Annotated in this window: 96 protein-coding genes, 1 tRNA gene and 2 pseudogenes (1 of these 99 cut by a window edge); 44 read left to right on the plus strand and 55 right to left on the minus strand. The window is 68.4% G+C overall.

Annotated elements, in window-relative coordinates; genetic code table 11:
- Positions 1-227: 227 nt before the first annotated feature.
- Positions 228-506 carry a hypothetical protein gene (locus tag ACFXHE_RS01370; RefSeq protein ID WP_379378669.1) on the minus strand — a complete coding sequence of 93 codons (279 nt, stop codon included), beginning with the start codon at positions 504-506 and terminating at the stop codon, positions 228-230.
- 123 nt (positions 507-629) lie between these two features.
- On the opposite strand from ACFXHE_RS01370, the gene gabT reads away from it, so the two are divergent.
- Together gabT and ACFXHE_RS01380 are read left to right on the plus strand one after the other, a co-directional pair.
- A complete protein-coding gene (gabT, locus tag ACFXHE_RS01375) occupies positions 630-1,973 on the plus strand; it encodes a 4-aminobutyrate--2-oxoglutarate transaminase (RefSeq protein WP_379378671.1) in 1,344 nt (447 codons plus the stop codon).
- 19 nt (positions 1,974-1,992) lie between these two features.
- Positions 1,993-2,094: pseudogene (locus ACFXHE_RS01380) on the plus strand (aldehyde dehydrogenase family protein); the annotation flags it as partial.
- A 25-nt stretch (positions 2,095-2,119) separates the two neighbouring features.
- Here the strand turns inward: ACFXHE_RS01380 and ACFXHE_RS01385 are convergent.
- Together ACFXHE_RS01385 and ACFXHE_RS01390 are read right to left on the minus strand one after the other, a co-directional pair.
- Positions 2,120-3,097, minus strand: a complete 978-nt coding sequence (locus ACFXHE_RS01385; protein ID WP_379378673.1) for a zinc-binding dehydrogenase — start codon at positions 3,095-3,097, stop codon at positions 2,120-2,122.
- Between the two features lie 90 nt (positions 3,098-3,187).
- Positions 3,188-3,778: a TetR/AcrR family transcriptional regulator gene (locus ACFXHE_RS01390; protein ID WP_379378675.1), complete on the minus strand. Its 591-nt coding sequence runs from the start codon at positions 3,776-3,778 to the stop codon at positions 3,188-3,190.
- A gap of 144 nt (positions 3,779-3,922) precedes the next feature.
- On the opposite strand from ACFXHE_RS01390, the gene ACFXHE_RS01395 reads away from it, so the two are divergent.
- Positions 3,923-5,419 carry a cytochrome P450 gene (locus ACFXHE_RS01395; RefSeq protein ID WP_379378677.1) on the plus strand — a complete coding sequence of 499 codons (1,497 nt, stop codon included), beginning with the start codon at positions 3,923-3,925 and terminating at the stop codon, positions 5,417-5,419.
- On the opposite strand, the gene ACFXHE_RS01400 is transcribed toward ACFXHE_RS01395, so the two are convergent.
- The 4 genes from ACFXHE_RS01400 to ACFXHE_RS01415 form a co-directional block, all read right to left on the minus strand.
- On the minus strand, positions 5,420-6,418 hold the full coding sequence (locus ACFXHE_RS01400; RefSeq protein ID WP_379380328.1) for a helix-turn-helix domain-containing protein: 999 nt from the start codon (positions 6,416-6,418) through the stop codon (positions 5,420-5,422).
- A 134-nt stretch (positions 6,419-6,552) separates the two neighbouring features.
- On the minus strand, positions 6,553-7,488 hold the full coding sequence (locus ACFXHE_RS01405) for a ParB N-terminal domain-containing protein (RefSeq protein WP_379378679.1): 936 nt from the start codon (positions 7,486-7,488) through the stop codon (positions 6,553-6,555).
- A 307-nt stretch (positions 7,489-7,795) separates the two neighbouring features.
- Positions 7,796-8,812: a GAF domain-containing protein gene (locus ACFXHE_RS01410; RefSeq protein WP_379378681.1), complete on the minus strand. Its 1,017-nt coding sequence runs from the start codon at positions 8,810-8,812 to the stop codon at positions 7,796-7,798.
- Between the two features lie 14 nt (positions 8,813-8,826).
- The gene (locus ACFXHE_RS01415) at positions 8,827-9,642 is read right to left on the minus strand and encodes an SDR family NAD(P)-dependent oxidoreductase (RefSeq protein ID WP_379378683.1); all 816 of its coding nucleotides are present in this window, start codon (positions 9,640-9,642) and stop codon (positions 8,827-8,829) included.
- Positions 9,643-9,943: 301 nt separating this feature from the next.
- Between ACFXHE_RS01415 and ACFXHE_RS01420 the strand changes: the two genes are divergently transcribed.
- From ACFXHE_RS01420 to ACFXHE_RS01435, 4 genes are all read left to right on the plus strand, one after another.
- Positions 9,944-11,194, plus strand: coding sequence for an ATP-binding protein (locus tag ACFXHE_RS01420; RefSeq protein WP_379378685.1), 1,251 nt, complete (start codon positions 9,944-9,946; stop codon positions 11,192-11,194).
- Positions 11,195-11,697: 503 nt separating this feature from the next.
- Positions 11,698-13,500: a serine/threonine-protein kinase PknD gene (locus ACFXHE_RS01425; protein ID WP_379378687.1), complete on the plus strand. Its 1,803-nt coding sequence runs from the start codon at positions 11,698-11,700 to the stop codon at positions 13,498-13,500.
- A 127-nt stretch (positions 13,501-13,627) separates the two neighbouring features.
- Positions 13,628-14,044: a transposase gene (locus tag ACFXHE_RS01430; RefSeq protein WP_379378689.1), complete on the plus strand. Its 417-nt coding sequence runs from the start codon at positions 13,628-13,630 to the stop codon at positions 14,042-14,044.
- Complete coding sequence (locus ACFXHE_RS01435) at positions 13,962-14,708, plus strand: IS630 family transposase (protein ID WP_379378691.1); 747 nt, start codon at positions 13,962-13,964, stop codon at positions 14,706-14,708. The genes ACFXHE_RS01430 and ACFXHE_RS01435 overlap by 83 nt, the downstream gene beginning before the upstream one ends.
- Positions 14,709-15,080: 372 nt before the next feature.
- Here ACFXHE_RS01435 and ACFXHE_RS01440 read toward each other — a convergent pair whose 3' ends face one another.
- Complete coding sequence (locus tag ACFXHE_RS01440; protein WP_354833680.1) at positions 15,081-15,527, minus strand: DUF4189 domain-containing protein; 447 nt, start codon at positions 15,525-15,527, stop codon at positions 15,081-15,083.
- 608 nt (positions 15,528-16,135) lie between these two features.
- Positions 16,136-16,801 (minus strand): hypothetical protein, encoded by a 666-nt coding sequence (locus tag ACFXHE_RS01445; protein ID WP_379378693.1) that lies wholly within the window; start codon positions 16,799-16,801, stop codon positions 16,136-16,138.
- Positions 16,802-17,399: 598 nt separating this feature from the next.
- Here ACFXHE_RS01445 and ACFXHE_RS01450 point away from each other — a divergent pair.
- Positions 17,400-18,755 carry an IS110 family transposase gene (locus ACFXHE_RS01450; protein ID WP_379378695.1) on the plus strand — a complete coding sequence of 452 codons (1,356 nt, stop codon included), beginning with the start codon at positions 17,400-17,402 and terminating at the stop codon, positions 18,753-18,755.
- 493 nt (positions 18,756-19,248) lie between these two features.
- On the opposite strand, the gene ACFXHE_RS01455 is transcribed toward ACFXHE_RS01450, so the two are convergent.
- Complete coding sequence (locus tag ACFXHE_RS01455) at positions 19,249-20,244, minus strand: AraC family transcriptional regulator (protein WP_379378697.1); 996 nt, start codon at positions 20,242-20,244, stop codon at positions 19,249-19,251.
- A gap of 154 nt (positions 20,245-20,398) precedes the next feature.
- Here ACFXHE_RS01455 and ACFXHE_RS01460 point away from each other — a divergent pair, with 154 nt between their 5' ends.
- From ACFXHE_RS01460 to ACFXHE_RS01490, 7 genes are all read left to right on the plus strand, one after another.
- Positions 20,399-20,749, plus strand: coding sequence for a carboxymuconolactone decarboxylase family protein (locus ACFXHE_RS01460; RefSeq protein ID WP_379380330.1), 351 nt, complete (start codon positions 20,399-20,401; stop codon positions 20,747-20,749).
- Positions 20,750-20,789: 40 nt separating this feature from the next.
- On the plus strand, positions 20,790-21,842 hold the full coding sequence (locus tag ACFXHE_RS01465; RefSeq protein WP_379378699.1) for a 3-keto-5-aminohexanoate cleavage protein: 1,053 nt from the start codon (positions 20,790-20,792) through the stop codon (positions 21,840-21,842).
- 133 nt (positions 21,843-21,975) lie between these two features.
- Positions 21,976-23,307 carry an MFS transporter gene (locus ACFXHE_RS01470; protein ID WP_379378701.1) on the plus strand — a complete coding sequence of 444 codons (1,332 nt, stop codon included), beginning with the start codon at positions 21,976-21,978 and terminating at the stop codon, positions 23,305-23,307.
- 57 nt (positions 23,308-23,364) lie between these two features.
- Positions 23,365-24,918: a long-chain fatty acid--CoA ligase gene (locus tag ACFXHE_RS01475; protein ID WP_379378703.1), complete on the plus strand. Its 1,554-nt coding sequence runs from the start codon at positions 23,365-23,367 to the stop codon at positions 24,916-24,918.
- A gap of 145 nt (positions 24,919-25,063) precedes the next feature.
- Entirely contained in the window at positions 25,064-25,672 is a 609-nt protein-coding gene (locus ACFXHE_RS01480) for an RBBP9/YdeN family alpha/beta hydrolase (RefSeq protein WP_379378705.1), read from the plus strand.
- 16 nt (positions 25,673-25,688) lie between these two features.
- Positions 25,689-26,450 (plus strand): hypothetical protein, encoded by a 762-nt coding sequence (locus tag ACFXHE_RS01485; RefSeq protein ID WP_379378707.1) that lies wholly within the window; start codon positions 25,689-25,691, stop codon positions 26,448-26,450.
- 539 nt (positions 26,451-26,989) lie between these two features.
- Complete coding sequence (locus ACFXHE_RS01490; protein ID WP_379378709.1) at positions 26,990-29,080, plus strand: AMP-binding protein; 2,091 nt, start codon at positions 26,990-26,992, stop codon at positions 29,078-29,080.
- Here the strand turns inward: ACFXHE_RS01490 and ACFXHE_RS01495 are convergent.
- Entirely contained in the window at positions 29,051-29,449 is a 399-nt protein-coding gene (locus ACFXHE_RS01495) for a hypothetical protein (RefSeq protein WP_379378711.1), read from the minus strand. The genes ACFXHE_RS01490 and ACFXHE_RS01495 overlap by 30 nt on opposite strands.
- Positions 29,450-29,774: 325 nt before the next feature.
- Here ACFXHE_RS01495 and ACFXHE_RS01500 point away from each other — a divergent pair, with 325 nt between their 5' ends.
- Together ACFXHE_RS01500 and ACFXHE_RS01505 are read left to right on the plus strand one after the other, a co-directional pair.
- The gene (locus tag ACFXHE_RS01500) at positions 29,775-30,692 is read left to right on the plus strand and encodes an SGNH/GDSL hydrolase family protein (RefSeq protein WP_379378713.1); all 918 of its coding nucleotides are present in this window, start codon (positions 29,775-29,777) and stop codon (positions 30,690-30,692) included.
- 140 nt (positions 30,693-30,832) lie between these two features.
- Entirely contained in the window at positions 30,833-31,612 is a 780-nt protein-coding gene (locus ACFXHE_RS01505) for a hypothetical protein (RefSeq protein WP_379378715.1), read from the plus strand.
- A gap of 562 nt (positions 31,613-32,174) precedes the next feature.
- On the opposite strand, the gene ACFXHE_RS01510 is transcribed toward ACFXHE_RS01505, so the two are convergent.
- A complete protein-coding gene (locus ACFXHE_RS01510) occupies positions 32,175-32,786 on the minus strand; it encodes a GNAT family N-acetyltransferase (protein ID WP_379378717.1) in 612 nt (203 codons plus the stop codon).
- 475 nt (positions 32,787-33,261) lie between these two features.
- Here ACFXHE_RS01510 and ACFXHE_RS01515 point away from each other — a divergent pair, with 475 nt between their 5' ends.
- The 3 genes from ACFXHE_RS01515 to ACFXHE_RS01525 all read left to right on the plus strand — a co-directional run bounded on the left by ACFXHE_RS01515 (position 33,262) and on the right by ACFXHE_RS01525 (position 36,325).
- Positions 33,262-34,611 (plus strand): IS110 family transposase, encoded by a 1,350-nt coding sequence (locus tag ACFXHE_RS01515; protein WP_379378719.1) that lies wholly within the window; start codon positions 33,262-33,264, stop codon positions 34,609-34,611.
- A 224-nt stretch (positions 34,612-34,835) separates the two neighbouring features.
- Positions 34,836-35,363, plus strand: coding sequence for a tetratricopeptide repeat protein (locus ACFXHE_RS01520; RefSeq protein WP_379378721.1), 528 nt, complete (start codon positions 34,836-34,838; stop codon positions 35,361-35,363).
- A gap of 356 nt (positions 35,364-35,719) precedes the next feature.
- Positions 35,720-36,325, plus strand: a complete 606-nt coding sequence (locus tag ACFXHE_RS01525) for a hypothetical protein (protein ID WP_379378723.1) — start codon at positions 35,720-35,722, stop codon at positions 36,323-36,325.
- A gap of 200 nt (positions 36,326-36,525) precedes the next feature.
- On the opposite strand, the gene ACFXHE_RS01530 is transcribed toward ACFXHE_RS01525, so the two are convergent.
- The 4 genes from ACFXHE_RS01530 to ACFXHE_RS01545 form a co-directional block, all read right to left on the minus strand.
- A complete protein-coding gene (locus ACFXHE_RS01530; protein WP_379378725.1) occupies positions 36,526-37,104 on the minus strand; it encodes a DUF6193 family natural product biosynthesis protein in 579 nt (192 codons plus the stop codon).
- A 49-nt stretch (positions 37,105-37,153) separates the two neighbouring features.
- Complete coding sequence (locus tag ACFXHE_RS01535; RefSeq protein ID WP_379378727.1) at positions 37,154-37,447, minus strand: hypothetical protein; 294 nt, start codon at positions 37,445-37,447, stop codon at positions 37,154-37,156.
- Between the two features lie 107 nt (positions 37,448-37,554).
- Positions 37,555-38,136: a hypothetical protein gene (locus ACFXHE_RS01540; RefSeq protein WP_379378729.1), complete on the minus strand. Its 582-nt coding sequence runs from the start codon at positions 38,134-38,136 to the stop codon at positions 37,555-37,557.
- Between the two features lie 857 nt (positions 38,137-38,993).
- A complete protein-coding gene (locus tag ACFXHE_RS01545; RefSeq protein WP_379378731.1) occupies positions 38,994-39,443 on the minus strand; it encodes a hypothetical protein in 450 nt (149 codons plus the stop codon).
- A gap of 706 nt (positions 39,444-40,149) precedes the next feature.
- Here ACFXHE_RS01545 and ACFXHE_RS01550 point away from each other — a divergent pair.
- Entirely contained in the window at positions 40,150-40,728 is a 579-nt protein-coding gene (locus ACFXHE_RS01550; protein ID WP_379378733.1) for a tyrosine-type recombinase/integrase, read from the plus strand.
- 29 nt (positions 40,729-40,757) lie between these two features.
- Here ACFXHE_RS01550 and ACFXHE_RS01555 read toward each other — a convergent pair.
- A tRNA-Asn gene (locus ACFXHE_RS01555) sits at positions 40,758-40,830 on the minus strand.
- Between the two features lie 176 nt (positions 40,831-41,006).
- Here ACFXHE_RS01555 and ACFXHE_RS01560 point away from each other — a divergent pair.
- The gene (locus ACFXHE_RS01560) at positions 41,007-41,252 is read left to right on the plus strand and encodes a hypothetical protein (protein ID WP_354835413.1); all 246 of its coding nucleotides are present in this window, start codon (positions 41,007-41,009) and stop codon (positions 41,250-41,252) included.
- Positions 41,253-41,376: 124 nt separating this feature from the next.
- On the opposite strand, the gene dnaG is transcribed toward ACFXHE_RS01560, so the two are convergent.
- Positions 41,377-43,293 carry a DNA primase gene (dnaG, locus tag ACFXHE_RS01565; RefSeq protein WP_379378735.1) on the minus strand — a complete coding sequence of 639 codons (1,917 nt, stop codon included), beginning with the start codon at positions 43,291-43,293 and terminating at the stop codon, positions 41,377-41,379.
- Positions 43,294-43,439: 146 nt separating this feature from the next.
- Between dnaG and ACFXHE_RS01570 the strand changes: the two genes are divergently transcribed.
- Genes ACFXHE_RS01570 through ACFXHE_RS01580 form a run of 3 tightly spaced genes read left to right on the plus strand, consistent with a single transcriptional unit; the run spans position 43,440 to position 45,391 of the window.
- Entirely contained in the window at positions 43,440-44,132 is a 693-nt protein-coding gene (locus tag ACFXHE_RS01570) for an energy-coupling factor transporter transmembrane component T family protein (protein ID WP_379378737.1), read from the plus strand.
- 33 nt (positions 44,133-44,165) lie between these two features.
- On the plus strand, positions 44,166-44,714 hold the full coding sequence (locus ACFXHE_RS01575; RefSeq protein ID WP_379378739.1) for a biotin transporter BioY: 549 nt from the start codon (positions 44,166-44,168) through the stop codon (positions 44,712-44,714).
- The gene (locus ACFXHE_RS01580) at positions 44,711-45,391 is read left to right on the plus strand and encodes an energy-coupling factor ABC transporter ATP-binding protein (RefSeq protein WP_379378741.1); all 681 of its coding nucleotides are present in this window, start codon (positions 44,711-44,713) and stop codon (positions 45,389-45,391) included. The genes ACFXHE_RS01575 and ACFXHE_RS01580 overlap by 4 nt, the downstream gene beginning before the upstream one ends.
- Positions 45,392-45,449: 58 nt before the next feature.
- Here the strand turns inward: ACFXHE_RS01580 and ACFXHE_RS01585 are convergent, their stop codons facing one another.
- Genes ACFXHE_RS01585 through ACFXHE_RS01600 form a run of 4 tightly spaced genes read right to left on the minus strand, consistent with a single transcriptional unit; the run spans position 45,450 to position 48,831 of the window.
- Entirely contained in the window at positions 45,450-46,178 is a 729-nt protein-coding gene (locus ACFXHE_RS01585) for a hypothetical protein (protein WP_354835423.1), read from the minus strand.
- 5 nt (positions 46,179-46,183) lie between these two features.
- Entirely contained in the window at positions 46,184-47,452 is a 1,269-nt protein-coding gene (locus ACFXHE_RS01590; RefSeq protein WP_379378743.1) for a deoxyguanosinetriphosphate triphosphohydrolase, read from the minus strand.
- A gap of 3 nt (positions 47,453-47,455) precedes the next feature.
- Positions 47,456-48,109, minus strand: coding sequence for a YdcF family protein (locus ACFXHE_RS01595; protein WP_379378745.1), 654 nt, complete (start codon positions 48,107-48,109; stop codon positions 47,456-47,458).
- 44 nt (positions 48,110-48,153) lie between these two features.
- A complete protein-coding gene (locus ACFXHE_RS01600; RefSeq protein ID WP_379378747.1) occupies positions 48,154-48,831 on the minus strand; it encodes an MBL fold metallo-hydrolase in 678 nt (225 codons plus the stop codon).
- A gap of 78 nt (positions 48,832-48,909) precedes the next feature.
- Between ACFXHE_RS01600 and ACFXHE_RS01605 the strand changes: the two genes are divergently transcribed.
- Positions 48,910-50,904: a TPM domain-containing protein gene (locus ACFXHE_RS01605; RefSeq protein WP_379378749.1), complete on the plus strand. Its 1,995-nt coding sequence runs from the start codon at positions 48,910-48,912 to the stop codon at positions 50,902-50,904.
- A 163-nt stretch (positions 50,905-51,067) separates the two neighbouring features.
- Here the strand turns inward: ACFXHE_RS01605 and ACFXHE_RS01610 are convergent, their stop codons facing one another.
- The 8 genes from ACFXHE_RS01610 to ACFXHE_RS01645 form a co-directional block, all read right to left on the minus strand.
- The gene (locus ACFXHE_RS01610) at positions 51,068-51,673 is read right to left on the minus strand and encodes a response regulator (protein WP_379378751.1); all 606 of its coding nucleotides are present in this window, start codon (positions 51,671-51,673) and stop codon (positions 51,068-51,070) included.
- Positions 51,670-52,806, minus strand: a complete 1,137-nt coding sequence (locus ACFXHE_RS01615) for a sensor histidine kinase (RefSeq protein WP_379378753.1) — start codon at positions 52,804-52,806, stop codon at positions 51,670-51,672. The genes ACFXHE_RS01610 and ACFXHE_RS01615 overlap by 4 nt, the downstream gene beginning before the upstream one ends.
- 181 nt (positions 52,807-52,987) lie before the next feature.
- Entirely contained in the window at positions 52,988-53,758 is a 771-nt protein-coding gene (locus tag ACFXHE_RS01620; protein ID WP_379378755.1) for an ABC transporter permease, read from the minus strand.
- Entirely contained in the window at positions 53,755-54,705 is a 951-nt protein-coding gene (locus ACFXHE_RS01625; protein WP_379378757.1) for an ABC transporter ATP-binding protein, read from the minus strand. The genes ACFXHE_RS01620 and ACFXHE_RS01625 overlap by 4 nt, the downstream gene beginning before the upstream one ends.
- Before the next feature lie 91 nt (positions 54,706-54,796).
- Positions 54,797-56,236 carry a molybdopterin-dependent oxidoreductase gene (locus ACFXHE_RS01630; RefSeq protein ID WP_379378759.1) on the minus strand — a complete coding sequence of 480 codons (1,440 nt, stop codon included), beginning with the start codon at positions 56,234-56,236 and terminating at the stop codon, positions 54,797-54,799.
- 84 nt (positions 56,237-56,320) lie between these two features.
- Entirely contained in the window at positions 56,321-69,727 is a 13,407-nt protein-coding gene (locus ACFXHE_RS01635; RefSeq protein ID WP_379378761.1) for an amino acid adenylation domain-containing protein, read from the minus strand.
- 9 nt (positions 69,728-69,736) lie between these two features.
- Positions 69,737-70,447, minus strand: coding sequence for a DUF6875 domain-containing protein (locus tag ACFXHE_RS01640; protein ID WP_379378763.1), 711 nt, complete (start codon positions 70,445-70,447; stop codon positions 69,737-69,739).
- Positions 70,448-70,637: 190 nt separating this feature from the next.
- Positions 70,638-72,029: a glycine--tRNA ligase gene (locus ACFXHE_RS01645; protein WP_364617741.1), complete on the minus strand. Its 1,392-nt coding sequence runs from the start codon at positions 72,027-72,029 to the stop codon at positions 70,638-70,640.
- A gap of 148 nt (positions 72,030-72,177) precedes the next feature.
- Between ACFXHE_RS01645 and ACFXHE_RS01650 the strand changes: the two genes are divergently transcribed.
- Both ACFXHE_RS01650 and ACFXHE_RS01655 read left to right on the plus strand, forming a co-directional pair.
- Positions 72,178-72,573 (plus strand): metalloregulator ArsR/SmtB family transcription factor, encoded by a 396-nt coding sequence (locus ACFXHE_RS01650; RefSeq protein ID WP_040861788.1) that lies wholly within the window; start codon positions 72,178-72,180, stop codon positions 72,571-72,573.
- Positions 72,574-72,576: 3 nt separating this feature from the next.
- The gene (locus ACFXHE_RS01655) at positions 72,577-72,987 is read left to right on the plus strand and encodes a Fur family transcriptional regulator (protein ID WP_354835448.1); all 411 of its coding nucleotides are present in this window, start codon (positions 72,577-72,579) and stop codon (positions 72,985-72,987) included.
- 70 nt (positions 72,988-73,057) lie between these two features.
- Here the strand turns inward: ACFXHE_RS01655 and ACFXHE_RS01660 are convergent, their stop codons facing one another.
- Positions 73,058-74,023: a hypothetical protein gene (locus ACFXHE_RS01660; protein WP_379378766.1), complete on the minus strand. Its 966-nt coding sequence runs from the start codon at positions 74,021-74,023 to the stop codon at positions 73,058-73,060.
- A 102-nt stretch (positions 74,024-74,125) separates the two neighbouring features.
- On the opposite strand from ACFXHE_RS01660, the gene ACFXHE_RS01665 reads away from it, so the two are divergent.
- The gene (locus tag ACFXHE_RS01665) at positions 74,126-74,758 is read left to right on the plus strand and encodes a TetR/AcrR family transcriptional regulator (protein WP_379378768.1); all 633 of its coding nucleotides are present in this window, start codon (positions 74,126-74,128) and stop codon (positions 74,756-74,758) included.
- A gap of 30 nt (positions 74,759-74,788) precedes the next feature.
- Here ACFXHE_RS01665 and ACFXHE_RS01670 read toward each other — a convergent pair whose 3' ends face one another.
- The 4 genes from ACFXHE_RS01670 to recO all read right to left on the minus strand — a co-directional run bounded on the left by ACFXHE_RS01670 (position 74,789) and on the right by recO (position 78,251).
- Positions 74,789-75,196 (minus strand): hypothetical protein, encoded by a 408-nt coding sequence (locus tag ACFXHE_RS01670; RefSeq protein WP_364617732.1) that lies wholly within the window; start codon positions 75,194-75,196, stop codon positions 74,789-74,791.
- The gene (locus ACFXHE_RS01675; RefSeq protein WP_354835454.1) at positions 75,193-75,996 is read right to left on the minus strand and encodes an isoprenyl transferase; all 804 of its coding nucleotides are present in this window, start codon (positions 75,994-75,996) and stop codon (positions 75,193-75,195) included. The genes ACFXHE_RS01670 and ACFXHE_RS01675 overlap by 4 nt, the downstream gene beginning before the upstream one ends.
- A 127-nt stretch (positions 75,997-76,123) precedes the next feature.
- Positions 76,124-77,347: an arylsulfotransferase family protein gene (locus ACFXHE_RS01680; RefSeq protein ID WP_379378770.1), complete on the minus strand. Its 1,224-nt coding sequence runs from the start codon at positions 77,345-77,347 to the stop codon at positions 76,124-76,126.
- Positions 77,348-77,459: 112 nt separating this feature from the next.
- Positions 77,460-78,251 carry a DNA repair protein RecO gene (gene recO, locus ACFXHE_RS01685; protein ID WP_379378772.1) on the minus strand — a complete coding sequence of 264 codons (792 nt, stop codon included), beginning with the start codon at positions 78,249-78,251 and terminating at the stop codon, positions 77,460-77,462.
- A gap of 153 nt (positions 78,252-78,404) precedes the next feature.
- On the opposite strand from recO, the gene ACFXHE_RS01690 reads away from it, so the two are divergent.
- Together ACFXHE_RS01690 and ACFXHE_RS01695 are read left to right on the plus strand one after the other, a co-directional pair.
- Positions 78,405-78,533: a hypothetical protein gene (locus ACFXHE_RS01690; RefSeq protein ID WP_379378774.1), complete on the plus strand. Its 129-nt coding sequence runs from the start codon at positions 78,405-78,407 to the stop codon at positions 78,531-78,533.
- Positions 78,534-78,663: 130 nt separating this feature from the next.
- The gene (locus ACFXHE_RS01695; RefSeq protein ID WP_379378776.1) at positions 78,664-80,079 is read left to right on the plus strand and encodes an amidase; all 1,416 of its coding nucleotides are present in this window, start codon (positions 78,664-78,666) and stop codon (positions 80,077-80,079) included.
- 183 nt (positions 80,080-80,262) lie between these two features.
- Here ACFXHE_RS01695 and era read toward each other — a convergent pair whose 3' ends face one another.
- From era to hemW, 10 genes and pseudogenes are all read right to left on the minus strand, one after another.
- A complete protein-coding gene (era, locus tag ACFXHE_RS01700) occupies positions 80,263-81,216 on the minus strand; it encodes a GTPase Era (protein WP_354835460.1) in 954 nt (317 codons plus the stop codon).
- A gap of 149 nt (positions 81,217-81,365) precedes the next feature.
- Positions 81,366-81,671 (minus strand): annotated as a pseudogene (locus tag ACFXHE_RS01705) (cytidine deaminase); the annotation flags it as partial.
- Positions 81,664-82,989, minus strand: a complete 1,326-nt coding sequence (locus ACFXHE_RS01710; RefSeq protein WP_379378778.1) for a hemolysin family protein — start codon at positions 82,987-82,989, stop codon at positions 81,664-81,666. The gene ACFXHE_RS01710 and the pseudogene ACFXHE_RS01705, both read right to left, overlap by 8 nt.
- Entirely contained in the window at positions 82,986-83,543 is a 558-nt protein-coding gene (gene ybeY / locus ACFXHE_RS01715) for an rRNA maturation RNase YbeY (RefSeq protein ID WP_379378780.1), read from the minus strand. The genes ACFXHE_RS01710 and ybeY overlap by 4 nt, the downstream gene beginning before the upstream one ends.
- Positions 83,544-83,565: 22 nt before the next feature.
- Positions 83,566-84,636, minus strand: a complete 1,071-nt coding sequence (locus tag ACFXHE_RS01720; RefSeq protein WP_379380332.1) for a PhoH family protein — start codon at positions 84,634-84,636, stop codon at positions 83,566-83,568.
- 209 nt (positions 84,637-84,845) lie between these two features.
- Positions 84,846-85,586: a 16S rRNA (uracil(1498)-N(3))-methyltransferase gene (locus ACFXHE_RS01725; RefSeq protein WP_379378782.1), complete on the minus strand. Its 741-nt coding sequence runs from the start codon at positions 85,584-85,586 to the stop codon at positions 84,846-84,848.
- Between the two features lie 4 nt (positions 85,587-85,590).
- Complete coding sequence (gene dnaJ / locus ACFXHE_RS01730; RefSeq protein ID WP_379378784.1) at positions 85,591-86,745, minus strand: molecular chaperone DnaJ; 1,155 nt, start codon at positions 86,743-86,745, stop codon at positions 85,591-85,593.
- A 37-nt stretch (positions 86,746-86,782) separates the two neighbouring features.
- The gene (gene hrcA, locus ACFXHE_RS01735; RefSeq protein WP_379378786.1) at positions 86,783-87,826 is read right to left on the minus strand and encodes a heat-inducible transcriptional repressor HrcA; all 1,044 of its coding nucleotides are present in this window, start codon (positions 87,824-87,826) and stop codon (positions 86,783-86,785) included.
- 196 nt (positions 87,827-88,022) lie between these two features.
- A complete protein-coding gene (locus tag ACFXHE_RS01740; protein WP_379378788.1) occupies positions 88,023-88,877 on the minus strand; it encodes a lipase family alpha/beta hydrolase in 855 nt (284 codons plus the stop codon).
- A gap of 251 nt (positions 88,878-89,128) precedes the next feature.
- Entirely contained in the window at positions 89,129-90,295 is a 1,167-nt protein-coding gene (hemW, locus tag ACFXHE_RS01745; RefSeq protein ID WP_379380334.1) for a radical SAM family heme chaperone HemW, read from the minus strand.
- 205 nt (positions 90,296-90,500) lie between these two features.
- Here hemW and ACFXHE_RS01750 point away from each other — a divergent pair, with 205 nt between their 5' ends.
- The 7 genes from ACFXHE_RS01750 to ACFXHE_RS01780 all read left to right on the plus strand — a co-directional run bounded on the left by ACFXHE_RS01750 (position 90,501) and on the right by ACFXHE_RS01780 (position 97,378).
- Positions 90,501-91,364: an immunity 49 family protein gene (locus ACFXHE_RS01750; RefSeq protein ID WP_379378790.1), complete on the plus strand. Its 864-nt coding sequence runs from the start codon at positions 90,501-90,503 to the stop codon at positions 91,362-91,364.
- 165 nt (positions 91,365-91,529) lie between these two features.
- On the plus strand, positions 91,530-91,622 hold the full coding sequence (locus ACFXHE_RS01755; protein WP_354835468.1) for an Ms4527A family Cys-rich leader peptide: 93 nt from the start codon (positions 91,530-91,532) through the stop codon (positions 91,620-91,622).
- Positions 91,623-91,742: 120 nt separating this feature from the next.
- Positions 91,743-93,533 carry a nitrite/sulfite reductase gene (locus ACFXHE_RS01760; protein WP_364617707.1) on the plus strand — a complete coding sequence of 597 codons (1,791 nt, stop codon included), beginning with the start codon at positions 91,743-91,745 and terminating at the stop codon, positions 93,531-93,533.
- Positions 93,534-93,548: 15 nt separating this feature from the next.
- A complete protein-coding gene (locus ACFXHE_RS01765; RefSeq protein ID WP_379378792.1) occupies positions 93,549-94,259 on the plus strand; it encodes a phosphoadenylyl-sulfate reductase in 711 nt (236 codons plus the stop codon).
- Positions 94,238-95,191: a sulfate adenylyltransferase subunit CysD gene (gene cysD / locus ACFXHE_RS01770; protein WP_379378794.1), complete on the plus strand. Its 954-nt coding sequence runs from the start codon at positions 94,238-94,240 to the stop codon at positions 95,189-95,191. The genes ACFXHE_RS01765 and cysD overlap by 22 nt, the downstream gene beginning before the upstream one ends.
- Positions 95,191-96,480 (plus strand): sulfate adenylyltransferase subunit 1, encoded by a 1,290-nt coding sequence (locus tag ACFXHE_RS01775; RefSeq protein ID WP_379378796.1) that lies wholly within the window; start codon positions 95,191-95,193, stop codon positions 96,478-96,480. Before cysD ends, ACFXHE_RS01775 begins: the two co-directional genes overlap by 1 nt.
- Positions 96,481-96,661: 181 nt before the next feature.
- Positions 96,662-97,378, plus strand: a complete 717-nt coding sequence (locus tag ACFXHE_RS01780; RefSeq protein WP_379380336.1) for a sirohydrochlorin chelatase — start codon at positions 96,662-96,664, stop codon at positions 97,376-97,378.
- Between the two features lie 15 nt (positions 97,379-97,393).
- Here ACFXHE_RS01780 and ACFXHE_RS01785 read toward each other — a convergent pair whose 3' ends face one another.
- Entirely contained in the window at positions 97,394-98,101 is a 708-nt protein-coding gene (locus tag ACFXHE_RS01785) for a TIGR00266 family protein (RefSeq protein WP_379378798.1), read from the minus strand.
- Between the two features lie 136 nt (positions 98,102-98,237).
- On the opposite strand from ACFXHE_RS01785, the gene ACFXHE_RS01790 reads away from it, so the two are divergent.
- The 3 genes from ACFXHE_RS01790 (at position 98,238) to ACFXHE_RS01800 (ending at position 100,357) form a co-directional block, all read left to right on the plus strand.
- Complete coding sequence (locus tag ACFXHE_RS01790) at positions 98,238-98,804, plus strand: hypothetical protein (protein ID WP_379378800.1); 567 nt, start codon at positions 98,238-98,240, stop codon at positions 98,802-98,804.
- Between the two features lie 24 nt (positions 98,805-98,828).
- Positions 98,829-99,476, plus strand: coding sequence for an HAD family hydrolase (locus ACFXHE_RS01795; RefSeq protein ID WP_379378802.1), 648 nt, complete (start codon positions 98,829-98,831; stop codon positions 99,474-99,476).
- A 116-nt stretch (positions 99,477-99,592) separates the two neighbouring features.
- Positions 99,593-100,357, plus strand: coding sequence for an SDR family NAD(P)-dependent oxidoreductase (locus tag ACFXHE_RS01800; RefSeq protein ID WP_379378804.1), 765 nt, complete (start codon positions 99,593-99,595; stop codon positions 100,355-100,357).
- A gap of 442 nt (positions 100,358-100,799) precedes the next feature.
- Here ACFXHE_RS01800 and ACFXHE_RS01805 read toward each other — a convergent pair whose 3' ends face one another.
- The 7 genes from ACFXHE_RS01805 to ACFXHE_RS01835 all read right to left on the minus strand — a co-directional run bounded on the left by ACFXHE_RS01805 (position 100,800) and on the right by ACFXHE_RS01835 (position 111,134).
- Positions 100,800-103,013 (minus strand): Hsp70 family protein, encoded by a 2,214-nt coding sequence (locus tag ACFXHE_RS01805; protein WP_379378806.1) that lies wholly within the window; start codon positions 103,011-103,013, stop codon positions 100,800-100,802.
- A gap of 691 nt (positions 103,014-103,704) precedes the next feature.
- Positions 103,705-105,288: an FAD-dependent oxidoreductase gene (locus ACFXHE_RS01810; protein ID WP_379378808.1), complete on the minus strand. Its 1,584-nt coding sequence runs from the start codon at positions 105,286-105,288 to the stop codon at positions 103,705-103,707.
- A gap of 16 nt (positions 105,289-105,304) precedes the next feature.
- Positions 105,305-106,309, minus strand: coding sequence for a diiron oxygenase (locus ACFXHE_RS01815; RefSeq protein WP_379378810.1), 1,005 nt, complete (start codon positions 106,307-106,309; stop codon positions 105,305-105,307).
- A 156-nt stretch (positions 106,310-106,465) separates the two neighbouring features.
- Positions 106,466-107,488 (minus strand): Hsp70 family protein, encoded by a 1,023-nt coding sequence (locus ACFXHE_RS01820; protein WP_379378812.1) that lies wholly within the window; start codon positions 107,486-107,488, stop codon positions 106,466-106,468.
- A 326-nt stretch (positions 107,489-107,814) separates the two neighbouring features.
- Entirely contained in the window at positions 107,815-109,617 is a 1,803-nt protein-coding gene (locus tag ACFXHE_RS01825; protein ID WP_379378814.1) for an N-acetylmuramoyl-L-alanine amidase, read from the minus strand.
- A gap of 365 nt (positions 109,618-109,982) precedes the next feature.
- Positions 109,983-110,444: a ubiquinol-cytochrome c reductase iron-sulfur subunit gene (locus tag ACFXHE_RS01830; RefSeq protein ID WP_379378816.1), complete on the minus strand. Its 462-nt coding sequence runs from the start codon at positions 110,442-110,444 to the stop codon at positions 109,983-109,985.
- 132 nt (positions 110,445-110,576) lie between these two features.
- On the minus strand, positions 110,577-111,134 hold the full coding sequence (locus ACFXHE_RS01835; RefSeq protein ID WP_379378818.1) for a sigma-70 family RNA polymerase sigma factor: 558 nt from the start codon (positions 111,132-111,134) through the stop codon (positions 110,577-110,579).
- Positions 111,135-111,317: 183 nt separating this feature from the next.
- On the opposite strand from ACFXHE_RS01835, the gene ACFXHE_RS01840 reads away from it, so the two are divergent.
- From ACFXHE_RS01840 to ACFXHE_RS01850, 3 genes are all read left to right on the plus strand, one after another.
- Positions 111,318-111,698, plus strand: a complete 381-nt coding sequence (locus tag ACFXHE_RS01840) for a hypothetical protein (protein WP_379378820.1) — start codon at positions 111,318-111,320, stop codon at positions 111,696-111,698.
- Between the two features lie 245 nt (positions 111,699-111,943).
- On the plus strand, positions 111,944-112,087 hold the full coding sequence (locus tag ACFXHE_RS01845) for a hypothetical protein (protein ID WP_379378822.1): 144 nt from the start codon (positions 111,944-111,946) through the stop codon (positions 112,085-112,087).
- 62 nt (positions 112,088-112,149) lie between these two features.
- The gene (locus tag ACFXHE_RS01850) at positions 112,150-112,902 is read left to right on the plus strand and encodes an alpha/beta fold hydrolase (RefSeq protein ID WP_379378824.1); all 753 of its coding nucleotides are present in this window, start codon (positions 112,150-112,152) and stop codon (positions 112,900-112,902) included.
- A gap of 18 nt (positions 112,903-112,920) precedes the next feature.
- Here ACFXHE_RS01850 and ACFXHE_RS01855 read toward each other — a convergent pair whose 3' ends face one another.
- On the minus strand, positions 112,921-114,294 hold the full coding sequence (locus ACFXHE_RS01855; protein WP_379378826.1) for a bifunctional lysylphosphatidylglycerol flippase/synthetase MprF: 1,374 nt from the start codon (positions 114,292-114,294) through the stop codon (positions 112,921-112,923).
- 112 nt (positions 114,295-114,406) lie between these two features.
- On the minus strand, positions 114,407-115,343 hold the 3' portion of the coding sequence (locus ACFXHE_RS01860; protein ID WP_379378828.1) for a DUF5996 family protein. Its footprint extends 26 nt past the window's final position; 937 of the gene's 963 nt are visible here — the last part of the coding sequence; its start codon lies off the right edge, out of view; its stop codon occupies positions 114,407-114,409.

A 115,343-nucleotide genomic window follows, 5' to 3' on the forward strand; every position in this document is an offset into this window, starting at 1 on the left:
GGGGCTGGGGGCGCGCGCCTCCCTAATCGTCGCGGGGGGGGGGGGGGTTGTCGTCGGCCCCCGCCCCTCGTGTGTCGACAGTCTTGCGCGTGATGAGGGGTCCGCACAATCCTGCCGCCACGACGCCGTCCCCACGGCGCCCTCAGCCGCAGGTGGTCTACGGCCCGAGCTCCTTCTACGTATCTACTAAGTAGATACGTAGAAGATAGCAGCCCCTGCCCCGTCGATCAATCGGCTTCGGCGAGCGGGGCGAGGAGGAGTTCGGCCCGGGTTCGGGCGTTGTCGAGGTTGCGGCCGAGGAGGGTGGCGGGGATGGAGGTGGGACCGGACAGGCCGAGAAGGATGAATTTTCGTGCGCCGCCCAGTGTTTCGGGGCGGGCGATGGCGGGAATCGCGCGGTCGGCGGGCAGCGCGATCAGTACTCGGTTCGAATCCTGGTGCAGGAACGGCGGAAGGTCGGCCGTGAGGTCGGGCTGGGCTAGGACCGAGCCGATGGAAACGGACATCGGCCGGGTGTACAAATCATCGATTAATGCCCGGCGTGTTGTCCAATTCGGCACGGGTGATCGCGGGTGCCGTGGCGCAGACTGATGACCGGTGCCACCGACCCTCGACCGGGAGAATTCCGCATGCCCTCGATCGACTACCGCCTGCCCCAGCGTCGCGACCTCGTCACCGAGCTGCCGGGCCCGCGTTCCCGGGCGCTCACCGCACGCCGGACGGCGGCCGTGGCGGCCGGGGTCGGATCGTCGGTGCCCGTCTACGCGGCCGACGCCGACGGCGGGGTCATTCTCGATGTGGACGGCAATTCGCTGATCGATCTGGGCTCGGGCATCGCGGTCACCACGGTCGGCGCGTCCCATCCGGAAGTGGCGGCCGCGGTCGCCGAGCAGGCCGCGCGGTTCACCCACACCTGCTTCATGGTCACCCCCTACGAGAACTACATCCGCGTGGCCGAGGAGCTGGCCGCGCTCACACCCGGCGCCTTCGACAAGCGGACGGTGCTGTTCAACTCGGGCGCGGAGGCGGTGGAGAACGCGGTGAAGGTGGCGCGGCTGGCGACCGGCCGGCCGGCCGTGGTCGCGTTCGATCACGCATATCACGGCCGCACCAACCTGACCATGGCACTGACCGCGAAATCCATGCCGTACAAGGCGCATTTCGGCCCGTTCGCACCGGACATCCACCGCATGCCCATGTCCTACCCGTACCGCGACCAGCCGGGGCTGACCGGGGAACAGGCGGCGCGGCGGGCGATTTCGCGGATCGAGGTGCAGATCGGGGCCGATTCGCTGGCCGCGATCGTCATCGAGCCGATCCAGGGCGAGGGCGGATTCATCGTGCCCGCCCCGGGATTCCTTGTCACGCTGGCGAACTGGGCCCGCGAGCACGGGGTGGTTTTCATCGCCGACGAGGTGCAGACCGGATTCGCCCGCACCGGAGCGTGGTTCGCGAGCGAGCACGAGGGCATCGAGCCGGACATCGTCACCATGGCCAAGGGCATTGCGGGCGGCATGCCGCTGTCGGCCGTCACCGGCCGGGCCGAGCTGCTGGACGCGGTGCATCCGGGCGGGCTGGGCGGCACCTACGGCGGCAATCCGGTGGCGTGCGCGGCGGCGCTGGCCAGCATCGAGGTGATGCGGTCGCTGGATCTGCCGGCCCGGGCGCGGGCCATCGAGGCGGCCGCCGTGCCGCGGCTGCGGGAGCTGGCCGCCGCGACCGGCGTGATCGGTGACGTGCGGGGCCGGGGCGCGATGCTCGCCATCGAACTGGTCCGGCCGGGCACCGATACCCCCGATCCGGATCTCACCAAAGCCATTGCCGCCGAGGCACTCTCACGCGGCGTGGTGCTGCTCACCTGCGGCACCTACGGAAACGTCATCCGGCTGCTGCCCCCGCTGGTGATCGGCGACGACCTGCTCGCCGACGGCCTCTGGGTGTTGTCCGAGACGGTGCGGGATCTGACCCGCTGAGTTCTAAATCCGTTGAGTAGCCTTCGCCGCCGGCTGCACCATGGTGGTCGAGCCCGCCGCGGAGACGCCGCTGACCATGTTGCTGCTGGGCGAGGTCTTCGCGGAGGCCGGGCTGCCCGCGCGGAATCCGGCCCCGGCCGTCCGGACTAGCCGACGGCAACCGTCATCTTGCCGCCGGCGGTCCCGGACTCCATCACCTCGTGCGCCCGCACGATCTCGTCGAAGGTGAAGGTGCGCACCGGTTTCGCGTGGTACACACCGGCTTCGGCCTTGGCGACGAGGTCCGCGAGCGGGACCGCCGAGAGCGGGAATCCGGGCGTCCCGAAGACGAAGCTGCCGAAGAAGGAGAGCCGGACTCCGCTGGGCAGGTCGGCGATCGGGTTGAACTCGGGCACGGGGGCCAGGCCGCCGAGGAATCCGGCCTGACAGACGCGCCCGCGCGGTCGCACGGTCGCGACCGAATCACGCAGGACGGAGTTGCCGACCAGGTCCAGCAGGGCGTCGACGACGAATCCGGCCGCGCGCACGCGCTCCGACAGGTTGCCGTCCTCGGTGAGAACCACTGCCGCACCGATCTTTTCGAGCATCGCCGCATTCGCCTGCGATCGGGTGGTGGCGATGACGGTGGCCCCGAGGTCGGCGGCGATATTCACCGCCGCCTGTCCCAGTGACGACGTCGCGCCGCGCACCAGCACCGTCTCGCCGTCCGTGACAGCGAGATTGTCGCGCAGGGTGGTCCACGCGGTGGCGTAGACCTCCGGGACGGCGGCGAGATCGGTCCAGGCCAAAGCGGTGTCGACCGCGACGACATTGTCCGCGGGCACGGTGACCAGCTCGGCGTACGAGCCATTGCGAGTGCGGCCCATGCCACCCATGATCGCCACGACCGGGGTCCCAGGGGCCAGCTTGCCCGAAGGGTCGGCGGCGACAACGCCCGCGGCTTCGATACCGGTCACCTGGGCGACATCGCCCCACTGCCCCGACCGCATGTAGGTTTCCGCATGGTTGAGCCCGAAAGCCTTGACCTCGACCAGGATTTCATCTGCGGCCGGTACCGGATCGGGCAGTTCGGTCACGGTGAGCACCTCGGGCGCACCGTAGTGGGAGATGGTGATCGCCTTCATGACATACCTTCATTCTTGAGTGAGTGTTCAAATATTGGCGGGAAAGAGGGGCCGTCCACAAGGACGGCCCTGCAACGGTTTTCGCCGCGCCTAACCGGGCGACAGCCCGGCGAAGGCATTGTCGACAATCGCGCGCAATACCGGCTCGTCGGGATTCGCCTTGCCGACCACCATCAGCCCCTGCGAGGTGGCCACCAAGCCCTTGGCAACGGCGACGGGATCGACGTTCGATCGGACCTCCTTGCGGCGCACGGCATTCCGCAATGCGTCCCGCATCCGATCCTCCAGCCGCGCCAGATGCCCGCGCACCACGGCAGCCGCCGCGTCATCGGTGGCGGCGTTCTCGATGGCGGTGTTCACCAGCAGGCAGCCCATCCGCCCCTCCGGTGAGAGCAGGTCGGCCACCAGGCCGTCGAAGTAGCCGCGCACTTGCGCCAGCGACGCGTTCGGATCATCGAGTTCGCCCAATTTCTGAGGCACGATCAGGTCCGAGTAGCGCCGCAGCGAGGCCAGGAACAGCGCGTGCTTGCCGCCCGGGAAGGCGCTGTACAGGCTGCCGGGTTTCACGCCGGTCGCCTTGACCAGGTCCTCCACCGAGGTGGCCCGATACCCGCGCTCCCAGAAGCGGCGCATGGCGGCATCCACCACGTCATCGGGTTCGAATTCGCGAGTGCGGGCCATACGTGCATGGTACTTGAATGGTTGTTCAAGAATCAAGGGTAAACACGGATACACCACATCGCCTGCGCGAATTCCTACTCCCCAGTAGCATTCGAGCGTAAGCCCCACGGGGCGAACGACTTTCGATCGCACGGGATGGTCCCCATGACAGCACCGGCCACAGGAAGCACCGAACTCCACCCGCCGCGGTGGCAGCCCGCACCCATGCGCTGGCACAACACGCCGGTCACCTGGGGGCAGTCCTGGCGACTGGCGCTGGGACTGCCCGGGCGGATCCGGGAGCGCACCATCATGCAGTACCTGGCGGCCGAGCTGCCGGGTCAGGACGATGTGCTGATCGCCCGCCTGCCGATGGCGAAGTACGTCGTCGTGCGCAGTCCGGAGCTGGTCCGGCACGTGCTGATCGCCAATCACGAGAACTATGTGCGCGGTGCCGAATTCGACATGCTCGCCGTGGTTTTCGGCCAGGGCCTGGTGACCCAGCGCGACGATCGCCTCTACTACCGCAACAAGCGCCTGGTGCAGCCGATCTTCGCGCGCAGCGCCATCGACCAGTTCGATGTGCCCATGGTCGAGGCCGCCCAGGAGACGGCCCGGCGGCTGCGTGCGGCCGGGGCGCCGGTCGATGTCGGCGTGGAGATGACCCGCCTCATGCTGGATATCGTGGCGCGCACCATGTTCGGCACCGACCTGGACGGGCCCATCTCCAAGATCAAGCTGAAGCGGCTGCTCAAGTTCTTCGGCGTGGGCGTGGTCACCAATGTGAGCCGGACGCTGCGGCCGCTGTCCATGTGGCTGGTGCGCCGCACCGAGAAGCCCGAGAAGCAGGCGGGCTCACGGATTCCGATCCGGGCTATCCGCGTCGCCTCCTGGGTGGTGGCCCCGCACATCATGTTCGAGCTGCGCGGCATCGAGAACGCCGTGGCCGGAATCATTTCCGATCACCGCGAGGGCCGCATCACCCGCAGGGACAATCTGCTCGGCCTGCTCATGGCGGCCACCGATCCCGAGACCGGGCACAGCTACACCGATCTCGAAATCCGGGACGAGCTCATGACATTCATCGGGGCGGGCATGGAGACCTCGGCCACCGCGCTGACCTGGGTGTGGAAGCTGCTCGCCGACCATCCCGAGGCCCGGCAGCGCCTCCACGAGGAGCTCGACACCGTGCTCGGCGGGCGCGCCCCCACCGCCGCCGACGTGGACAAGCTGGTGTGGACCAAGGCCGTCTTCCTGGAGACGATGCGGCTGTACCCGCCGATCATGGCCTTCAGCAAGGTGGCGCTGGGCGAGGACGTGCTGGCGGGCTATCGCATCAAGCGCGGCACCACCATCATGATCAGCATGCACGGGGTGCACGGCAATCCGCGGGTCTGGGATCGGGCGGGCGAGTTCGATCCGACGCGCTACCTGCCGGGGAACATGACCCGGCCGCATCGGGAGGCGTCGCTGGCGTTCGGGGCGGGCAAGCAAATCTGCATCGCGCAGAACTTCGCGACCATGGAGGTGGTGCTGTCGATCGCCACCATCGCCCAGCAGCTGGATCTGCGGATCGCCACCAGCGAGCCCATTCGGCCGCAGCTTTCGTTCATCGGCGCGCCGGACAAGCCGCTGCTCATGCGGGCGGTGACACGGGACTGATCAGCGGGTGCCGGCAGCGCCTCCGGTCGCCCGGTAGGCCGCCGGAGTCATACCCAGCTCGATGCGGAAGGCGCGGTAGAACTGCCGTTCGGTGGCGAAGCCGGAGTTGTGGGCAACAGCGGTGACGGGGAGATCCGGTCGGGCGGTGAGCAATCCGCAGGAGTACTCGATTCGCATCCGGCGTAGCAGGGTCGCCGGGCCCTCATCGAATTGTTCGAGGACGCGGTACAGGGTCCGGCGTGACACCCCGCAACCGGCCGCGATGCCGTCGACCGTGAGCCGCGGATCGCGGCAGTGCCGTCGCATGAATTCCACGACCCGTCTTCGGCTCAGCGTCTCCGCCGGCTCCCCCCGGACCGTCCGCCCGATGGTCAGGGAGATGGCCGAGGCCAGCAGGTCCACCGCCGAACCGGCCAGGACTGCGGCCTGTTCGGGTGCGGTGTTCTGCAAATCGGTCAGCTCGCGGAGGAAGCCGGTGACCACGCCGGCCGGACTGCGCTGCGCCACGGCGGTCGCGGTCGGGATCTCGCGCGGGGTGATCCCGGCCCGCTGCCGCAACCGGCTCAGCGGCACCTGCACCGCCGCCATCTCCCAATCCCCCTCGAACTCCCAGTGATACGGCCGTGTGCTGTCGTAGAAGACCATCTCTCCCGGCCCGACCTCGGCGACCCGGCCGTCCTGGTGCAGCCAGCCGCGTCCGGTGAGCTGAATGCTGGTGTGCAGGAACTCGTCATCGGTGCGGGCGATCAGGGTCCGGGTGCGGTCCACCCGCTGCCGGGTGGCCCCCAGTTGCGACAACTCCACATCGCCGTAGGTTCCGTGCACGATCCAGCCGGTGAACTGCCCCGAAGTTCGCGGCGAAACCGCAAGCGGCACATAGGCCTCGCTGAGCCCCGCCTCCCACTGCTCGAACACCCGGCCCGAGTAATCCCCGTGCCCGCCCCGGACCTCGATCCGCCGAACCCCCGACAACCCGACCACTCCGAACTCACCCGACACCAAGATCAATACCCACCCAGTCTTTCACGTCCCACATAGGCAGGTATGAAGCGAGCCAACGCCTTCGACGGCAGCGGCACCCGTACACGGCGCCGGCCGTCACCGACCCGATCGAACGCGGTCGGATCGAGCTGTCACGAGGCAGTGGTCTTCTCGGCCGCGGCGGTCCGGCTGGCGGATCGAGCCAGTGCGGCCCAGTGCCGGGCCTGCTGGGAGGCCAGTTCGGCGACCAGGGCGGCGCAGTACGGCGGGAGATCATCGGCCAGGTCCGCCCAGGCCACGGGGTCCGCGGGCAGCTCGTCGAACAGACGTAGTAGTTGCCTGCCGGATTCGGTGCGGGTCAGCGCCGGGTCCGAACGCAGATTCCACAGTGCGCGAACGGGATACGACAGGTCTTTCGCGGCAGCCCCGGGACCGGCCTGGGGACGCTCGTCGCGGATCCGCTCGGGGTGACACTGGCGCGGCTGTGGCGCGGGACCCGCGAGTGCGCGCCGGGCGAGGTGGCGGCCGGGGCGCGCCGCCGACCGCTTCCGGACGGCGGCGATGGTCCGCTCCGGCAGGCCGATCACCTCGGCCAGCTTGCGGTCGGACCAGTCGGGATAGAACGAGAGCGCCTGTTCGGCCGCGGCTTTGCGGTCGGCCGCGGACAGGGGCAGGCCGTGCCGGCTGTTCAGCCGGACCGCGAGCAGCAGGGCCTGCCCGTCGTCACCGTCGAAGTAGACCGCGTCGATCCACTGGGACCCGCTGCAGATTGCCGCGCGCACGCGATGGGCGCCGTCGATGACCGTCATGCGCGATCGGTGCACGACGATCGGCGGCAGGGCTGCGGCGACCTCCGACAGCGCCGTGACATGCCGGGAGTTCTCGCCGGATTGCCGGATCGTGGTGTCGATGTGCAAGCGGTCCAGCGGAATTCGCACGATATCCGTGGGATTGGGCTCCAGCAGCGGGAAATTCACGTCCAGGTGCGGCCGCGCGTAGTTCTCCCCCACTCGGATCGCCCGGGTGACGATCCACTGCCAGATGCCGCCGCGCGGGTGCACCCACCACGCGTATGTCGGTCCGAGCACTGCGCCGCCTCCCAACGCCGAGCAGCCCCGATTCCGGAGCACTCCGCGAGCGTTCCCGGGCAGGGCTTTCCTACGACGCGACAAGCGGCATCACAGGGATCACCGGCAAGATTCCCGCTCACGCGGGTGCGTGTATGCGGCAGTGTATCGACGCGCACACAGTGTGATCAATTGAGCAAATCGTGTGCCTGCCTGCGTATTTACTGGCGAAACACGCTGACCTGGAGCAGCAGCCCGGGACCGATTCGGACGGTGTTAGATACACAACAAACATTGCCGCCGGTCTGTTTGCTGGCGGTCGAGTGACCTAGTCCACGTCCGGCATATCCGGATCCCGGACAGTGACCAGCGCGGCCGTCGTGTGCTGGTCCAGTGCCATGAGCACGGCCCGGGCCCGCACCGGTTTCCAGCCCCCGTCGAGCGTCCGGAGCCGCAGCCGCCCGGCGGTGCGGGAGTGAGCGAGGTTGCGGCTCATGGTCTTCGCCGTCTCGATATCGTCCGGGTGGATCGCCGGCTCCGGTTCGCCCGCCAGCGACTGCCAGGCAATGCCCGGCATGGGCGGACCCATCCAGCGCAGCAGCCGCAGGGTGCGCAGGTCGACAATGGCCCGGAAATCGCCCTCCGCGGCGGCCGCGTCGAGCACCCGGTGCTCGAGGATCACCGGCGGCGGCGCGGCACTGACGTCGGTGGCATCACCGATGTCATGGGTGACCCCGCGCATGAACACCTCGGAATTCCCGGTGGCATCGGTCTCTTCGATGATGCGGCACGAGAAGTGCGCCGCCCGCAGAGCGCCGTCGTCACGGCGGACCGTCCACACCGCCTGATGCTCGGTGCCCGGCGCCGACCGGACCACCTTGGCCAGGGCGTCGGACTCGTCGCTATTGGTGATGACACGGGCGAACACGCCCGCGATGGCGTGCTCGCGCGCCCGATTCTCGGGCGCGACACCATAGAGATCCAGCAGATCGTCCGAGCGCGTGGACTTCGAGGTGGACAGGTTGAAGTACCACGCCCCCACCGGATCTCGCGGCGGCACCGTCTCCTCCGCCGGACCCGACCACACCAGCACGGCGTGCATGCGTTCCGGCGTGATCAGCAGCGGCGCGGTGAGAGTCCGCCGACGGCCGCCGTCGCTCATGACCTCCACCGGCGCCAGTGCCTCCGCGGTCGCCGCCACCGCCCCACGGATGGTCGCCAGCGTCTCGCGCTGCCGGAAGATCTGCGTCAGCGGCACGAACTTCCTTGGCGCACTGCCCAGTCCGATGACGGTCGGCTCCCCGCCGCCGAACGTCTCTATCAGCAGCCATCGTGTACCCGGCATCGTGTCTTCCCCTTTTATCCCCTGATCACGAGCCGAATCAGCTTCTCGTACTGCCCGCCTGCCACCCTGGCGGCGATTTCGGCAAGGATCGCGTCGGGTCCTATCAGTACACGACTCTTCCCCCGCGCGACACCACGCAGAATCACCTGCGCCGCAACACCGGGATCGGTGCGGGCCACATACCGGTCGAACCGCTGCGCCGCCCGCTCCGCGTCCACCCCCGCCGCCGCCAATGCCGACCAGGCGATCCCGGTCTTCACCCCACCCGGAAACACGCAGCTGACAGCAACATTCGGCTGCCCGCGCAATTCCGACCGCAGCGACTCGGTGAAGCCGCGAATCGCGAACTTGGCCGCCGTATAGGGCGCGGCGCCGCCGAGCCCGATCAACCCGTATGCCGAGGAGAGATTCGCGATCCGCCCCTCGGGCGACTTCACCACATACGGAAGAAAAGCTCTCGTACTCACCACGGCCGCACCGAAATTCGCCCGCATCACCGCCTCGAAGTCGCCCAGATCCGACTCCGCCACCCCACCATAGAAAAGCTTCCCCGCATTGTTGATCAACACATCCACACCCCCCAGCCGCCCCACCACCTCAGCCGCAACCTCCCCCATCCGCTCCGGATCAGCGACATCGGCCACCAGCCCCACCACCTCCCCATCCCCACCCCTGACCATCCCCACCGTCTCCCCCAGCGCCCCCTCATTCATATCCAACAGCACCACCGACGCCCCCTCCCGCCCCAGCCGTACCGCCAGCTCCCGCCCGATCCCGGCCCCCGCCCCGGTAACCACAGCAACCCGACCCGCATAGAAACTACGATCCATACCCGAGAGTCTGCACAGACCACTGGCATCCCGCGAGACATGTTCCGCGCCAACCCATCCGATCGCTCAGCGTCGCAACCTTCTCCGTTCGACCCAATCGGTAACGACGACCGATTCCGGCCGCGCCATCGACGAACTGATCCACGACGTACTCACCCCGGTCATCGCATCCCCACGCTGACATCGAGCGATCCGCGTCCACAACAAGGCCGTTGTATCAACAATTGAGACGATCTCCGACGAATACAAGAGTCAACTATGTAGATTGAATCTACGTAGATGTCATCTACATAACCTGGGCATGCCCGTATCCGAATCGCTCGCGATGTTTCTGGCAGAGATGAAGGGCTCAGGAATCGCCCCTGATCCCGAGACCCTCCCCGAGAGCATCAGCGGGTGGCCCGACGCTTTCCGAGTGTTGGCGACCGCGCTGAGCGACACACCGACCATTGTCGTGATCGACGAATTGCCTTGGCTGGCAGAACAAGACGACGTCCTCGACGGCGCGCTGCAAACAGCGTGGGACAGACTGCTCCAGCAACGCCCGGTTCTGCTGCTTCTGCTGGGCAGCGACATCCACATGATGGAAAGGCTCACCGCCTACGACCGACCCTTCTACGGGCGAGCCGACAACCTCGTCCTCGATCCGCTCAACCCCGCCGAAGTCGGTCACGCTCTCGGACTCGACGCGGCCGAAAGCATCGACGCGCATCTGATCACCGGCGGGCTGCCGGGCATCTTGCGCAGTTGGCCGCGCGGGCTGCCGCCACTCGAGTTCGTGCGACGCGAATGCAACGACCCTGCCGCGCCGCTGTTCGGAGTGCCCGAGTCCACCCTCCTCGCCGAGTTTCCCGTTCCGGACCAGGCGCGGCGTGTTCTCGAAGCGATCGGCAGCGGAGAACGCACCCACGCCGCCATCGCCGCTACGGCGGGCAGCCGCAGCGGCGCATTACCATCCGGAACGTTATCGCCTCTCCTGCACCGCCTTTCGACGGACAAGCAAATGTTGGCCGTGGACCAGCCACTGTCGGTCAAACCTGGAAAGCCGGCCCTCTACCGGGTTGCCGACAGCAACCTGCGGCTCTACCTCGCTACCCTGCGCTCGGTTCAAGACCTGGTTCGACGCGGGCGAAGCAACGCCGCCTACGAGCTGTTCGCACGACGCTGGACCTCTTGGCGCGGAAAAGCTGTCGAACCCCTCGTGCGAGACGCGCTCGAACTCAGTGCGCTCGCGGGAGGACTGCAGTGGAAGGATGTCACCACCGTCGGCGGCTGGTGGAACCGCGCATTCAACCCCGAAATCGACCTCGTCGGCGCCGACCGCTCCCCTATCGCCAATCGAGTGATCTTCACCGGATCGATCAAGTGGCTCGGCACCCCGTTCGACCGCCACGACCTCGCCGAACTCACCCGCGGAATCGCCAGCATCCCAGGCTTCGAGCCGAACGAAACAGCGTTGGTCGTCGTATCCCTGGCCGGTATCGAGCACACCCTCACCGACACCGTCGATCTGCTATGGGACGCCGCCGACGTGCTCTCGGCATGGAGTTGAGGTAGCCGGCTGCCGCTACACCTCGGCGTAGACGGTGTTGAGGTCGACCAGTATGGGAGCTACGCACGTCGGTACGGGTGGCGGCGCGGCGCTCCGACTTCCACGAGCACCCGCCCGTTCGGGCCCTCCAGTTCGCGACTGGCGATCGGCTGCCCGAACGGCCCACAGTCCCGCCCGACGTCGAAACGCTTCGGTGTCGTCATGACAGTTCGGCCCAGCGAACGTCACCCGGTTGGTTGTATGGCTCAGAGGTACGCTGAACTTGCGGCAGGTTGTCGGCGGATTTCTGGGCACGATCCGCGTACTCGCACCGGTGGCGGGGCAGTGCCCGGCCGCGTACTTGCCAGCATGAGCGTGGCTGGGAAATTCGCGCGCCGGCGATAACGCCGACTCTCGACTGTCTGGCCTGGCTAAATCAACTAGTGTGGGCGACCCGCTGGCAGGCGGGGTTGGAATGCAAGCAAGTACACCGTTTGCCAGTCGGGTGGTCACGGGACGGCGCAATGGATGACAAGTCAGTGCGTGGCGTGGACGCCACTTGGGGGCCAGCGGAGACGTTCGGACGCTATCGGCTGCTGTCGCTGCTGGGTCAGGGCGGCATGGGCCAGGTGTGGCGGGCGCACGATTCGCTGACCAACCGGGTGGTGGCGCTCAAGGTGTTGCCCGAGCGCTTCGCCGATGACGAGCGGCTGCGCGAGCGGTTCCGCCGGGAGTGCCGGGCGGTGGCGCAGTTGACCGAGCCGCATGTGATCCCCATCCACGACTTCGGCGACATCGACGGTCGGCTCTATCTGAATATGCGGTTGATCGAGGGCACCGACCTGCGCAAGGTGATCACGCGAGAAGGGGCCTTGTCGCCGCAGCGGGCAGTGGCGATCATCACGCAGGTGGCCGGCGCGCTGCAGGCGGCCCACGACGTCGGGGTGGTCCACCGCGATGTCAAACCCACCAACATCCTGCTGGGGGCCGATGAGTTCGCCTCCCTGATCGACTTCGGGATCGCCCACGCCGCCGACGACCGTACGCTGACCACGATCGGCGAGACCATCGGCACCGTCGCCTACATGGCGCCGGAGGAGATCAGCGCGGAGGTCAAGGCCGATGCCCGAGTGGACGTGTACGCGTTGACGTGCGTGCTGTATGAGTGTCTGACCGGCCGGCCGCCGTTTGCGAGCGAATTGGGGATACAGGGTGTGATCGCCCATCACCTGCACACCCCACCCCCGCGTCCCAGCAGCACTACACCCGATGTACCGACTGCGTTCGATGCGGTCATCGCCAAGGGAATGGCCAAAAACCCCGACGATCGTTACCAGACCGTGCGCGAGCTGGCCGCAGCGGCGCGCGCCGCGCTGGGCGATTCCGCGGTCAGCACCACCGGGGGCGTGGCTGCGCGCCATCGGCGGCGAATCAGATTGTCGCCCAAAACCGCCGGGCTGCTTGCGGCCGCGGTCGCGGTTACCGTGGTGGCCGCCGTAGCTGTCGTCATCAGTGTCCAACGAGAATCAGGCGGCGGTGGCAACTCGCCGACATCTATCGCCCCGGCCTACTCGTCGGAGACTCCACTGCCGTTCACCGGCGTCAGTCTGCCGACCGGTGTGGCGGTCGACGCGGCGGGCAGCGTATACGTCACCGACATGGGTAACGATCGGGTGGTGAAATTGGCGGCGGACGCGTCGACGCCGAGCCCGTTGCCGTTCACGGGCCTGAAGAATCCCCAGGGTGTGGCGGTCGACACGGCGGGCAATGTATACGTCACCGACACGAGTAACAATCGGGTGGTGAGGTTGGCGGCGGGAGCGGCGGCACCGACCACGTTGCCGTTCATCGGGCTCAAAGATCCCCGGGGTGTGGCGGTCGACACGGCGGGAGACGTGTACGTCGCCGACCGGGCCAATGATCGGGTGGTGAGGTTGGCGGCGGGCGCGGCGGCACCTACGACGCTGCCGATCACGGGGCTCCAAGATCCCCATGGTGTGGCGGTCGACACGGCGGGCAATGTATACGTCACCGAATTGGGTACCGAGCGGGTGTTGAGGTTGGCGGCGGGCGCGTCGACGCCGACCACGTTGCCGTTCACCGGGCTCAAAGATCCCCGGGGTGTGGCGGTCGACAGGGCGGGAGACGTGTACGTCGTCGACTTTGGTAACGAATCGGTGGCGAGGTTGGCGGCGGGCGCGTCGACGCCGACCAGGTTGCCGTTCACCGGGCTCAAGGATCCCCAGGGTATGGCGGTCGACACCGCGGACAACGTATACATCACCGACCTGGGCCCCAATGCGGTGGTGAAACTCCCGGTCGGCTGAACCCTCGTTCCGCGTACTCGGGTTCCCGCTAGTTCTAGTGCCGCGTCCGGAAAGGTTGAGGCGGTAATCGGGGTGGCGGGTTGATCGTGGTGCTCGGGCCGGTGATGCTGCCGGTGGAGGTGGTGTCGTGGCTCGTAAGCCAGGAGTGTTCGTCCGGCCGGTGACCCCGGAGGAAGGCCGGAAATTGCAGCAGATCACCCGGACCAGCAAGCAGCCGGTGCGGGTGCGGCGCGCGATGCTCGCTTCCGCGCAGGGCCAGCCGGTGGCGTTGATCTGCCGGTTGCTGCGGGTGCCGGAAAGCTATGTGCGCCAGGTGATCCACGATTTCAACGAGAAGGGATTCGCGGCGCTGGACCCAAAATGGAACGGGGGCAGGCCGGCGAAGATCGATCACGCGACGCGTGAGCGGATCGGTCAGATCGCCCGGTGCTGCCCCGTGACCTGGGCTGGCCGTGGTCGACGTGGAGTTTGTCGAAACTGCGGGAAGTGTTGCGGGTCAACGGTATCGCCGAGATCAGTCGGGAAACCGTGCGCCAGATCCTGAAAAGCAGGGCATCTCCTGGCAGGCGGTCAAGACCTGGAAGGCAGGCAAAGACCCGCAATTCGGCGCGAAGATGACCCGAGTGCTCGATCTCTACGACCGCCCGCCAGCCGACGGGCGGGTGATTTGTGTCGACGAGTTCGGGCCGTTGAACCTGCAACCGCGGTCCGGGCGCGGTTGGCAGCCGCGGCGGCGACCGAAACGGTTGCGCGCCACCTACAACCGCACGCTCGGAGTCCGGCACCTGTTCGGTGCGTTGGACCTGGCCACCGGCCAGATCTACTACCGCATCCGCGACCGCAAACGCTGGATGGAGTTCCTGTCGTTCCTGAAATCGCTGCGGGCACGATGGTCCGGCCAGCAGCTGTATGTCATCGTCGACAACTTCTCCCCGCACAAGCGCGCCGAGGTCCGCGCCTGGTGCACCGACAACGCCGTGGAACTGGTGTTCCTGCCGACGTATTCGTCGTGGCTGAACTGGATCGAATGCGAATTCGCCGCCCTACGCGCCTTCGCTCTCAACGGCACCGACCACCGCAGCCACACCGAACAAGACACCGCGATCGGCGACTACCTGCGCTGGCGCAACCAGCACGCCCAACCCAAACGCGACTTCGCCGTCAACTCCAAGATCCGGCTACCCGATTACCTACCCAACGTTGCCTGACACGGCACTAGCGGAGCTACTACGGCCCGCGCGGGGTTTCGCGAGTGTGGGGAATGACTAACGACTTGGCGGTGGCGTGAAGCCCTGCGGCCACCTCGTGCCGGCGGATGTTCTGCACCGCACCAGGTTCGGGCCGCCGGCGCCCCGCGCCGGCCGGTTCGGTCAGCGCGGTATGCGGCAATAGCGTGCGTTCTCGGTGACAAGGCAGCCCCGGCAGGCCTGAAGATCCTGGTCTACACCACAATGCCGTGCGACGCCGTCTCGAGAGACTGCGGTTCGATCGAGAAACCACTGTGCCCCCAACCGAATTACCAGGCGGGGCACAGTCACTGTCAGGTCCAGCACCGAGGTTTCGGCGGTGCCACCCGCGAATCATGCGTTGGCGGTGCAGATTACATCGTTAATGGCCGTCGCCGACAGGTCCGCGGAACCGACATTGGCCAGCATGGCCCGCGGATAGACTCGGGAGAGACTGGAATAGGCCTCGCGGAGCGCGGATGCCCGGTCGCGGCCAGCGCCGCTGCCTACCGCGACGTCGTCTCCAGCGTCGTTCCGGTACACGAGTGCGCCACAGCCGTCCGACCAGGCCACAAGAACGGCGCAGTCGGAGATGCCGCCGTAACTGCAGTTGGCCATCGCCTCGTCGATCGCCTCGCCGCGGCTGCCCGCATTGACACTGGTGCCGTAGCTCCAGTTCTCGACACTGAACGCGATCGCACCGTGGAGATCGGCCGCATTCGCCGTACCAGCACCGATCGCCGACCCGGCCGCAAGGCCCACCGCCGCGACCCCGACGACGGCCTTACCCATGAACTTCATCAAGCATTTCCCTGTCAACGTATGGAGATACTTACCCGACGAATCATGGCTGATCACTGTCAGATTCGCCAAAAGGCCTAAAGTCACAAACCCGCCGGCGAGTATCCTCGAGATCGCGGACGCGCTCAATGGTTAGGCAAGTCGAGTCGGCGCGACGTCACAAACGGTTGACCGCAACTGCTGAATCGGCATAAGTGCGCTACCGGCGGCCGGACGGCCTCTGCTGGTTGATCTTCCGATGTCCCATGCCGGCTGGTTCGATCAACGCGGGACGCGGCAATTGAGGACGTTCTGGCTGGTATTGGTCACCGTTTGGGTCCTATTGCCCGCGATGCTCGCAGCATTGACGTTTCGGCAGTCACCCGAGCGTCTGCTCGATCATCCACAACTGCCGCCGACCGTGCCCGCACATTTCGATCGCTGGTGATCGCTCGAACCTGGCAATTGCACATCGGCACAGGGGCTGAAAAACCGCTGTATACGAACATCGGCAACATCTCCGGGCATGCTCAACTCGGCATGAGCGCGCACTCGTCGTCCGAGCCCAAGGCTGTGGGACGGCGCAGTTGGCAGCCGCGACCGGCTGCGGCGGCCAGCGGCCTCGATCTTTAGCTGAAGTCCGGCAGCAGCGGTTCTCCGCGGTCTTTCTCGATGACGTCCAACAGGTTCGCGATCGGTTGGATGATGGCGGTGTCGGTGTCCCGGTACTTTCCGATCAGAATTCCGATGGTCGCGCCGGTCCCTCCAGCGGGCAGATACACCACGCCGCCGGAATCGCCGTTGGTCGACTTGAGATCATCGGCCAGGATGTAATTCTCGTGCACCTCACGGATGGTTCCGCACGTGTTGCGGGTCTTCCACCCCTGCTTGCACACCCGCTGGCCCGGCTGCGGATCGACGTTCAGACCGTTGATCTTGATACCGAACGGATTGGCCACCACGTTCCCGTCAGTGACGGACGAGGAGGTGCCGATATCGTCGTTCATCCGCGCCAGCGCATAGCCGAACCGATAATTGTCGAGGTCATCGGGAATCCCCGACTCATAGCGGCCCATCTCGAAGAACATTCCCGCTCCGGCGTTCTCGTGGTAGCAGTGCCCCGCGGTCACCATGTACCGGTTGGACCCCAGTGTGCCGAACAATCCCATCGAGCACCCATCGCCCTGATCCGACAGAATCCCATCGCCCAGATCGCGGAACACTCGGCAACTGCGCCCCGGACAGGTGCCGGCCTCGGCGACCATCGCGTCCGAGGCCCACACCATCGCGCCCATACCAGCAAATCCCGCAAGGGCAAGGACCATGAGCCGATTGCTGACAGATCGATGTCGGCGTCGTGAAAACACTTATTCCCCTATATAATTGGCACATCGTGCACATGTCGATCCGGGGTTTGTATCACCCCGACGACGGCGCCGGAACCCGGATGAATCGGTCACCGGATCCGTTGACCGCACCTCACGCGCGCTGTGTACAGCTCGCCGCGTCACGGACGGCAACCCTTTGGCTGGTGCACCCCCAGAAGAACATCGAGAGCACTCCGTTCAAACCACAGCCAACGGCGCATGCGACGAGAGCCAATAACGCTGTGCACCAGATACTTACAGGTCGCACACATTCGCGGACCTCCGGGCAGGGGGACTCATCGCAGTGTTGCGATGACCGCCTGGACCCGCACGAAGTTACGGACGTTCGACCGACCTCGGATCGCTCACGGCCACTTGATCTTCCACCAGGGGCCGCACTGGCCGGTTCAATCAGCGCGCTATGCGGCATAGAAAGACGTTCTGTGCGTCGGGTGTCTGGACGTGGGGAACGTCCTCCTGATGCGCTTTTAGGGCTTGGTGTGCCGTCGCAGCAGGAGGACGTTCCATGAACAACGGTAGTGGCTTGTCCCGGGGTGATCGCAACCGTAACGCGCGCCTGAACCGGCTGCGAGCCTTGGTTCCGACCAGCAATGCGATCGTCGGGATCGACCTGGCTGACCGCAAACAGATGGTCGTGATCACCGATCATGATTCGAAAGTGCTGGCCCGCAGAATATTCCGATGCAGAGCGTGGGACCTGGGCGCCGCGTTGGACTGGGCGGGCGACCAGGCCGCCGCGGCCGGGTTCGAGGGAGTGACGGTGGCGTGTGAGCCGACCGGGCATCGGTGGCGGGTTCTGGGGCAGCTGGCTGCCGAGCGTGGCATGGCGTTCGTGTGCGTGCAACCGGCGTTGACCGCCTGGTCGCGACGCGCCGAAGACCTTACCCACGACAAAACCGACGAGAAAGACGCGGTCCTGATCGCCCGTTTGACCGCCCAGTTGCGCTGCTATGTTCCCGAGCCGGTCGATGAAACATGGGGCAGGCTCAGGCATCTGGGAGCCCGTCGTGAACAGCTGCTAGTCGAGATGGTCTCCCAGGTCCAGCAGATCCGAGCGTTGCTCGAGTGCGTGTGGCCGGCGGCGTTGGGCACTGCTCGCCAGCCGTTCCGATCCCGGTCATGGGTCGCGGCGCTGCGAGTGGTCTGCGGGCGCGATCGAGGTGATTTGTCTCGTACTCGGCGCCTGGGCCGTGACCGGTTCGAACATGCTGTGCGTCGCGAGATCATCCGTGCCGGCGGGCAACGACCGTCGTTGCGGATCATCCGGAATCTGTTTGCGGCGTTGCAGGATCGGGCCGGAGTGATCACGCATCGGCGCGGGGCGCTGGAACGGGTGGAACTGCTGTTGGCTGATTGGGCCGAGGATCAGCGGCGCCTGAGCGACACCGAAACTCGGATGGTCTCGGTGCTCGACGAGCTCGACCTCACCGCGCTCGTCACCTCGATCGTCGGGCTCTCCGCGGTCGGTGCCGCCGCCGTTCTCGCCGAAACTGGTGACCTGACGCGGTTTCGGACCGCTCGTGCTGTGGTCAAACACGCCGGGCGGGCGCCGCGAGAGAAGCAGTCCGGCACGTTCACCGGCCGTACCAAACTCACCGGCCAAGGGCGCCCGAGTCTGCGGTTGGCCGCATGGCGGGCGGTGTGGGGAACCCAACGCGCCAACCCGGTCTATGAAGCCCGCTACCGGCACCTGACCTGCCGGGAAACCAACCCGCTCACCCCCACGCAAGCCCAAGCGGCGATCGCTGCGTCGATCTTGCGGCACCTGCACGCGGTCGTCACCTCCCGGCAATCCTGGGATCCGCAAATCGCCACTCACGGAACGAAACCCGCGCCCACCACGATCTCGGCTGCCGCCTGAGCGGCGGCTGTCGAGCGGTCGGTCGGGGCGAGCCCCACGCGGCATCGAGACACACCGTGATCTCGCCTGTAATCATGGGCAGCCCCGACCTGTCGTCACCTCAACCCGATTACACGCTGCAGGGCTTCAACCCCATTACCGCTATGCCGGGACGACGACAGGCCGAGGCGCCGACCGAATCGCTTGACACAAAACGCCTTACGCTGATTACAGTGCGTTCGGTCGGCCTCGGATGGACACGGCCAGTTGATCTTCCGTCGTCCAGCGCTGGCCGCTTCGGTCAGCGCGGTCAGCGGCTTGGCGGAACCTCGTCAGCCGTGGATAGGAAGTCAGCTGCGGTGAATCCTTAGCGCCGGATTTCGCAGTTTTGGGCGTCTCACACCCCTGTCAGTAGCCGTTTTCAGGAGTTCGGTCCGGACGAAGGCCCGTAGAGTTCCTCGGCGGCGGGGACGTCGGGGACTTGGCCGGGGTCCGAAACGTGACGGTCGCGGGTTCATGACTGGTGGCGCCGGGATTGGCTGGGGCTGTGGCCGGTGTGGCGGCGAAACCATCGCGAGAAGGCGCTCAGTTCGGAGAAGCCGAGTTCGGTCGCGATGTCGGTGAGCGTGCGGTCGTGCTGGGTGAGATAGCGGCGGGCGAGGTCGAGGCGGGTGGTGTCGAGGATGCTGGTGAAGGTTTCACCAGCGTCGGCGAGGTGCCGGTACAGGGTACGGCGGCCCATGCCGAGCCGGTCGGCGAGGACGGCAGCCGAGCAGCGTTGGGTGGGCAGGAGGGATTCGATGACGGCGCGCGCCTGGTCGGCAATGGACTCGCCGGACGGGGCGAGTGTTCGCAGGTAGTCGCGAACGTAGGGGCGGAGCAGGGGGTCGGCGAGGGGGTTCGCCGCGTCGAGGTCGTGAGAGTAGCAGACGATGCCCTCGAAGGGCTGGTCGAATTCTATTGAGGGACCGAGGATCCGGTGGTAGGCATCGAGGTCGGGTGGTGCGGGGTGGGCGAAGCGGACCGATACCGGGCGCCAGGTGGGGCCGAGGAAATCGCAGAGGATCCGGCAGGGCGCACCGACGGCAAGCTGGCGGAATTGCCGGCCGATCGAGACCCCCTCGGCCGCCTGGACGTGGATAGTGGTCAGGCTGTTGGTTTCGGTGAGCCGGATGCGCAGTGCTTCATTGTGCAGGGTGATGTTGCGCAGCGCGATTTGTACCGCGCTGCGGATATCGGGTTCTTCACGGGCGGCGAGGGCGACGGGGCCGAGGTTGGACAAGCCTCGCCGTTCGGCGAGGCGTAGCCCGACGTCGTCGCAATTCGCCGCGGCGGCGGAGCGTTCCAGGAGTTGGTCGACCGCTGTGACCGGCAGCCAGATGTCGCTGGCGGTCAATCCGGCAGAGCCGATGCCGACCGAGCGCAGCAGCAGCATCGGGTCCAGCCCGAGGGACAGGGCCACATCGACATAGCCGGACAGCACGGCGCTGCGAATCATCGTCGCCGTCATCGTCATCCTTCCCTTGCCCCAGGAGTCAAACTACATGGCTCAATGGGTCAAGTGTAGCTACGTTTCGGCGGATACCGTGACTCGCATCACGTCCAATGCATCACAGGAGCTGCCGGTGACCCCCGTCTCTGTACCCACCCCCGTCGTCGACGCCATGCGCGCCCAAGGTGCGTGGAATCCGTTGTGGGACAAGCTATCTGAATGGGACCCGGAGTGGACTGAGCAGTTCATGTCCATGGGCACACTGCCAATTCGCCGTGGCGTGCTGTCCCCGCAGTTCGTGGAGTTGCTGGCGATCGCGGTCGACGCCGCGTGTACGCACATGTACTCGCCCGGAGTGCGCCGCCACATCCGCGCCGCATTGGAGCTGGGCGTGTCTCGCGAGGAAATCCTCGCTGTTCTCGAGCTGACCACCGTGCTGGGCATTCACGCCTGCAACATCGGGGTCCCCGTGCTCACCGAAGAACTCGACGCTTTCGAGCGTCGCCGCGCGGAGCAGCGGTAGTTCCGCACCGCGCAATCCACAACGATCAGGAAGGACGATCATGCACTACCTCGATGATTCGCTGCTACCGGAGAACCAGGAGAAACTGGTCATCCAGGTGGCCCCGTACGCTCCGGGGTTCCTGCCCGGAGATTCCGACGATATTCCGGTCACCATGGACGAGCAGATCCAGAAGGCGGTGGACTGCTACAACGCGGGCGCGCAGGTGTTGCATGTGCACGTGCGCGAGCTCGACGGGCACGGATCCAAGCGGTTGGAGATGTTCAACGAGATGCTGGGCCGGCTCCGGGAAGCAGTGCCGGAGATGATCCTGCAGGTCGGTGGGTCGATCTCGTTCGCGCCGCCGGAGGGCGGCGACAAGGCGAAGTGGCTGGAATACGACACCCGCCACATGCTGGCCGAGCTCGACCCGAAGCCGGATCAGGTCACCATCGTCGTCAACACCAACCAGATGAACGTCACCGAGCTGCTGACCGATGACGACATCGCGGGCACGTCGATACAGCAGAACCCCGTGCTGTACAAGGCATACCGCGACATGGTGATGGAAGCCGGTCCGGAGTTCTACCTCGAGCATCTGCGCCGGCTGACCGCGGCCGGCATCCAGCCGCACTTCATGCTCGGCAGTCTGACTCAGCTGGAAACGGTGGAGCGGTTGATCCGCCGCGGCCACTACACCGGCCCGCTGGTTCTGAACTACATGGCGATCGGCGGCGGTTCGGCGGGCCTGCACCCGGCGGACCTGATCGAGTTCATTCGCCGGACGCCCGACGGTGCGGTGCTGACGATCGAAACGATCATGCGCAATGTCACCCCGATGTGCACGATCGCGATCGCGTTGGGCCAGCACGTGCGGGTCGGTATCGAGGACAACCTGTGGGGCCGCAAGGGCGAGCGGCGCACCTCGGTGCAGCAGGTCGAGCAGATGGTCCGCATCGCCGACGAACTGGGCCGCGACGTGGCTTCCTGCAAGGAGGCACGTGAGATCTACCTGCTCGACGAGCAGTACGCCGGCACCGACGAGGCGCTGGCCAAGATCGGTTACCCGCCCAACCGCAAGCCCGGCCAGGTCGGATTCCTTCACCACGCCTGACCTTCACCGGTGACAGCGCGCCGCCACAACCGTCCGGCGCGCTGCCCCGGCCCCTCATTCTTCTCTTTCTCATCGTCCGGCATCGGTCCCTGCGGGCCCGCTATGCCAGTTCCACCAGGCTCGAGGATGCGCCATGGACATTCCCACCACTCCCGCCGCCCCTTCGGCGGTCACATCCGCGACCCCGAGCGCGCGTTCCCGGATCTTTCCGTGGATAGTGTTCGGATTGACCTTCGGGTTGATGTTGTCGGACTACATGTCCCGCCAGGTCTTGGCGGCGGTGTTTCCGCTGCTGAAATCCGACTGGGGGCTGTCGGATTCACAGTTGGGGTCGCTGACCAGCGTCGTCGCGTTGATGGTGGGCGTGTTGGCGTTTCCGCTGTCGCTGGCGGCCGACCGATGGGGCCGTGTGCGCAGCTTGCTGGTCATGGCGACCGTCTGGAGCGTCGCCACCCTGCTGTGCGCGCTGGCCACCGGCTACGGCCAGATGCTCGGCGCACGGTTTCTGGTCGGGGTCGGTGAAGCCGCATACGGCAGCGTCGGGGTCGCAGTGATGCTGTCGGTGTTCGCACCTCGGTTGCGGGCTTCGCTCAGCGGAGCGTTCCTTGCCGGCGGTTCCTTCGGGTCGGTCCTGGGAGTCGCACTCGGCGGCATTGTCGCCGCACATATCGGCTGGCGATGGACCTTCGTGGTCATGGCCGTGGTGGGCCTGCTGCTGGTTGCCGCGTTCCGGATGCTGATCACCGAATCCGCCCTGAGCCGTCATCAGGTCGCGGAGACGCCGGCACCGGATTCGCCTCCGGCCCCGCACAACACCTCGCGGGCGCCGTTGTCGAGCCTGTTCTCGTCGGTGTCGCTGTGGTGCGCCTACCTCGGTGGCGGCCTGCAGCTGTTCGTCGGGGGTGTGTTGCTGGCCTGGCTGCCCAGCTTCTTCAACCGTTCCTATTCGATGCCCCCGGGCCGTGCCGGCCTTGTGGCCGCGGCGTATGTGCTGCTCGGCGGAATCGGAATGATCGTGTGCGGCATCATCACCGACCGGATCGGTCGCACCGATCCGGTGCGTCAGTGGAGCAGCGCACTGGTCTACTGCACGATCTCACTGATCCTGCTGACCATCGCGTTCGGTCTCGGCACCGGCCCCGCCCAACTGATCGTGCTCGCGCTGGGGACACTGACCGCCTCCGGCTCGACCGGCGCCACCACCTCGATGGTGGCCAGCCTCACCCATCACAGCTTGCGTGCCACCGCGTTCGCGACGGTCGCCTTGGCCAACAACGTCTTCGGACTCGCCCTCGGCCCGCTCGTAGTCGGCTTCCTGGCCGACCGCTACGGGCTGGCCAACGCCTTGCGACTGGTCCCGTTGGTCTACCTCGGCGCCATCATCGCCCTGGCCCTGGGCCGGCGCGCCTACCCTGCCGGGCTACGCCGCCTGGCCGCACTCGATACCCGGCCGACTGCCGCGTGAACTCGGCGGCGCTGCCCGCCGCATTCCCTCCTTCATCAACCCCCGCGAGGTGCCTCCATGCTCAATTTGTCTGTGCTGCTGGAAGATACAGTCCGCCGCGCCCCGGACCGCGATGCTCTCGTCGCGGGCGAGCAGCGATTGACCTACGCGCAGGTCGACGCCGCGGCGAACCAGGTGGCCCATCTGCTCGTTGAGCACGGCATCGAACCAGGCGACAAGGTCGCGCTGTCGTGCCCGAATCTGGTGTGGTTCCCGATCATCTACTACGGCATCGTCAAAGCGGGCGCGGTCGTGGTCCCACTGAACATCCTGCTCAAGGACCGCGAAATCGCCTACCACCTCGACGATTCCGATGCCAAGGCCTACTTCTGCTTCGAGGGCACCCCGGACCTTCCGATTGGCGACTACGGCCGCGCCGGATTCCACCAGGCACCGAGCTGTCGCCACTTGTTCGTCATCGACTCACCCGGCCCTCGGTCCGGCGATCCGATCGGCGTCTTCGGCACCGCTGTGCAGGCGCAGCCCACCGAGTTCGCCACTCGCATCCGGGAGGCGGGGGATACCGCAGTGGTGCTCTATACCTCGGGCACCACCGGTAAACCCAAGGGCGCTGAGTTGACGCATGCGAACATGTTGTTCAACGCGCTCACCGCCAACCGGCAGCTCGACAGCCATCCCGCACAGCCCGACCGGCACCTGGTGGTGCTGCCGCTGTTCCACTCCTTCGCGCAGACGGTGAACATGAACGCCGGGTTCTCCGTCGCCGCGACCCTGGTCCTGCAACCGCGTTTCGACGCCGCTACCGCCCTGACGCTGATGCACACCGAACGGATCACGGTGTTCGCCGGCGTACCGACCATGTACTGGGCGCTGCTCGACGCACTCGACAACACCGCACAGCCCAGCAACGCCACCGACCAACTGCGGCTGGCGCTGTCCGGCGGCGCGGCCCTACCGGTCGAGATCCACACCCGCTTCCAGCAGCGCCTCGGCATGCACATCGCCGAAGGCTACGGGCTGTCGGAAACCTCGCCACTGGCCCTGTTCGCCGATCTGGCCCTCGAGTCGCGTCCCGGGTCGATCGGCCAGCCGGTCTGGGGAGTGGAGGTCGCCCTGATCGACGACGAATGGAACACCCTCACCGGCGCCGACGCCGTCGGCGAGATCGCCATCCGCGGCCACAACGTCATGAAGGGCTACTACAACAGACCCGACGCCACCGCCGAGGTCATCCGCGACGGCTGGTTCCGCACCGGCGATCTGGCGCGCCGCGACCCCGAGGGCTACTACTACATCGTCGACCGCGCCAAGGACATGATCGTGCGCGGCGGACTCAACGTCTACCCACGCGAAATCGAAGAAATCCTCATGACCCATGAGGCGGTATCGCTGGCCGCCGTCGTCGGCGTCCCCCACGACAGCCACGGCGAGGAAATCAAGGCCTACATCATCCCGGCCCCGGGGACCCTACCGACCGAGGACGCGCTCATCGGGTGGGCCAGACAACAGATGGCCGCCTACAAATATCCCCGCCACATCGAATTCGTCCCGGCACTGCCGATGACGGCCACCGGCAAGATTCTCAAACGCGAACTGCGCACCCACGGCTGAAAGCCACTGCGCCACAACACTATCGCGTCCGGATCAGGGCGCGGTGGCAACCACGACCCGTCGGGAGATCATCAGCCCAACGGCGGAGCCGTCATCTGACCCCGCGGCCGGGAACACCCGGCCACGTCATCCTGGAGCACCGACCGTGAATCTCGCGACCGAACCGAACATCCTGATCGTCCCCGGCCTCGGCGATCACCCCGACGACCACTGGCAATCCCAGCTCGCAGCAACACGTCCCAACGCCCGAACCCTGTCCCGGCCGAACGGCGCCCAGCGCCTGGACCGCCGCGCCTGGGTCACGGCGTTGGACCGGGCCCTGTCGGAGATCACCGGCGAGGTCGTGCTGGTAGCCCACAGCGCGGGCGTGCTTGCCCTCGTCCACTGGGCCCAGCGCCCCACTCATGATATCCGCGCCGCGGTTCTGGTCACACCACCGGATTTCGAAACACCGCTCCCGGACGGCTACCCGAGCACCACCGTGCTCGGCCAGCACGGCTGGACCCCGATCCCGCGACGGCGGCTGCCATTCCCCACCGTCCTGGCCGCGAGCACCAACGACCCCTTGGCCAGCCGCCGGCGCGTGGCCGGCCTGGCCGAAGCCTGGGGCAGCCGCCTGATCGACGCCGGCCCGGTCGGACACCTCGACCCCGCCGCCGGCTACGGGCCCTGGCCACAAGCCGGGCAACTGATCGACGACGCGACCCCAAACACGGTGCGCACCACCCCAGATCCGCACCAATCCCGTAGATGAAAACAAGGAACACCAGATGAGGAAAACCACCACTGCCGCGCTGCTCACCGCGACAGCCATTGCACTCACCACCGCGACAGCCGGCGCCGACCCCGCTCCCGCCGACCCACAGCCGACGGCGGTGCACTACGAAGTCGCTCGACGCGGCGACGCCGCCGTACTCACGACCAACGACGGCAAGCTGAAGGTCGACGGCGACCAGCTCGTCGTCACCGACCACACCGATCAACCGGTCGCCGCCATCCCGCTCACCTACCAGATCGACAACACGGCCTACCCGATCAACGCCCGGATCGACGGCGGCACCGCAACCCTCACACCATCGAGGACCGACGGCCGCCCGGCCGAGGCCGTCTCCCGCGACCAGGTCATCACCACCGACCAAGCCGCCAAACAGATCGCCGAATCCCTCAACCCTCGCGATGCGCAAGCCCTGGGCACCTTCGCCCAGCGGCTCTCGATCGGCGCCGCCGTCAGCGCTGTCCTGGGTGCCGTCCTCGGCGCCGGCGTCGGCTGCCTGGCCGGTGCCGCAGTCGGTGCCGCGATCTCGAGCCCGGTCATCTTCCTGCTCGCACCTTTCGTCGGCGCCGCGGTCGCCGGATGCGTCCTCGGCGCCGCCACCCTCGCCGCAGTGGGCTCCATGGCAGGGCTCGTCATCGCAGGCGGACCCATCACCTTGTTCTCCGCCATCCAGTACTTCTCCACCATCCTCGCACCCTGCCCACCCGAGCTCGCCTACTGCAAAGACCCCGCACAACCCGCTGCGCCCGCGAAATAGCAGTCCGCGCCACAACCGCGCACCCGGGGATCCCGTCCACCCCGGGCGCGCGGACATGGCCAATCCCCCATCCGATCGCAGCGACCACATGAGCCAAAGATCGGTTCCCGCCGAAATCACCTCTCCACCAAGTGTTTCCGCAGTCGGGAGTGAACCACCTCGACGGACTCCGCTCGTGGAACCACCGACCGAATTACGAGCTGGGTGGTTTCCAGCCACACCCGAGCGGCACTTCCCTTCGGGAAACCGGTGACTCGCCTGTCGCTGACCTGACCGACGATCCACGCCGAATCCACGAGTTACGCCCGCTCACGGAATTCGCCTAGGGCGGCGCGTGTATCGCTGCTGGTAGAGACTCTGCTGAGCCCCCATCCGGTGTCCAGGTGGGGGCGTCGTTTTCGCCGGCGCCGTGCGCTGGCCGGTTCGGTCAGCGCGGGATTTTGACGCGTTCGGCAACAGTCGGTGGGTCGGCATCAACTGACCGAATATGGGCGATCGAGCCGCGACAGAAGAACTACGCCAGAAAGCCGGTTTCCAGCATGACCGTTTCCATCTACCAGCAAACGTATCAGCACAGTCTGACCGATCCTCAGGTCTTCTGGGGGAACGCAGCCAAAGACATCTCGTGGATTAACGCGCCGACCACGATTCTCGAGGCCACCGAGGGCCATCCCGGGTACCGGTGGTTTGCGGACGGGACCGTCAACACGAGCTTCAACACCCTCGACCGGCATGTTGAGCTCGGGCGCGGATCGGCGACTGCGCTGATCTACGACTCACCTGTCACAGGCACTCAAGAGAGCTGCACCTACGCCGAACTGCTCGCCCAGACCGAGACTTTCGCGGGAGCATTGCGCTCGCTGGGGATCGGCCGCGGCGACAGGGTGTTGATCTATTTCCCGATGATCCCGCAAGCCATCGTGGCGATGCTGGCATGTGCACGGATCGGTGCGGTCCACGTCGTCGTCTTCGGCGGGTTCGGGTCGGCCGAACTGGCTGCACGGATTGACGACGCCCGACCGAAGGTCATCGTCGCCGCGTCCTGCGGCATCGAACCCAAGCGGGTCATCGAGTACAAGCCCCTACTCGATAGTGCTCTCGACCTCGCCACACACAGTCCAGATCGGTGTGTGATCTTCCAGCGCCCGCAGGCCACCGCCGAGCTGAACGATCGCGATATCGAGTGGAACCAGCTGCTGTCGTCCCCGGACATCCAGCCTGCCGGATGCGTGGAGCTGGCCTCGACCGACCCGTTGTACATCCTCTACACCTCGGGTACCACCGGAAAGCCCAAGGGCATCGTCCGTGACAACGGTGGGCACATGGTGGCCCTGCAGTGGTCGATGAACAATATCTTCGACATCGGCCCTGGAGACGTGTTCTTCGCGGGCAGCGATATCGGGTGGGTCGTGGGCCACTCCTACATCGTCTATGGGCCTCTGCTGGCCGGGGCGGCGACCGTTCTGTACGAGGGAAAGCCGGTCGGCACCCCAGACGCCGGGGCTTTCTGGCGGTTGGTGGCCGATCACCATGTCAACGGCCTATTCACAGCTCCTACCGCGATCCGGGCCATCAAGCGCGACGACCCGGAAGCAACCACGGTCATCCGCTACGACATATCTAGCTTGCGAGGGCTCTTCCTCGCCGGTGAGCGCCTGGATCCCAATACATATCAGTGGCTGACCGAGGTCCTCGACGTTCCCATTGTCGACAATTGGTGGCAGACCGAAACCGGCTGGCCAATTGCCTCCTGTCTACTCGGCCTCGACCCCATGCCGACCAAATCCGGCTCGGCAACCGTGCCAGTTCCCGGCTACGACGTACAAATCCTGAACAGCGAGGGTGCCCCCGTGCCGCCCGGTGAGGAAGGAGCGGTCTGCATAAAACTGCCCCTTCCCCCCGGTGCCCTCGCTACCGTCTGGGGTGACCACGACCGGTTCGAACGGTCCTACCTGAGCACTTACCCCGGTTACTACCTCACCGGGGATGGTGGCTACATCGACGATGACGGCTATCTGTTCATCCTCGGACGAACCGACGACGTCATGAACGTGGCCGGGCACCGGCTCTCGTCAGGACAGATCGAAGCGCTGGTGGGTGAACATCCCGGCGTCGCAGAGTGTGCGGTAGTCGGCGCTCAGGACCAGCTGAAGGGGCAAGTGCCGTATGCGCTCGTGGTCCCGACAACCGTCTACGCGGATCGGGTCGACACGCTGACCGCCGAGCTGAGTGACCTGGTACACGCGAAGATCGGTGCCATTGCCTCCCTATCGCGAGTAGACATTGTTTCAGCGCTACCGAAGACCCGATCAGGGAAGATCGTCCGCCGCACACTCCGCCAAATCGTGGACGGGCAGACCCCCGATGTCCCGTCGACGATCGAAAATCCCTCTGTCGTCGACGAGATTGTCCGAGCGTTGCGGGCCATAACGCGCGAGGTCCGAGCCCACCGGATTTCGGGCGTAGAGACTCTGCTGAGCCCCCATCCGGTGTCCAGGTGGGGGCTCGGTCGTTTTCGCCGGCGCCGTGCGCTGGCCGGTTCGGTCAGCGCGGGATGCGGTGCGGGCTCAGGCGGTCATCGTGGAGCCGCCACGTGCCTGTCATCCTTTTGCCCAAGCCCAGGCCGTTAAGCGCCAATCGGTGCCGACCGTGCCCAGTGCCGCAGTGAAGACCGCGCCGGTTTGCGTGACCTGCTCGCCCTGCAGGGTGTACGAGAAGGTGCACGGAACGACGACATACCCGAAGTCGCCGGTGACATCGACATGGCGTGGCTCACCGAGATCGATGCGATAGCCGGAAGCCCCGACGTGCTCAGCCTCTGCAAGCGCGGCCCTGCACCAGTCCTCTGCGGCTGTCGGCCCCTGCCACACATGTGGCGACATTCCGCCCAGAATCTGCATCGGGTCAGCACACACCGCTGCCATCGCCTTCTCGTCACCGTTGTTAAAACCGTCGACATACTGGCGCACCACCACCATCGGATCGTCGGAGCCAGGCACGGCAGGTCTCCTCCCTCGTGGTTCTTCGCTCACTGACCGCTGGGTGTGTGATTCATAGCTGCCGTGCCGATGGCCGTACATCGATCCTGGCCGCTCACACCATCCCTGTCGCGGGCGGCCGCGCGCTGTACTCCGACACCGGATATTCCATGGCATACCTCACCGCAGCCGGCTTCGCGGCCGTGGCATTACTCATCGCCCTCCACATGCGCCACGGACGCACCCCGGCCGGTGGCGGCGCTCCCCTGAGCCCCTCACAGAAATCGATCGTCCGATGAAATTGCACAGTTCGAATTCACAAGGTCGGGGCCATGGGAGAGCCACGATGAAGATCTCGCACGCACTACTGACGGCCGCAGCGATAGCGGCGGTACTTCCGGCTGCAGCCGCACAGGCGGCGCCCAATAACGACGCACCCGGCCCGGGCGTCACAGAGTATGTGGCACTGGGGGATTCGTGGGCCGCCGATGCCACCCTCAGCCAGGTCACCACCGCCTTCACACCGCCCAACTGTGCGCAGAGCGCGCACAACTATGCCAAACAGGTGGCGGCGGCGCTGGCGGTGTCGGTGTTCCGCGATGCCACCTGCGGCGGCGCTGTCACCGCGAATATGACTGCCGCGCAGAGCAGTCCGCTCGGAACCAACCCGCCGCAGTTCGACCGCCTCACCGACAGTACCGATCTGGTAACCCTCGAAATCGGCGGCAATGACGCTGAGCTGGCCGCGACCGTATCTACGTGCGTGACAATCGATCCGGCGGCGACCCCGTGCCTGAACAAACTGGTCGTCGGCGGCGTGGATCAGATGTCGGTGAATATCGCCCGCGCCCGGACGCGGGTGATCGATACCGTCCGAGGCATCCGGGCCCGCTCACCGCATGCCCGCATCCTGCTGCTCGACTACTTCGAGGGCATCGGCCTGAACGGCGGCTGCTTCCCCACCATCCCGATCTCCGATCCGGACGCGATCTGGCTGGGGAGCAAGCTGCTCGAACTGCACGGCATGCTCGCGCAGGTCGCGTCCACCACCGGTGTCGATTTCGTCGATACCTACGACGGCAGCGCCGGTCACGATGCCTGTCAACCGGTCGGCACACGCTGGGTGGAGGGCTTGATCCCGTTCTCCGGCAATCCGGTCGGCTTGGCCGTACCCTTCCATCCGAACCAGCTGGGCGCGGACTATCAAGCCCGCCGCGTGCTGGAGGTGCTGGACCGCATGGATCCGGCAAATTCTGTTCAGTAAATTTTGAGCAGTCTAGCGATTGTTTTACCGCGCCCTAATTTCTCTCCAGGACATTCGAAACATATCCAGATGGCCTCCACGCTCGAGATGAATAGGAGAACCGCAATGAATGCTGTAATTGCGCGGCGCGTCCCCGATGGGTGACTTTCGCCCACCTGATTTCCATCTCCCCTCTCGTAGAAATTGATTGTTCGATGAAAATGCACACCGTCGTGCCCGCTGCCGCCATGCTGGCGGCGACCCTGATTGCCGCCGCCACACCCGCTGCCGCCGATCCGACTGCTTCCCCCGACACCCCGTCTGTAGGCCTCGCTCCCGCAGTCCACTACACGGCCTATCAAAGCGGGCCATCTGCACTGATCTCCACCGACAGTGGCAGTCTCACCATCGAGGGAGGCCGCTTCCAGATCCGGGCCGCCACCGGTGAAGTCTTGGGCAGCATCCCGCTGGAATTCAACCTGGACGACATCGCGTTGCCGATCGACGCACACATCGACGGCAACACAGCCACCCTCACCCCTTCCCTTGACCCGGCTCGCGCGCACTACAAACCGGCGGCACTGCCGTTCGAGGACCAGGCGCCATTCAAGACGCCCTACGATCGCGAAGTGGCCGCCTGGGGGCGGCTGGCATCCACTGTGACCACCGCCGCCGCGGGCGGGGCGATGGTCGGTGCGATCGGCGCCGGCCTGATCGGCTGCCTGCTCGGCGGCGCCACCGCCGGCCTCGCGACCGGCCCGGTGGCAATGCTTTTCGGTGCGGGCCCGCTGGCCGGCTGTCTGATCGGCGCCGCCGCGCTAGCACCGGTCGGTGTCCTCGGTGGCGCCATCTTCGTGGGAGCGCCGATCGCCGCTGCCGCGGTCATCCAGTATTTCGCCACCGTGAACGCCCCCTTCAACCCACCGGCGGCGGCAAAATAGACCGCCATGCCGGTCGACCACCCGTGACCTCGGCACTGGGCATTCTTACGCAGGTTCGGATCGGCCGCGCATCGCCCGAATTCCACAGCACCTAACGAGTGCGGTCCTGGCCGGTAGGTTTCGGGACCGCCCTCGCCGAGACCGGTGGTGCGAGTCGTACATGGCGACCCGGTTTCCGCTGGCCTGTTTGGCTTGGTACATCTCCGCGTCGGCGCGCTGGAGCAGGTCCTGAGGAGTGCAGCGGGGACCAGCGTCGTCGCCAGCGTGGTCGAAGCGCTGTTATCCATGGCGAGAGTGCCCCTCATCCTTTTGCCCAAGATGTCACAAGCGCCCCCGACACCCCCCGGACAGGCGCGTACCGAAACGCCAGGATGCGAGACGGCGGCAACCAGCCAGACCCCCCATCACCCGATCCGAGTCTGCCTCCAGAGCGGAGGCTCGCACATCGGCTAGTTAGACACTTGCTGAAGCCAGGCGTAGACAACCTGGACCTGATCGGATTCGCCAACAGCCACAACGGCTATGCCGCCTTCGACGACGACCCGACGAGAACTCCGCAGGGTCAAGGCATTTCCGCAGTCACTTGCCGGTGCTCGTACCAGATTCCCGGGACGACCGATCCGTTCGGCAACTGCTGCGCTCGCCGATCTTTTTCCGTCGCTCCGATCCTGTCGCAGATGCGCTGCACCGCGAGATTCGACTCGCTCGTGCCGATCTCGACGGTAGTGAAACCGGCGTCGTGGATCGCCTCGACCAGCGCGGCCACCGCTTCGCTCGCGTAGCCGGCGCGCCGGTGCCGTGGTCCGATCCACCAGCCGAGAGTTCGCGACGATGCGTCGCTACCGCTCGGGTGCACGCTCGCGCCACCTACCAGGGACCCGTCCGACCACGCCTCGAACACGAGAAGCCCGGGAGTCGGGAGCCCCGACCCGACGGCCTTCACCATTACCTGAGCATCGCGTTCCGTCCACCCGTTCCCGGCAAGCATCTCCGCATCGATCGTCGCGGCGAGCGCGACCGCGTCCTGCCGTACCGGCGGGCGCAGCAGCAGCCGTGCGGACTCGACCTTCCGCAGTGCGCCATAACGCGCCCTGATTTCCTTATCGACCAGCCCACTGACCCTCCACGCCCAGAGCCCGCCCGAGACAAGCACGACGCCCACCACGAGCACCACCCAGAAAGCGATAACGAGTCCCCTTGCAGCGGAGCCCGATACGACCGTCAACACGACCCCGACAACCACCGCCGGAGCCCCGACCATCACGATCCAACTCGCCAGCCCACGAGCGGTGGCACGCCAGGGGCCTTGCTGAAGGGCCGCTCTGACATACGTGATTCGCCACATTGGAAACATGCGCGAACCATATTCGATGCTGTCGAACCGAAGGGCGGCCCGGCCCAGAAACAACAAAGCCGTAGGTCGGTGACCTACGTCGGTGGCGAGATCAACACATAATCGGCAGTTGTGGAGGTTCCGCCGGCCTCGGATCGCCACGGCCAATTGATCTTCCGATGCCCCGCGCTGGCCGGTTCGGTCAGCGCGGTATGCGGCATAGGAAGACGTTCTGTGCTTCGGGTGCTGGACGTGGGGAACGTCCCCCTGATGCGCTTGTCGGGCTTGGTGTCCCATCGCAGGAGGAGGACGTTCGATGAGTGACGGTAGTCGCTTGTCGCGGGGTGATCGCAACCGTAATGCGCGTTTGAGCCGGTTGCGGGTGCTGGTGCCGACCTCGAATGCGATCGTCGGTGTCGATCTGGCCGACCGCAAGCAGATGGTCGTGGTGACCGACCATGATTCGAAAGTGCTGGCCCGCAGGATATTCCGGTGCCGTGCCTGGGACATGGGTGTGGCGTTGGACTGGGCCGGGCAGCGTGCCTCGGCGGCCGGGTTCGCCGGGTTGACGGTGGCCTGTGAGCCGACCGGGCATCGCTGGCGGGTGCTGGGACAGCTGGCCGCCGATCGGGGTATGGCGTTCGTGTGCGTGCAACCGGCGATGACGTCATGGTCACGCCGGGCCGGGGACCTCACCTGCGACAAGACCGACGAAAAGGATGCGGTGCTCATCGCCCGGTTGACCGCGCAGCTGCGCTGCTATGTCCCCGAGCCGGCCGACGAGACCTGGGGCCGGTTGCGGCATCTGGGGGCTCGCCGCGAACAATTGCTTGTGGAGATGGTCTCTCGAGTCCAGCAGATTCGGGCCCTGCTGGAATGCGTGTGGCCGGCCGCGCTGGAAGCAGCGCGTCAACCGTTCCGATCGCGATCATGGGTGGCGACGCTGCGGGTGATCTGCGGACGCAACAACGGGGACCTGGCCCGCACTCACCGGCTCGGCCAGACCCGCCTCGAACAGGCAGTCCGGCGCGAACTCGCGCGCACCGGCGGGCAGCGCCCGTCGCTGCGGATCATCCGGAATCCGTTTGCGGCCCTGAGCGATTCAGCCGGAGTGCCGGCACATCGACGCGGCGCGTTCGAACGTGTGCATTTGTTGCTGGGCGACTGGTCCGAATCCGGGCGGCGGCTGGCCGAGGCCGAACAACGCATGACCGCGGTGCTCGACGAGCTGCGGCTGACCGAGCTCGTCACCTCGATTCCCGGACTGTCCGCGGTCGGAGCCGCTGCCGTGCTGGCCGAAACCGGTGACCCGACACGGTTTCCCACCGCCCGCTCGGTGGTCAAACACGCCGGCCTGGCGCCCCGCGAGCGGCAATCGGGGACCTTCACCGGCCGCACCAAGCTCACCGGCCAAGGCCGCCCCGGCCTGCGAGTGGCCGCCTGGCGCGCGGTCTGGGGCACCCAACGCGCCAACACGGTCTATGCCGCCCGCTACAAGCATCTGACCGGCCGCGAGACCAATCGGCTCACCCCGACCCATGCCCAAACCGTCATCGCCGCAGCAATATTGCGCCAGCTACACGCCGTCATCACCACCCGACAACCCTCGGACCCCCATATCGCCACCCACGGCACCACACCCGCCAAGATCTCGACCGCCGCCTGAGCGGCGGCGCGTCGAGCGGTCGGTCGGGGCGAGCCCTCCGCGGCATCGAGACACACCGGTGATCTCGCCGCTCATCATGGGCAGCCCCGGCCTGTCGTCACCACAACCCGATTACACGCTGCAGGGTGACCAACCCCATTACCGCTATGCCGGGACGACGACAAACCGAGGGCAACCGACCGAACCGCTTGACATAAAACGAAGCCCTGATCGACGTCGAGGAGGTGCTGCGAATCTGCCGCCGCGCGCCGCTCGTTCGGCGCACGACCGCCGAGGTTCAATTCGCTGCCGCGCTGAGCTTGCGCGCGCACGTGCTGCAGTGCTTGGGCCGGGAACGGGAGGCGGTGGACGACGCACGCAATGCACTGGTCCTGTGTCGAGGGCGGCTGTCCCACGCCCCGCATCGGTACGGCCCCGTTCTGCTGACCGCTCTGGACGAATTGGCGCGCTCCCTCGACAAGACCGGTGAACCCGGGCAAGCGCTACCCCTCGCCGAGGAACTCGTCCACATCCTGCGCCGCCTTGCCCCACGCCGACCGCGCTACGACCCCTTTCTGGCCGCGGCCCTGCATCAACTCGGTGGCTATATCTCCGATGCCGGGGAACTCACCGACGCGTTACGTGCCGCCGACGAATCCCTCCAGCTGCATCGACGTCTCGACGACGAGCAGCCGGGATCCTTTGCGCTCCAGGTGGATTTGGCGACACATAATCGGACTCTGTTCCTGGACCGGCTAAAACATCAGGGATAGACGGTACTGGGCCCGTATCCCCTCTGCTCGCGCTGTGAACATGCCAACAGTGGCCTGGCGGCCGCCCGGCATCGGCAACGGCACGTGACGGCGGGCGGCAGGCAGGGCCTGCGTCGACGATGCCCTGATCTACATTGTCAGCCGACCTGGTCCGCATGGCAACAGCTGAACAACCTCAACTCGGCAGTACGGTGCGTTCGTCCGGACTCGGATGGCAACGGCCAGTTGATGTTCCGTCGCTCCTGTGCTGGCCGGTCGGGTCAGCGCGGTACGCAGATGTGCGGACGTTGTCCGTGTTCAGGTGACGCGAGAGATCGGTCGAGGTAGATGTCGGTGGTGCTGTGTTAGATGGCACTGTGAACGAACTGCTACGCCGGCTCCCCGACATTCCGATCCTTCGTAACCGCTGTCGGGCGATGGCAATGCTCGATGCCGTTCTCAGCCCGGAGTGGGAGGCCCGCTACTACTCGTTCAACAGCCGTTGGGGCGATGCCGAAGAGATGGCGTCGATGCGTAACGGCTCCGGCGATGACTGGTTCATCGTCTTCTCCACCGTCGGTGTCTATGGCCGCGGGTTCGACCATGAAACACCCAATGCCCCACAGGTACTCGATGCTGTGCCAGCGGTCTTCGGTCCCTACGTCACCGAGCCTGCGTTCGCCGATCACGACGGTTCGCCCCTTGCCACGGTGTGCTTCTGGCGTGGACCTCGAGATACCGGCTGGGGCGTGTCTGCCGCCGACCGCGGTGGTCGCGGGTTGTTCGAGCTGCTGGTCGAAGGTACGCCCGAGGGCTACCGGCAATGGGCCCAGGATCACTACGAGGCCGAGGTGAGCCTGGCGGCCGTCCAGCACGTGTATGCGCTGCTGCCACTGACGCCCACGGTGGTGACGGGGCTCAATCCTGATGCCGACCTCATCGATCTGGAGCCAGACATGATCGAAATCGGCTACCCACGTTGAGCATTCGACGCCCGCCAGCCTTTGCCGTCCGCCCCATACCGTATCCGCCATCGGGCGAATAGTGACGGCAGGCGGGCCGAGGCTCCCGGTCCGGCCAGCGCGACCAGCGGCAGTTGCGGACGTTCTGCACCGCACTCGGTTCCGGCCGCCGGCGCCTTGGCCGGTTCGGTCAGCGCGGTATGCGGCAGTTTCGGACGTTCTCAGGAGCCGAGTCTACGGAGGTCCTCGATCGTGCCATCGATTGCGGGCCCGCAATTTTCGGGAAGGTTCGCCGCAACCAACGCGACTGCATCCTCAGCACTGTCGGCCACTGTGATGACGCTCGGGCCGGCGGGCATATTGGGTGTACGCCGAACCTCGAACTTGCCCGTTCCGACAGGACGTATGCACGGCACATCCATGGAGAACGGGTATCGGATGCACCTACTGAGGTTGAGAATCCATGTGCTCGAGTACGGGAACAGCATTCGCAGCTGTGGTTCTGCGTAGGCCGCCTCGATCAAGTCGTGGTAAGGGTAGTAGGCATGGGTCCGGTAGAAGTCCCACTTGGCCTCCACCGGGCCGCCGCCGTCGTCGTGCGAATCTCCGGTAGGTCGGCAGTGTCCACGTTCACAACAGCGATTGTGCCAGCCTCCAGATCGTTTGCCCCGACAGTGATTTGCGGCGGCAATGGACTGTAGTCGGCATTTCAGTGCGTTCGGCCGACCCGGACGGTGACCTATGAGCCTGCCGACCATACGATCGGCCGGTCCCAGGGCGGGCTGACCACGGAAGCGCATCTGGCCACCGACGGCAACGACTACGGGTCGCGGTTCTGCTGACCGCAGGTCAGGCCAGTGACTCACCAATGATGCCGTTCGTGCTCGACGCGATCGCGGTGCCGGGTTGACCGGCGGCCCGCCTCGCCGCCGCCCCGAGAAGGTGCTCGCCGAGCAGGCGTACTCGTCGGCGAGCAACCGAGCTTTGTTGCGCAGCAAAGGTATCCGTACCGTTATTCCTGAACGCGCCGACCAGATCGCGAATCGGAAACGGCGAGGCCGCGACGATTGGCGGCCAACGTATTTCGACTCGTCCGCCTATCAGAGCCGGAACATCGTCGAACGGGCCCTTCAACGAGACCAAGCACTGGCGTGATGCCGCCGCCCGACACGACGAACTCGCCCTGACCTACCGCGCCGGGTTCGTCACGGCACTGACGGTTGAATGGCTGAAGCTATTGGGAGACATGACTAGCGGAGTTCGTTGGCAAGCCGTCGGGCCCGATCGCAGTTTTCCCCATCGGTCAGGGTGCTGATAGTGGGGACATCGGCATATACCACCTTGTCGTCGAAACGCACCAGCACGCCGTGAGCGGGGTCGTAGGCGTCCTTGGTGACAGTACAGAACGCTTCGTCGCCGAGCCGAGTGTCGTTCAGGAAGAAGGTTCTCAGCGTTACAGTGTCCTGGGGGTCACGGGTGAGGGCTTTTTCCCGCTCACGTCGGAATACGTCTTTCGCATCGCTCCCGGTGTGCGTCCTCGCGAACACCTGGCTGCTGCGGACGCGGTCGCCGTCCCTCCATCCGCTGACATACCGAACGCAGACGTCCCCTTCCGCCAGTACGTTCCTGGCCATGCCCGGGCTCGGAGCGACGGAAGGCGGGGGCTCGTAATAGAACCGGTAGGCTGTCGTTCCTTTGTCGAACACACGGAGGACGTCCCTTTCCGACAGCTTCTTGCATCCATCGCTGAATTCGGAGAGCAGGGGGAGAGCGTAGTAAGAAGCTACTATCGACCCTGCTAGCGCGACCGCCGCTGCCAGCACGAGCACCACTGCCGCTGCTGCTCTGCGCGGCGTTATTGCGCGTTTGCGGACGACCGGGGTCTGGATACGCGCCAGCAGCCACTCATGGGACTGCCGAGAGGTCCGTCGTGTGTCCGGATCGAAGCGACCGGGGCCAACGACCTTGCGGCCGGTGCTTTTTGAATCCATCGGTACCCCTAACGGCGCCTTCGTGTTCGGCAAGCACACTAACGCAGACCGTCAATTCCGGCGCTTTGCATCTTCGTTCCACAGCGTTGTCGGCCGCGAACCGCGCCCGACCGAACACGGGCAGTTGTCCGACACCGACGAATGGAGCCGGGATGAACAACCGATCCCGTGGCGGGCTCGAGCGGACTCGAGTTGGAGACATGACCTAGCCGACACCCTGCATTCGGCATGTGCGGACACAGGAACGGCCCGAGTTGTCTCGGGCCGTTGATCTTCCACAGGAGCGCGCTGGCCGGTTCGAACCGCTCGCCACGCGGCATGACGGCGCGTTCGGGAGCTGCCTGGCGGCCGGCCTATGGCGGCGGACTGGCCTGTTGCTCCATTCTCGAGTGGTTTCAAGCAGTTTCCTGACTCAGAGGCACCGAAAGTGGAGCAAAAGGCCAGATCCGACCTCCGTCACATGGTCGCTGGTTCGATCCAGCTAGAACCACAGGAAGCGGCCGGTCATCGCAGGTGTTGCGATGACCGGCCGTTTTCGTGCCATTTGCGTGCGCACTGGAGTCGATGAAGAAGATCGACCTCGCCGATAGGCCGAAAACCATTGCTGCGTAACGGCGTTCGATTCACTTTGTGTGCCTGGGGGTCCGTCGACCACTGCACTCCGTACCGTCCACCGACCCACTGTCCCAACTGGTCGGTCAGAGTTGCGTGTGCCCGGAGCCGGTGAGGATGATCAGCGGCATCATCAGAGCGCCGAGAATATCGTTTCCGGTGCACTGGGCCGAGGCGCTGGAGCTGCCGGTCGGCTGGCTGCCGCAGTTCTGCACCGTCATGGACTTGGTCGACGAGCCCTGCGTGGCGGTGAGGCTATAGACGCCTTCGGGAAGCTTCGAGCGATAGACGTACTGGATGATCCCGGTGCCGGCCGTGGATCCGGCTTGCGGGGTGAACGTGCCGACGTTCTGCCCGTCCAAGGTGACCGTGACCGGTGCCAGGGCGTCCGCGCCGCTGGTGGTCACCAATATCGTGCAGGTATTGCCTGCCCCTTCACATCCGCCGATGCCGGTGTCGACCTGTGTCAGATTCACATTGTCGACCGTGGCCGACGCCGATGCCGCCGCGACGACCGGTATCGCCAGCATGGCCACCGTGACGGCGGCCCAACTCATTTGCCTCATCTGTACTTTCCCGTTGGAGTAGTCGTTGCCGGCACTCGAGTGCCGCTCCGACGGTAACCGCGTAGTGAGGCCCCGCGCGTACAAATTGAAAAGACCATACTTCAATATGTCCCTGCGCTTCGCATGCGCGTCATAGTGGCTTCTTCATGCGCCGCGAGCGCCTGGACGCCGGGAGCGGCTTCCATAGAGTCGGCTCTGGGCGTGGTGCCCTCGAAGAGGCCGGTGGTCCCGTCGTTGGCGTAGCGCTGGGCGGCGGTGACGTTCACCGGCTGCGGCGCGCCGCAGGCCAGTTCGCCGACCAGATACCGAAGAAGACGAATTGTCGAGGGAGTGACGGTGCGTTCGGCTCGGCCTCGGATCGGCGCGGCCGGTTGACCTTCGCCCGCCCGTTGTAGCCGGTTCGGTCAGCGCGGTATGCGGCAATAGCGCGCACTTGAGTTCACTAGAGTCAGGGGATATTTCCGGGGCAGGCGCCGGAAACTCGGCCTTCGCACAGTATCTCGTCCTTGCAACCCGGTCCGGCAGGTCTGCGTAGCCGCGCCGGATTCCGCCAGGTTGTCCAAGAATGCCGGTATCTGCCGCCCGATGAAGCAGTGCAGGCACGATTCGCCTTCCAGCACCAGGTATCCGGGCTGGTGGTAGCGAATCGCTACGAATGCCGGTAGAGGGCCATCGGGTGGGCGCGGGGTTCAGTGGCAGGTGCGATCAGAGACCCAGCAGCTCCCCGAAGAATCCGCAGGGCACGATCGCGCTTCCGGACTTCGCGGTCGACATCCTGGATCGGCGGTTCGAACGCTTGGCAGAACGGAATCGTGAGAACCCGGCACCGAAGGAATTCGGCCTGCGGCTGGCATGCCGTCCGATCGAGCTGATCTTTCCGTCGTTCGAGTGGACGCTGCGCGACCCGGTCAACGTCAATCACCAATGGCAGCGGGTTCGAGAGGCATTGGGATTGCCGGAGGACCTGAGCCCCTATGCATTCCGCAAATACATTGCGCTCCTGCTCGATGACGCCGGCCTGTCTGCGCGCGTCACCGCCGATGTGCTCCAGCACGCGGACCCGGCGATGACCCAGCGCAGGTACATGGCCCGTGGGCGCATCCATCACCAGGCGGCGGCGCTGGTTCATGACGCGGTGATGAGTGGCGCGGACAACGCCGGACAAGATCAGGACGAGAACGGACGTGCCCGGAGTTTCTGGACACTTTCCCGACAGTCACCTGATCCAGGTACGAATTCGGCCCCTGACCGGTGAATTCTCACGCTGGTCAGGGGCCGAAAAGGCTCCCCCATCTGGACTCGAACCAGAAACCTGCCGATTAACAGTCGGCTGCTCTGCCAATTGAGCTATAGGGGATTGTTTCCCTGGCTGGCCCTCTCGGACCGGCCGGGGAAAACTTTAGCGTATCGGTTGTACAGTTCCCAAATCGCGGCTCTACCTGCGGGAATGTAGGTGGGGTGCCGGATCGACAGGTGGGGGTGGGGTCGGGCAGGATGTGGGGGCAGGCTGGTCTATGGGAGGAGCTTCTCGGGATGCTGCGGTTGATCATCGGTGTTGCGGCCGGGTATGTGCTGGGCGCTAAGGCCGGGCGGGCTCGGTATGAGCAGATCAGTAAGACGACCCGCGCGATCAGCGAGAGCCCTGTCACGCGGAAGGTCGTGATGATGGGGCGGCAGAAGCTCGCGGACAAGCTGAGCACCCAGCCGAAGCTGGAACCGATGGTGCCGCTGGATGAGCGCACCACCATCCTCGTGCCGCAGGATCAACTGCGGCGTTGAGGGATTGGGGCGTTGCCCCACCCCATCTGAGATTCGAACCGGAAGCCTGCCGATCCAGAGTCGGCAGGCTTGTCAGCGCGCCCTGAAGGGCACCGGCGGCGGGCTTCGCCGCCTGCCAGCGAGGTCAGCTGCCTACGGCGAAGTCGCCCGAGTTGCCCATGGCCTGGGTCAGCAGGCTCTTCCGGTACTGCTCCAGGGCGACCAGGTCGCCGAACAGGGCCATGTAGCCGTCGGGCTGTTCGGTCGAGGAGATGCGCTGGAGCTTGGACTTCAGTTCGGCGATCTGGCGGCCGACCCAGGACTCCTGCGTGCGGGCCAGGACGCCGGTGACGAAGCGGGGGATGTCCTCGGCGGACTTCACCGGGAGGGGCTCGGCGGCCAGTTCGGAGACCAGGGCCCGCAGGGTGAGGTCTTCGGTGTTGTCGGCGACCGTGGCGACCCATTCCGCGCCGGCCAGACCGCTGGCGGTGCCACCGGCCTCGGCGATGGCGGCGCGGACGGCGATGTAGGCGGGCTGGGTGAAGGCTTCCGGCTCCAGGGCATCGAAGACGGGGCCCGCGAAGGCAGGGTATTGCAGTGCGGCGGCCAGGGTTTGACGCTGCGGGAGCAGGGTCGGGTCGTGGGGGTTGGGGCGGGCGGCGGGATGCTCGGTGACCTCTTGGCGCGCTTGGCGTTCGGGGATGCCGGGTTTGGTGCCGGTGCGGGCGCCCTTGCGGGCTTCATCGCCGACGCGGCGCACAACCTGCTGGATGTCGTCCCAGCCGACCCAGCCGGCCAGTTTGGTGGCGTACGCCTTGCGGAGGGCGAAGTCCTTGATCTGGGAGACGACGGGGACGGCGCGACGCAGCGCCTCGACCTGCCCCTCGGGGGAATCCAGATTGTGTTCGGCGAGCAGGCCGCGGATGACGAACTCGTACAACGGGACTCGGCGGGCGACCAGATCGCGGACCGCGCCGTCGCCATTGCGCTGGCGGAGTTCGCAGGGGTCGAGGCCGTCGGGGGCCACGGCGATGTAGGTCTGGCCGGCCAGTTTCTGGTCGCCGGAGAAGGCCTTCAGGGCGGCGGCCTGGCCCGCCTCGTCGCCGTCGAAGGTGTAGATGATCTCGCCGCGCCAGAAGTTGTCGTCCATGAGCAGGCGGCGCAGGATGGCGAGGTGCTCGTCGCCGAAGGCGGTGCCGCAGGAGGCGACAGCGGTCTTGACGCCCGCCATGTGCATGGCCATGACGTCGGTGTAGCCCTCGACGACGACGGCCTGGTGGCCCTTGGCGATCTCGCGCTTGGCATGGTCGAGGCCGAACAGCACCTGAGACTTCTTGTACAGCAACGTTTCCGAGGTGTTGATGTACTTGGCGGTCATGGTGTCGTCGTCGTACAGGCGGCGCGCGCCGAAACCGATGACCTCGCCGCCGAGATTGCGGATGGGCCACAGCAGGCGGCGGTTGAAACGGTCCATGGGGCCGCGCTGGCCCTGCTTGGACAGGCCCGCGGCCTCCAGCTCCTTGAAGTCGAAACCCTTGCGCAGCAGGTGTTTCGTGAGCGTGTCCCAGCCGCCGGGGGCGTAGCCGCAGCCGAACTGGCGGGCGGCGTTGTGGTCGAAGTTGCGGTCGGTGAGGTACTTGCGCGCGGCTTCCGCGCCGGGCTCACCGAGCTGGGAAACGTAGAACTCGTGCGCGGCGGCATTGGCGGCTACCAGGCGGGAGCGGGTGCCGCGGTCACGCTGCACGGAGGTGCCGCCACCCTCGTAGTTGATCTTGTAGCCGATGCGGTCTGCCAACTGCTCGACCGCCTCGACGAAACCGACGTGCTCGATCTTCTGCAGGAAGGCGAAGGCGTCGCCGCCCTCACCGCAGCCGAAGCAGTGGAAGACGCCGTGATTGGGGCGCACGTGGAAGGACGGGGACTTCTCGTCGTGGAAGGGACACAGGCCCTTCATGGAGTCGGCGCCGGCGCGCTTGAGAGTGACGTACTCACCCACGACATCCTCGATCCGGACACGTTCACGAATCGCCGCGATATCGCGGTCCGGAAGTCGGCCTGCCACGGAGCGAGTCTAGCGCTCCCCCGCCTCCGCGCGATTCGGCGCACAGCACAGAACAGCAGCCCTCCCCGACCCGTCCCGTCGTGGATCGTCGGGAACGTGACGACTGATCTCGTTGCGAGGAGGGTAACTCGCCGGGGACGTCCGAGATGGGTTCGGCACTCGACCGCCGGCACGCCTCCGCGACGGTCAGCGGCTCGCTGCTGTGTGCCGAATCGCGGAGAGGCGGGGGAGACTGCGAGGATCTATCGGTGCTCAGCCTCTATCACGACGCCCGGACGCCGGTGCATGCCGTGCCCGCCGGGGTGAAGGTGCTGGTGCTGGCGGTCGCGGGGACGGCGTTGTTCTTCGTGCCGTCGATCGTGTGGGTGGGGGTCGCGCTGGCGGTGGTGCTGGGTTTGTATGCGGTCGCGCGGATTCCGTGGCGGACGACCGGGCGGCAGGTACGCGGGCTGGCACCGTTTCTCGTATTGATCGTGGTCGCGCAAGTGGTCTTCACGGACTGGCACACCGCCATCCTGGTCGGCGAGCGACTGCTCACGCTGGTCCTGCTGGCCAATTTGGTGACACTCACCACACGCACCTCGGCCATGGTCGAGACCATCGAGCGGGCGCTCGGTCCGCTCCGGCCGCTGGGCGTCCGCCCCGAGCGCGTGGGCCTGCTGGTCGCCATGACCATCCGATTCATCCCCGTTATCCGTGACCAGGCCGAACTCGTGCGCTCGGCGCAGCGCGCCCGCGGTATCGAGCGCAGCACGGTCTTCCTGGTACCGCTACTGATCCGCACACTCCGCATGGCCGACGGGGTCGGCGAGGCACTGGACGCCCGCGGCCTGGAATGAAGGGGCCGAACCGGGGCCATTTAGGATGCCTCGGTGCGTAGTAGGGATTTGGCGCAGATCGCGCTGTTCGCGGCAATCATGGTGGTGTTGGGATTCTTCCCGCTCATTCAGCTGCCGGGAGCCTTCGCGCCGTTCACCTCGCAAACCCTGGGCGTCATCCTGGCCGGGTCGATTCTGGGCGCCAAGCGCGGTGCGCTGGCCATCCTGCTGTTCGATGTGCTGGTCTTCGCCGGCCTGCCGGTGCTGCCGGGCGGACGCGGCGGGCTGTCGGTGATCATGGGCCCGACCGGTGGCTTCGTGATCGCCTATCCGATCGGCGCATTGGTGATCGGACTGCTCACCGAGCGCCTGTGGCGGTACTACAACCTGCCCATCGCCCTGCTGATCAACTTCCTGGGCGGCGCGATCGTGCTGTACGTCATCGGCATTCCGTGGATGGCCGCCGCCGCGCACATCGCGCTGGGCAAGGCGATCACCACCTCGGTGGCGTTCCTGCCCGGCGACGTGTTCAAGACCGTGGTCGGCTCGCTCGCCGCGGTGGCGGTCCGCAAGGCGTATCCGATGATTCCGGCGCGGGCATGATCGAACTCGACGGCGTCTCGCATCGGTTCGGGGAACGCGCGGTGCTGCGCGACCTCGATCTGCGCCTGAGCGAGAACCGGATTGCCGTCATCGGTTCCAACGGGTCCGGCAAGTCCACGTTCGCGCGATTGCTCAACGGGCTGCAGGTGCCCACCGACGGGCGGGTGCGGGTCGACGGGCTCGATACCCGCAAGCAGGGCAGGGCCGTTCGCAAACTGGTCGGATTCGTCTTCCAGGATCCGGATGTGCAGATCGTCATGCCGACCGTCGCCGAGGATCTGGCCTTCGGGTTCAAGCACCACGGCGTCGCCAAGTCCGAGATCCCGGACCGCGTCGGCGCGACCCTCGCCGAATACGGCCTCACCGAATTCCGCGACCACCCGGCGCATTTGCTCAGCGGCGGGCAGAAGCAGCTGCTCGCGATCGCCGCGGTGCTGTCGGTGGGACCGAAGTACGTGGTGTTCGACGAGCCCACCACGCTGCTCGACCTGCGCAACACCCGCCGCATCTCCCGTCTGCTGCACGAACTTCCGCAGCAGCTGATCGTGGTCTCACACGATCTGGACCTGCTCGCCGACTTCGACCGGGTGCTGGTCTTCGACGAGGGCCGCATCGTGGCCGACGGCCCTCCGGGCGAATGCATCGCGCACTATGTGGCCATGCACGCCGCGAACTGATCAGCGGGATCTTCCGATTCGCAGCCAGCGCGGACGCGCGCCCCGAGATGGGTCAGCATCACTCTTCGCGCCCGAACAGATGCCGCCGCACATGGGCATTGAGCCGTTGCCCCGGCCGCGAATTGAACGCCATGTGCACACTCACCCGCGGAATCTCCCCCTGCACCGGTGTCACCCGATGCCGTGATCGCCGCCCGGCGTGCAGCACCAAGGTCCCCGGCACGGTCGGCAGCATCTTCACCATGTGCCGGTGCCGCATGGGCAGCCCGCCCCCGCGCTCGATGAAAGCCCCGGGCAGCGGAATGTATTCGAGCGCCCCGCCCCGCTCCGGCGCGACGATGTGCAGCATCACCGTGTAATCGGACATGTCGTAGTGCCAGTCCTGCACATCCCCGTTCTCGTGAATCTGCACCGTCATGGCACCCAGCTCGTCGGCCGAGCGGTAGGCCTGCTCCCCCACCAGGTGGGACACGAACTCCCGCAATGGTTCCCAGTGGTAGAGCGCCTTCAGCGGCGAGGAATCCGGAATCCGATCGCACGCGACCGTGTACTCGAACCGCATGGCGTCGCCCAGCCCGTCGGAGAGCACATCCGCGGCCATCTCGGTCACCGCGGCGGGGCGCAGGAATTCGGGCAGCACGGTGACACCGCTGACCAGGAAGTCCGCCTGCGCCCGCTCGATCACCTCACGCAGCCGTGCCACCGACCTCCGGTCCAGCGGGTACCGATCCAGGTCGACTATGCCGTCCACCTCGCGGGTCATCGCGCCCCCTGCCGCCGGTTCCACCGGATTCAGGGTATCGCGGCGGCGACCCGTTCCAGGCGGCTCTCGGTGTAGGACGCGATCTGGTCGACGATCACCCGCACCCGCGCGGTGTCGTCGACGGCCGCCTCCCACCACGGCAGCAGCAGCCGGTCCAGCCCGTGCGGGGCGGCTTCCAGCAGCCGGTTGGCGACCAGCAGGATGCGTTCGCGCTGCCCGGCCTGGCGCACCCGGTGGATGGGGTCGGAGAGCACGTAGCGCAGCGCCATGGTCTTGAGCACCGCGACCTCGGCGGCCGCGATGCGCGGCACCTCCAGATCGGCGGTGTAGCGCGACAATTGGCGGCCGCCCCAGGCGGCGCGGGTGGCCTCGACCGCGGCGGTGGCGAAACGGCCCACCAGGTCGCTGGTCAGTCGTTTCAGGGCCACGGAGGCGCGCAGGGAGCCGTCGTATTCGGCGGCGGCGGAGACCACCGGCATCTCCGAGAGCCGCTGCGCGGCGGCGATCAGCTCCTCCAGCGCCAGCGAAGGATGCTGGCGCGCACCGAGTTCCGCGAGCGCGACCTGTTCGACCGGATCGGCCAGCGCCCGCAGATCGATGCGGCCCACGATCACCCCGTCCTCGACATCGTGCACCGAGTACGCGACATCGTCGGACCAGTCCATGATCTGCGATTCCAGGCACTGCCGGCGATCCGGCGCGCCCTTGCGGACCCAGTCCAGGCGGTCCATGTCGATGCCGTACGCGCCGAACTTGGAGCGGGGACCCGTTCTGCCCCAGGGATATTTGATGACGGCGTCCAGTGCGGCCCGGGTGGGGTTGAGCCCGAAGCTGACGTCCTGATCGTCGATGACCTTCGGCTCCAGCCGGGTGAGGATGCGCAGGTTCTGCGCATTGCCCTCGAAACCGCCGTGCGCGTCGGCGAATTGGTCGAGCGCCTGCTCGCCATTGTGGCCATAGGGCGGATGCCCGATGTCGTGCGCCATCCCGGCCAGATCGACCAGATCGGGATCACAGCCCAGGCTGTCGGCGATGCTGCGGCCGATCTGGGCGACCTCCAGCGAGTGGGTCAGCCGCGTGCGCGGGGTGTCCCCGTCGCGCGGCCCCATCACCTGCGTCTTGTCCGCCAGCCGTCGCAGCGCCGCGGAATGCAGCACCCGCGCCCGATCCCGCGCGAATTCACTGCGCCGGGCCGGGCACGGCGACCAGCTCAGTCCCGCGGTCCGCTCGGTTTCGGGCACCATGCGCTCCCGATCGGCCTCGGAGTACACACCGTCATAGTCGATACGTGCGTTCATCGCTCACTGATCCGCCGTGTATTTGAAATCCGCCGAGAAATGGGTCAGCTGGTACCAGAGCAGGGCGAAGGTCTCCCGGAAGATGCCGTGCGCCTGCGATTCCCGGGTGTACACCGCCGGGCCGGTGCGGGTGGGCGCGGTCCAGGCGGCCAGCCCGGCATCACGCATCATGGTGCGGGTGCGCAGCGAATGCCAGGGGTCGCTGACCAGCACCACCGACGACTTGCCGCGCGCCAGTAGCGCTCTCGACACCGCCTCCACGCTCTGCAGGGTGTCGGAACCGGTTTCGACGGCCAGGATCCGATCCTCCGGCACGCCACGGTCTTTCAGATAGTTCTTCCCCGACGCCGCCTCGGTGTAATTGTCACCGACCTGCTTGCCGCCCACGGTGACGATCATGGGCGCGATCTGCTTGCGGAACAGCTTGTACGCCTGGTCCAGTCGCGCCTCGAACACCGACGACGGCGTGCCGTCGTATTGAGCCGCGCCCAGCACCACGATGGCGTCGGCGGGCGTGTAGTCGTCGATGCGGGCCACCTGCCAGACCCGCACGGCGGTACCGCCCACCACCAGGACGCCCATGAGCAGCGTGCCGATCAGCAGTCGCCGTGTCCAGCGCAGCACACCGTGTCCGCTCGGGGGGTTGACGGAGGTCATGTCCCGGACCAGACAGTCCGGTTCGGTCGGGCGGTTCCGGAGTTTCACCAACCGCGTCGCCGCCACTCGGGCAACTGCGGGCGCTCCACTCCGAGGGTGGTGTCGTCGCCATGGCCCGGGTACACCGCGGTTTCGTCCGGGTAGCGGCCGAAGAGTTTCGTCTCGACATCGCCGAGCAGCGAGGTGAACTGCTCCGGCGAGAGGGTGCGGCCGACGCCGCCCGGGAACAGCGAATCACCGGTGAAGAGGTGCGTGCGGCCGGCACCGTCGGTGAGCGCCAGCGCGACCGAGCCTGGCGTGTGCCCGCGCAGGTGGATGGCTTCCAGCTCCAGTTCACCGACCTGGAACCGGTCGCCGTCCGCGAGCAGCCGGGCCGGGGTGACGGGCAGCGGGTCGGCGTCCAGCGCGTGGGCGGCAGTGGGAGTCTCGATCGCCTTCACGACATCCGGCAGCGCGATCCAGTGGTCCCGGTGCTGATGCGTGGTGACGATGAGTTCCACCCGGCCCGGCGCCTCCTGGCCGATGAGCTCGAGAATCCGGTCCGCCTCATTGGCGGCATCGATGAGCAGCGTCGCGCCGGTGGCGGCGCACTGGACCAGATAGGTGTTGTTGTCCATCGCGCCCACCGACATTTTCACGATGCGCGCACCCGGCACCTCACGCTGCTGCGGGTTGGAGCCGGGCGAGACGTGTCCCGTGTAGGGCGAATCGATCGTGATCACTCCCCGATCGTAGTCATGGCCCTCGACACAGTGTGCAGAAGAAACCGACCCTCAGCGTTCCAGAGTTAGATTCGGAGCATGCGGCTATCGAAGCAGCTGTTCCTCCTCGTGATCGGCTTGCTCCTGGCCTCGGCCCTCGTCGGCGGGCGGGCCGCACCGGCCACGGCCGACGCGCCGCTGCGGTTGCCCGGCTATGTGACCGACAATGCCGGCGCGCTCGATCCGGGGCAGACCGCGGAACTGCAGCAGGCCATCGACTCGCTGTACTCGCGCGACCACGAGCGGCTGTGGGTCGTCTACGTGCGCAATTTCAATGGGATGGACTCACATTCGTGGGGTGAGCAGACCGCGCGGCTGTCCGGGTTCGGGGATCGGGACGTGCTGCTGTCGGTGGCCGTGGACGATCGGGCCTACGCGTTCACGGGAACGCTGCCCAAGTCGGTCAGCGACAGGGACCTGGACAAGCTGCTGATCGACCAGGTCGAACCCAAACTGCGGGCCGGGGATTGGGCCGGGGCCGGGCTGGCCGCGGCGAGCGGGCTGTCGCACGCCATGAGCGGGTCCGGCGGTGTCGGGCTCGGGCCGCTGCTGATCCTGGCGCTGGTGGTGGTGCTGGCGGTGCTGGGTGTGTGGCTGTGGTCGCGGCGGCGCAAGACGCGGCGCGAACGATCGGTGATGGAGTCGGCTCGCAGGACCGATCCGACCGATACCGCGGCCTTGGAAGCCCTCCCCCTCGTGGTCCTGGACGCGCTGTCCAAGGAAACCCTCGTCGACACCGACAACGCCATTCGCACCAGCACCGAGGAATTGCGGCTGGCCACCGACGAATTCGGGACCACCGCCACCGCGCCGTTCACCGCCGCGCTCACGGGCGCGAAGAACGCGCTGGCCAAGGCCTTCTCGATTCGCCAGCAACTCGACGACGACATTCCCGAGACGCCCGACCAGCAGCAGCGCATGCTGGTCGAGCTGATCAGCAGCTGCGGCAGCGCGAATCGGGAACTCGACGCCAAGGTCGGCGAATTCGACGCCATGCGGGATCTGCTCATCAATGCCGGCGAGCGGCTGGACGCGCTGACCCGGGCCATGGTGGAGCTGACCGCGCGGCTGCCGAAATCGCAGGCCACGCTCGCTCAGCTGGTGGCCGACCACCCGGCCTCGGTGCTCGCGCCCATCCGCGACAACGTGAGCATGGCGCGGGAGCGAATCGGCTTCGCGGAGAAGACGATCGAGGACGGCCGGGCCGCGGTCGCCAAACCCGTCGGCCAGCAGGGCGCGGCAGTCGCGGATATTCGTACCGCCGAATCCGCCGTGGATGCCGCGCGCACGCTGCTCGACGCGGTCGACACCGCCGCCACCGATATCGACCAGGCTCGCGCCGGATTGCCCGCGATCATCGAGGAACTGCGCCGCGACCTCGCCACCGCGGCCGGACTCTCCGAACACGGCGGGACCGAATTGCCCAGCGCCACAGCGGCTGCCCGCACCGCCCTGGACCAGGCCACCGCCGACGCCGCCACCAACCCGCTCGGCGTCTTCCGGCAGGCCATCGCCGCCGACACCGCCCTCGATCAGGCCATCGCCGCAGCCACCGACCGCAAGCGGGCCGCCGACGACCTGCGCCGCCGCCTCGACCAGACCCTCACGGCTGCTCGCAGCCAGGTCAATGCCGCGGCCGACTTCATCAGCACCCGCCGCGGCGGCGTGGACGCCGAACCCCGTACCCGCCTCGCCGAGGCCCAGCGCAGCCTCGAGCAGGCCGAGCAGCTCGCACCCGCCGACCCGGATCGCGCACTGCAATCCGCCCAGCGCGCAGCCGAACTCGGCGCGCGCGCCCTCCACACCGCCCAGGCCGCCGTCCGCGACTGGCAGGCCCAGCAGCAGCGCGTCACCTCCGGCTCCCAAACCGGCGCCATCCTCGGCGGCATCCTCATCGACGGCATGCTCCGCGGCATGGGCAACGAATACCGTCGCGGCGGAGGAGGTTTCGGCGGCGGGAGCGGTGGCTACGGCCCCGGCTCCTTCGGCGGCTCCGACGGCTCCCGCCGCATCAGCCGCGGCGGGAGGTTCTGAGCACCTACCGGTCAGCCACGGCAGAGCCTGTGGTCGGCCGCTCCTTGCGAATCACGGGCCGCCGAAGTCGATTCCCGCAGCCTTCGCCTAGACGATCGGCCACCGGTGATCCGCGAATTCGGCTCTGCAGGCGATGATGCGCGGCTTCGAAGACTTCCGAAGGTCAGAGCCAGCCTAGGCGTTCGGCAGCTCGTACTGCTTCGGCGCGGGTTCGGGTGCCGGTTTTGCCTATTGCGGAGGAGAGGTGGTTGCGGACTGTGCCTTCGGACAGGTGGAGTTGTTTGGCTATCGCGCCGGCGGTTGCGCCGTTGGCCGCGGCGGCGAGGACTTCGCGTTCGCGGGCGGTCAGGGGTGAGGTTCCGGCGGTGAGGGTTTCGGTGGCGAGGGCGGGGTCGACGACGCGCAGGCCCATGTGGACGCGGCGCACGGCATCGGCCAATTCCCGGGCGGGCGTGTCCTTGACGACGAAGCCCGAGGCTCCGGCGTCGATGGCGCGACGGAGATAGCCGGGGCGGCCGAAGGTGGTGACCATGAGGATGCGGACCTCGGGGTGGGCCGCGTGCACCTGTGCCGCGGCCGAAATGCCATCCTGGCCCGGCATTTCCACGTCCAGCAGGGCCACGTCGGGGGCGGTGCGTGCGACGGCCGCGAGGACCTCGTCGCCCCGGCCCACCTCGGCGACCACCTCGAGGTCGGGCTCGAGGCTGAGCAGGGCGGCGAGGGCGCCGCGCACCAGGGCCTGGTCGTCGGCGAGCAGCAGTTTGATCATTCCGGCTCCTTGATGGTCGCCGGAAAGCTTGCCAGCACCCGCAATCCGCCCTCCGGCCGGTTGGCGAGGGTGAGGGTGCCGCCGGTGGCCTGCACCCGCTCGCGCAGGCCGGCCAGGCCGGAGCCGGTGCGCGCCGAATCGCTCATGCCGACACCGTCGTCGGACACCTCGATGCTGGTGGGGGTGACCCGCACCCGGCAGTGGGCCGCGCCGCTGTGCCGCACCACATTGGTCACGGATTCGCGCAGCACCCAGCCGAACACCACGCTGTGGCGGATCGGCAGGTCGTCGGAATCCGGCAGCTCGGCCTCGATCTCGGCGGCGCGCAGCGCGGTGCGGGCATTGGCCAGCTCACCCGCCAGCGACACCTCACGCAGGCCGCCGACGGTGGAGCGCACCCCGGCCAGCGCCTCCCGGGCCAGCCGCTCCACATCGGCCATCTCGGTTTTCGCCCGGTCCGGGTCGAGATCGACGAGTCGTTGCGCCAGTTCGGTTTTCACCGTGATGACGGTCAGCGAGTGGCCGAGGATGTCGTGCACGTCGCGCCCGACCCGCAGCCGCTCCTCCGCCACGGCCAGCTCGGTGAGCTGCTTGCGGGCCAGGTACAGCTGGTGATTGCGCACCAGGATCACGCGAATCCCGCCGACGGCGAAGCCCGCCAGCGCGATCGACTGGATGAGCCCCCAGTCCGGTGGCTGACCGGTGACCAGCTGCGGTGCCACCCCGAACGCCACGATCAGCGCCAGCTCCAGCGGGATCGCCAACCGGACCGGCGCGCTGAAGCCGATGTAGGAGGCGAGGTAGACGCTCATGCTCAGCACCGAGGAGTGCAGCGTGACCGCGGCCGCAAGGATCAGCGCCGTCTGTGCGACCAGGGGAATCAGGACCGTCCGCAGCCCGGGGTCGGGTGGCCACGCCCCGCCCACCGGGCGGCCGCCCCGCACCAGCGTCCAGTACGACCAGATATAGCAGGCACCGAAGGCCACGATCACCGCGAGCGTGTACGCCCGGGCCACCGGGTTGTCCAGCTCCCAGCCCCGCCGCAACGGCTCGATCAGATACACCGCCCACACCGCCGCGAACAGCGACCCGAACCGCCGCCGTCGCCGAATGCCCTCTTCCTCCGCGTCCACAGAGCCGGACGCTACACCGAGCAGGACCGGTGGCGGCGACAGTCGCGGACCGCCTGTGCCGCGGACGGATCGCTCCGTGTCCGGGCCGCCGTGGTCCGCGGAGCCGCTCCACACCGCGCGGACAGACGCGCCGAGGCCCGGCCGGGCGGTGCGCTCGGCCGGACCGGCGTCCCGGGATCGTTCAGCGGGCGGTGTCACGGCGGAAGAGGTAGGCGGAGCCGAGGGTGAAAACGGCCGCCCAGGTCACGACGTTCACGATGGCCAGGACGATGCCCGCGGCGCTGGGCTGGGCGAAGGGGGCGCGGGTGAGGACGGCTATTCCGTTGGTGGGCACCAGTTTCGAGACGATCTCGAACCAGCCGTGCAGCGGGTTGAACAGGCCACCGGCGAAGGACAGCAGGGCCAGGGAGACGCCGAGCAGTTGCATGACGTTCTCTGCGGGCAGCAGGTAGCCCATGAACAGGCCGAAGGCGGCGAAGACCAGCGAGCCCAGCCAGGCGATCAGGAAGCAGCTCACCCACGCCGACGCCGGCAGGTGTGCGCCGAAGACAGCTCCGGCCACGAAAACCACTGTCACCGAGAGCAATCCGAGCACCATGGCCACCAGGATCTTGGTGGCGATGTAGGCCAGCGGGTGCAGCGGGGTCAGGCGCAGCTGACGGCTCCAGCCCGCCGCCCGCTCGACGGCCACCCGGGCCGCGCCGGTGGAGGTCGCCAGCAGCGCGCCGTAGACGGCCATGGAGACCATGACGTAGCCGGTGGCATTGCCGGTGCCGAAACCCTCGCTGCGATAGCCGGCGCTGGTGCCGAAGATGATGAAGAACAGCGGCGGCATGACCAGGGCGAACAGGACGGTGCGCTTGTCGCGCAGGGTGCGCCGCAGTTCCAGGCGCAGGAAGGCGGGCCGGAAGCCGCCCAGCGGTCGTGCGGGCCGGGTGTCGAGGGTGGTCATCGGTGGTCTCCCGTCGTGGTCAGGGCGAGGAACGCGTCCTCCAGGTTGTGTCCGGAGATCTCCAGGTCGACGGCCGCGGTGGCGGTCAGCAGGTAGCGGGCCACCACGTCGGAGTCCTTGGCGCGCACGATGATCCGGCTGCCCCGCTGCTCCACCTGGTCGACGCCGGGCAGGGCCAGCAGTCGCGCCGGATCGGCGGCCGGCAGGGTAGCGCTGATGGTGCGGCCCGCGGCCAGGCTCTTGATCCGGGCGGCGCTGCCGTCGGCCACCACCCGCCCGGCCCGCACCAGCACGATGCGGTCGGCGTAGGCGTCGGCCTCGTCGAGGTAGTGGGTGGCGAACAGGACGGTGCGGCCGCGGCGGGCGTCGTCGCGGATGGCGTGCCAGAAGTCGCGCCGCCCTTCGACATCCATGCCGGTGGTGGGTTCGTCGAGCACGACGAGGTCGGGATCGGGCAGCAGGGCCAGCGCGAAGCGCAGCCGCTGCTGCTGGCCGCCGGAGCACTTCCCGACGGGCCGGTCGGCGATGTCGTCGATCCCGGCCCGCACCAGGACCTCGTGGACCGGGCGCGGGCGCGCGTGCAGGGTGGCGATCAGGCGTACGGTCTCGCCCACCGTCAGGTCCGGCAGCAGCCCGCCGGACTGCATCACTGCCGAAACTCGGCCTCCGGCAATGGCTTCCGCGGGTGTCGCGCCGAAGACCCGTACCTCCCCCGCATCGGGGCGGGCGAGGCCGAGCACCATGTCGATGGTGGTTGTCTTCCCCGCGCCATTGGGCCCGAGGAAGGCGATGATCTCCCCCGGCCGCACCGTCAGATCCAGTCCGTCCACGGCGCGCACCGTCCCACCGGGCGCGGCGAAAGTCTTGACCAGACCCCGTATCTCGATGGCCGGAGCAGTCCCGTGCCCGGCCCGCTGGACCGCGATGCCATCAGCAGTAGCGTTCATAGCTCTACTTTCGGCCGCCGGGGTCCGCGGCACCTCCGTCGTCCGTCACTACTCGGCCATGACAGATGTCATGGCCGGTGCCCGCGGTGGACTAGGCGGTGACCGTGACCGTATGCAGGCCGCCCGGGCCGAACGGGAAGGGCGGACGTTCGGCCGAGTCCTGGACCTCGCCGGAGCGGCTGATCACGCGGGCCTGGAGAGTGTGGGTACCCGGCGGGAGATCGAGGAGGGTACGCCAGCGCCGCCAGGCGGCCGGCGCCAGTTCGGAGCCGAGTTCGACCGGGAGCCATTCGGTTTCATCGATGCGGATCTCGACGCCCGCGACCCCGTGGGGCGGGGCCCAGGCCACGCCCGCGACCGTGAACTTGCCGGAATTCGTGCCGCCGCAGGTCGCCACATCGATGCGGGCCTGCGGGCGCACCCACAGCGGCTCGACCGGCCAGCCGCGCTTGCACCAGTAGTCGACTTGGGTGTCGTCGGCGAGTTCGAGCTCGGTGATCCACTTCGCCCCGGAGTACTGCCCGTAGATGCCGGGCACGAAAACCCGTGCGGGGAAGCCGTGTTCGGGCGGCAGCGGTTCGCCGTTCATGCCGATGACCAGGTAGCCGGGCCATTCGCCGGTGCGCAGCGGTTCCAGCGGCAGCGAGATGGTGTAGCCGTCGGCGGCGCGGGTGACCAGCCGGGTCGCCCCTGCTTCGGGGACGGCGTGGTCGAGCAGCGCGGTCAGCGGGACACCGAACCAGCGGGCATTGCCGCAGCGGCCCGAGCCGGCCGTATTGTGCACGCACACCATGACGGCATCGAATTCCACGGCCTGCTCGGCCAGATCGGCCAGCGACAGCCGCAGGTGATGGGCCACCCGGCCGCCGATGGCCAGCCGCCACTGGGCGGGATCGATGCGCGGCGGCCGCGAATTCACGTCCGCCACATAGAATTTGCCCGCAGGTGTGATCAGGGGCGACAGTCCCGGTTCCAGCCCGAGGCCGTCCTCCGGGACAGGCGCGTGCGCACCCCACGACCCGGACCGCCGCGCCACCTCGCGGTACCGCAGGTCCTCGCGGCGCACCAGCACCTCGGCGGCGGCGAGCATGCCGGTTCCCGCTGCCGCCCACAGCAATCCGTGACGGGGCGCGGTGGAGCCGCGCAGTCCCGCGCGCAGTAGCGCCGCCGCGGCCACGCCACCGGCCGCGCCGGGCACCGACCGGTTGGCGCTGCGCAGTGCCGCGGCCGCCGTTCCCGCGCCGAAGGCCACCGCCGCGGGGGTCCGCAGCCGCGGCGGCAGCAGGGCCATCCCGGCGGCCGCGGCGACGCCGCCGAGGGCCACCCCGAGCCGGGTCATCTCCTTGTCGTGCTCCCCGGCCTGCGCCACCATGGTCTCGACCACCGGCACGGGTGCGTAGTCGGCGGCCAGCCGCCCGATTCCGTCGAGCACGGACCCGCCCCTGGCCGCGGCGAGCAGCTCGCCCGCACCGAGCGCACCCAGCCCCACCGCCGCCGCGCCCAGCAGCCGCCGTTTCCCGTTCACCGACACTTGCCCGAACCTTCCGTAGCCGACCGGGTTTCCAGCGCCCATTCTTCCCCAGCGGCGGCGCGAGATCGCGCGCTTTGCGCGGCATCACCGCCGCAGGTAGGCGTCCACGAGGGGTCCGATGACGGCCAGCGCATCGGCGGTGATCATCTCGTTGTGGCTGTACGGGAGCGGCCGATCCTGGATGCTGCCGCCGATATACGGCCGCCAGGTGGTGACGTTCGGCTTGGGGTCCGGGTTGTGGGCGGCGGCGAAGAAGAGCAGGTCGCCGTCGAAAACCTCGTGCTCGTGGGCCCCGATCTGGCGCAGCAGGTGTTGCAGATCGCTGTAGAAGTTCTCCAGATCGGTTGCGGTGAAGGTGATTCCGGATGCCGCCAGCAGATCCGCCGCCTGGGCGGGCGTGAGGTGCTCGAGCTCCGGCGGGATGTCGATGCCGCCGAATTCGGCCAGCAGCATCGACAGCGGTGGGAGGGCGCTGTCGTCGGGCACCGCGACGTCGGCGCGCGCGTCGATCATGACCAGGGACGGCACCTCCGCACCGCGGCGGCGCAATTCGACGGCCATGGCGTGCGCCAGCGGCCCGCCCGCCGAGTACCCGAGCAGGTGGTACGGGCCCTCGGGCTGGACGTGGAGGATCTCCTCGACGTACCGGACGGCCAGTTCGCGCACGGTGCGATCGGCGGTGCCGCCGTCGGTCACGCCGGGCGACTGGATGCCGTAGATCGGGCGGTCACCGTCGATGTACTGCACCAGTCCGCCATAACACCAGGCCAGTCCGATGGCCGGGTGCACGCAGAACAGGGCCGGCGCGTCGCCCTGCGGGCGCATCGGCAGCAGCACCCGCATGGACGCCTCCACCCCCGGCTGGTCGGCGGCCTCGACCAGGCGCCCCGCCAGCGCGGCGGGCGTCGGGTCGAGGAACATCCACTGCAGGGGCATGGGGATACCGGTGTGTTCGCGCACCAGGGTGACCAGGCGGACCGCGCCCATGGAGTTGCCGCCGATATCGAAGAAGTTGTCGTCCACTCCGATTCGCGGAAATTCCAGCACGGTTTCGAAGGCGTCGACGAGGGTGCGTTCGGCGTCGGTCCGCGGGGCGCGGTAGGCCCTCCGGGCCGGAACGGGCCGGGGATTCACCACGGCGGTGGCTTCGTCGCGGGGATGCACGGTGAGCGCGGGCAGCGGGGTGCCCGCGGCGGGCGTCACGGCAAGTGTGCCGATCGCGGCCGCCGGGGCGGCGGTCGCCGCGTCCAGGAGCGCGAGGAAGCCGTCGACCATGATGGCGGCGGTACCGCGGTCGAACAGATCGGTGGTGAAGGTGAGGGAGGCGGTGATGCCCGCCGGTTCCCCCGCCGCCCCGAACTGTTCGGCCAGCATCCATTCCAGATCGAACTTGGATCCGGGTGCGGGCGCATCCAGGGGTCGAATCTCCAAGCCGGGCAGCGTGGTTGCCTCGGTCTGCAGGTTCTGGAAGGCGAGCAGCACCTGGAACAGCGGGTGGTGCGCGGTGGAGCGGGCCGGGGCCAGCGCCTCCACCAGCCGCTCGAACGGCAGGTCCATGTTGCCGTAGACGGCGAGATCGGCCCGCCGCACGGCGTCGAGGGTGTCGGCGAAACCGGCGGCGGGATCGAGCTGCGAGCGCAGCACCACGGTATTGACGAACATGCCGACCAGGTCGTCGAATTCGCCGTCACCGCGGCCCGCCACCACCGAACCGATGGCGATGTCGGTGCGGCCGGACAGCCGCGCCAGCAGGACGGCCAGCGCGGCGTGCACCACCATGAACGGGCTGGCGCCGTGGTTGCGGGCGAGTACCTGGATGCGGTCGTGAACCGGTGCGGGAACGGTGAATTCGATGCGGTCGCCGGACCCGGAGGGGGCCTCCGGGCGCGGGCGGTCGGTGGGCAGCGTGTGGACCTCGGGCACACCGGCAAGGGTGGTGCGCCAGAACTCCATCTGACGGCCGGCCAGGCTGTCGGGATCGCGGTCGGAGCCGAGCAGCTCGTGCTGCCACAGAGTGTAGTCGGCGTATTGCAGCGGGAGCGGAATCCACGCGGGCGCCACACCGGTCGAGCGAGCGATGAAGGCGTACATGACATCCCGGGTCAGCGGGGCCATGGACCAGCCGTCCGCCGCGATGTGGTGCACGGCCATGGCCAGCACCGTGCGGTCCGGCGCGACGCGGAGCACACAGACCCGCAGCGGCGTCTCGCGGGTGATGTCGAAGCCGCGGGACAGCTGGGCGATCAGGGCCGCCGCGATGTCAGCCTCCGCCACCTCGAGTTCGGTGATCGGCAGCGAACCCGCTGTCGCAGGCAGGATCTGCTGGTACGGACGCCCGTCCGGCCCCACCGGGTAGATGGTGCGCAGTGTCTCGTGCCGGGCGATGACATCGTCCAGCGCCTCATGTAGCACCGAAATATCCAGTGCACCAGTGATTTCGAAGGCGCCGGGGATGTTGTAGAGCGGCGAGGCGGGGTCGTAGCGGTTGAGGAACCACATGCGCTGCTGTGCCGCCGACAACGGGATGCGCTCCGGGCGTGGGCGCGGTCCCGGGCGCGGACGATCCGACGCGCCACCGGAGGCGACCAGCGCCGCCAGCTCGGCCACCGTCGGGGCGTCGAACAGGGCGCGCACCGGGACGGCCGTGTCGAGCGCCGCGCCGAGCCGCGCCACCACCCGGGTGGCGATGAGCGAATTGCCGCCGAGGGCGAAGAAATCGTCGTCGCGCCAGACCTGGTCGACGCCGAGGACCTCGGCGAAGGCCGTCGCCACCGCCGTCTCGACGGGCCCCTCGAGCAGTCGCTGCTCCCCTGCCACCAGCTGCGGTGCGGGCAGGGCATCGAGGTCCAGTTTGCCGTTGGCGGTGCGCGGCAGATCGGGCAACACCGTGATGGCGGCCGGCACCATGTAGGACGGGAGTCGTTGCGCGGCCGCCTTCTTCAGAGCCACCGGTTCGGGTTCCGTGCCGTCCGCGGCGACCACGTAGGCGGCGAGCATGCCGCCGGGCCCGTCGTCGCGGACCACCGCGACCGCGCGCGCGACCGTGGGCTCCGCGGTCAGCGCCGCCTCGACATCGCCCAGCTCGATGCGCAGGCCGCGCAGTTTGACCTGAGTGTCGGTGCGGCCCAGGTACTCCAGGTTCCCGTCGCGTCGCCGCACCAGGTCGCCGGTGCGGTACATGCGCCGGCCGGCCGGGCCGTGCGGGTCGGCCACGAACCGGGCTGCGGTCAGGTCATAGCGGTCGAAATAGCCACGCGCCAAGCCGATTCCCGCGAGGTACAGTTCGCCGACCACGCCGTCCGGAACCGGGCGCAGCCGGTCGTCGAGGACGAGGGCCCGCATGCCGGGTGCGGCCCGGCCGATGGTGATCGGCGCACCGGGATGCACGGGCGCGCCGGCGGCCGTCACCGTGGCCTCGGTCGGCCCGTAGTCGTTGAAGTGGTTGCGGCCCTCGGCCGCCCACGCGGCCACCAGTTCCGGCGGGCAGGGTTCGCCGCCGGTGACGATCAGGCGCAGATCGTCCAGGCCGGACGGATCCACGGTCGACAGCGCCGAGGGCGTGAGCGCGATGTGCGAAACCCGTTCGCGTGACAGCAGTTCGCCGAGATCGGGTCCGGCGAAGACGGTGGGGGGCGCGATCACCAGAGTGGCGGCCGCGCCCACCGCCATCAGCAGTTCCACGACGGAGGCGTCGAAACTCGGTGACGCCACGTGCAGGACCCGGGATTCCGAGGTGAGTGCGTCCCGGTCCCGCTGCGCGGCAGCGAGATTCGCCAGACCCGCGTGGGAGACCACAACCCCCTTGGGCGCGCCCGTCGATCCCGAGGTGAAGATGACGTACGCCGGATGGGCTGTGTTCCTGCTGATTTCATGAACCGCGACCGGATACTCCTCCGCGTCGCGGTCGTCCAGGCACCACCATTCCACCGTGCCCGGAAGTCGGTCCCACTGCGCGCGCACGGTGAGACCGAGACATACCCCCGAAACGTCGATGATCCGGGCGATCCGATCCGGCGGATAGGCCGGATCCACCGGGACGAAGGCCGCCCCGGCGCGCGCGACGGCCCAGACCGCCAGCACCGATTCGATGGACCGCGGAATGCCCACGGCCACCAGTGTTTCCGGTCCGGCGCCGGCCGCGGTCAGCCGCCGCGCCAGCTGCTCGGCCCGGGCGTCGAGCTCACGGTAGGTGAGCCGGCGGTCCCCGCAGATGACGGCGAGGCCGTCCGGGTTCGCCGCAACCGCGTCGGCCATGAGGTCGGCCAGCATGCGGGGGGACGCGACGGGTTCGGCGGCCGCGTGCAGCCGCTCGTGCTCCGCGGCGGTGAGCAGGTCGAGGTCGCCGACCGGGCGGGCGGGTTCGGCCGTGATCTCGGCCAGCACGCGCACCAGCCGGCCGGTGAAGTCCGCCATGGTCGACGCATCGAAGAGGTCGGTGGCGTAGCAGCACCGCAGTTCCATGCCGTCGGTGTCCCCGATGACCGTGAGGCTCAGGTCGAAACGGCTGTTGGTCTGCGGTAATTCGAGCGGGGACACGGTCAGCCCGGGCAGCTGGAGCTCCGGCATGGCCAGGTTCTGGAACACCAGCATGACCTGGACGAGCGGGTGCCGCGACTCCGACCGGGCCGGGGCCAGCACCTCCACGAGCCGCTCGAACGGCACGTCCGCGTGTTCGAAGGCGGCGAGATCGGTATCCCGCACCCGATCGAGCAGCGCGGCGAAGCCCTCCTCCGGGCGAATACCGGTACGCAGCACCAGCGTGTTCACGAACATGCCAACCAGGTCGTCGAGTTCGCGCACGCCGCGCCCCGCGACCGGGGTGCCGACCACCACATCCGTGGTGCCGCTGAGGCGGGACAGCAGCACGGCCAGTGCGGCGTGCACCACCATGAACGGGGTCGCCCGATGCGCGCGGGCGCAGCGGTCGATCGCGGCGGTCAGATCCCGGTCCACGCGGGCGGTGCATTCGGCCGCCCGATGCGAGGCGCGGGCCGGTCGCGGCCGATCCGTCGGCAGCTCCAGGTGATCCGGCACCCCGGCGAGGGTGTCCGACCAGTACCCGAGCTGCCGGGCCGCCAGCGAGTCGGTGTCCGCCTCGGAGCCGAGCCGATCCCGCTGCCACAGTGTGTAATCCGCGTACTGAACCGGCAGCGGCTCCCACGCCGGCGCCTGCCCCGCGGCTCGCACCGCATAGGCGGCGGCCACATCGCGGGTCAGCGGGGCCATCGAGAAACCGTCCGTCGCAATGTGATGCGCGACCAGCACGACCACGTGCTCTTCGAACTGGCCGTCCGTCGTGGCGCGCTGGCCGTAACTCGCTGCGGCCGAGCTGATTTCGCGATCGTCGACGGATAACACCCGGACCCGGAGTGGGACCGCCGCGGTGACGTCGAACCCACGGCCGATGGTCTCCGCGACGACCTCGGGTAGCCGGTCGAGGGACACCGGCACCGGGTCGAGGTCGAGCGGGATGTCCTCGGCGGGGAGCACCCGCTGCATGCCGACGCCGTCGATATCGGGGTAGACCGTGCGCAGCGTCTCGTGGCGGGCCAGCACATCCCGCAGCGCGGCGCGCAGGGCGTCCTGGTCCAGGTGGCCCGAAAGACGCAGCGCCACCGGCACGTTGTAGGCCGGGGAGGCCGGGTCGTAGCGGTTGACGAACCACATGCGCTGCTGGGCCGGGGAGAGCGGGACCAGGTCGGGGCGCTCGGTCCGGGTGAGAGCGGGTGCGGCGGTGTCGATCTCGGCGGCCGACAGCCGCACGGCCAGGTCGGCGACCACCGGGGCCTCGAAGAGCAGGCGCACCGGAACGGTGCGGCCCAGGTGCGCGGTGAGACGAGCCGCGACGCGGGTCGCGATGAGCGAATCGCCGCCGAGCGCGAAGAAGTCGTCGCGAGCACCGACGCGATCCAGCCCCAGCACGTCGGCGTAGGTCTCGGCGATGGCCACCTCGGCACCGGCCGGGACGACGTATTCGGCCTGTACCAGCTGGGGTTCGGGCAAGGCGCGCAGGTCCACCTTGCCGCTCGCCGTCAGCGGCAGCTCCGGCAGCACCTGCAGGCCCGCGGGCATCAGGTAGCGCGGCAGCCGGCCGGAAGCCCAGGCCAGCAGCTCCGGCACCGAAGCCGGATCCGACAGCGCGACATACGAGCACAGCGTCATCGCGCCGGCGGGATTGCGCCGGGCGACGGTCACCGCGGCCTCGATGCCCGGATGCGTCAGCAGGACGGCGTCGACCTCACCCGGCTCCACCCGGATACCGCGGATCTTCACCTGGAAGTCGCTGCGACCGGCGTACTCGAAACCGTCCGCGGTGCAGCGCATCAGATCGCCGGTGCGGTACATGCGCTGCCCGGCGGTGAACGGGTCGGCGACGAACCGGCTCGCGGAAAGCGCTGCGCGACCGGCATAGCCGCGCGCCAGCCCCGCACCGCACACATACAGTTCGCCGACCGCCCCCAGCGGTACCGGACGCAGCCACGCGTCCAGCACGAGCAGGGTCGTCCCCGGCACCGGGTCGCCGAGCAGGGTCGAGGTGCCGGCCGTCATCGGGTCGCCGAAGCTCGCGGCGATCGTGGTCTCCGCCGGGCCATAGGAATTCACGAACGCGCGACCCTGGCCCAGGCGTGTCACCAGCGCGGGCGGGCACGGTTCGCCACCCATGACGACCGTCCGCACACCGTGCAGGTCCGCGGCATCGAGGGTCGCGAGCACGCTCGGCGTACAGGTCAGGTGGGTGGCAGCGCCCGCGTGGACGGCGGCCGCCAGCTCCGCACCCGCACTCGCCTCCGGCGGTGCGACGACCAGCGTCGCGCCGGCGGCGAACGCGGACATCCACACCAGCATGGCCGCGTCGAAAGCCGGGTTGAGGCAGTGCATCACGCGCGAATCGCGATCGATGCCACCGCGTTCCGCCATGGCCGCCGCCATATTGGCCAGCCCGGTGTGCGAGACCACGACACCCTTCGGCGTGCCCGTGGACCCCGAGGTGAACACCACGTAGGCCGCATGCTCCGGGCGCAGGGGCGCGAGCCGGTCGGCATCGGTGACCGGCTCGGCGGACATCGCCGCGCACTCGGCGACCAAAGCGTCGCTGTCCAGCCGCAGCCATGCCACATCGCCGGGCAGATCCGTCACCTGATCCGAGGTGATCCCCAGCACCGCACCGCATTCCGAGGCGATGGCGCTCGTCCGCGCCGCCGGCTGCGTGACATCCACCGGCACGAACGCCGCCCCGGTCTTCGCCACGGCCCACACCGCGACCATCGACATCACCGACCGGGGCAGAGCCACCAGCACCGCCTGCTCGGGCCCGGCACCGGCCTCGATCAGCCTACGAGCCAACCGATTCGACGCGGCCGCCAGCTCGGCGTAGGTCAGCTCGGCAGGGCTGTCTGCCGGTGAGGCGGCGCTGACGAACGCCTGTGTGTCCGGGTATCCGTTGGCGGACAGGAGATCCGGGAGGAGCTGCACCTCGCGGGGCTCGGCCCCGGGTCGGATCGAGACCAGCGCGTCGGGGTCCGTGCCGCGCAGCCCGGCGGCGCGGCGGCGCGAGTCGCCGGTGAGGTCGGTCAGCAGGCGGGACAGCGCCGCTGCCAGCGCATCGGCCTCGGAGGCGTCGAAATAGTGTGGGGAGCGGGTCAGTTCGAGGCGGAGGCCGTTGTTGGCGTAGGCGGCCAGCGAGAGGGGGTAGTGGGTGCCGTCCTGGGCGCGCAGGGACGTGACGGTGAGGTCGGCCTGGCGGGTGGCGGCGGTGAGGGTCGCGGCATCCACCGGGTAGGACTCGAAGACGGTGGCGGTGTCGAAGAGCGGGCCCAGGCCGGTGGCGGCCTGGATCTCGTCGAGGCCCAGGTGCTGGTGGTCGGCCAGGGCGGCCTGCTCGCGCTGGACGCGGGTGAGCAGGTCGGCGATCGATTCGGCCGGGTCCAGGGCGATGCGGACCGGGACGGTGTTGACCAGCATGCCGACCATGCGCTCGGCGCCGGCCAGTTCCGGCGGGCGGCCGGACACCGTGGCACCGAAGACGATGTCGGAGCCGCCGGTCTGCTCGGCCAGCAGCAGCGCCCAGGCCACCTGCACGAGGGTGTTGACGGTGACCTGGCAGGCCGCGGCCGTGCGGCGCAGGGCGTCCGGCAGACCGTCGGGCAGGGGCACCTCGTGGGCGACCGGGGCGGTCGCGGCGTCGGCGCGCGGCGCGGTCGGGGCGATCAGGGTCGGGCCGTCGAGGCCGGACAGGGACTGCGCCCAGGCTTCCCGGGCCAGGCTGTCGTCGCGGGCGGCCAGCCACTCGAGGTGCGTGCGGAAGGGGGCCGGGGTCGCGAATCCGGTGTCGTCGCCGGAGGTTTCGTAGAGGGCGATGAGCTCCGCGAACAGCATCGGCATGGACCAGCCGTCGAGGATCAGGTGGTGGTTGGTGATGACCAGCCGGAAGCGCCGCTCCCCCGCCGCGATGCACAGGAATCGGATCAGGGGCGGGTGGTCGACCGGGAACGGCTCACGCAGTTCGGCCGCCGCGATCTCGTCGAGCTCCGCCGGCGTGGCACAGACCGCCTCCCGATAGGCGCACGGCACCGCGACCTCGGCCGGAATCACCTGCACCGCACCGGTATCCGAGGCCAGGAACCCGGCGCGCAGCACATCGTGGCGGCGGACCAGCGCCTCGGCGGCGGCCGTCATCCGGTCGCGATCGAGGTCGGCCTCGACATCGATGATCGCCTGCACCGAGTAGCCGTCCGGGCCACCCGCGGCCAGTTGCGCCTGGAACAGCAGACCGCGCTGCAGCGGCGTCAGCGGCCAGGCATCGGCCAGGCGGCCGAACGCCCGCTCCCACGACTCGATCTCCGGCTGCGCGACGGTCAGCAGCGGCAGATCGGCGGGGGTGAGGCCACCGGCGCCGGGGCGTCGCACCAGCTCGGCGATCTCACCGACGGCCGAAAGCCATTCCCGTGCCAGCGCTTCCACGTCCCCGGCCGCGACCGCGTGGCCGGCAAACTGCCACACCGCCCGGATCCGCGGCCCGCTCCCCGACTCCAGCGTGACCGCGTCCACCGAGATGACCGCCGCCAGCGGCATATCCGGATCCGCGTGCCCGCCCAGCCGATCCCCCATCGCGACCGGCAGCCAATCGCCTGCGGCGAGCTCGGGAATCTGCCCGAGGTAGTTGAATCCGATCTGCGGATCCGGCAGTGCCGCGAGCTCCCGGGCCGTTCGTGTGTTCAGGTAGCGCAGCAGCCCGTAGCCGAAGCCGCCGCGCGGCACGGCCCGCAGCTGTTCCTTGACCGTCTTCAACGCGCTGTCCACGCCGGCCGCGCCCGAATCTCCGTCCACAGCAACGGGTCCCAGCCGCACCGGCACCTGCGTGGTGAACCAGCCGACCGTTCGCGACAGGTCCGCCCCGGGCACCGCGGCCTCGTCGCGGCCGTGCCGCTCGACCGTGACCACGGTGCCGGCGGCGGCCGCATCCTGCTCGTCCCGCCAGCGCGCCAGGGCCAGCGCCAGCGCCGCCAGCAGCGCGTCCTCGACGCCGCAGCGGTAGGTGCCCGCGAGCCGGGCGATGAGCGCCGCCGACACCTCGCCCGGCACCTCGATATCGATCCGCCGGGCGGTCCGATGGGTGTCCACCGCCACGTCCAGCCGGCGCCGCCCGATCAGGGCATCCGGGGCCAGCACGTCACGCCAGTATCCGAGTTCGCTGACCGGCCAGGGCGATTCGACAGCGGCCGCGTCATCGGCCGACGCGCTCGGGATGTCCGGTGACGCCAGCGCCTCCAGCGCATACGCCCAGGTGCGCATCGAGGTCCCGGTCTCCCGCAGCTCGGGTTTCGTCCCCGCCGCGGCCTGCGTCCAGGCGGACATCAAGTCGGGCAGCAGAATTCGCCACGAGACCGCGTCACAGGCCAGGTGGTGCACCGCGATCGCCAACCGGCCCGGCCGCGCCGGACCGGCGTCCAGCCAGTTCAGTGCGATCATCACACCCGCACGCGGATCCAACCGACCGGCGGCATCCGTCAGCGCTCGGTCGACCGCCGCCCCGGACACGTCGGCCGCCGTCCACTCGAAGTGTGTCAACAGCGTCGCCGCCTCGATGTCATCGGCCGGCGGAACGTCCAAGCGGAGCCCGTCGTCGGTGTCGACCAGGCGGGCGCGCAGCACATCGTGGCGGTCGAGCAGCGCCTGGACGGCGCGCAGCAGCACCGGGAGTTCGACCCCGGCCGGCACCTGAACCACCATCGACTGGGCGAAATGCCGCCAGCCGGGACGGCCGAGCAGCCAGGCCGCGATCGGCGTCAGCGGCAGGCGGCCGACGCCACCGCCCGCCAGTTCGGGCAGCCGCTGCGGACGGTCCTCCAGCCGGGTGACCACGGCCGCCAGGGCGGCCGGGGTGCGGTGCTCGAAAACCTCACGGGCGGAGAAGACCAGGCCCGCGGCGCGAGCGCGCGAAACCAGCGTGATCGCCATGATCGAATCGCCGCCCAGGGCGAAGAACGAGGTGTCCGGACCGGCCTCGGTCCCGAGAACCTCCGCGAACAGGCTGCAGAGCAGGCGTTCGGTGGCGGTGGCGGGCGCGCGACCGGACATCGGTTGCGCCACCACGGGTTCCGGCAGCGCCCGGCGATCCACCTTGCCATTGGCGGTGAGCGGCAACGCGCCCAGCACCGTGACGGTCGCGGGCACCATGTACGGCGGCAGGCGGTGGGTGGCGTGGTCGAGCAGCTCGGGCTCGGTGATCACCTGACCGGCGTGCGGTACCACATACGCGGCCAGCACGGTGCTGCCGCCGGAACCGGGCCGCGCCACCGTGACCGCGATCTCCACCGACGAGTGCGCGTTGAGCACGGCATCGATCTCACCCAGCTCGATCCGCATACCGCGCAGCTTCACCTGGAAGTCGCTGCGACCCACGTACTCGAGCACGCCGCTCTCGGTCCAGCGCACCAGATCTCCGGTGCGGTACATGCGGGCCCCGGCCGGACCCGAGGGGGCGGGCACGAAACTCTCGGCGGTCAGCCCGGGACGGCCGACGTACCCGCGCGCCACCCCCGGCCCGGTCACATACAGCTCCCCGGCCACCCCGATCGGCACCGGCCGCAGCCAGCGATCCAGCACCAGCATCCCGGCGCCCGGAATGGGGTGGCCGAGACCGGCATTCACGCCGGGCACCAGCCCCCGGGTGTAGGTGACGGCCACCGTGGTCTCGCTGGGACCGTACGAATTCAGCAGCTCCCGCCCGATCCCGAAGCGCGCCACGATATCCGGCGGCGTCGGCTCCCCGCCCGACGACACCGCGCGCACCCCGTCGAGCGCGTCCGGCTCCAGCGTGGACAGCACCGCGGGTGTCGAACAGACCTGGGTGATGCCGAAATCCCGGACCAGCCCGGCCAATTCGGCGCCCACCACCGGATCCGATTCGGCCACCACCAGGGTCGTGCCCGATGCGAACGCCATCAGCCATTCCAGCACCGACGCATCGAAACTCGGGTTCAGGCACTGCAGGACCCGCGCACCGGGCGCGACCCGGTAGGCCGCCATGATCGCCGCGGCCAGCCCGGCCAATCCGGCATGGGTCACCGTCACACCCTTGGGCACCCCGGTCGATCCGGAGGTGAACACCACGTACGCCGGATTGCCGGCCCGCGGCCGCCCCCGCAACTCCTCGGCGGTGAGCGGCGGATCGGCCGGCGCCACGTCCTCGTCGAGCAGGTCGTCGAGGGTGATCCAGTGGACCGAATCCGGCAGCGCGGCAGTCGATTCCGCGAGGGTCAGGCCGATCGTCGCGCCCGCCTCGGCGGCAATGCGCGCCATGCGGTCGGCGGGCAGCGCGGTACCCAGCGGCACGAACGCCGCGCCGGTCTTGGCCACCGCCCACAGCGCGACCATTGCCTCGACCGAACGGGGAAGTGCGAGCAACACAGTCGATTCCGGTCCTACGGCCACCGCTTCCGATATTCCGGAACCGGATTCGGCAGCGCCCGCCCGCACGATCCGGCGCGCCAGCCGATTCGACAGCGCGTCCAGCTCGCCGTAGGTCAGCCGCCGGTCGCGGCCCATGACGGCGACCGTCTCGGGTCCGGCGCGGCGCAGGCCGTCCGCCAGGATCTCCGGCAGCAGCCGCGGCTGCGGCGCCGCCGGCCCGTGTGCGCCCGCCAGCACCGGCTGCTCGTCCGCCACCGTGTAATCCAGTGCCGCGACCGGTGTTCCGGCCTCCGCCTCCAGCAGCGAATCCAGCACGGCGAGGAATCGCCGGTGATGCCGGTTCAGCGAATCCTCGTCGTACAGGCGCGGATTCGCGGCGAAGTCGACATGGATCGGCGCGCCCGCGCCGTGCTGGTAGAAGTTGACGAACAGGTCCTCGATCGGGCCCGAGGTGACCACGTGCAGGCTCGAATTCACGCCCTCGAAGTCGATCCCGGCCGGGAACATCATGATGTTGATGACCGGCCCGGTCATGCCGCGCCCGAACTCGTCCCGGTCGCCCTCGTCCCGCATGTCCTCGTGGCGAAAGCGCTGATGCCGCAAGGCCCCCGACGCCGCCACCCGCACGGCATCCAGGACCTCCCCCACCTGTCCCGCGCGCGGCACCGGCACCCGCAGCGGCACCACATTGGCGATCATGCCGCCGGAACGCCGCAGCACCGCGGTGGTGCGGCCGGACACGGGCAGGCTCAGGACCACGTCCTCGGTGGCCGTGAGCCGGGCGTAGTACAGCGCGACCGCGGCCATCGCCACGCCCGCCGAACTGGTGTCGAAACGGCGGGCCGCGCTCGCCAGCCGCTCGGCCGTCCGCTCCCCCAGCTGGGCGCGCGCCTCGCGGGCCAGCGCGCTCGCGGGCGCGGTGGCCCCGACCAGGCTGCACCGGTCGGGCATGCCCGCGGTGACCTCGCGCCAGTAGCGCTCGTCGGTGGCGTACCGGCTCGATTCCCGGTACACCATCTCCGACTCGTGCACGTCCAGCAGCGAGGCCGCGGTGCCGGGAGGCGCCGTTTGCCCGCGCACCGCGGCGTTGTACAGCTCGGCGACCCGATACAGCATGGTCATCGAGCCGAATCCATCGATGAGGAGGTGGTGTGCTCTGGTGTACCACAGGTGATGGGACTCGCCGACCCGGATCACGGTGGATATCCCAGCCTGTGCACCGAACAGCTCGATCGGCGCCGCCACATCCGCGCGCATCCACTCCAACGCGTCCGCAACCGGGTCGGGTCGGTCCTGGAAGTCCAGGAAGCCGACCGTCGCGTCCAGTTCGGTATCGACCACCTGATACGGCCGATCCTCGATCTCGACGAATCGCAGGACACCGGAACCGAATTCCCGCGCTGCCTGCGCCCCCACGAGCCGCAGCACCGCGATATCCAGCGGTCCGTGCATCTCGATGTACTGGGCCTCCGACAGCGGCACCGCCGGATCCAGTTGCTGCGCATAGAACATCCCCAGCTGAGCCGGGGAGAGCGGGAAGACAGTGGCGGTCCGATCCGCCGCGATCTCACGCGTCATAGGAACTACCTAACTGCTGGCCGAACAGGATGCGCCGTCGTCGGCGCCCACCTCGTAGGCGGGCACGAAGGCGGGACGAGATGTCAAGCGCTCCACCATGACCGAGCGCACATGCGCGGGCAGCCCCGGCGCGAACTTGCGCACGAAGGCGTCGGCCCACTCCGGTCGGTCGAGCAGGAACGGAAAATCGGTCGTCATCATGCTGCGCACCACCAACATCGGTATCGGTGCGTCCAACGGCCGAAAATCCTTGTTCCACAGGCCCGCCTGGTCACAGCCCGGATAGAATTGCCCGAGCATGATGCCGCGTTCCACGAATTTGGTCTTGAATTCATCGTGGATCTCATCGATCAGCGAACAATCCGTCAAATTCGGGAATACGGTGATCAATGCGCGCAGCACGGAGGTGGAACTGCCGTTCCCCGTGGGCAGTCCGGAATAGACCTCCAGCGCGTCACGGATGACCGCGCGCACCCACGTCGGCCGCGGCTCCACCGCTGGAACCTGCGCCAGCCACATCAGATCTCGCCGCATGGCCGGTCGTACATACGGGCAGACCGGCCCGTCGCGGCCCAGTTCGTCACTGGGTTGGGTCAGATAGGACTCGGCCCATGATCGAAATGCCGCCACCGTGGATCGGGCGGCAGGGCACGATGATCCGGCGTCCCCCAATGAGACCCATTGCAGCCCCGAGCGGGGGCCGATAACACGCTCGCTCATGACTCACCTCGGATGATCGAGCTACGGCAGAGATGCGCCGTTGCCCACATCCTTAAATAGTGCTCCGGTCATGGGCCGTTAACGTGAGTAGTCGGTTACCCAATTTCGTGACACCGCCCCGGATTTCGGGGGCAATGGAATAAAGAAAAGACCGGTCAGGCATTGACCGGTCTTTCCTGTGAACCTGGGATCAGGCGCCGACGAGGCGCGCCGCCAGGTAGCCCTCCACCTGGTCGAGAGCGATGCGCTGTTGCGCCATCGAGTCCCGCTCACGCACGGTGACGGCCTGGTCCTCCAGCGTGTCGAAGTCGACCGTGATGCAGAACGGGGTGCCGATCTCGTCCTGACGGCGGTAGCGGCGGCCGATCGCACCGGCGTCGTCGAAGTCCACGTTCCAGTTCCGGCGCAGCTGCGCGGCCAGGTCCTTGGCCTTCGGCGACAGGTCCGCATTGCGCGACAACGGCAGTACAGCCGCCTTGACGGGCGCCAGGCGCGGGTCCAGGCGCAGGGTGGTGCGAGTCTCCATGGTGCCCTTGGCCGTCGGCACCTGCTCCTCGTGATACGCGTCGACCAGGAAGGCCATCAGCGAGCGGGTCAGGCCGGCCGCCGGCTCGATCACGAACGGGATGAAGCGCTCGTTGGTGTTCTGATCGAAGAAGCTCAGATCCGTACCGGAATGCTCGGAATGGGTCTTCAGGTCGAAGTCGGTGCGGTTGGCGACGCCCTCGAGCTCACCCCACTCGGAGCCCTGGAAGCGGAAGCGGTACTCGATGTCCACCGTGCGGGTGGAGTAGTGCGAGAGCTTGTCCTTCGGGTGCTCGAACAGCCGCAGGTTCTCCGGGTCGATGCCCAGGTCGGTGTACCAGGCCAGGCGGGTGTCGATCCAGTACTGGTGCCACTGCTCGTCCTCGCCCGGCTTGACGAAGAACTCCATCTCCATCTGCTCGAACTCGCGGGTACGGAAGATGAAGTTGCCCGGGGTGATCTCGTTGCGGAACGACTTACCGATCTGCGCGATGCCGAACGGCGGCTTCTTGCGCGCGGTGGTCTCGACGTTCTTGTAGTTCACGAAGATGCCCTGCGCGGTCTCCGGGCGCAGGTAGTGCATGCCTTCTTCGGATTCGACCGGGCCCAGGTAGGTCTTCAGCATCATGTTGAAGTCCTTGGGCTCGGTCCACTTGCCCACGGTGCCGCAGTCGGGGCACACGACGAGCTCCATGGACACCGAGTCCGGATTGTCGATCTTGTTCTTCTCGGCGTACGCCTCCTGCAGGTGGTCCTGCCGGTGCCGCTTGTGGCAGTTGAGGCATTCCACCAGCGGGTCGTTGAACACCGCGACGTGGCCCGAGGCCACCCACACGGGACGCGGCAGGATGATCGACGAGTCCAGGCCGACCACGTCGTCACGGCTGGTCACCATGGACCGCCACCACTGCCGCTTGATGTTCTCCTTGAGTTCGACGCCCAGCGGACCGTAGTCCCAGGCCGACCTCGTTCCGCCGTAAATCTCACCGCTCGGGTACACGAGACCCCGACGCTTGGCGAGATTGGCGACGGTGTCCACCTTCGACTTGGGTGCCACTGAACAGTTCTCCATCCGTGTCCGGAAGATTGCAAAGGATTGAGAGCAGCCTATCTGCCGCGTGCTACAGGTTTAACACCGTGTCGCGTTTGACATGCGTACACGTGCATATAAGAATGGCATCGGTTTCCAATAAGGAGTTGGTTCGATGACCACGGACAGCGGCGCGCCCCTGCGGCGCTCGCACGTCGCGACGGAGACCCCGGCCGCGATTCCCCACGACCCGTACCCCTACCGGTCTCCCCAGCCGCCGGCCGTGCCGTCGCGCACCATTCTGGACTCCGCCGGAGAACTATTGCGCGCACTGGCGGCGCCCGTCCGCATTGCCATCGTGCTCCAGCTCCGGGAGTCACCGCGCTGTGTGCACGAACTGGTCGATACTCTCGGAGTGACCCAGCCGCTGATCAGCCAGCACCTGCGCATCCTCAAGTCCGCCGGGGTGGTGCGCGGTGAACGCACCGGCCGGGAGGTCATCTACGAACTGGTCGACGAACATCTCGCGCACATAGTCATCGACGCGGTCGCACACGCCGAGGAAGGGTGATCCGTGGGAACAAGCGAGAAGACCGTCGGGGTCCGCAGCACCCGTCAGCGCAGTGCCATCGCCGCCCTGCTCGCGGACATCGACGAATTCCGCTCCGCACAGGAGCTGCACGACGAACTTCGCAAGCGCGGTGAGGGCATCGGGCTGACCACGGTGTACCGGACCCTGCAGTCGCTCGCGGACGCCGGGATGGTCGACGTGCTGCGCACCGACACCGGGGAATCGGTGTACCGGCAGTGCTCCACCGGGCACCACCATCACCTGGTCTGCCGCCAGTGCGGCCGGACCGTCGAGGTGGAGGGGCCGACCGTGGAGGCCTGGGCGGACTCGATCGCCACCGAGCACGGGTTCACCGATATCAGCCACACCATGGAGATCTTCGGCACCTGCCAGAACTGCTGCCACAAGAGCTGACAGCGAGAAGCCGCGCGCCCCTTGCCCATTGGGCGGGAGGCGCGCGGCTGCTGCCGTCCGGGTGGCGAGTTCAGGCCGCGGGCACCAGGTCCGGGGCGAGAGCCGGGACGGTCCGCCGAGTGCGGGCGATCCCCACACCGAGGAGAGCGAGACCGGCTGCGGCCCAGCACAGCAGGACCGTCAGCGGGCCCGTGATAGCGGCGTCACCGAAGAAGGCCGTCGAGCGGAGCAGGGTGGCGGCGGCGCCGGGCGGCAGCAGCTGGCCGATCTCGCCCCACGGCTTGGGCAGCAGTTCGGGCGCGGAGGTGGCTCCGGAGAAGGGGTTTCCGACCAGCAGCATGGTGAGCGCGCCCAGGCCGATACCCGCCTGACCGAGCACGGCGGCCAGACCGACCACGGTGCCGGCGACGGCGAGAGACACCAGTCCGCCGATCGAGGCCATGGTCAGGTACGCGCCGGGCAGCAGGTGCAGCCAGCCCTGGACGATCGACATGCTCAGCAGCCCACCGGCGATCGCGAAGACGGCCAGGCCGAGAGCACGGGCGCGCAGCGACGGCACCAGCAGGGTCAGCAGGACGCCACCGGCCAGGCCGGACATGACCAGCGGGAGAACCATTGCGCCGAAACCGCTTCCGCGCGGATCGTGAACGTCCGCGGCGACCACGTCCTGCACCGGTGCCGCCTGCGCGCCGTTCAGCTGTTGCGCGAAGGCCGAGAGCTGCTGGGCCACAATCGGACTCGCGGCCGAGGCGATCAGCACCCGGGGCTGCCCACCAGTCAGGATGGCCCCGTATACATCTCGATGCTCGATGGCGTCGCGAGCGGTGGATTCGTCTGCGACGGTGCGGATATCGAAGCCGCCGGGCTCGCGATCGGCCAGCTGCCGGGCGACCGCGGCGGCCTGCGGGCCGGTGATGGCGATGGGGAGATCCCGGGGCGCGACGCGGGCGGCGGGCCAGGCGAAGGCGATCAGCATCAGGGCCTGAATGGCGGCCGCGGCGAGACCGAGGGCGAGGGAGCGCTGGACTGTGTTCATGACCCATCCAAAGAAAGCGAAGGTTCGTTCTTTTTAATTGGGACAAGGCTGACACCCCGATGTCCCCTTGTCAAGAACGGATATTCGTTTTACTTTGGGCCCATGCCCAGAGTCAGCGAGGAACACCTGGAACGCCGCCGGCAGCAGATTCTCGACGCCGCGCAGTCCTGCTTCGCCCGCAAGGGACTGCACGCCACCACCATGCAGGACGTCTTCGCCGAATCCGGTCTCTCGGCCGGGGCGGTCTACCGGTACTTCAAGTCCAAGGACGACATCATCAAGGACCTCGCCACCGACGCCACCGTCGACCTGCGCGCGGCCCTCAGCGAAGCCGTCTACAGCGATCCGCTCCCCACGCCCCCGGACCTGGTCCGCATCATGTGCGAGGCCATCGTCCGGCTCAGCGTCCCGGGCGGGCCGGTCCGCATCATCCCGCAGGCCTGGTCGCTGGCCCTGACCGACGCCAATATCGCCGACTACGTCCGCACCAATATCCTCGGCATCCGGCGCCTCTGGTTCGACTACGCCGAGCGCATGCGCGACGTAGGCTGGCTCCCCCCGGACGCCGACACCGACGCGGTGGCCAAGATCTTCCTCGGCCTACTACCCGGCTTCATCCTGCAGCACCTCATCCTCGGCGACGTCGACCCCGAAACCTTCGCGCGCGGCATCACCGAGATCCTCCCCGACTACCGCCGCGCCGCCGAGGCCGCGGCCGAATCCGCCCGAGCCTGAACCGATCCCGGGCGGCACCGGGTATCGGCGTCAGGGCAGCAGCCCCTGGCGGGCACGGCCCGCCCCGGAGAGGGTCAGCAGCAGGATGGTGGCCAGGGGCTCGTCCTCGAGCCCGGCGGCCGGGAAGGTGTAGCGCAGGATGACGTCCGCGAGCTTCTCGCGGGACACGACGGTGAGCGTGCCGAACTGGAGCGCGGCATTGCGTTCGGCGACCCGCTTGTGCAGCTGCGGTTTCACCGGACGATCCCAGGCCAGGATGCACATGAGCGCCAGCACATCCAGGCCGGGCGAGAGGTTGACGCCGCGCAGCGAGCACAGCGCGCCCTCGTACTCGAAGCCGAGGCCGCCGTCCTCCTCGCGAACCTCCACGCCGTAGCGCAGCAGCAGGGCGCGGGCGCGGTCCTGGAGCGCCTCGGCGGGGGTGAGCTGGTCGGTCATTTCACGCCTCCGAAGCGACGGTCACGCTTGGCGTACTCCAGGCAGGCGTCCCAGAGGTTGCGGCGGTCGAAATCGGGGAAAAGCGTTTCCTGGAACACGAATTCGGCGTACGCGGCCTGCCAGATCAGGAAGTTGGAGGTGCGCAGTTCACCCGAGGGACGCAGGAACAGGTCCACGTCCGGCATATCGGGTTCGTCGAGGTAGCGGGCCACGGTGGCCTCGGTGATCTTCTCCGGGTCGAGTTCCCCGGCGGCCACCCGGCGCGCGATTTCCCGTGCGGCATCGGCGATCTCGGCGCGGCCGCCGTAGTTGACGCACATGGTGAGGGTCATCACCGTATTGTCCCGGGTGAGCTCCTCCGCGATCTCCAATTCCTTGATCACGCTGCGCCACAGGCGCGGTCGGCGGCCGGCCCAGCGCACCCGCACACCCATCTCGTGCATCTCGTCGCGGCGGCGGCGGATCACATCGCGATTGAAGCCCATCAGGAAGCGCACCTCGTCGGGACTGCGCCGCCAGTTCTCGGTGGAGAAGGCGTAGGCCGACAGCCACTTCACGCCCATCTCGATACAGCCCTCGACGGTGTCCATGAGCACGGCCTCGCCGCGCTCGTGGCCCGCGGTGCGGGGCAGCCCGCGCTCCTGGGCCCAGCGACCGTTGCCGTCCATCACCAGCGCCACATGCCTGGGCACGAATTCCGCCGGAATCGCCGGCGGCTTCGCCCCCGACGGATGCGGCGACGGCGGCCGCACAACACGCTGCTCAGTCGATGACTTCCGGTTCCCGATCACGCCCACCATCCTGCCCGACGCTCCGCGGGGCCGGACGGCGCCCACACCATTGCCACCGGACCTCCACATTTCCTCCACCGGACGGCGTACGGCGGCGGGGAAACCGGCATTTCCCCGCCGCCGAGCGCCCGGCCGGTCAGCTGGGGAGACTGTCGAGGTAGGCGCGGTAGCTACCGAAGGGCAGAACAGCGTCGTAGACCAGCTCGCCGCTCGGGGTGAACTCCGAGATGCGGGGCGTCATGCCCCAGCTGACCAGGGTATTGCCGTTCGGCAGGGCTTGGGCGTTGCCCATGGCCGGGGTGACCAGACCGTCCGGGTGCTCCTGATTGCGCACCAGGGTGGCGCGCCCCGCGGCCGGGTCGAGGTGGATCCACTCCACGCTCGACTTCCCGCGCGACTCCACACCGCTGGAGTTGTTGTCGAACAGTCGCAGCGTCGAGGCGTCGGCGAACTCGGCATCGTGCTGGAAGGCGAACTGCACGTCCCGATCGGCGATCAGGGTCGGATGCTTGCCGCCGAGCTGCCAGCGGATATCGCCGGTATTCGGGTCGACGTCGTAGACAGCGGACGTATTGCGCAGGGACACAACCAGATTCCCGGACGGATCCTGGCTGATCGAGTTCATGTGATACGGGTCGTAGACGTCGCCGGACAGCTTGCCGGAGGTCTCCGAATCACTCAGCGGCACGTGCTCGGCCGCGCTCCAGCGGAACAGCTGCCGGCCCGAGGCGACATCGATCACCAGGGCGACGGTGTCGAACATCTTCCCGTTCGCCGGGCCGCCGATGGCGGTGAGATCGGCATCGACCTGCGGGTACGAGGTGAGCAGCGCGTGACCGTCGGGGGTCAGCCGGAATTCGTGCACATCCGCGCCCGCCCCACCCGGGTCGACGGTCGCCAGCACATTGAAGTTCTCGTCCGCGATGATTCCCACGCCCGAGCCGTGCCCGGCGACCGTGCTGCCCTGCCACCAGGTGAGCACCTTGCGCCCCTGGTAGATCTGCGTCCGGAAGTTCGAGACATCCTGTCCCGCAGGCGGTTCGTAGCGTTTGACCTCCTTGCCGGACCGGTCGGCAATGACGTTCGCGGGCCTTCCGCCCGGCAGCACCTGGGCCACGGTACCCAGCCCCGGCACCAGCGCGGCCGCGCTCACACCGGTGGTGTAGTAGATGAATCCGTCGCTCTCGCCCGGCTTTTCGACGTTCACCGTGTACGCGAGCCCGCCGAACGGCGAATTCGGCAGCACCGGCTGGGCCACGGCGGTCGCGGTCGCCGACGAGGCCAGCACGGCGGCGACGGCCAGCGACACCGGCAGGCGGCGGGCAGCCTGCGAGGACTTTCGATGAGGAGAACCCGACACGCCGTGAACTTTAGGCTCCCTAACGTTCGATGGCTCTGTATCGAATCTCACTGATCCGGACCCGCTTTCCCGCGCCCGCTCACCGGGACTCCCAGGGTGATTCGCCCCAGGATCAGCCGATGGCGGCACGGGGACGCTCGGCCACCGCGTCGCGCTCGACGGCTTCGTGCGGGCGGGTGCGCTCGATGAGCGGCAGCGTGCGCAGCTGCCGTTCCAGATGCCACTGCAGATGCGCGGCAATGAGACCGCTGGCCTGGCGTCGCATGGCGTCGGAGACGGCGTCGACGCCGGACCAGTCGCCCCGATTGAGAGCGCTCATGTGGTCGAGGACGCCGACCATGGGCGTGGCCGCGCCGGGCGGACGGCAGTGCACGCACACCGCGCCGCCCGCGGCCACATGGAAGGCGCGGTGCGGGCCGGGGGTGGCGCAGCGGGCGCAGTCGTCGAGGGCGGGCGCCCAACCGGCGAAAGCCATGGCGCGCAACAGGTATGCGTCCAGGATCAGTTCGTGGGGACGGCGGCCCAGCGCGATGGCGCGCAGCGCGCCGGCGGTGAGGGTGTGCAGGCGAGCGGCGGGTGCGCCCTCCTCGCCGGCCAGGCGCTCGGCGGTCTCGAGCACGGCGCAGGCGGTGGTATAGCGGCCGTAGTCGGCGACGATGTCGGCGGCGAAGGTCTCGACCGTGTGCACCTGGGTGACGGTGTCGAGATTGCGGCCCGGATACAGCTGCACATCCACATAGGCGAACGGTTCCAGCCGCGCCCCGAACTTGGAGCGGGTGCGCCGCACACCCTTGGCGACCGCGCGCACCAGGCCGTGCTGGCGGGTCAGCAGCGTGACGATGCGGTCCGCCTCGCCCAGCTTGTGCTGGCGCAGCACCACCGCCTGATCCCGATACAACCGCACCGCAACAGTCTCGCACGCGCGGCCGACCGGACCACGACGAGTCGCCGGACGTGTGCCGATTAGAAGTTCGTTGGTCTGCGATTGGCCGCGCGACACACGCTGAGCGCGACCCTCGGACCGAGGAGTTGGATACGCCCTTTCGGAGGAACTCCCATGACACGCCAGGCCGCCACCCCGGTGCACAAAGCCCGCGCGGGTGATCCGGCGTGTGTGCTGCCGTCCGGCCCCGGAGGGGTGGGCCGGACGCTGGTACTCACCGCGGCGGGCGGGATCGCCGTGTGACACATCGGCCGCGCCCTCGCCGCCGATGAGGCGTGATCGACCACTGCCCGGTCGATCACGCCGCCACACGTTGGACGTGTGACCAGAATCGCGCTAGGTTACTCCCGAGTACGGGAGAGACGGGATTCACATGACACTGGCGTCGGTTGGCGAACTCGGGCTGGCGGAACTCGCGGCGGCACTGGCGGCGGGCACACTCACCTCGGTCGAGGCGACCAGCGCGGCGCTCGACCGGATCGAGGCCAGCCAGGGGGCGCTCAATGCCTTCCGGATCGTGCGACGGGCCGAAGCGCTCGCCGAGGCCGCCGACGCCGACCGCAAACTCGCCGCCGGACACCGCGAGCCCCTGCTCGGGGTGCCACTGGCCATCAAGGACGACACCGACTTGACCGGCACCCCAACGGCTTTCGGCTGCGGTGGCGAATTCCCCGCCAAGACCGAGGACGCGGAGTCGGTGCGACGGCTGCGCGCGGCCGGGGCGGTCATCGTCGGCAAGACCAATACCTGTGAGCTCGGGCAGCTGCCGTTCACCAGCGGAGACGCCTTCGGGCACACCACGAATCCCTGGAGCGCCGGCCACACGCCGGGCGGGTCGTCCGGCGGATCCGGCGCGGCGGTGGCGGCCGGATTGGTACCCGCCGCCCTGGGATCCGACGGCGCGGGCTCGGTGCGCATCCCGGCGGCCTGGAACAACCTGGTCGGCATCAAGCCGCAGCGGGGCCGCATCTCCACCTGGCCGCTGCCGGAAGCCTTCTACGGGCTCACCGTGAACGGCCCGCTGGCTCGCACCGTCGCCGATGCGGCGCTCCTGCTGGACGCCGCCGCCGGACCTCATCCGGGCGACCTGCACACCCCGCCCGCGCTGCGTGTCTCCGACGCGGTCGGCCGCGATCCGGGCCGCCTGCGCATCGCGCTCTCCCTGCGAATCCCGTTCACCGCCACCAGGACCACGCTCGACCGCGAGGTGGAGGCCCGGGTGCACGCCACCGCCGCCACGCTGCGCCGCCTCGGCCACGAGGTCACCGTCGCCGACGTCCACTACGGCGTGCTGATGGGTGCGACCTTCCTCCCGCGCTCCATGGTCGGCATCCGCGAGGCGCTGGACCGCCTCCCCGGCGCGCAGGTGGATCCGCGCACCACCCACAATGCCGCCGTCGGCCGCATCCTCTCGCCGCTGCTGTTCGCCGCCCGCCGCGCAGAACCCCTGCTGCGCATGCGAACCGGCCGCATCTTCGACGACTTCGACCTGGTGCTGGCCCCCACCACGGCCACTCCGCCCCCGGGCGTCCACGAGATCGACGACATCGGCAGCTGGGCCACCGACGAACTCATCACCGCGGCCTGCCCCTACACCTGGCCCTGGAACGTCCTCGGCTGGCCCGCCGTCAACATCCCCTCCGGCTTCACCGCCGCCGGCCTTCCCGTCGGCTCCCAGCTCATGGGCCCCGCCAACTCCGAACCGCTCCTGGTTTCGGTTGCGGCCCAATTGGAATCGGAGCTGGAATGGCACAAGAACCGCCCGACACCCTGGTGGCCCCAGCCCTGACCCGCAGCCAGAAGGCGGCCGCGGCCGCTGCACTGACGGCCTGGACTGCGCGCCCGCCCCACAGGGAAATACGCCCAGCCGACACCTGGTCCCGAGCCGCAGCGACGCCGAAATCGCCTACAGCACAGGACGATCCGCTGAATCTGCCCGCAGCCGCTCAGGTGGCTGCGAGCAGGCAGCAGGTCAGAAGCCGAGCTTGCCGAGCTGCTTCGGGTCGCGTTGCCAGTCCTTGGCGACCTTCACGTGCAGGTGGAGGTAGATGCGGGTGCCGAGGATGTGCTCGATCTGCTTGCGGGCGTTGGTGCCGACCTCCTTGAGGCGGGCGCCGCCCTTGCCGATGATGATGGCCTTCTGGCTGGGGCGTTCGACGTAGAGGAGGGCGTGGACGTCGAGCATGCCCTCGGCCGAGCGGCGGCCGTCGGTCTCCTGGTCCTCGTTCTCCTCGCGCTCGAGGACCTCCTCGATCACCACCGCCAGCGAGTGCGGGAGCTCGTCGCGGACGCCCTCGAGGGCCGCCTCGCGAATGAGCTCGGCCATCAGGACTTCCTCGGGCTCATCGGTGAGTTCGCCGTCGGGGTAGAAGGCCGGGCCCTCGGGCATCTGGGAGGCGATGACGTCGACGAGCACCTCGACCTGCTCGCCCTTGACCGCGGAGACCGGGACCACCTCGGCCTCGGGGCCGAGCAGCTGTGACACGGCCATGAGCTGGTGGGCGACCTGGTCGCGACTCACCTTGTCGATCTTGGTGACCACACCGAGCAGGGTCGTCTTGGGCGCCATGGTCTTGATCTGATCGACGATCCAGCGGTCACCCGGGCCGATCTTCTCGTCCGCCGGAATGCAGACGGCGATGACGTCGACTTCCGAATACGTATCGCGCACCAGGTCGTTGAGGCGCTGGCCGAGCAGCGTGCGCGGCCGGTGCAGACCGGGGGTGTCCACCAGGATCAGCTGCGCGTGGTCGCGGTGCACGATGCCGCGAATGGTGTGCCGCGTGGTCTGCGGCCGCGAGGAGGTGATGGCGATCTTCTGCCCCACCATGGCATTGGTGAGCGTGGACTTGCCGGTGTTCGGCCGGCCCACGAAACACACGAAGCCGGACCGGAATTCGCCGCTGTCCTGACCCTGGCCGCTCACTCGAAAACCTCCGATTCGGTCTCCACATCGAAGCCCGCCGGGACCTCGCGCTCGCCGGCCGCGTCGCCCGCCGTGGGCTGCTGCGCCGCAATGGGATTCTCGACGCCGTAGTCCGCGGGCGCACCGGCTTCCAGCACGTCGAACACCGCGCCCTTGGCATCGGTGAAAATGATGCGCGCCGACGGCGAAACCTCACGCACGGCCGACACCCCGGGATCCGACAGCTTGCCCGCGACCACCACGGCCGCCTCGAAACCGCCTGCGCCACTGGAGATCGCGGCCGCCACCGCCGACTGCAACGCGGTCAGCTTCAGCGCGGTCAGCTCCACGGTTCCGGCCGCGTAGGTGCGTCCGTCCGAATCACGCACGGCCGCACCGCCATTGCCGCCGGTGCGGCCCATGGCGCCACGGGCGAGGACCAACAGCTTGTTGTCCTCCGCATCCAACTCAATCATCGGCCTCTCCATCCTCGTGTACGTCGTCGGCCGGTTCGTGTTCCGCCGGTTCGGTTCTTGTCTGCTCCGGGCCCTTGCGCACCACCACGGTGTGGATCCGCATGCGGCCGCGCGCGTCTGCCGCGCCCTCCCCCTTCAGTTGCAGGCCGTGGATGACGGCCTTGGAGCCGGGCAGCGGGACGCGCCCCAGGGCGTGGGCGAGCAGACCGCCGACGGTGTCGACATCCTCGTCCTCGATCACCATGTCGAACAGCTCGCCCAGGTCGTCCACCGGCAGTCGCGCCGAGACCCGGAACTTGCCCGGGCCGATCTTCTCGATCGGCGCGATCTCGTCCTTGTCGTACTCGTCGGCGATCTCGCCCACGATCTCCTCGAGGATGTCCTCGATGGTGACCAGCCCGGCAATGCCGCCGTACTCGTCCACCAGCACGGCCATATGGTTTCTGCGACGCTGCATTTCGTCCAGCAGCGCGTCCAGCGGCTTGGAGTCCGGCATGAACACGGCGGACCGCATGACCTGCCGCACCTTCACCTTCCGGCTCCGATCCGCGTACGGCACCAGGTCTTTCAGATAGACGACACCCAGAATGTCGTCGACGTTCTCGCCCACCACCGGAATTCGCGAGTGCCCCGACCGCACCGCCAGCGACATGGCCTGCGCCGCAGTCTTCTCCGCCTCGATCCACACCATCTCGGTGCGCGGCACCATGACCTCGCGGGCCGGGGTGGTGTCGAGCTCGAAGACCGACTGGATCATGCGGCGCTCGTCGGCATCCACCACGCCGCGCTCCCCCGCCAGATCCACCACCTCGCGCAGCTCGATCTCGGAGGCGAAGGGGCCGTTGCGGAAACCCTTACCGGGGGTGATCGCATTACCGATCAGAATCAGCAGCCGGCTGATCGGGCCCAGCAGCGAGCCGATGGCCTGCAACGGCAGCGACGCGCCCAGCGCCAGCGAATACGCGTGCTGGCGGCCCAGCGTGCGCGGCCCGACACCGATCACCAGATAGTCGACCAGCACCATGACCGCCGCGGTGATCAGCAGCGCCGGGCCTTCGTCCAGCCAGTCCATGAGCACCGCCGCCAGCAGCACCGTCGCGGTGATCTCGCACGTGAGCCGCAGCAGCACCATGAGATTCACATAGCGCGGCCGATCCGCGATGATGCGCGCCAGCCGCGCCGCCCCGGTCCGGTCGGCTCGCACCAGATCCTCCACCCGCGCAGGCGAAATCGTGTTCAGCGCCGAATCCAGCGCCGCGAACACGCCACCGGCGGGGACCAGGACGATCGCCAGCAGGAGCAGAACGAATGAATTCACGCCGGGCCCAGCGGATCACCGGTGGTATCGGTGAATCCGGTCTTGCCCAGCAGCCGCTGGTCGCGCTCGGCGAGCTCCGCGCGGCGCATTTCCTGGCGCACGTTCGCGTACCAGCCCTCCAGCAGGGAGGCCTGCAGCGCGAACATCTCCTTCTCCTCCTCCGGCTCGGCATGGTCGTAGCCGAGGAGGTGCAGGACGCCGTGCACGGTCAGCAGCGCCAGCTCGTGATCCATGGAGTGCCCGGCCTTCTCGGCCTGCTGGGCCGCGAACTCGGGGCAGAGCACGATGTCACCGAGCATGGAGGGGCCGGGCTCGGCGGCATCGGGCCGCCCGCCCGGCTCCAGCTCGTCCATGGGGAAGGACATGACATCGGTGGGACCCGGCAGGTCCATCCAGCGCATGTGCAGATCCGCCATGGTGTCGAGATCGACCAGCACCATCGACAGCTCGGCCGCCGGATGCACATCCATCTGAGCGATGACGAACCGCGCGACGCTGACCAGTTCTTCTTCGGATACCTCGATACCCGATTCGTTGGCGATCTCGATACTCACCCGATCAGCCTAGAGGGAGAGGTCAGTGTCGTTCTCCTCGGCTCGCGGCACGTCGCTGTGCCCGATTGCCGGGATAGTGGACCGCGGCCGGGGGCCGCGACTCCGCCTCGAACCGGTCGTAGGCGTCGACGATCTCCCCGACCAGGCGGTGACGGACCACATCGGCGCTGGTGAGCTCGGCGATATGGATGTCGTCGATGCCGTGCAGGATCTCCGTCGCCGCGCGCAGACCCGAGCGCGCGCCGTGCGGCAGATCGACCTGGGTGATGTCACCGGTCACCACGATCTTGGAACCGAAGCCCAGGCGGGTGAGGAACATCTTCATCTGCTCGGCCGTCGTGTTCTGCGCCTCGTCCAGAATGATGAACGAGTCGTTGAGCGTGCGACCGCGCATGTAGGCCAGCGGGGCGACCTCGATGACACCGGCCTGCATGAGCTTCGGGATCGCCTCCGGATCCATCATGTCGTGCAGGGCGTCGTAGAGCGGGCGTAGGTACGGGTCGATCTTCTCGTTCAGCGTGCCCGGCAGGAAGCCCAGCCGCTCGCCCGCCTCGACCGCGGGCCGGGTCAGGATGATGCGGTTGACCTGCTTGGTCTGCAACGCCTGCACGGCCTTGGCCATGGCCAGATACGTCTTGCCGGTACCGGCCGGGCCCACCCCGAACACGATGGTGTGCGCGTCGATGGCGTCGACATAACGCTTCTGATTGAGCGTCTTGGGCCGGATGGTCCTGCCGCGCCGGGACAGGATGTCCAGGCTCAGCACCTCTGCCGGAGAATCCGAGGAGCCCTCGGTGAGCATGGAGTAGGTGTGCCGCACCGCCTCGGGCGAGACCACCCGATTGCGCGCGGTGAGCGCGACCAGCTGTGCCACCACTCGTTCCGCCAGGGCGACATCGGCCGGCTTGCCGGTCAGCGTGACGGAATTGCCGCGGACGTGGATGTCGGCATCGAGGAGGCGCTCGAGTTCACGCAGGTTCTCGTCAGCCGAACCCAGGAAACCGAACACCGATTCCGGTGCCAATTCGATGCTGGAACGAACGGTCCGCCCCGCCGGTCCGGAACCGTTGACGCCGGCGCCGATGCCGGCAATGGGTGTGCTCTGATCGCCGATTTCGCCTGGTGTTCTCAAAAGTGGCTATGGCCTGCTTTCCGGTCTCGATGCCGTTTTCGTTGACAGAAGTTTACCGCCGCCCACCGACACCGCCCAGTGAATAGACGGCTACCGGCAGGGCCAACACACCGGTGTCATCCAACTGCCGCGCCCCCGAATCCATTCCGTGGCGAACCGCGCGAAAAGGCCTACCAGCGCGGGGTGAGCGCGCCCAGCGCGCCGAGGGCGACGGCGGCCGCAGTGGAGGTGCGCAGCACGGTCGGGCCGAGCAGGACCACGTCGGCGCCGGCGTCGGCGAGGGCCTTCAGTTCCGAGTCGTCGAGGCCGCCTTCGGGGCCGACGATCAGGACCACTTCGGGGACGCCGGTGAAAGAAAGGTCGGTCAGGCGGGATTCGCCGGACTCGTGGAGGGCGGCGACGATCGCGCCGTTCGCCCTCGCGGTGCGGACCAGGTCCAGGAGATCGCGGGTGGTGTGGAGGTCGGCGACGTCCGGGATGTAGGCGCGGCGGGATTGGCGGGCGGCCTGTTTGGCGGCGGCGCGCCACTTCTCGACGCCCTTGCGGGCCTTGGCTTCCCAGTTGGAGACGCAGCGCAGGGCCTGCCAGGGGACGATGGCGTCGGCGCCCGCCTCCGTCATGAGTTCGACTGCCAGTTCCGAACGGTCGGACTTGGGCAGGGCCTGGACCACCGTCACCTGCGGGGTCCAGGGCGCTGCCACCCGTTTGGCCAGTACCTTCAGTTCGAGGCGATCCTTCTGGGCCGCAACCACTTCCGAGTCGGCGAGGATCCCGTGCCCGTCGGAGAGGGTGATGGGTTCCCCGACCCGGATGCGGCGCACCGTGGCGGCGTGGCGGCCCTCGGGGCCGTCCAGCACCGCAGTCGCACCCGGTTCGGGAATGTCGTCGAGGTAGAAGACGGTGGCGGCCAACGGATCAGCGTCCGCTGAAGGAGGCGCGCAGGCGCGCGAACAGGCCGGAGTTGTGTTCGGACTGGGCGGTCATGACCTCGGTGTGCTCGTTGACGCGCATGCCCTTGTACTTGCGCAGCAGGTCGGCCTGCTTGGAGTCGAGCTTGCTCGGCACCACGATGTCGAGGTGCGCGATCAGGTCGCCGCGCGAGTTGGCGCGCAGCTTGGGCATGCCGTGGCCGCGTAGCACCGACGCCTCGCCGGGCTGGGTGCCTGCTGGGATGGTCAGCTCCACCGGGCCGTCGAGGATGGTGTCGATGACGACGGTCGTGCCGAGCGCGGCGTCCACCATGGGGACGCGGATGGTGCAGTGCAGGTCGTCGCCGTCGCGCACGAAGGTGTCGTGCGGCTGCTCGACGATCTCCACGTACAGGTCGCCGGCGGGGCCGCCGCCGGGGCCGACCTCGCCCTGCGCGGCCAGCCGCACCCGCATGCCGTTGGCGACACCGGCCGGGATGGGCGCGGCGATCTCGCGGCGCGCGCGCACGCGGCCGTCGCCGCCGCACTTGCGGCAGGGGTCGGGGATGGTCTCGCCCGCGCCCCGGCAGGTGGGGCAGGGGCGGGAGGTCATGACCTGGCCGAGGAAGGACCGCTGCACGGTCTGCACCTCGCCCGCGCCGCCACAGGTCTCACAGCGCACCGGCTTCGAATTGCCGTTGGTGCCGGAGCCCTGGCACAGGTCGCAGAGGATGGCGGTGTCGACGGTCAGGTGCTTCGTGACACCGACTGCGCACTCCTGCAACGACAGTCGCGTGCGCAGCAGCGAATCCGCGCCCGGCTGCACACGGCCGCGCGGCTTGCGGGTGCCGCCGGAGGCGTTCATGCCGCCGAAGAACGCCTCGAACACGTCGCCGAGGCCACCGAATCCGGCGCCGGAGAAGCCGCCGCCCATGCCGCCGGCGGATTCCAGCGGGTCACCACCGAGGTCGACGATGCGCCGCTTCTCCGCGTCGGACAGCACCTCGTAGGCCGTGGAGACCTCGCGGAACTTCTCCTGGGCCTCCGGGTCCGGATTGACGTCGGGATGCAGTTCACGCGCCAGCTTCCGGTAGGCGCGCTTGATCTCCTGGTCGGTCGCACCGCGTGCGACTCCGAGCAGTGCGTAATAGTCCCGTGCCACGTGCGCTCTCTAGTCCTGTTTCGTCTTCTGGGCCTGCTCACCGTTCGGCGAGCACCTCACCGATGTATCGGGCGACAGCCGCCACCGAGGCAATGGTCCCCGGGTAGTCCATGCGGGTCGGTCCGAGCACCCCCATACCTCCGAGCACCGTACCGGTCAGCCCGTAACCGGTGGACACCACGGCCGTCCCGCGCATCTGCTCGACCTTGGTCTCCTCGCCGATCTGCACCGTCACGGTACCCGGGACCTGTGCCGCGGCCAGCAGCTTCAGCACGATCACCTGCTCCTCGAGGGCCTCTAGGACCGAACGCAGCGAACCCGGGAAACCGTTCCCGGCGAAATCGGAGGCATTGCGGGTGAGGTTGGCGGTGCCGCCCAGCACCAGGCGCTCCTCCGGATGCTCGACCAGCGTCTCGACCAGCACGGTGGAGACGCGGATGAGCACATCGCGGAGCTTGGGCGACGGGGAGTGCTCGGGGAGTTCGGCGACCGACGCGGACGCGGCGGCCAGGCGCTTGCCGTCCATGGCCTTGCCGAGCATGCCGCGCAGGGCGGCCAGATCGTCCTCGCTGACGACGGCGCCCAGATCGACCAGGCGCTGGTCGACGCGGCCGGTGTCGGTGATCACGACCAGCAGCAGGCGGGCCGGGTTGAGCGCGACGACCTCGATGTGGCGCACGGTGGACGCGGACACGGTCGGGTACTGGACCATGGCGACCTGCCGGGTCAGCTGGGCCAGCAGGCGGACGCCGCGGCGCAGCACGTCGTCGAGATCGACGCCGCTCTCCAGGAATTCCATGATCGCGCGGCGTTCCGCGCCGGACAGCGGCTTGACCTCGGAGATGTGGTCGACGAACTGCCGGTAGCCCTTGTCGGTGGGGATGCGGCCGGAGGAGGTGTGCGGCTGGGCGATGTAGCCCTCGGCCTCGAGCACCGCCATGTCATTGCGGACGGTGGCGCTGGAGACACCCAGATTGTGCCGCTCGACCAGGGTCTTGGACCCGATGGGCTCCTTCGTCGCGATGTAGTCCGCGACGATGGCCCGCAGGACCTCGAGCCGTCGTTGCTCGGTGCTCGACATGATGGCCCCACCTCCTTGCTCGCCCTCGGGTACGCCTCGTGCACGCCCGAGCCCTCCGCGGCAGGAAGCAGCCGATCATTCGGCACCGGCCACGCGGATTTCCCGGATTATCTCCTCCAGTTTAGTGTCCCCGACGCAAGTCGCTGTGCCACCGCCCGCCACCTGGGCGGAGTCGGCGCACGGGCCGTGCCGGGTGTCACTGACCGGCGGCGGCCTCCACGACTGCGGCCACGTCGGCCGGATGGGAGACGAGGCCGGCGTGGGAGGCGTCGATCGAGGAGGTGTGGGCGTTCATGCGCTTGGCCATATCCCATTGGGACGCAGGGGGAATCACGCGGTCGGCGGTGCTGACCAGATACCAGCTCGGGGTGGCGGCCCAGGCGGGTGAGCCCGAGGGTTCGAGGTTGGCGGACAGGGCCAGGGAGTGCTGGCGGGCGGCCATGGCGGCGGCGGTGGCCGGATCGACGTCCTGGGCGAAGACGTCGGGGAAACTGGCGGGGTCGATGTAGGCGTCCACGTTCCTGCCCGCGATCCCCTGCTGGTCGTTCACCATCTTCAGCCGCAGGGCCAGGGTGAGTTGCGAGCCGGGGTACTGGATCGGATTCAGTTCCAGCAGTGCGGCTTCACCCTGGGTCGGCGCGAAAGCCGAAATGTAGACCAGGGATTCGATCTTCGAGTCGTGCACATTGCTGATCACGGTGCCGCCGTAGGAGTGGCCGACCAGCACGATCGGACCCGCGATGCCGTCGATCGTGCGCTGGATCGCCGCCGCGTCGTAGGCGGGACCGCGCAATGGATTCTCCGGCGTCACAACGGAATAGCCGTCGTCGCGCAGCTGGGCTGCCACGCCGTCCCAGCTGGAGGAGTCGGCGAAGGCGCCGTGCACCAGCACGATCGTGGGCATGGGCGCAGCCGTGGCCGGCGCGGCGGCGAGTGGGGTCACGACGAGCGCCAACGCTACCGCGGCGGCACTCACGCGGCCGGCGGTGTGACCGGCGCGGGCACGGAGGCGATGCAGGAGTTCGACGGGTCGCACCAGTGGCTTCACCATGAGATGTCCTCGGGCCGAAGGTTGTTCGGGGCGCTGCCGAAGTCGTTCGGGGCGCTGCAGTGCGCGGGCCGCGGCCGAGGCTCCGACCGCGATACAGACCGGCTGTACGAAATCTCCGTCCGTCAATCTAGTCCGGACCGACCGGTTCTACCCGATATTCACCGATCTCCGCAGGTCACAGCTAAAGTCCGACCGCGATCCGGAACGGAAACGGTCAGTCCGGCCGGCCCCATCGGGCGAAGGCCCCGAGGTCAGCCCAGGAGGGTGCGGACAACACCGTCCGCGAGCAGTCGGCCGCGGTCGGTCAGAATCAGGTGGTCGCTCACCCGCTCGGCCAGGCCATCGGCAATGACGCCGTCAGCGGCGGCGCGGCCGTCGACATCGAGATCGGCCAGGGGGAGGCCCGTCCGGAGGCGGACGGTGAGCATGACGCGCTCGGTGTAGCGCTCCTCGCGCGTGAGGGACTCCCAGCCCGCGGCTGGGAGGCCGCCGGTGGTCACCCGATCCGCGTAGCGCGCCGGGTGTTTCACGTTCCACCAGCGAACGCCGCCGACGTGACTGTGCGCGCCCGGACCCGCACCGAGCCAGTCGCCGCCGTCCCAGTAGCCGAGGTTGTGGCGGCAACGGGCCGCGTCGGAGGCGGCCCAGTTGGAAACCTCGTACCACTCCAGGCCGGCCGCGGCCAGACGGGTGTCGATGCGCTCGTAGCGGGCGGCGAGCACGTCGTCGTCGGGGGCGGGAAGTTCGCCGCGCCGGACCCGGCGGGCCAGGGCGGTGCCGTCCTCGACGATCAGGGAGTAGGCCGACACGTGGTCGACCCCGGCGGACAGCACGGCATCGAGGCTGGCGTCGAGATCGGCGTCGGCTTCGCCGGGCGTGCCGTAGATCAGGTCCAGATTGACGTGCTCGATGCCCGCGGCACGAGCTTCCTTGGCGGCGGCCACGGCCCGGCCTGGCGTGTGGGTCCGGTCCAGGATCTTCAGCACGTGCTGGGCCGCGGACTGCATGCCCAGCGAGACACGGTTGTACCCGGCCGCGCGGATGCGATCGAAGAATTCGGGCGAGGTGGATTCCGGATTGGACTCGGTGGTCACCTCGGCCCCGGGCGCGAGCGTGAAGTTCTCGCGAATGGCGTCGAGCACCCCCGCGAGCCCGTCACCACCGAGCAGCGACGGCGTGCCACCGCCCACGAACACGGTCTCCACCGCAGGTGTAGCCGACGGCAGCACGTCGAATTCCCGTGCCGCCGTGGCAAGTTCACCCTTCAGCGCCTCGAACCAGGATTGCGGTGAGGACGAGCTCCCCAACTCCCCCGCCGTGTAGGTGTTGAAGTCGCAGTACCCGCACCGCGTCGCGCAGAACGGCACGTGGATGTAGATCCCGAACGGCCCGCCCCCGAAATCGCGCAGCACCGGCACGTCGGCGGCGGCCGCCGCGGCGGTGCCGGAGGTCTGTTGGGGAGCAGTCGAGGTCACTCATCCAGTGTGACCGGTTGCCCCGGTCACAGCGCACCCGCCTGCGCGGGGACGCTGCCCGGACTGCGGAGCATCTCCAATCCGGATACATTCCAAGGGATTTCGGCGAGCCGGGCGATCGGCTCCAGGTGCGGACGGGGACGGGCCGATGATCGAGGTACCGCGGCACGGGGTCGATGCCAGGTCGATCAGGGAGGTCGACGAGGGCTCCGTGGCCCCGGTGGTCTATCGGTCGCGGATGCCGGTGCGGCCGGAGGGCCCGAACTTCTCGCGGTCGATGGACGGTGTGCTGCTGGCCACCATGCTGATGTCGGATCCGCCGGCGTTTCGGGCGCGGACCTGGTATTTCGCGCATTCGACCGAGCAGACGGTGACGCGGCGGTTCCGGGCGAGCGGCATCGAATCCGGCTTCGACAAGTACGACCGGGTGGCGGGCTGGCGGGCGGCGTTCTGGTGGACGCTCGTTGCCCGCGATGCCGAGGCCATGGGTGAGCTGGTCGAGTATCCGATCGAGCGGCTGCGCGAGTTCGGTGACGGCGCCTTCGACGACTTCCAGTACGAGTGGGTGCGGCTGCTGCAGACGGCCTGGCGGTTCGGCCCGAAGAGCGTGTACGAGGCGGCCTGGGCGCTGGACACCACCAGCCGGGTGGGTGCGCAGCGGGTGACGGACCTGCTGTTCCGGCCGGCCGTGGAGGTGTTCCTGCGCTTGGCGGACGGCGATTCCGAGGGCTTCGACTGGGAGATGACGAACGCGCTGCGGCTGCATCGCGCCTTCTTCGACAACGACACCTGGCGCAACGATCCCGAGGGCGTCCTGGCGCTGCCGCTGCTGGCTCTGGCCTGCTGGGCGCGGGATTTGGGCTATCGGACCGCCGTCCGTTCGCCGTACCTACCGGCCGGATTCATCGATCGCCCGGATTGGGCGATCTCCCCCGAACTGGCCGATGAGCTGGGCCGGCTGGCGGCGGCCAAGGCCCGCCTCGCGGCATCCGACGCCGATCGGATGACGTAGCCTCGCCGGCGCAGCCGTTCAGGTCAACCGTCCAAAGGTATGCCGGGCGTTGATCTATGATGCCCGTCACAAATCGGACAATATATCCAGGGGATTTCCCGGGAAACTGCGGAAAATTCGATCCGGCAGTCGGAACGACCCTTCTGACGTGGCACAATAAGCCCCATGACTGGACTTGGAGTGCGACTCGTGGCGCGTCGCCATGTCGACTTCAAGCGTGTCTGCAGCGCGAGCTGTCTGCCGGGAAGCCTCCGGTAGATCGGCTCCCATTCTCCCGGAATCCGGCGTCCACCTGACGCCGTAAGAGCCGGTTCTCTGATATCGGAGGCGTGAGCCAGCCCCTCCCGCCTGCCCGCAAGACCCTTCAGGAGCGACCCCATGACGTCGAGCACCGACGCCACCAGTTCCGATAACGCTCGATCCGCCCGGCCCGAAAAGCCCGCCGCGGAGCGACGCGTGCGTCCGGATCGCCCGCGGTCGGAAGCGCCCGTCGCGCCGCGGGAGCGCACCGCACGACCGGTGAAGCGCAAGTCCGAGGGACAGTGGGCGCTCGGGTACCGCGAGCCGCTCAATGCCAACGAGCAGAGCAAGAAGGACGACAACCCGCTCAACGTGCGGGCGCGCATCGAGAACATCTACGCCAAGGGCGGATTCGACTCGATCGACAAGAGCGATCTGCGCGGCCGCATGCGCTGGTGGGGTCTGTACACCCAGCGTGAGCAGGGCTACGACGGCACCTGGACCGGCGACGAGAACATCGACATCCTCGAGGCCCGCTACTTCATGATGCGGGTGCGCTGCGACGCCGGTGCGCTGAACCTGAAGCAGCTGCGCACCCTCGCGCAGATCTCCACCGAGTTCGCGCGCGACACCGCGGATCTGTCCGACCGCGAGAACGTCCAGTACCACTGGATCGAAATCGAGAACGTGCCGGAGATCTGGCGGCGGCTCGAAGCGGTCGGCCTGCAGACCACCGAGGCGTGCGGCGACTGCCCGCGCGTGGTGCTGGGCTCGCCGCTGGCGGGTGAATCCCTCACCGAGATCATCGATCCCACCTGGGCCATCGACGAGATCGTCAAGCGCTACATCGGCAAGAAGGAATACTCCAACCTGCCGCGCAAGTTCAAGACCGCCATCTCCGGTCAGCAGGATGTGGTGCACGAGATCAACGACGTCGCCTTCGTCGGCGTCGTGCACCCCGAGCACGGACCGGGCCTGGACCTCTGGGTGGGCGGCGGCCTGTCGACCAACCCGATGCTGGCCCAGCGCGTCGGTGTGTGGGTGCCGTTGAACGAGGTGCCCGACGTGTGGGAGGCGGTCGTGTCGCTGTTCCGCGACTACGGCTACCGCCGCCTGCGCACCAAGGCCCGCCTCAAGTTCCTCGTGAAGGACTGGGGCATCGAGAAGTTCCGCGAGGTGCTCGAGACCGAGTACCTGAAGCGGAAGCTCATCGACGGCCCGGCTCCGGAGCAGCCGAAGCGGCCCATCGACCACATCGGGGTGCAGAAGCTGCGCAACGGGCTGAACGCGATCGGCTTCTCCCCCATCGCCGGTCGTGTCTCGGGCACCATCCTGAGCCGGGCGGCCGACGCGATCGAGCGCGCTGGCTCCGATCGGGTCCGTTTCACCCCGTACCAGAAGCTCATCGTGCTCGACGTCCCCGACGACAAGGTCGAGCAGCTGATCGAGGAGCTGGAACCGCTGGGCCTGCACGGCCGTCCGTCGCACTGGCGGCGGAACCTGCTGGCGTGCAGTGGCATCGAGTTCTGCAAGCTGTCGTTCACCGAGACCCGCAAGCGGTCGCAGGTGCTGGCGCCCGAGCTGGAGACCCGGCTCGCGGACATCAATGCCGACCTGGACGTGCCGATCACGGTGAACATCAACGGCTGCCCCAACTCCTGCGGTCGGTCCCAGATCGCAGACATCGGTTTCAAGGGCCAGCTGGTCGACGACGGCGACGGGAATCAAGTGGAGGGTTTCCAGGTTCACCTGGGCGGCTCCCTTGGGCTCGACTCCGGCTTCGGCCGAAAGCTCCGGCAGCACAAGGTGACCAGCGAAGAGCTGGGTGACTACATCGAGCGCGTGGTGCGCAACTTCATCAAGAACCGTGATGAGGGTGAGCGTTTCGCGCAGTGGGCGGTCCGAGCCGATGAAGCAGACCTGCGGTAGTTGGGAGAAACGTCAATGACCACAACGAAACTCGCGGAATCCGAGCTGCGCGCCCTGGTCGAGAAGGGCAATGCCGAACTCGGCGCGAACGCGACCGCGCAGGAACTGCTGCAGTGGACCGAGGACACCTTCGGCGCGAACTACATCGTGGCGTCCAACATGCAGGACGCGGTGCTGGTGCAGCTGGCCGCCCAGGTGCGCCCGGGCGTGGACGTGCTGTTCCTCGACACCGGCTACCACTTCGCCGAGACCATCGGCACCCGTGACGCGGTCGAGCTGGTCTACGGCGTGAACATCGTCAATGTGCAGCCGGAACACAGTGTGGCCGAACAGGATCAGCTGCTCGGCAAGGACCTGTTCGCGCGGGACGCCGCCGAATGCTGCCGCCTGCGCAAGGTGGTGCCGCTGAAGAAGTCGCTGACCGGGTACAACGCCTGGGTCACCGGCATCCGCCGGGTGGAGGCGCCCACCCGCGCCAATGCGCCCTTGATCTCCTTCGACGAGGGCTTCGGCCTGGTGAAGATCAACCCGATCGCCGCCTGGTCCGACGAGGAGATGGCCGCCTACATCGAGGCGAACGGCATCCTCGTGAATCCCCTTGTCGAAGAGGGATATCCGTCCATCGGTTGCGCTCCGTGCACGCGGAAGCCGGAACCTGGATCCGATCCGCGATCCGGCCGCTGGGCCGGGCTCGCCAAGACCGAATGCGGGTTGCACGCATCATGACTTCCATCGCTGCATCTGATCTTCTCGCTCCGCTCGGGGCAGAATTCGACACTCTGGCCGCCCTGGAGTCCGAGTCCATCCACATCTTCCGTGAGGTAGCGGGCGAGTTCGAACGCCCCGTCATCCTCTTCTCGGGCGGCAAGGACTCCACGGTGCTGCTGCACCTGGCGATCAAGGCCTTCTGGCCCGCACCGCTGCCGTTCGCGCTGCTGCACGTGGACACCGGGCACAACCTGCCCGAGGTCCTCGACTTCCGAGACAAGGTGGTCGAGAAGTACGGCCTGCGACTGCATGTCGCGTCGGTCGAGGACTACCTCGCCGACGGCCGCCTGCAGGAGCGTCCGGACGGCATCCGCAACCCGCTGCAGACCGTGCCGCTGCTGGACGCCATCAACGAGAACCGCTTCGACGCGGTCTTCGGTGGCGGCCGCCGCGACGAGGAGCGGTCGCGCGCCAAGGAGCGCATCTTCTCGCTGCGCGATGCCTTCGGCCGCTGGGACCCGAAGCGGCAGCGGCCCGAGCTGTGGAACCTGTACAACGGCCGGCACGCTCCGGGCGAGCACGTGCGCGTGTTCCCGATCTCGAACTGGACCGAGCTCGACATCTGGCGCTACATCGCCCGCGAGGACGTGGAGCTGGCCAGCATCTACTACGCCCACGAGCGCCCGGTGTACCAGCGCGACGGCATGTGGATGACCCCCGGCGTGTGGGGCGGCCCCGCCGACAACGAGGAGCTGCTGATCAAGTCGGTGCGCTACCGCACCGTCGGCGACGGATCCACCACCGGCGCAATCATTTCCGATGCCGCCGACAATGACGCGATTCTGGCCGAGGTCGCCGCGTCCCGGCTCACCGAACGTGGCGCGACACGCGGCGACGACCGCGTCTCCGAAGCCGCCATGGAAGACCGCAAGCGAGAGGGTTACTTCTGATGTCCGACCTATTGAGACTGGCCACCGCCGGATCGGTCGACGACGGCAAGTCCACCCTGGTCGGACGTTTGCTGTACGACACCAAGTCCGTGCTGGCGGACCAGATCGACGCGGTGACCCGCGCCTCGGTCGACAAGGGTCTGTCCACGCCGGACCTGTCGCTGCTGGTGGACGGCCTGCGCGCCGAGCGCGAGCAGGGCATCACCATCGATGTGGCGTATCGCTACTTCGCCACGCCCAAGCGGTCTTTCGTGCTCGCCGACACCCCGGGGCACGTCCAGTACACCCGCAACACGGTGTCCGGCGCGTCCACCGCGCAGCTGGTGATCCTGCTCGTCGACGCCCGTAAGGGTGTCATCGAGCAGACCCGCCGGCACGCCGCGGTGATGGCGCTGCTGGGGGTGCCGAAGCTGGTGCTGGCCGTCAACAAGATCGACCTGGTGGACGATCCGGCCGGCGTGTTCGACAAGATCACCTCCGAATTCGCCGAGCTGACCGCCAAACTCGGCTGGTCGGCCGGCGATGTGCAGGAGATCCCGGTCTCCGCGCTGCACGGTGACAATGTCGCCTCGCGCTCGGAGAACACCCCGTACTACGACGGACCCTCGCTCATCGAGCACCTGGAGTCGGTGCCGGTCGACGCGGACGTGCACGGCCGCCACGAGGTGGGGCTGCGTTTCCCGGTGCAGTACGTGATCCGGCCGCGCACCGCCGAGTACCCGGACTACCGCGGCTACGCGGGTCAGGTCGCGGCGGGCGTGGTGTCCAAGGGCGACGAGGTCGTGGTGCTGCCGTCCGGCACCCGCACCACGGTCGAGCGCATCGACACCCCGAACGGTGAACTGGGTTCGGCCCAGCCCGGCCGCAGCGTCACCCTGATCCTGGCCGACGACGTGGACGTCTCGCGCGGTGACGTGATCGCCGCCGCCACCGGCGCTCCCGAACCGATCGAGGCCTTCGACGCCACCGTCTGCTGGCTCGGCGACAAGCCGCTGCGCCAGGGCGCGCGCCTGCTGCTCAAGCACGGCACCCGCACCACGCAGGCCATTGTCGGCGCGCTGCTGGAGCGTTTCGACGAGCAGCACCTGGCCGCCGATCCGGACCCGGAGTCGCTGTCGCTCAACGACATCGGTCGCATCTCGGTGCGCGTGGCCGACCCGATCGTGGCCGACGACTACAGCGTCAACCGCCACACCGGTTCGTTCCTGCTGATCGACCCCGCGGGTGGCAACACCCTGGCCGCGGGCCTGGTCGGCGACGCGCTGACCGCCGTCGAGGTCGGGGCCTGAGATGAATCCGCCCGGCAACGGCGCAGTTCCGGCCGTCCCGCCGGGCGGAGCAGCCGCGCACCGCGCACCGGGGACGCTGTCCACGGTGCGCGGCGGCCCGGCCCGCCCCTTCCGGATCGAGGACGCGCCCGCGCTCATCGCCGTGGCGCACGGCAGCCGGGATCCGCGCTCGGCCGCGACCATGCGAGCTGTGGTCGCGCGCATCGCGGCCCAGCGGCCGGATCTCGATGTCCGCCTGGCGTTTCTGGATCTGAGCACGCCCTCGGTGGATCAAGTCGTGGATGCGGTTGCGGCCGACGGGCATTCGCATGCCATCGTGGTTCCACTGCTGCTGGGCAGTGCCTTTCATGCCCGGGTGGACCTGCCCGGGATGCTCGAGGCCGCTCGCGCCCGGCATCCCCGGCTGCGGCTGACCCAGGCCGAAGTGCTCGGCCCCGATCCGCATCTGATCATCGCCCTGCGGGATCGCATCGTCGCGGCCATGACCGCGGACGCCCTGCCCGCGACCTTGACCGACGCCGCCCACGGCGCGTGCCGGCCCGCCGGTCCACGCTGGGGCATTGCCGTTGCCGCCGTGGGCTCCTCGTCCGCGGCCGCCAATACCCGCACCGGTGACGTGGCACGGCTGCTCACCGCAATGACCGGCTGGGACACCGAAATCTGCTTCGCCACCACCGAACCCACGGTGCAGCAGGCGTTCGCCCGGCTTCGGGCCCGCGGTGCGGACCGCGTCCTGGTCGCGCCCTGGTTCCTCGCCCCGGGCCTGCTCACCGACCGGCTGCACGACGCCCTGCCGCAACTGCCGCACGCCGAAACCATCGGCGCGCACCCGCTCCTGGCCGAAGTGGCCCTGGACCGCTACGCCACCGCCGCCCTCCCCCTCGAACTCTCGGCCTGACGTCGTACGGCTGCGTCAGCGCTGCTGGGCGCCGACTTCCGGGATGGGCAGGTAGGGAATGAGGGAGTGGGCGAGGTTGGTGATGGTCAAGGACTGCAACCAGACTCGTCCGGGCCCGGTGAGGGCGGCGAGGAAGAGGCCGTCGCCGCCGAAGAGCACATTGCGGATGCCTTTGACCATGGTGATGTCGAAATCCACCGAGGCGTCGAACAATCCGACGTGGCCGGGGTGGACGCGGAGGGTTTCGCCGGGGGCGAGATCGTATTGGACCACCTCGCCGGAGAGCTCGACCCAGGCGTAGCCGTCGCCGCTGAGGCGCTGCAGCGTGAAGCCGGTGCCCCCGAAGATGCCCGCGCCCAGGCGGCGCTGGAAGCTCAGAGCGACGCGGACATCGCCTGCGGCGCAGAGGAATCCGTGCCGGTGCACCAGGTATTCGCGCCCCTTGCCGATCGGCACGGGCAGGATCTGGCCGGGGAGTTTGGCGGCGAAGGAGACCCGGCCGGGATCGCGGTGGGCGGTGTACTCGGTCATGAACAGGCCCGCGCCCGCCATGGCGCGGCGGACCGCGCCGAAGACGCCGCCCGCGGCGCCGCGGGTGGAGGTGCTGAGGCGGATGGAGTCGGTCATCCAGGAGAGCTGGCCGGCCTCGGCGATGAGCCGGTCACCGGGGTCCAGTGCGACCTCGAGCACCGGCATGACGGTTCCGCGAATCCTGGCGTCCATCAGGTTCTCCCCTCCCGCGCACAACAACTCACACCAGTGTGCCTCGATGCGAGCCGCCGCGGGATCGTTGCCGACTTGCCACCAGGACGACCTTCTTAGTAATTTAGGATTCCCTTACCTAATAGAAGGCTCGGCCATGCTCCAGACCAGTGACGCCCGGTATCACACCGGGACGGCGGGACTCCCGGACGATTCGTGGCGAATCGTGTCCGCCGCGGCACTACTGGCCACCGGCACCTTCGCGGCCGCCGTCTGGATCGCCGCCCACGTCACCACCAGCCCGGCCGTGCACACCGGCGGGCTGTTCGTCCACCTGGCCTCGCTGGTGGTGGGTTTCGGCGGGGTCCTCATGGCCGATTCCTTCGTCCTTCGGTGGGCCGCAGGACGTCTCGGGCTGACGGAGACCCTGCAGGCGGTCGGCCGCCTGCACCTGCCGATCTGGCTGGGCCTGGCCGGCCTGGTGGCCAGCGGCTGCGTGCTGGAACCGAATCTCGCCTCCACCATGACCCGCACCAAGCTGGCGCTGGTACTCGTGCTGACGCTCAACGGGATTCAGGCGTGCGCGCTCAACCGCCGCCTGCAGGAGCGCGGCGAGCGCCCGCTGACGCCGCGGCTGCTGACCTGGGGCGCGGCCACCGGACTGGTGTCGCAGCTGTGCTGGTGGGGCGCGACCGTCATCGGCTTCCTCAACGCACAACACTGAACCACCGCCCGATACGCTGGGCGAATGATCAAGGCTGCGGTATTCGATGTGGGCGAGACGCTGATCGACGAGACGCGCATCTGGTGCCGATGGGCCGACCGGCTCGGCGTGCCGCGCTTCGCGTTCCTGGGCGTGATCGGCGGCATGGCAGCCTCCGGGCGGCCGCTCACCGACGCCTTCGAATTGGTGCGGCCGGGCATCGATATCGAGGCCGAGCAGGTCGCGTGGGCCGCCGAGGAGCCGGAGAGCCTGCGCAACAACTTCGACGCCGACGACCTGTACCCGGATGTGCGGCGGGCGCTGGGCGAGCTGCGGGCGCGTGGCATCAGCGTGATCATCGCGGGAAACCAACCGCCGCAGGCAAAATCGGCACTGGAGCGGATGGAGCTGCCGGTGGACGCGGTGTACACCTCGGCCGAATGGGCGCTGGAGAAGCCGGATCCCGAGTTCTTCGCGCGAGTCGCGGAGGTGGCGGGGGTCATGCCCGGCGAGATCTGCTACGTCGGGGATCGGGTCGACAATGACGTGCTGCCGGTCCTGGCGGCGGGCATGATGCCGGTGCTCATCCGGCGCGGACCCTGGGGGTACCTGACCGCTGAGCAGCCCGACGCCGCGCGGGCGACGATTGTCGACGGACTCGACGAGCTGCCAGATCTCCTCGCACCGGCTTGATTCCCGTTAGATGACACATCAAGTATGGCGGCGGTTTTCCGCCAGCGACCGCTACCCTCGCGGCGTTGACTATGACACGTCAACGAAATCATCTCTACCGCAAGGGGAATGCAGTCATGACGGATGCTCGATTCGAATCCAAGGTCGTTCTGATCACCGGCGCCACCTCGGGAGTCGGTGCGGCCGTGGCGCGGCGGATCGCCGCCGAGGGCGGGGCCGTGGTACTCGGGGCACGCGGCAAGGACGCCGGTGACCGGATGGCGGAGGAGATCCGGGCCGCGGGCGGACGCGCGCTGTTCGTGCCCACCGACGTCACCGTCGAAGCCGACGTGGAACGGCTGACCGGGGCCGCCGTCACCGAATTCGGCCACCTGGACGCGGCTTTCAACAATGCGGGCGCGGTCAATGCCTTCGGTCCGGTGCAGGACATCGACGAGACCGGGTGGCGGGCGGATCTGGAACTCAACCTGACGGCCGTCTATTACGGCCTGCGGCACCAGGTTCCGGCGCTCGCGGCCAGCGGTGGTGGCGCGATCCTCAACAATGCCTCCAACCTCGGCGTCGTCGGTATGGCGCAGGTCGCGCCCTATGTCGCCGCCAAACACGGTGTGGTGGGCCTGACCCGGGCCGTCGCCATGGAAGCAGCCGACCGGTCCATCCGGGTCAACGCCCTGGTCTCCGGCGCGGTCGACACCCCCGCCTTCCGCGCCTCCATGGGCGCCACCCCGGAGGGCGAGGCCGCCATCGCCGCCCTGCACCCCCTCGGCCGCATCGCCCGCCCCGCGGAAATCGCCGCCTTCTGCGCCTACCTGCTCAGCGACGAGGCGAGCTTCATCACGGGCGCGGCCCTCGCCATCGACGGCGGCTTCACCGCCCGCTGACCCGCGACTGGCCCACCACCGCGCCCGGGCACAGGAAACGCGAGGTGGGCCGGTCACTTTCGACGATGGGGACGCGGACGTTGCAGGTCCGCCACTCCGTCATCGCCGGTCCGTGCGGGCGAGCTGCCGCTCGTCCGAGCCCGGGGACGAGGTGGGGCGGGTTGGTCAGTCCCGCCGGCCACCTACGTCACCGTGGGGAGCGGGCCGATGGTGGGACGCCACCGCCCGATCTCCCCCGCAACCCCCACCGGCGTGCGGGAGAACACGCCCGATGGGGGATTTGTCGAAAAGCCTTCGCCCACTACGAATCGAGCCCACCACAGGTCCAGCGTCCGAACGATGCAGGCGCCCACCGAAAATCAGTGCCGCCAGGACCGCCGCGGCGGGATCCGCGGTGCGGCCGAACGACCCCGGCCGACGGGATGCACAGTGCCGCAGGGGATCAGCGGTGGCCACCGCCACCACCTCCGCCCTTGCCACCGCCACCCATACCGCCACCCATGCCGCCGCCACCCATGCCGCCGTGGCTGCCGCCGGGCGAGGAGCCGCCGGGGCTGCCCATGCCGCCGCCGAGGCCGCCTCCCTTGGGGGAGCCGCCGCCGGAGGCGTTGCCGCCGGTGTTCGCGCCGCCGGTATGGGTGCCGCCGCCGATCGAGCCACCAGGGGAACCGCCACCGGGGGTCGAGCCTCCGGGAGAGGTTGCGCCCGCGCCGGTTCCGCCAGGCTTGGAGCCGCCAGGCTTGGAGCCACCCGGGTTGGAACCACCCGGGTTCGAGCCACCAGGGTTGGAACCACCCGGGTTCGAGCCACCAGGGTTGGAACCGCTCGGAGAACCGCCCGTGTTGGCTCCCGCCGGGTCGCCGGTTGCGCCGCCCGGAGTGCTGCCGCCACCGCCTGCTGGGGTACCGCTGCCGGGGGTCGAGGTGCCTGGATTGCCGCCGGTGTTGGTTCCGCCGGTGGAGGTGCCCGGGGCGGAACCGGCCGGCTTCGAACCGCCCGCGGTTCCGGCTCCCGGTATTCCACCTGGGGTACCGGGTTGGGTTCCGCCCGAAGTACTTCCGGGAGTTGTGCCACCAGGCTGCCCTGCGCCGGGTTGACCGGTGCCGGGCTGCCCTGCGCCGGGCTGGCCACTGCCGGGTTGACCGGTACCAGGCTGGCCCGTGCCAGGCTGACCCGCGCCGGGTTGACCGGTACCGGGCTGACCCGCGCCGGGCTGACCGGTACCAGGCTGGCCCGTGCCGGGTTGGGTTCCGGGTTGCGTTGCGCCGGGGATGGTTCCGCCGGGGAGGGTGCCGGGGACGCTGACCTTGGGGACCTGGCCGAAGTACGAGCCAACGGTCCAGCCGCCGAGGGCGGGGTTCTGGAACGGGAGGGGGTTGGTGAACTGCGCCGGGTTGCCGTAGGTGCTGACCGTGCCTGTGACAGTGCGGGTTTCGCAGTGGGTGCCGCCGCCGGTGGAGTCGACGGGGTGGCCGTCGACCCAGGTGGGGGTGACGGTCGGGGCCAGCGGGGCGTAGGCGCGGACGGCTGCCACGGTGGCGATGGCGTGGGTGCCGGTGCCGGGCGGCGCGCCGGCATCCTCGAGGACGATGACATCGTGGGTGCCGAGGGCCGTGGTCCCGGCGGACGGGTCAGCCGGTTCGGGGGCGGCCTGGAGTCCGGGCGGTCCGGCGACGGGCCCACCGAGTACGGTGGCGGCGGACATGGCGAGCGCGGAAGCCACTGCGGCGCCGGAGATCACGGCGGCGCGGGGGGCGTATCGGGCGATGGCGGAGCCGGTGTCCGCGCTGTGAAAGGCGGCGATGGACGCACCCACCGCCACGGTATTGGCCGGATCGGGCGACATGACGACCGGGCGGCCCAGGTCCGACAGCACGCGGGCCACCTCGGCGGGGCGCGCCGCGCCGCCGATCAGCAGGACCCGGTCGATCTCCTCCATGTGCAGCCCGGCCCTGTGCACGACCGAGCGCACCAACCGTAGCGAATTGCGAATGTGCCAGCTGCGCAGGCGATTCGTGTCGGAGGCGGGCACCACGGCCGAGACCGGCTGGGTCGAGCCGGGTGCGATGCTGCGCGCGTAGCGGGCCAGCAGAGTGCCCAGCGGCCGTCCGCCGTAGTCGTGCGAGCGTTCGGCCCGCCCGAGGATGCCGCGTTCGTCGCGATCGGACTCGGTGCGCACGACCGCGACGTCCAGGGCGTTCCCGCCGAGGTCGTAGACCAGGGTGAGCCCGGATTCGGAAATGCCGTATTCCTCGTCGAGCCATTCCACCGCCGCCACCGGCTCGGGCATGAGCATGACATCGGCGGCGCCGGACCAGTCCAGTGCCCGCCGCAATCGCGTGACGTGTTTGTCCGAATAGCAAGCGGGATAGGTGGTTACGGCGGGGGCCTCGGGGGCGTTGGTCTCGATGAGCCCGTTCACCACGGCCGCCACCAGGTCCGCCGGGGACCAGATGCGACCGCCGATGACCACCGGGTCCGGCTCGCTGGTGAGATCGGCGAAGTCGGTGACCACCGGGACGAAGTGGGGAATGCCCCCGATCTGCGGGCCGCCGGCGCTGTCGAAGGTGACGGCGGTCCGACGAACGCGCACCGCGGGCCGGTTCCGATCACCGGCCGTGGTCGCCCAGACGGAGTTCACTGTGCCGATGCTCATGCCAAAGCCAACTGTCATTGCCATCCCGTCAACGCACCGAGACCACGGCCCACGGGCGTACCAACCATGTGGTCGCGGTCGTTTTCCAAACAGCGCGTTCAGGTTAGCTGGCGATTGCGGTACTCGAATATCGGATTGGGAGAAAAGATTTCGCGTCCAGTAGCGAAGATAGCGAATCTACTGGTCACGCAATCGTCCGAACAAGATCGAATCCAACTGCACAATGAAAGCAACTGAACAGTCTTTCTCAGCAGCTACAACTCAGCGAACAAATAATTCATACCGACCGGTAGGCGAAGAGTGTCCGAAAAATCAGACCGCAGTATCGGTACGGGGGTGCGGACTACCGATCACTGGTCGGTAGCTGCCCTGGATTACCCCACGCGAGCCGCTTCACCGTCCGTGATTCGCAATGAACTCTTCTCTACTGCCGCAAATGTCGCAGCGAGCAAACACAGCATTACAACTCGCACAACAACATCGGTACAGTGCACCCCGCACCGCGCCCGAAAATTCGCAGCCGAAGCGCGACCGGATACGTTGCCCAGCACAAAAAGTCATCACCGGTGACACGAGAAGCCCACCGAGGCAGGTGAATACCAGCCGCAAAAGGGACGAAACGGCGAAGGCCGCCGCACGCGCAGGGGGTTGGCGTGCGACGGCCTTCATGGGCGGCGCTGACAAGGGTGGGTCAGCGGCGCACCATCAGGGAAAGCTTGCGACGGGGGCGGTTGACCGCGCCGCCCCGGATGGCGTGCGGTTGACGATCACCGACCAGTCGGTCGAAATCGCCAGCGCTGTGCGCCGGTTGCACCAGGCGGCCGGCATTGAAGTCGTCCACCAGCTGACGCACGGTCTGCTGCGCGCAGGACTTGTTGGTGCCTATGAACCCGGTCGGACCGCGCTTGATCCAGCCGGTGACATAGGCACCCGGCACCACCGAGCCGCCGGACTCTTCGAGCACCCGGCCGTCCAGATTCGGGATGACCCCGGCCCGCTCGTCGAACGGCACGCCCGGCAGGGCCACACCCCGGTAGCCCACCGAGGTCAGCACCAGCCCGGCGTCGAGGGTCTCGATCTCCCCGGTCGGGACCGCGTGCACCGCACCGTCATCGCCGGTGACGAGCTCGTTGCGCACCACCTCGACCCCGGTCACCCGGTCCACGCCCGCGATCGCGACCGGCGCCGACAGGTACCGGAAGACGATACGCTTGCGACCACTCACGGGCCGATCAGCCAAGCCGCGCAACAGCTTCAGCTTGTGCTCGACCTTCTGCGACATGCCCTCGACGATCTCGGGAATCTCGCCCTCGACCACGATGTCGACATCCGCGCCCAGCAGGCCCACGAATTCCGGCACGGTGAAGGCGGATTCGGCCGGACCGCGCCGCCCGAGGATCACGACCTCCTCGATATTGCTGCGCCGCAGGGCATTCAGCGCCCGCTGCGAGACATCGGTGCCGACCAGCAGTTCCGGATCGGCGGTGAGAATCCGCGCGACGTCCAGCGCCACATTGCCGTTGCCCACGATCACCGCGCGCCGGTGCGACAGGTCGAAGAACCGGCCCGCCTGATCCGGGTGCCCGTTGTACCAGGCCACGAAGTCGGTGGCAGAGGTACTGCCCGGCAGCCCCTCCCCCGGAATCCCGAGCTTGCGGTCCGAGGACGCACCGACCGCGTAGATCACCGCGTGGTGGTGCGCCAGCAGCTCCTCGTGCGAGACATGCTGTCCCACATTCACATTCAGGTAGGACCCGAAGCCCGGCTGCGCCGAGATCACGTCGAAGAGGTCCCCGACCCTGCGGGTCTTGGTGTGATCGGGCGCGACACCGAAGCGGGCCAGGCCGTAGGGCGTGGTCACCTTGTCGAACACGGTCACGGAAACACCGGGCTGCGTGAGCAATTCGTCGGCCGCGTACATGGCCGAGGGCCCGGAGCCGATGACCGCCACCCGCAGCGGCTCCCGTCCGGGCTTGACCTCCGCAGCCGGAATCGGCTGCGCCAGCAGCGGCCGCGGCCGCTCCTGCCGGTAGAAGTCGGCATTGATCTCGATGAACGGCAGCTGCTCGGAAGTCAGCTTCTTCGACGACGTGATGGCGTCCACCGGGCACGCGGTGGCGCACGCCCCGCAGTCCACGCAGGCCTGCGGGTCGACGTAGAGCATCTCCGCGGTCAGGAAGTCCGGCTCGTCCGGGGTCGGATGGATGCAGTTGACCGGGCAGGCGTAGACGCAGGACGCGTCGCTGCAACAGGATTGGGTGACAACGTACGGCACTGTACGTCCCCCTCCCCTACGCGGCCTTGCCGGAGCGGATCGGCTCCGAGCGGTAGCGCGAGGCCGGGCCGTCGATGCCGAGCAGCTTCCAGACCCGCTTGGAGATCGGGTTCATCAGGCCGATCTCGTGGGCCAGCGCGCGCACGTCGACGAAGTAGTCGCTGAAGACCTGCTTGGCCTCCTTGGAGCCGTAGAACAGCTCCTTGCGCACCTGCTCCGGAATGTCGAACTCCTGGAAGAACTTCTTCGGCGGGGTCGCGATGGAGCGGCCCAGGATGAACATGACGATCGGCATGGCGATCGACAGGATGAAGCGGTTGGCCGCGTTCCGCTCCGGCACGTGGTGCTTGAGGAACTCGTGCGCGAAGGAGATGTGGCGCGCCTCCTCGGCGACGTGAATGCTCATGACGCCGCGCATGATCGGGTGCACCTCCTCACCCGAGCGCAGGATCTGCTTCTGGATGTGGTCGATCGGCTCCTCGCCGGCGAGCACCGCCATGAAGAACAGATTGGGGAACGCGATGGCGACCGGCACGCCGAGCAGGCGCAGCTGCCGGACGAGCGGGCCCATGCCCGGGACGTCCGCGCCGATGCGGTTCACCATCTCCTGGAACATCAGGGTGTGGTTGAGTTCCTCGGCCATCTCGTGGGTGCAGTAGCGGAACTCCGCGTCACCGTTGGGCAGCGAGAAGGTGTGGTTCACCATGCCGCTGATCAGGATGGACTCGAACTGCAGGCCGACCTTGGCGATATTGGCCTGCCGGTACTTGCCCACCTCGATCTGCCGCTCCACCGTGAGCGACTGGTACCAGTCGTGGCGGCCGAGGGGGTCCGCGGACTCCGGCAGGATCCAGCGCTCGGGGCGGGCGTTGGCGTCGAAGTCGGGGTTGTCCCAGTCGATGTCCTCGTAGGGGTCGAAGTGCTTGTTCACCGACCCTTCCGAGAGCAGCAGCAGCTTGTTGGCGTACTCCTGAGCTTCGGCAACCACGGGGTCGTCAAGGGGGGTCGTGGTCGGAGACATCGTCGTCACCTCTCCAGTCAGTGGCGTTATGTGTACCCCATAGTTACACCAAACAGGAGAGGCGTCAACAGCCCGTTCGCAAGATGCTTGCACGAGTTAGCGCCGATTAACACGCGAGGCCGCGGCGAACCGGCGAGTAGCAGGACAAATGATCACTCAGACTGCTGCCACCCTGGTGACGCGCCGGAACAGACCCGTCAGTGAACGAGGCCGATGGCTCCCCGCATCCTGGGCGATCAGCGCCTGCCGGGCCGCGATGGCAGCGCCATCGGCGATCGTGCGCTCCGGATCGGAGGCCACCATCACCGGACGCGCCAGCTCCTCGGCGAGCACCTGCGCCACCTCCGGCGGCCGCGCCGCGCCGCCGACCACCAGGATCCGATCCACATCGGCCATGGTGACGTCCGCGACACGCAGGCACCGGTAGACCAGCGCCAGCGAACGGCGAATGTGCTCGCTGCGCAACTCGCCCGAATCAGCGTCCGAGAGCCCGCGCGGCACCACCTGCGATCCGGCCGTGCGCCGCAGCGTGCGCGCCACCAGGTCCCCGAAGGCCCGGCCCCCGTATTCGACCGAGTGCAGCGACGATCCGACGATGGGATTGCTCGGCGCGCCCATGCCCACCCGCAGCAGCGTGACATCCAGCCCGGACCCGCCGAGGTCGTAGACCAGCGCCAAACCCGGTGTGAGCGGCCCCCGTTCGGCGGCCAGCCAGGACGCGGCGGCGATCGGCTCGGCCACCAGCGTGGCCCGGGTGAGGCCGACACCGTCCAGGGCGGTGCGCAGTTCGGCAACCAGGTCCGCGGGGTATCCGGCCGGATGGGTCACCGCGATTCCCGTGTCACCGGCGCCCAGCGGCCCCGCCGGCGCCTGCCCCAGCACCTCCGCCACCACGCTGTAGGCCACCGTCGCCACCAGATCCGCGGCCGACAGCGCCCGATGTCCGACCCGCGCGGCCGGAGCACCCCGCTGGGTGAGGTCTGCGAATTCGGTGATGACCCGCCCGTGCCGGGGAATGCGGCCGACCCGGGCGGTGCCCGAACTGTCGAAGGTGAGGGTGGTGCGCCAGGTGGCCGGAGGCGCACCCCGACGGCCGTGCGGAAGCTTTCCGGATCGATCCGCCGCCGTGGAGCAGACCGTATTCACCGTGCCGATACTCAAACCCACACCGAGCGCCATCCATCCACCTCGATCGACGAGTCGATTACGCCGGCCGTTTGACCCGACCCGAAATTCATGCAACTCCTGCGCCGGATGCTTGCCAACCACCGGACACGCGGTTGTCCGCTCATGCGCCGGTGAGCTGCCACGACCCCGCTGTCCAGGCAGTCGAGGGCGAGTCACCCCAACGCGCGTTCGGATCGCGGAATGTTTGCCCAATGTCGATTGTTCGCCCAATGCGCGCACCGGATGCCGAGCGGTTCGGATGGGGCCGATGTGGACGAAAATCGCCCCCGCTCCGGAGGATTCGGAGCGGGGGGCGATTCGTACCGCACTGATGCGGACTACTTCGTGGCCGTGCTCAGCAACGTGCTGCTCAGCACCGACACCAGGCTGTAGGCCAGATTGACCGCGTCGGAAGCGAGTCCGGAATCGCCCGTGAGCATCTTGGCGAGCGGGCCCAGGAACTTGACGGCCAGCTGCACCAGCGAACTCACGGAAATGCCATCCAGACGACTGGTTTTGGAATTCTTGTCGGTCGCCGGGGCCTGCGCGCCCGGGGCCTGCGCGCCCGGAACCTGCGCGCCCGGGGCCTGCGCGCCCGGGGCCTGCACGCCCGGGGTCGACTGCGTACCCGGGACGGCCGGCGTGGCCGGAGTCCCCTGACCGCCCGTAGTGCCCGGCGATTGCCGTTGCGGCGCAAGCTGATCCGCGATCGGCCGCGCGACGGGCTTGGTCTGCGCCTGCGGTGCGGGCTGCACCGCCTGCGGCTGGGCGCCGGTTTGCGGCGGCGTGCCCGGCTGCGGCGCGGTCTGCGGCTGGGTACCCGGCGTCTGCGACTGCAGCCAGGTCTTCAGGAACTGATCGGCGAGCTGCTGGGCGACCTGCAGACTCCCCTCGAGCGCCGCTTCACCCGGCTGCTGCGCCGGAGCCGGATTCCGTGGCGCCGGAGCCGGATTCAGTTGCAATGGCGCGGGAGCCGCCGCATACCCGGGAAGCTGCGCCGGGAACGTCGACGTCTGCCCCTGCTGAGCAGGCGTCGGCTCCGGTTGCGCCGGGGCCTGTCCCACCTGGGCCGGAGTCTGCCCGGGCTGGGCCGACGTCGCCGGAGCAGCGGCCGGGGGCGCCTGCACCGGCACCACGGCCGGCTGCGCCTGCGGAACCGCCGCCTGCGGTGTCTGCGCCGCAGCAGGATTCTGTTGTGCCGCAGCCGGATTCGATTCCACAGGAGCGCCGGCCTGCGGCGCCGGGACGGGGGCCTGCGCGGGCTGTGGCTGCGGCTCGGCGGGCTGCGCCGGAACCTGTTGTCCCGGTTGCATTCCCGGCTCGGACGCCGGCCCGGCGTCGGCGGGCACCGGCACGCCGAGCAGGTAGGACGCGATCCCGGTGGTGATGGTCACGGCGTGCTTGAGCTGTCCCTCGGGGGATTCCAGCTGCTGCGCGTCCTCGGCATTGGCGCCGTTGCCCATTTCGAGGAATACGTCCGGCACCGCGGTCAGCGCGGGCCCGGCGATATCGGAGCGGGTCTGGAGTCCGTCGACCGCCCCGTTGTAGGTGGCGACCTGATACCCGCTCTGCACGTAGGCATCTCGCATGGCCTTGCTGGCGGTCAACCCGGCGCCGCCCTGCACCTCGTTGACCTTGGCGTCGGCGACGGGCAGCGCCGGCACGATGAGGTGGAAGCCGTGCCCGTCGGCGGGACCGCTGTCGGCGTGGATGCTGAGGGCGATATCGGCGCCGGAGGCATTGGCGGCCTTGGCCCGATCGTCGATGCAGCCACCCCAGCCGGTGTCGTCGGGGCGACTCATGACCACGTGCGCGCCCAGGCCCTCGAGCGAGGTGCGCACCAACTGCGCGACATTCCAGTTGATGGTGTGCTCGGCAACGCCGTGCAGGCTGGTCATGCCGGTGGTCTGACACGCCTTGGTGCCACCACGACCATCGCTGACCTGCTTGTTCTCATCCTGAGTGTGATTGTCGCCCTGATGGCCCGGGTCCAGGAAGATGGTCTTCCCGGCGAGCTTCTGGGGCAGCTCCGGCAGCGCGGGCGCGGCCAGGGCGGCGACCGGGACGATCCCGGCCACGGTGGTGATCGCCGCGGCGGTGACGGCGGTGCAGATTCCGGCCTTAGTGATGCTTGGCTTCATAAGCGGACGGCGCTCGGGGCGGAGCGCCCCTCCCTTCCCACTAGTAACACAAGACCCAGCTGTTCACTCTGGCAACACCAGTTACTTTCTGGCAAGCTTCGTGATGGAACCGTTACCAGTGGTCAGACGTCCGAAAATCACCATCCTGGGCGCAACCGGCCGTAATGGGCAAAAGACCACTGCGCCCACTATCCCGCACTTCGCAGCCCCCACCCGGGCGACGCGCCCGGACGAATCCGCCCCCGCAGCTCGAGGCGTGCGGGGGCGGTCGGGTCGGTGTGGAGAGCAGGTAACGCAACACGCCCCGAGCCGGGCTCGGGGCGGCTCGACACTCTCCCCGGCGTCGAGCTCGGCGATGGGTGGGATCAGGCCGAGACGATCTGATCCCCGTCGACGCGGATGGCCCTGGCGTCCAGCGCGCGCGGTGCGGGACCGCCGGCGACCGTGCCGTCCAGGTTGAATGTGCTGCCGTGGCACGGGCACTTGATCAGGCCGCCCTCGACGGCATTCACCTTGCAGCCCAGGTGGGTACAGGTGGACGAGAACCCGTCGAAGGTGCCGGCGACGGGCTGGGTGATCACGGTGTCACCGCTGATGATGCCGCCGCCGACCGGAACGTCGCTGGTATTGGCCAGGACGTTGCCCTGTTTCTTGGCGGCGGCCGGATCGTTCTTGGCGGGGGCCGGATTGGGTGCGGCCGAGGCCGCTTTGTCGGAGGTGCTGCTGCAACCGGCCACGGTGAGCGCGGTCGCGGCGACCGCGGTGGTGGCCAGGGCGGTCCGGCGGTCCATGCGGAACCCGCCGGGGGCCGGGGTGGTGTCGGTCATCGGTAACTCCTCGCTCGGGGCCGAGCCGATGTGGATCGGCCGCTGCTTGTTCGACGTGTGGAGGGGGTCCGTGGGTTCACCTATCCGCGACATGCCTGCGGCCGCCGGGAACCTACCTCCTCCGGCGTCGGGTCACGCGCTGATCGGCAATCGGCGCAGCGAGCGCAGGGCGTAGTGCACCCGGGTCTTGACGGTGCCGACCGGTATGCCCAGGTCGGCGGCCACATCCTGGTAGGCGCGATCACGCAGGATCACCTGAACAATGGCGTCGCGCTGCGGCGGCGGCAGCTGGTCCAGCAGGTCGGCGACCAGCAGCCCGTCGGTCAGCGCCTCGGTGAAGTCGGGGCGGGCGCAGCGGTTCTCGGCCTGCTCCCCGATCTGGTCCCAGCTGGTGTCACCGGGGCGGGCGGCCCGGAAGCGGGCGGTATCGATGAGCACGTTGCGTTCGATGGTGAGCAGCCAGGTGCGCACGCTGCCCCGATCCGGGTCGTAGCTGGCGCAGGCGCGCCACGCCCGCAACAGGGTCTCCTGCACGGCGTGTTCGGCGAGGCCGGGGTCGCCGAGGCGGCTGATGGCCCGCCAGTGCAACAGGCCGCGGTCGGCGGCCAGGACGGCCGCCAGGCCCGCGTCGGTGCACAGCCGGGCGCAGTGGTCGGCGCAGCCGGTGCTGACCGGGCGAAGACTTCCCATGCTTGAATATCGTCGCGGGAGCCGAAAGGGCATCGCTCGAGTTTGTGAATTCTCCGAAACCTCCCGATTTACCGAAAACAGACCGCAATCTCTGATAGACCCTCCCCGGGAGATGCGGGGATCTGTCCCGACGCCGCACGCCGGGAACCGTGCGGTGCAGTGAGCTGCTCAGGGAGGAACACCGTGCGTGCAGGCGCGCTCGTGGTCGCGGGAGCATTCGCTTCCGCGCTGACAATGGCCGCAACCGGAATTGCGGCCGCCGAACCGGCCACCGATATCACGGTGGACGGGACGTATCTGGTCAATGTGGATATCAAGCCGGGCACGTACATCGGCGACGGGACGCCGGATCCAGGCGCCGGCGCGTGCTTCTGGCGGCGGCTGTGGAAGGTCCAGCAGCCGGGCGATTATCCGGACCCGAACTACTACATCATCGCCAGCGACTTCACCCGGACGAAGCCGATCACGGTGGAGATCAAGGCGACCGATGTGGGGTTCTCGACCGAGAACTGCGGGACCTGGCATCTGCAGCCCGCGCGACCCAGTACGGGCTCGTTCGGGTGACCACGGTTCGGAAGGGGTTCCGGGGGCTTGCCCGCGGCCCCTTCCGAGCGCATCCCGCGGCCAGGGTGGCCGCATGACCAGGCGGAAGATTCTCATCACCGGCGCCAGCTCCGGATTGGGCGCGAGCGTGACGGCGCTGGGCGAGGGGCTGGCCATCGAGCTGCGCGGGACCCCGATCCGGGTGACCACGGTGCCGCCGGGCTTCATCGCCACCGGCGGCCAAGGCCGGGAACGCGAAACTGGTTGTGCCGCTGGACAAGGGCGTGAATTCCATGGTGGCCGCCATCGAGCGGGAGGCGGTGCGCGCGTCCGTGCCCGAATGGCCCTGGCGGGTACTGGGATCGGTGATGCCGCTGCTGCCGCGCGCGATCATGGCGCGGATGGGCTAGGACCGCGGGCAATCGGCGCGAAGACTGTCGCATGATCGAATCGCACCGATAGCATCGCGGCCATGGCGAAATTCACCACCTGGGACGGCTTGGAGCTCAACTACCGCGTGTGGGAGGGCGAGGGCGTTCCGGTGGTGCTGCAGCACGGAATCGTGGCGGACACCAATGCCAATTGGATGAGCGTGGGTGTGGTCTCGGCGCTGCAGCGGGCGGGCCGTCACGTCATCTCGCTGGACGCGCGCGGCCACGGCCGCTCCGAGAAGCCGCACGACCCGGCCCGCTACTCGTGGCAGGCCATGGCCGACGACCTGCGCGCGCTGTTCGACGAGCTCGGGCTGGATCGCGTCGCGCTGGCCGGCTATTCGATGGGCGCGATCATCTCGCTGCTGGTCGCGGGCGCCGACAAGCGGGTGGAGCGGCTGGCCATCGGCGGCATCGGCAGCGGCGTGGTGGACTGCGGCGGAATCGATTGGCGCGTCATCGATGCCGCGGACCTCACGACCGCCATGTCCGGTGACGGCTCCGGTGCGGTCCCCCAGGCTCGCATGTTCCGCATCCTGGCCGACGCCCTGGGCGCGGACCGCGAGGCCATCGCGATGCTCGCCACCGGATTGCACGAGGCCCCGATCGAATCCCTGTCCGGCATCACCATTCCCACCCTGGTGCTGGCGGGCGACAACGATCCGTTCGCGGCCGAACCGGAACGCCTCGCCGCCGCCCTGCCCGATGCCACCTGTGTGGTTGTCCCCGGCGATCACCTCGCCGCCGTCGCCAACCCCGCCTTCTCCGCCGCCCTGGTCGACTTCCTGCGGTGAGAAGCGCCCGAGAGTTGGCTAATACTGCTTGCGGTGGGGGACGAACTCCAGGGTGAGCAATGCCAGCGCCGCGATCAGGACCTCGCGCCAGCGGATCAGGACGTAGCGCTGATCGCCGAAGGCGTTGAACTTGCGCAGGAATCGGTACAGCGATTCCAGCCGGATGAGCGGATCGCCCAGCCGCACGGCGAGATACACCGTCTGCATGGTCCGCGACCGGTGCTTGTCGGCGAAGATCTCCGGAAACGCCGCGAAGGCCAGCGAGATTCGCTTGATCCCGTGTTCGCGCGCGTACTCCACCAGGTCCACGATCATGCGCTCGTCGAGCCCGTTGGGTGCGTCGCGCCGCCGCCACGGCACGTCCAGGCTGAGTTCCTGGCCGTTGTCGGAGGCGCCGTAGCGCTGGAATCCCACCACCTGGCCGTCGGCGTCGCGGGCGATCACCACCAGCATGCCGGGGTGCCGGCCGTCGAGCAGGTGGTCGAGGATCATGGAGAAGCCGCGGGTCTGCCGCCCGCTCCCCCACTCGTCGACGATGGCCAGCAGCGTCTCGCGCTGGGGTTCGGTGAGTGCGACCTCGGGGAGGATCTCGGTGGTGACGCCGAAGTTCTTGGTGCGGCTCACCGCCTGCCGCAGATTGCGGTACTTGCGGCCGACCATGTCGAAGCGGTCGACGTGGACAATCACGTCCCGGCCGACGGCGATGGCACGCAGCCCGCGGTGATCCACCGCCCGCCGCTGCCAGATCTCGGTGACCTCCGGGCTGGCGCCCAGGACCGCGATGCGCCAGCCGTGGCTGCCCGCGAAGAGCGAGAATTCGGTGAGCAATTCGGGGAACCGGCCGGGGTCGCCGATCGGATCGCCGGAGACGACCGCGATTCCGAGCCGGGCCCGGTAAGCGATGGCGGCGGAGCCGTTCTCGTTGAAGAAGTAGGTCTTGGACGAGTGCAGCGCGAAGGGGGCCAGCGGATCCCCCTGGCTGCGCCGGACCAGTTCGGCCACCCGGGGCAGCTGCTCGGGCTGCGGTTTGCTGCCCTGCGGCAGCACCAGGATGGCGCCGCTGGCGGCGAGGAAGACGAAGCCGACCACCGGGTGGTCGGTGCGATAGCTGAAGTTCGAGACCACCAGGGTCAATGCCGCGTAGGTGAGGTGCGGCAGGGTGATGGGCCGGCGCAGGTACAGCCCGCGGGCCACGAACAGCCCGGCGAAGGACACCGCCACGAACCAGCCGTGGTCATTGCCCTCGCGGGAGGCCCGCTCGGCCGCCCAGACCAGGATCACGCTGCCCAGGACCAGCGCGCCCATCAGGCCGACACGGGTACTGGGTCCGGCGGTGAAGGTGGTTTCCCGATACGCGGTCAACGTCGGATTCGGTATGCGTTGCTCACGCATCTGGACCCCTTTTCTCCACATGCGAAAGTCTCACGGGCCCTCTCCCCATGGTGAGTCCTCCGCATCTCCCTCTCCAACACACTATGTCGGAGAGACGATTCGAGGCACCGAGTTATTCCGGCCAACCCAGCCGTGGCGAGGTGAGCACGGGGTCGGTGATGCCATTGTTGCAGGCCAGACCGACCGCGTCCCAGCCCGCGAGACTCGATCCGGCCTCGTATTGGGATTGGAAGAAGTCCAGGGCGGTGCCGACGGGGTCGGCGCTGGTACGGACGTCGTCGTAGGGCAGGTAGGCGTTGTGGCCGGACCCGGAGACCACCCAGTGGGCCTCGGCCGGTCGGAGCGGCCGATCGCTGAGTCCGGCGGGCTCGGGCGCGGTGTAGGAGTAGAAGGTCGGGGCGGGGGTCTTGTCGTCGCCGAACCAGAATCCGGCGCTGATCACCTCCCGGGAATACGCCTCGCGGGTGACCGGATCCACACTGTCGGGCATCGGGATCTTGCGGTCGGAGAAGCGCTGCACGGACAGGTCGAAGGTGTGCCAGAACAGCTGGACCGGGCTGATCTTGCCGGAGTAGGTGGCGCTGAATTCTTCCAGGATGCGCCCGACCTGGCTGTGTACGTGGAACGCGCGCCGGGCGGCGGCGGGGTCGTAGGTGCGGTGTTCTTCGTCCTCGTCGAAGGGCCGGCCGTGGTCGGGCAGGTCGAAGGGGGTGGAGTGGGCCAGGACCACCTCGACGCCGAGATTGCGCAGCGCGTTCATGGCCTCGACGTAGAAGCTCGCCACCGACTGGCCCGCGAGCGGGACCTCCTCCTCCGTGCCGCGGTCGTTGCAGATCCGCAGCACGTGGTCGAAGAAGTCGAAGGAGCAGGTGAAGACCGGGCCCTCGGTTGCGGTGCCGAGCGGGACGGTGGTCCAGCCGCGGGCGGTCAGCCGGTAGGTCAGGTGCCACCAGTGGTTGCGTCTGATCCCTTTGGCCAGCGCCACCTTGCCGATGATCTGGGCGTAGCGGTGGAGAGTTTCCTTGGTGGGCCGCCACGAGTCGAGCGGG

It is taken from the genome of Nocardia sp. NPDC059229 (assembly GCF_042754165.1).
Lineage (GTDB): Bacteria > Actinomycetota > Actinomycetes > Mycobacteriales > Mycobacteriaceae > Nocardia.

Bases quoted from the DNA above. Each gene is read 5' to 3' on its own strand.
- ACFXHE_RS01370 (WP_379378669.1), bottom strand. From the start codon at position 506: ATGTCCGTTTCCATCGGCTCGGTCCTAGCCCAGCCCGACCTCACGGCC.
- gabT (WP_379378671.1), top strand. From the start codon at position 630: ATGCCCTCGATCGACTACCGCCTGCCCCAGCGTCGCGACCTCGTCACC.
- ACFXHE_RS01385 (WP_379378673.1), bottom strand. From the start codon at position 3,097: ATGAAGGCGATCACCATCTCCCACTACGGTGCGCCCGAGGTGCTCACC.
- ACFXHE_RS01390 (WP_379378675.1), bottom strand. From the start codon at position 3,778: ATGGCCCGCACTCGCGAATTCGAACCCGATGACGTGGTGGATGCCGCC.
- ACFXHE_RS01395 (WP_379378677.1), top strand. From the start codon at position 3,923: ATGACAGCACCGGCCACAGGAAGCACCGAACTCCACCCGCCGCGGTGG.
- ACFXHE_RS01410 (WP_379378681.1), bottom strand. From the start codon at position 8,812: ATGCCGGGTACACGATGGCTGCTGATAGAGACGTTCGGCGGCGGGGAG.
- ACFXHE_RS01415 (WP_379378683.1), bottom strand. From the start codon at position 9,642: ATGGATCGTAGTTTCTATGCGGGTCGGGTTGCTGTGGTTACCGGGGCG.
- ACFXHE_RS01420 (WP_379378685.1), top strand. From the start codon at position 9,944: ATGCCCGTATCCGAATCGCTCGCGATGTTTCTGGCAGAGATGAAGGGC.
- ACFXHE_RS01425 (WP_379378687.1), top strand. From the start codon at position 11,698: ATGGATGACAAGTCAGTGCGTGGCGTGGACGCCACTTGGGGGCCAGCG.
- ACFXHE_RS01440 (WP_354833680.1), bottom strand. From the start codon at position 15,527: ATGAAGTTCATGGGTAAGGCCGTCGTCGGGGTCGCGGCGGTGGGCCTT.
- ACFXHE_RS01445 (WP_379378693.1), bottom strand. From the start codon at position 16,801: ATGGGCGCGATGGTGTGGGCCTCGGACGCGATGGTCGCCGAGGCCGGC.
- ACFXHE_RS01450 (WP_379378695.1), top strand. From the start codon at position 17,400: ATGAACAACGGTAGTGGCTTGTCCCGGGGTGATCGCAACCGTAACGCG.
- ACFXHE_RS01455 (WP_379378697.1), bottom strand. From the start codon at position 20,244: ATGACGGCGACGATGATTCGCAGCGCCGTGCTGTCCGGCTATGTCGAT.
- ACFXHE_RS01460 (WP_379380330.1), top strand. From the start codon at position 20,399: ATGCGCGCCCAAGGTGCGTGGAATCCGTTGTGGGACAAGCTATCTGAA.
- ACFXHE_RS01465 (WP_379378699.1), top strand. From the start codon at position 20,790: ATGCACTACCTCGATGATTCGCTGCTACCGGAGAACCAGGAGAAACTG.
- ACFXHE_RS01470 (WP_379378701.1), top strand. From the start codon at position 21,976: ATGGACATTCCCACCACTCCCGCCGCCCCTTCGGCGGTCACATCCGCG.
- ACFXHE_RS01475 (WP_379378703.1), top strand. From the start codon at position 23,365: ATGCTCAATTTGTCTGTGCTGCTGGAAGATACAGTCCGCCGCGCCCCG.
- ACFXHE_RS01485 (WP_379378707.1), top strand. From the start codon at position 25,689: ATGAGGAAAACCACCACTGCCGCGCTGCTCACCGCGACAGCCATTGCA.
- ACFXHE_RS01490 (WP_379378709.1), top strand. From the start codon at position 26,990: ATGACCGTTTCCATCTACCAGCAAACGTATCAGCACAGTCTGACCGAT.
- ACFXHE_RS01500 (WP_379378713.1), top strand. From the start codon at position 29,775: ATGAAGATCTCGCACGCACTACTGACGGCCGCAGCGATAGCGGCGGTA.
- ACFXHE_RS01515 (WP_379378719.1), top strand. From the start codon at position 33,262: ATGAGTGACGGTAGTCGCTTGTCGCGGGGTGATCGCAACCGTAATGCG.
- ACFXHE_RS01530 (WP_379378725.1), bottom strand. From the start codon at position 37,104: ATGCGCTTCCGTGGTCAGCCCGCCCTGGGACCGGCCGATCGTATGGTC.
- ACFXHE_RS01560 (WP_354835413.1), top strand. From the start codon at position 41,007: ATGCTGCGGTTGATCATCGGTGTTGCGGCCGGGTATGTGCTGGGCGCT.
- ACFXHE_RS01570 (WP_379378737.1), top strand. From the start codon at position 43,440: ATGGGTTCGGCACTCGACCGCCGGCACGCCTCCGCGACGGTCAGCGGC.
- ACFXHE_RS01580 (WP_379378741.1), top strand. From the start codon at position 44,711: ATGATCGAACTCGACGGCGTCTCGCATCGGTTCGGGGAACGCGCGGTG.
- ACFXHE_RS01590 (WP_379378743.1), bottom strand. From the start codon at position 47,452: ATGAACGCACGTATCGACTATGACGGTGTGTACTCCGAGGCCGATCGG.
- ACFXHE_RS01595 (WP_379378745.1), bottom strand. From the start codon at position 48,109: ATGACCTCCGTCAACCCCCCGAGCGGACACGGTGTGCTGCGCTGGACA.
- ACFXHE_RS01605 (WP_379378749.1), top strand. From the start codon at position 48,910: ATGCGGCTATCGAAGCAGCTGTTCCTCCTCGTGATCGGCTTGCTCCTG.
- ACFXHE_RS01610 (WP_379378751.1), bottom strand. From the start codon at position 51,673: ATGATCAAACTGCTGCTCGCCGACGACCAGGCCCTGGTGCGCGGCGCC.
- ACFXHE_RS01620 (WP_379378755.1), bottom strand. From the start codon at position 53,758: ATGACCACCCTCGACACCCGGCCCGCACGACCGCTGGGCGGCTTCCGG.
- ACFXHE_RS01625 (WP_379378757.1), bottom strand. From the start codon at position 54,705: ATGAACGCTACTGCTGATGGCATCGCGGTCCAGCGGGCCGGGCACGGG.
- ACFXHE_RS01635 (WP_379378761.1), bottom strand. From the start codon at position 69,727: ATGACGCGTGAGATCGCGGCGGATCGGACCGCCACTGTCTTCCCGCTC.
- ACFXHE_RS01640 (WP_379378763.1), bottom strand. From the start codon at position 70,447: ATGAGCGAGCGTGTTATCGGCCCCCGCTCGGGGCTGCAATGGGTCTCA.
- ACFXHE_RS01650 (WP_040861788.1), top strand. From the start codon at position 72,178: ATGACCACGGACAGCGGCGCGCCCCTGCGGCGCTCGCACGTCGCGACG.
- ACFXHE_RS01660 (WP_379378766.1), bottom strand. From the start codon at position 74,023: ATGAACACAGTCCAGCGCTCCCTCGCCCTCGGTCTCGCCGCGGCCGCC.
- ACFXHE_RS01665 (WP_379378768.1), top strand. From the start codon at position 74,126: ATGCCCAGAGTCAGCGAGGAACACCTGGAACGCCGCCGGCAGCAGATT.
- ACFXHE_RS01670 (WP_364617732.1), bottom strand. From the start codon at position 75,196: ATGACCGACCAGCTCACCCCCGCCGAGGCGCTCCAGGACCGCGCCCGC.
- ACFXHE_RS01675 (WP_354835454.1), bottom strand. From the start codon at position 75,996: ATGGTGGGCGTGATCGGGAACCGGAAGTCATCGACTGAGCAGCGTGTT.
- ACFXHE_RS01690 (WP_379378774.1), top strand. From the start codon at position 78,405: ATGACACGCCAGGCCGCCACCCCGGTGCACAAAGCCCGCGCGGGTGAT.
- ACFXHE_RS01695 (WP_379378776.1), top strand. From the start codon at position 78,664: ATGACACTGGCGTCGGTTGGCGAACTCGGGCTGGCGGAACTCGCGGCG.
- hrcA (WP_379378786.1), bottom strand. From the start codon at position 87,826: ATGTCGAGCACCGAGCAACGACGGCTCGAGGTCCTGCGGGCCATCGTC.
- ACFXHE_RS01740 (WP_379378788.1), bottom strand. From the start codon at position 88,877: ATGGTGAAGCCACTGGTGCGACCCGTCGAACTCCTGCATCGCCTCCGT.
- ACFXHE_RS01750 (WP_379378790.1), top strand. From the start codon at position 90,501: ATGATCGAGGTACCGCGGCACGGGGTCGATGCCAGGTCGATCAGGGAG.
- ACFXHE_RS01755 (WP_354835468.1), top strand. From the start codon at position 91,530: ATGACTGGACTTGGAGTGCGACTCGTGGCGCGTCGCCATGTCGACTTC.
- ACFXHE_RS01760 (WP_364617707.1), top strand. From the start codon at position 91,743: ATGACGTCGAGCACCGACGCCACCAGTTCCGATAACGCTCGATCCGCC.
- ACFXHE_RS01765 (WP_379378792.1), top strand. From the start codon at position 93,549: ATGACCACAACGAAACTCGCGGAATCCGAGCTGCGCGCCCTGGTCGAG.
- cysD (WP_379378794.1), top strand. From the start codon at position 94,238: ATGCGGGTTGCACGCATCATGACTTCCATCGCTGCATCTGATCTTCTC.
- ACFXHE_RS01775 (WP_379378796.1), top strand. From the start codon at position 95,191: ATGTCCGACCTATTGAGACTGGCCACCGCCGGATCGGTCGACGACGGC.
- ACFXHE_RS01780 (WP_379380336.1), top strand. From the start codon at position 96,662: ATGCGAGCTGTGGTCGCGCGCATCGCGGCCCAGCGGCCGGATCTCGAT.
- ACFXHE_RS01785 (WP_379378798.1), bottom strand. From the start codon at position 98,101: ATGGACGCCAGGATTCGCGGAACCGTCATGCCGGTGCTCGAGGTCGCA.
- ACFXHE_RS01790 (WP_379378800.1), top strand. From the start codon at position 98,238: ATGCTCCAGACCAGTGACGCCCGGTATCACACCGGGACGGCGGGACTC.
- ACFXHE_RS01795 (WP_379378802.1), top strand. From the start codon at position 98,829: ATGATCAAGGCTGCGGTATTCGATGTGGGCGAGACGCTGATCGACGAG.
- ACFXHE_RS01800 (WP_379378804.1), top strand. From the start codon at position 99,593: ATGACGGATGCTCGATTCGAATCCAAGGTCGTTCTGATCACCGGCGCC.
- ACFXHE_RS01805 (WP_379378806.1), bottom strand. From the start codon at position 103,013: ATGAGCATCGGCACAGTGAACTCCGTCTGGGCGACCACGGCCGGTGAT.
- ACFXHE_RS01815 (WP_379378810.1), bottom strand. From the start codon at position 106,309: ATGTCTCCGACCACGACCCCCCTTGACGACCCCGTGGTTGCCGAAGCT.
- ACFXHE_RS01820 (WP_379378812.1), bottom strand. From the start codon at position 107,488: ATGGCGCTCGGTGTGGGTTTGAGTATCGGCACGGTGAATACGGTCTGC.
- ACFXHE_RS01825 (WP_379378814.1), bottom strand. From the start codon at position 109,617: ATGAAGCCAAGCATCACTAAGGCCGGAATCTGCACCGCCGTCACCGCC.
- ACFXHE_RS01830 (WP_379378816.1), bottom strand. From the start codon at position 110,444: ATGACCGACACCACCCCGGCCCCCGGCGGGTTCCGCATGGACCGCCGG.
- ACFXHE_RS01835 (WP_379378818.1), bottom strand. From the start codon at position 111,134: ATGGGAAGTCTTCGCCCGGTCAGCACCGGCTGCGCCGACCACTGCGCC.
- ACFXHE_RS01850 (WP_379378824.1), top strand. From the start codon at position 112,150: ATGGCGAAATTCACCACCTGGGACGGCTTGGAGCTCAACTACCGCGTG.
- ACFXHE_RS01855 (WP_379378826.1), bottom strand. From the start codon at position 114,294: ATGCGTGAGCAACGCATACCGAATCCGACGTTGACCGCGTATCGGGAA.